The sequence below is a fragment of the Streptomyces sp. NPDC053426 genome (assembly GCF_055585405.1).
Window position 1 is genome coordinate 177,229 of the sequence record NZ_JBVJKE010000013.1, and the last position, 112,851, is coordinate 290,079.

The 112,851-nt window shown below is 72.7% G+C and carries 96 protein-coding genes and 1 riboswitch; of the genes, 66 read left to right on the forward strand and 30 right to left on the reverse strand.

Annotated features, from left to right (window positions below; translation table 11 throughout):
- Positions 1-319: 319 nt before the first annotated feature.
- From ACZ62B_RS26115 to nusB, 3 genes are all read left to right on the forward strand, one after another.
- Positions 320-1,426, forward strand: a complete 1,107-nt coding sequence (locus ACZ62B_RS26115) for an aminopeptidase P family protein (RefSeq protein ID WP_344560636.1) — start codon at positions 320-322, stop codon at positions 1,424-1,426.
- A 70-nt stretch (positions 1,427-1,496) separates the two neighbouring features.
- Positions 1,497-2,063 carry an elongation factor P gene (gene efp / locus ACZ62B_RS26120; protein ID WP_344560637.1) on the forward strand — a complete coding sequence of 189 codons (567 nt, stop codon included), beginning with the start codon at positions 1,497-1,499 and terminating at the stop codon, positions 2,061-2,063.
- Between the two features lie 2 nt (positions 2,064-2,065).
- Positions 2,066-2,497, forward strand: a complete 432-nt coding sequence (gene nusB / locus ACZ62B_RS26125; RefSeq protein ID WP_073933788.1) for a transcription antitermination factor NusB — start codon at positions 2,066-2,068, stop codon at positions 2,495-2,497.
- A gap of 233 nt (positions 2,498-2,730) precedes the next feature.
- Here nusB and bldD read toward each other — a convergent pair whose 3' ends face one another.
- Positions 2,731-3,234 carry a transcriptional regulator BldD gene (bldD, locus tag ACZ62B_RS26130; protein ID WP_018570201.1) on the reverse strand — a complete coding sequence of 168 codons (504 nt, stop codon included), beginning with the start codon at positions 3,232-3,234 and terminating at the stop codon, positions 2,731-2,733.
- 264 nt (positions 3,235-3,498) lie between these two features.
- Here bldD and pyrR point away from each other — a divergent pair, with 264 nt between their 5' ends.
- The 14 genes from pyrR (at position 3,499) to ACZ62B_RS26200 (ending at position 20,233) form a co-directional block, all read left to right on the forward strand.
- Positions 3,499-4,074 (forward strand): bifunctional pyr operon transcriptional regulator/uracil phosphoribosyltransferase PyrR, encoded by a 576-nt coding sequence (pyrR, locus tag ACZ62B_RS26135; RefSeq protein WP_073933789.1) that lies wholly within the window; start codon positions 3,499-3,501, stop codon positions 4,072-4,074.
- 103 nt (positions 4,075-4,177) lie between these two features.
- On the forward strand, positions 4,178-5,158 hold the full coding sequence (locus ACZ62B_RS26140; RefSeq protein WP_344560638.1) for an aspartate carbamoyltransferase catalytic subunit: 981 nt from the start codon (positions 4,178-4,180) through the stop codon (positions 5,156-5,158).
- 5 nt (positions 5,159-5,163) lie between these two features.
- A complete protein-coding gene (locus ACZ62B_RS26145) occupies positions 5,164-6,453 on the forward strand; it encodes a dihydroorotase (RefSeq protein WP_468720471.1) in 1,290 nt (429 codons plus the stop codon).
- Positions 6,450-7,010 (forward strand): PH-like domain-containing protein, encoded by a 561-nt coding sequence (locus ACZ62B_RS26150; RefSeq protein WP_344560640.1) that lies wholly within the window; start codon positions 6,450-6,452, stop codon positions 7,008-7,010. Before ACZ62B_RS26145 ends, ACZ62B_RS26150 begins: the two co-directional genes overlap by 4 nt.
- Positions 7,007-8,149, forward strand: a complete 1,143-nt coding sequence (carA, locus tag ACZ62B_RS26155) for a glutamine-hydrolyzing carbamoyl-phosphate synthase small subunit (RefSeq protein WP_344560641.1) — start codon at positions 7,007-7,009, stop codon at positions 8,147-8,149. Before ACZ62B_RS26150 ends, carA begins: the two co-directional genes overlap by 4 nt.
- Entirely contained in the window at positions 8,142-11,450 is a 3,309-nt protein-coding gene (gene carB / locus ACZ62B_RS26160) for a carbamoyl-phosphate synthase large subunit (RefSeq protein WP_344560642.1), read from the forward strand. Before carA ends, carB begins: the two co-directional genes overlap by 8 nt.
- 58 nt (positions 11,451-11,508) lie before the next feature.
- Positions 11,509-12,615, forward strand: coding sequence for a quinone-dependent dihydroorotate dehydrogenase (locus ACZ62B_RS26165; RefSeq protein ID WP_344560643.1), 1,107 nt, complete (start codon positions 11,509-11,511; stop codon positions 12,613-12,615).
- The gene (gene pyrF / locus ACZ62B_RS26170; RefSeq protein WP_451835774.1) at positions 12,612-13,457 is read left to right on the forward strand and encodes an orotidine-5'-phosphate decarboxylase; all 846 of its coding nucleotides are present in this window, start codon (positions 12,612-12,614) and stop codon (positions 13,455-13,457) included. Before ACZ62B_RS26165 ends, pyrF begins: the two co-directional genes overlap by 4 nt.
- 256 nt (positions 13,458-13,713) lie before the next feature.
- Entirely contained in the window at positions 13,714-14,037 is a 324-nt protein-coding gene (locus tag ACZ62B_RS26175) for an integration host factor (RefSeq protein WP_003977346.1), read from the forward strand.
- A 61-nt stretch (positions 14,038-14,098) separates the two neighbouring features.
- The gene (gene gmk, locus ACZ62B_RS26180) at positions 14,099-14,656 is read left to right on the forward strand and encodes a guanylate kinase (protein WP_344560645.1); all 558 of its coding nucleotides are present in this window, start codon (positions 14,099-14,101) and stop codon (positions 14,654-14,656) included.
- Positions 14,657-14,718: 62 nt separating this feature from the next.
- On the forward strand, positions 14,719-14,991 hold the full coding sequence (gene rpoZ / locus ACZ62B_RS26185) for a DNA-directed RNA polymerase subunit omega (protein WP_004933985.1): 273 nt from the start codon (positions 14,719-14,721) through the stop codon (positions 14,989-14,991).
- Between the two features lie 120 nt (positions 14,992-15,111).
- The gene (coaBC, locus tag ACZ62B_RS26190) at positions 15,112-16,314 is read left to right on the forward strand and encodes a bifunctional phosphopantothenoylcysteine decarboxylase/phosphopantothenate--cysteine ligase CoaBC (protein ID WP_344560646.1); all 1,203 of its coding nucleotides are present in this window, start codon (positions 15,112-15,114) and stop codon (positions 16,312-16,314) included.
- A 237-nt stretch (positions 16,315-16,551) separates the two neighbouring features.
- A complete protein-coding gene (gene metK, locus ACZ62B_RS26195) occupies positions 16,552-17,760 on the forward strand; it encodes a methionine adenosyltransferase (RefSeq protein WP_344560647.1) in 1,209 nt (402 codons plus the stop codon).
- Between the two features lie 325 nt (positions 17,761-18,085).
- Positions 18,086-20,233, forward strand: coding sequence for a primosomal protein N' (locus ACZ62B_RS26200; RefSeq protein ID WP_344560648.1), 2,148 nt, complete (start codon positions 18,086-18,088; stop codon positions 20,231-20,233).
- Positions 20,234-20,414: 181 nt separating this feature from the next.
- Here ACZ62B_RS26200 and ACZ62B_RS26205 read toward each other — a convergent pair whose 3' ends face one another.
- On the reverse strand, positions 20,415-20,957 hold the full coding sequence (locus tag ACZ62B_RS26205; RefSeq protein ID WP_468720483.1) for a hypothetical protein: 543 nt from the start codon (positions 20,955-20,957) through the stop codon (positions 20,415-20,417).
- 333 nt (positions 20,958-21,290) lie between these two features.
- Between ACZ62B_RS26205 and fmt the strand changes: the two genes are divergently transcribed.
- Both fmt and ACZ62B_RS26215 read left to right on the forward strand, forming a co-directional pair.
- Positions 21,291-22,223, forward strand: a complete 933-nt coding sequence (gene fmt / locus ACZ62B_RS26210; RefSeq protein WP_468720485.1) for a methionyl-tRNA formyltransferase — start codon at positions 21,291-21,293, stop codon at positions 22,221-22,223.
- A 67-nt stretch (positions 22,224-22,290) separates the two neighbouring features.
- The gene (locus ACZ62B_RS26215; RefSeq protein WP_344560651.1) at positions 22,291-23,709 is read left to right on the forward strand and encodes an RsmB/NOP family class I SAM-dependent RNA methyltransferase; all 1,419 of its coding nucleotides are present in this window, start codon (positions 22,291-22,293) and stop codon (positions 23,707-23,709) included.
- Here the strand turns inward: ACZ62B_RS26215 and ACZ62B_RS26220 are convergent.
- Complete coding sequence (locus ACZ62B_RS26220; RefSeq protein WP_469692266.1) at positions 23,690-23,980, reverse strand: hypothetical protein; 291 nt, start codon at positions 23,978-23,980, stop codon at positions 23,690-23,692. The genes ACZ62B_RS26215 and ACZ62B_RS26220 overlap by 20 nt on opposite strands.
- A 14-nt stretch (positions 23,981-23,994) precedes the next feature.
- Here ACZ62B_RS26220 and rpe point away from each other — a divergent pair, with 14 nt between their 5' ends.
- The 8 genes from rpe (at position 23,995) to ACZ62B_RS26260 (ending at position 34,406) form a co-directional block, all read left to right on the forward strand.
- Positions 23,995-24,681 carry a ribulose-phosphate 3-epimerase gene (gene rpe, locus ACZ62B_RS26225; protein WP_344560652.1) on the forward strand — a complete coding sequence of 229 codons (687 nt, stop codon included), beginning with the start codon at positions 23,995-23,997 and terminating at the stop codon, positions 24,679-24,681.
- Between the two features lie 78 nt (positions 24,682-24,759).
- On the forward strand, positions 24,760-25,803 hold the full coding sequence (locus ACZ62B_RS26230) for a sugar-binding transcriptional regulator (protein WP_344560653.1): 1,044 nt from the start codon (positions 24,760-24,762) through the stop codon (positions 25,801-25,803).
- Positions 25,804-26,311: 508 nt separating this feature from the next.
- Positions 26,312-27,754, forward strand: coding sequence for a GuaB1 family IMP dehydrogenase-related protein (locus tag ACZ62B_RS26235; protein ID WP_344560727.1), 1,443 nt, complete (start codon positions 26,312-26,314; stop codon positions 27,752-27,754).
- 284 nt (positions 27,755-28,038) lie between these two features.
- On the forward strand, positions 28,039-29,520 hold the full coding sequence (locus ACZ62B_RS26240; RefSeq protein ID WP_468720488.1) for an amino acid permease: 1,482 nt from the start codon (positions 28,039-28,041) through the stop codon (positions 29,518-29,520).
- 10 nt (positions 29,521-29,530) lie between these two features.
- Positions 29,531-29,983: an Lrp/AsnC family transcriptional regulator gene (locus ACZ62B_RS26245; protein WP_030867804.1), complete on the forward strand. Its 453-nt coding sequence runs from the start codon at positions 29,531-29,533 to the stop codon at positions 29,981-29,983.
- Positions 29,984-30,138: 155 nt separating this feature from the next.
- Positions 30,139-31,332: an MFS transporter gene (locus ACZ62B_RS26250; RefSeq protein ID WP_344560655.1), complete on the forward strand. Its 1,194-nt coding sequence runs from the start codon at positions 30,139-30,141 to the stop codon at positions 31,330-31,332.
- Between the two features lie 537 nt (positions 31,333-31,869).
- Positions 31,870-32,658 carry a carbon-nitrogen hydrolase family protein gene (locus tag ACZ62B_RS26255; RefSeq protein ID WP_344560656.1) on the forward strand — a complete coding sequence of 263 codons (789 nt, stop codon included), beginning with the start codon at positions 31,870-31,872 and terminating at the stop codon, positions 32,656-32,658.
- Positions 32,659-32,708: 50 nt separating this feature from the next.
- Positions 32,709-34,406 carry a flavin monoamine oxidase family protein gene (locus ACZ62B_RS26260; RefSeq protein ID WP_344560657.1) on the forward strand — a complete coding sequence of 566 codons (1,698 nt, stop codon included), beginning with the start codon at positions 32,709-32,711 and terminating at the stop codon, positions 34,404-34,406.
- Between the two features lie 21 nt (positions 34,407-34,427).
- On the opposite strand, the gene ACZ62B_RS26265 is transcribed toward ACZ62B_RS26260, so the two are convergent.
- On the reverse strand, positions 34,428-35,114 hold the full coding sequence (locus tag ACZ62B_RS26265; protein ID WP_468883650.1) for a DUF5995 family protein: 687 nt from the start codon (positions 35,112-35,114) through the stop codon (positions 34,428-34,430).
- A 173-nt stretch (positions 35,115-35,287) separates the two neighbouring features.
- Here ACZ62B_RS26265 and ACZ62B_RS26270 point away from each other — a divergent pair, with 173 nt between their 5' ends.
- Positions 35,288-36,424, forward strand: a complete 1,137-nt coding sequence (locus ACZ62B_RS26270; RefSeq protein ID WP_468720526.1) for a glycoside hydrolase family 6 protein — start codon at positions 35,288-35,290, stop codon at positions 36,422-36,424.
- On the opposite strand, the gene ACZ62B_RS26275 is transcribed toward ACZ62B_RS26270, so the two are convergent.
- Complete coding sequence (locus ACZ62B_RS26275; RefSeq protein WP_344560659.1) at positions 36,406-37,809, reverse strand: uracil-xanthine permease family protein; 1,404 nt, start codon at positions 37,807-37,809, stop codon at positions 36,406-36,408. The genes ACZ62B_RS26270 and ACZ62B_RS26275 overlap by 19 nt on opposite strands.
- 175 nt (positions 37,810-37,984) lie before the next feature.
- Here ACZ62B_RS26275 and ACZ62B_RS26280 point away from each other — a divergent pair, with 175 nt between their 5' ends.
- Complete coding sequence (locus ACZ62B_RS26280; RefSeq protein WP_344560660.1) at positions 37,985-38,443, forward strand: acyl-CoA thioesterase; 459 nt, start codon at positions 37,985-37,987, stop codon at positions 38,441-38,443.
- Here the strand turns inward: ACZ62B_RS26280 and ACZ62B_RS26285 are convergent.
- Positions 38,403-39,608, reverse strand: coding sequence for an MFS transporter (locus ACZ62B_RS26285; RefSeq protein WP_344560661.1), 1,206 nt, complete (start codon positions 39,606-39,608; stop codon positions 38,403-38,405). The genes ACZ62B_RS26280 and ACZ62B_RS26285 overlap by 41 nt on opposite strands.
- Before the next feature lie 132 nt (positions 39,609-39,740).
- Between ACZ62B_RS26285 and ACZ62B_RS26290 the strand changes: the two genes are divergently transcribed.
- Complete coding sequence (locus ACZ62B_RS26290) at positions 39,741-40,931, forward strand: ROK family transcriptional regulator (RefSeq protein ID WP_344560662.1); 1,191 nt, start codon at positions 39,741-39,743, stop codon at positions 40,929-40,931.
- Positions 40,932-41,183: 252 nt separating this feature from the next.
- On the opposite strand, the gene ACZ62B_RS26295 is transcribed toward ACZ62B_RS26290, so the two are convergent.
- Together ACZ62B_RS26295 and ACZ62B_RS26300 are read right to left on the reverse strand one after the other, a co-directional pair.
- Complete coding sequence (locus tag ACZ62B_RS26295) at positions 41,184-41,942, reverse strand: SDR family oxidoreductase (protein WP_344560663.1); 759 nt, start codon at positions 41,940-41,942, stop codon at positions 41,184-41,186.
- 213 nt (positions 41,943-42,155) lie between these two features.
- Complete coding sequence (locus tag ACZ62B_RS26300) at positions 42,156-44,480, reverse strand: chitinase C-terminal domain-containing protein (RefSeq protein ID WP_468720499.1); 2,325 nt, start codon at positions 44,478-44,480, stop codon at positions 42,156-42,158.
- Between the two features lie 223 nt (positions 44,481-44,703).
- A riboswitch (FMN riboswitch) is annotated at positions 44,704-44,834 on the forward strand.
- Between the two features lie 144 nt (positions 44,835-44,978).
- Here ACZ62B_RS26300 and ACZ62B_RS26305 point away from each other — a divergent pair.
- The 9 genes from ACZ62B_RS26305 to ACZ62B_RS26345 all read left to right on the forward strand — a co-directional run bounded on the left by ACZ62B_RS26305 (position 44,979) and on the right by ACZ62B_RS26345 (position 52,440).
- Positions 44,979-45,593 (forward strand): riboflavin synthase, encoded by a 615-nt coding sequence (locus ACZ62B_RS26305; RefSeq protein ID WP_344560665.1) that lies wholly within the window; start codon positions 44,979-44,981, stop codon positions 45,591-45,593.
- The gene (locus ACZ62B_RS26310) at positions 45,590-46,231 is read left to right on the forward strand and encodes a nicotinamide mononucleotide transporter family protein (protein ID WP_468720504.1); all 642 of its coding nucleotides are present in this window, start codon (positions 45,590-45,592) and stop codon (positions 46,229-46,231) included. Before ACZ62B_RS26305 ends, ACZ62B_RS26310 begins: the two co-directional genes overlap by 4 nt.
- On the forward strand, positions 46,228-47,517 hold the full coding sequence (locus tag ACZ62B_RS26315) for a bifunctional 3,4-dihydroxy-2-butanone-4-phosphate synthase/GTP cyclohydrolase II (protein WP_344560667.1): 1,290 nt from the start codon (positions 46,228-46,230) through the stop codon (positions 47,515-47,517). Before ACZ62B_RS26310 ends, ACZ62B_RS26315 begins: the two co-directional genes overlap by 4 nt.
- A 21-nt stretch (positions 47,518-47,538) precedes the next feature.
- Positions 47,539-48,024, forward strand: coding sequence for a 6,7-dimethyl-8-ribityllumazine synthase (gene ribH / locus ACZ62B_RS26320; RefSeq protein ID WP_030867847.1), 486 nt, complete (start codon positions 47,539-47,541; stop codon positions 48,022-48,024).
- A gap of 34 nt (positions 48,025-48,058) precedes the next feature.
- The gene (locus tag ACZ62B_RS26325; protein WP_029383007.1) at positions 48,059-48,331 is read left to right on the forward strand and encodes a phosphoribosyl-ATP diphosphatase; all 273 of its coding nucleotides are present in this window, start codon (positions 48,059-48,061) and stop codon (positions 48,329-48,331) included.
- Between the two features lie 47 nt (positions 48,332-48,378).
- The gene (gene hisG, locus ACZ62B_RS26330; RefSeq protein WP_344560668.1) at positions 48,379-49,263 is read left to right on the forward strand and encodes an ATP phosphoribosyltransferase; all 885 of its coding nucleotides are present in this window, start codon (positions 48,379-48,381) and stop codon (positions 49,261-49,263) included.
- Between the two features lie 19 nt (positions 49,264-49,282).
- Positions 49,283-49,753, forward strand: coding sequence for a PH domain-containing protein (locus tag ACZ62B_RS26335; protein WP_344560669.1), 471 nt, complete (start codon positions 49,283-49,285; stop codon positions 49,751-49,753).
- A 282-nt stretch (positions 49,754-50,035) separates the two neighbouring features.
- Positions 50,036-51,367 (forward strand): hemolysin family protein, encoded by a 1,332-nt coding sequence (locus ACZ62B_RS26340; protein WP_344560670.1) that lies wholly within the window; start codon positions 50,036-50,038, stop codon positions 51,365-51,367.
- On the forward strand, positions 51,364-52,440 hold the full coding sequence (locus ACZ62B_RS26345) for a hemolysin family protein (protein WP_344560671.1): 1,077 nt from the start codon (positions 51,364-51,366) through the stop codon (positions 52,438-52,440). Before ACZ62B_RS26340 ends, ACZ62B_RS26345 begins: the two co-directional genes overlap by 4 nt.
- A gap of 111 nt (positions 52,441-52,551) precedes the next feature.
- Here the strand turns inward: ACZ62B_RS26345 and ACZ62B_RS26350 are convergent, their stop codons facing one another.
- Both ACZ62B_RS26350 and ACZ62B_RS26355 read right to left on the reverse strand, forming a co-directional pair.
- On the reverse strand, positions 52,552-54,414 hold the full coding sequence (locus ACZ62B_RS26350) for an AAA family ATPase (RefSeq protein ID WP_344560672.1): 1,863 nt from the start codon (positions 54,412-54,414) through the stop codon (positions 52,552-52,554).
- 428 nt (positions 54,415-54,842) lie between these two features.
- On the reverse strand, positions 54,843-55,463 hold the full coding sequence (locus ACZ62B_RS26355; protein WP_468720528.1) for a hypothetical protein: 621 nt from the start codon (positions 55,461-55,463) through the stop codon (positions 54,843-54,845).
- Between the two features lie 274 nt (positions 55,464-55,737).
- Between ACZ62B_RS26355 and ACZ62B_RS26360 the strand changes: the two genes are divergently transcribed.
- The 4 genes from ACZ62B_RS26360 to ACZ62B_RS26375 all read left to right on the forward strand — a co-directional run bounded on the left by ACZ62B_RS26360 (position 55,738) and on the right by ACZ62B_RS26375 (position 59,597).
- The gene (locus ACZ62B_RS26360) at positions 55,738-57,117 is read left to right on the forward strand and encodes a peptidase C39 family protein (protein ID WP_344560673.1); all 1,380 of its coding nucleotides are present in this window, start codon (positions 55,738-55,740) and stop codon (positions 57,115-57,117) included.
- Positions 57,118-57,259: 142 nt separating this feature from the next.
- Positions 57,260-57,400: an SCO1431 family membrane protein gene (locus ACZ62B_RS26365; RefSeq protein WP_344560674.1), complete on the forward strand. Its 141-nt coding sequence runs from the start codon at positions 57,260-57,262 to the stop codon at positions 57,398-57,400.
- Between the two features lie 94 nt (positions 57,401-57,494).
- Positions 57,495-58,151 (forward strand): TetR/AcrR family transcriptional regulator, encoded by a 657-nt coding sequence (locus ACZ62B_RS26370; protein ID WP_344560675.1) that lies wholly within the window; start codon positions 57,495-57,497, stop codon positions 58,149-58,151.
- A 273-nt stretch (positions 58,152-58,424) separates the two neighbouring features.
- Positions 58,425-59,597: an acyl-CoA dehydrogenase family protein gene (locus ACZ62B_RS26375; protein WP_468720510.1), complete on the forward strand. Its 1,173-nt coding sequence runs from the start codon at positions 58,425-58,427 to the stop codon at positions 59,595-59,597.
- Between the two features lie 332 nt (positions 59,598-59,929).
- Here the strand turns inward: ACZ62B_RS26375 and ACZ62B_RS26380 are convergent, their stop codons facing one another.
- Positions 59,930-60,364, reverse strand: coding sequence for a hypothetical protein (locus ACZ62B_RS26380; RefSeq protein WP_344560677.1), 435 nt, complete (start codon positions 60,362-60,364; stop codon positions 59,930-59,932).
- A gap of 245 nt (positions 60,365-60,609) precedes the next feature.
- Between ACZ62B_RS26380 and ACZ62B_RS26385 the strand changes: the two genes are divergently transcribed.
- From ACZ62B_RS26385 to fxsA, 4 genes are all read left to right on the forward strand, one after another.
- Positions 60,610-61,050, forward strand: coding sequence for an Lrp/AsnC family transcriptional regulator (locus ACZ62B_RS26385; protein WP_019325021.1), 441 nt, complete (start codon positions 60,610-60,612; stop codon positions 61,048-61,050).
- 207 nt (positions 61,051-61,257) lie between these two features.
- Positions 61,258-62,862, forward strand: a complete 1,605-nt coding sequence (locus ACZ62B_RS26390; protein ID WP_469692278.1) for an amidohydrolase — start codon at positions 61,258-61,260, stop codon at positions 62,860-62,862.
- A 547-nt stretch (positions 62,863-63,409) separates the two neighbouring features.
- The gene (locus ACZ62B_RS26395) at positions 63,410-64,282 is read left to right on the forward strand and encodes a polyprenol monophosphomannose synthase (protein WP_344560679.1); all 873 of its coding nucleotides are present in this window, start codon (positions 63,410-63,412) and stop codon (positions 64,280-64,282) included.
- A gap of 81 nt (positions 64,283-64,363) precedes the next feature.
- A complete protein-coding gene (fxsA, locus tag ACZ62B_RS26400) occupies positions 64,364-64,945 on the forward strand; it encodes an FxsA family membrane protein (RefSeq protein WP_344560680.1) in 582 nt (193 codons plus the stop codon).
- 132 nt (positions 64,946-65,077) lie between these two features.
- Here the strand turns inward: fxsA and ACZ62B_RS26405 are convergent, their stop codons facing one another.
- The 4 genes from ACZ62B_RS26405 to yczE all read right to left on the reverse strand — a co-directional run bounded on the left by ACZ62B_RS26405 (position 65,078) and on the right by yczE (position 68,556).
- Positions 65,078-65,452: an RNA polymerase-binding protein RbpA gene (locus tag ACZ62B_RS26405; RefSeq protein ID WP_003977404.1), complete on the reverse strand. Its 375-nt coding sequence runs from the start codon at positions 65,450-65,452 to the stop codon at positions 65,078-65,080.
- Positions 65,453-65,729: 277 nt separating this feature from the next.
- Complete coding sequence (locus tag ACZ62B_RS26410) at positions 65,730-67,076, reverse strand: MFS transporter (protein ID WP_344560681.1); 1,347 nt, start codon at positions 67,074-67,076, stop codon at positions 65,730-65,732.
- Between the two features lie 50 nt (positions 67,077-67,126).
- On the reverse strand, positions 67,127-67,894 hold the full coding sequence (locus ACZ62B_RS26415; RefSeq protein WP_344560682.1) for a glycerophosphodiester phosphodiesterase family protein: 768 nt from the start codon (positions 67,892-67,894) through the stop codon (positions 67,127-67,129).
- Complete coding sequence (gene yczE / locus ACZ62B_RS26420) at positions 67,891-68,556, reverse strand: membrane protein YczE (protein ID WP_344560683.1); 666 nt, start codon at positions 68,554-68,556, stop codon at positions 67,891-67,893. Before yczE ends, ACZ62B_RS26415 begins: the two co-directional genes overlap by 4 nt.
- 99 nt (positions 68,557-68,655) lie before the next feature.
- Here yczE and ACZ62B_RS26425 point away from each other — a divergent pair, with 99 nt between their 5' ends.
- Positions 68,656-70,155, forward strand: a complete 1,500-nt coding sequence (locus ACZ62B_RS26425) for an SCO1417 family PLP biosynthesis transcription factor (RefSeq protein ID WP_468883633.1) — start codon at positions 68,656-68,658, stop codon at positions 70,153-70,155.
- Between the two features lie 120 nt (positions 70,156-70,275).
- Here the strand turns inward: ACZ62B_RS26425 and ACZ62B_RS26430 are convergent, their stop codons facing one another.
- A complete protein-coding gene (locus tag ACZ62B_RS26430) occupies positions 70,276-71,925 on the reverse strand; it encodes a P-loop NTPase family protein (RefSeq protein WP_468883632.1) in 1,650 nt (549 codons plus the stop codon).
- Between the two features lie 49 nt (positions 71,926-71,974).
- The gene (locus ACZ62B_RS26435) at positions 71,975-72,169 is read right to left on the reverse strand and encodes a hypothetical protein (RefSeq protein ID WP_030867896.1); all 195 of its coding nucleotides are present in this window, start codon (positions 72,167-72,169) and stop codon (positions 71,975-71,977) included.
- A 261-nt stretch (positions 72,170-72,430) separates the two neighbouring features.
- On the opposite strand from ACZ62B_RS26435, the gene ACZ62B_RS26440 reads away from it, so the two are divergent.
- From ACZ62B_RS26440 to ACZ62B_RS26460, 5 genes are all read left to right on the forward strand, one after another.
- Positions 72,431-72,823 (forward strand): ankyrin repeat domain-containing protein, encoded by a 393-nt coding sequence (locus ACZ62B_RS26440; RefSeq protein WP_344560686.1) that lies wholly within the window; start codon positions 72,431-72,433, stop codon positions 72,821-72,823.
- A 300-nt stretch (positions 72,824-73,123) separates the two neighbouring features.
- The gene (locus tag ACZ62B_RS26445) at positions 73,124-74,542 is read left to right on the forward strand and encodes a HEAT repeat domain-containing protein (RefSeq protein ID WP_344560687.1); all 1,419 of its coding nucleotides are present in this window, start codon (positions 73,124-73,126) and stop codon (positions 74,540-74,542) included.
- A 163-nt stretch (positions 74,543-74,705) separates the two neighbouring features.
- Positions 74,706-75,830: a glycosyltransferase family 4 protein gene (locus ACZ62B_RS26450; RefSeq protein ID WP_344560688.1), complete on the forward strand. Its 1,125-nt coding sequence runs from the start codon at positions 74,706-74,708 to the stop codon at positions 75,828-75,830.
- Positions 75,827-77,020, forward strand: a complete 1,194-nt coding sequence (locus tag ACZ62B_RS26455) for a glycosyltransferase (protein ID WP_468883627.1) — start codon at positions 75,827-75,829, stop codon at positions 77,018-77,020. Before ACZ62B_RS26450 ends, ACZ62B_RS26455 begins: the two co-directional genes overlap by 4 nt.
- Positions 77,017-77,868, forward strand: a complete 852-nt coding sequence (locus tag ACZ62B_RS26460) for an SGNH/GDSL hydrolase family protein (RefSeq protein ID WP_344560690.1) — start codon at positions 77,017-77,019, stop codon at positions 77,866-77,868. Before ACZ62B_RS26455 ends, ACZ62B_RS26460 begins: the two co-directional genes overlap by 4 nt.
- Here the strand turns inward: ACZ62B_RS26460 and ACZ62B_RS26465 are convergent.
- The 5 genes from ACZ62B_RS26465 to ACZ62B_RS26485 are packed head-to-tail and all read right to left on the reverse strand — an operon-like array spanning position 77,865 to position 82,346.
- Positions 77,865-78,770 (reverse strand): 5-oxoprolinase subunit C family protein, encoded by a 906-nt coding sequence (locus ACZ62B_RS26465; protein ID WP_344560691.1) that lies wholly within the window; start codon positions 78,768-78,770, stop codon positions 77,865-77,867. The genes ACZ62B_RS26460 and ACZ62B_RS26465 overlap by 4 nt on opposite strands.
- Positions 78,767-79,390 (reverse strand): 5-oxoprolinase subunit B family protein, encoded by a 624-nt coding sequence (locus ACZ62B_RS26470; protein WP_344560692.1) that lies wholly within the window; start codon positions 79,388-79,390, stop codon positions 78,767-78,769. Before ACZ62B_RS26470 ends, ACZ62B_RS26465 begins: the two co-directional genes overlap by 4 nt.
- On the reverse strand, positions 79,387-80,145 hold the full coding sequence (locus ACZ62B_RS26475) for a LamB/YcsF family protein (protein ID WP_468883621.1): 759 nt from the start codon (positions 80,143-80,145) through the stop codon (positions 79,387-79,389). The genes ACZ62B_RS26470 and ACZ62B_RS26475 overlap by 4 nt, the downstream gene beginning before the upstream one ends.
- Before the next feature lie 39 nt (positions 80,146-80,184).
- Positions 80,185-81,030 carry a putative hydro-lyase gene (locus ACZ62B_RS26480; RefSeq protein ID WP_469692284.1) on the reverse strand — a complete coding sequence of 282 codons (846 nt, stop codon included), beginning with the start codon at positions 81,028-81,030 and terminating at the stop codon, positions 80,185-80,187.
- Positions 81,027-82,346, reverse strand: a complete 1,320-nt coding sequence (locus ACZ62B_RS26485) for an MFS transporter (RefSeq protein ID WP_344560695.1) — start codon at positions 82,344-82,346, stop codon at positions 81,027-81,029. The genes ACZ62B_RS26480 and ACZ62B_RS26485 overlap by 4 nt, the downstream gene beginning before the upstream one ends.
- Before the next feature lie 134 nt (positions 82,347-82,480).
- Between ACZ62B_RS26485 and ACZ62B_RS26490 the strand changes: the two genes are divergently transcribed.
- The 4 genes from ACZ62B_RS26490 to ACZ62B_RS26505 all read left to right on the forward strand — a co-directional run bounded on the left by ACZ62B_RS26490 (position 82,481) and on the right by ACZ62B_RS26505 (position 90,411).
- The gene (locus tag ACZ62B_RS26490) at positions 82,481-83,197 is read left to right on the forward strand and encodes a GntR family transcriptional regulator (RefSeq protein ID WP_344560696.1); all 717 of its coding nucleotides are present in this window, start codon (positions 82,481-82,483) and stop codon (positions 83,195-83,197) included.
- 69 nt (positions 83,198-83,266) lie between these two features.
- Entirely contained in the window at positions 83,267-84,793 is a 1,527-nt protein-coding gene (locus tag ACZ62B_RS26495) for a hypothetical protein (protein ID WP_344560697.1), read from the forward strand.
- Between the two features lie 49 nt (positions 84,794-84,842).
- On the forward strand, positions 84,843-85,724 hold the full coding sequence (locus tag ACZ62B_RS26500; protein ID WP_344560698.1) for a hypothetical protein: 882 nt from the start codon (positions 84,843-84,845) through the stop codon (positions 85,722-85,724).
- A gap of 34 nt (positions 85,725-85,758) precedes the next feature.
- Positions 85,759-90,411 carry a hypothetical protein gene (locus ACZ62B_RS26505; protein ID WP_469692286.1) on the forward strand — a complete coding sequence of 1,551 codons (4,653 nt, stop codon included), beginning with the start codon at positions 85,759-85,761 and terminating at the stop codon, positions 90,409-90,411.
- A gap of 23 nt (positions 90,412-90,434) precedes the next feature.
- Here the strand turns inward: ACZ62B_RS26505 and ACZ62B_RS26510 are convergent, their stop codons facing one another.
- Both ACZ62B_RS26510 and ACZ62B_RS26515 read right to left on the reverse strand, forming a co-directional pair.
- Complete coding sequence (locus ACZ62B_RS26510) at positions 90,435-91,232, reverse strand: IclR family transcriptional regulator (protein WP_344560700.1); 798 nt, start codon at positions 91,230-91,232, stop codon at positions 90,435-90,437.
- 106 nt (positions 91,233-91,338) lie between these two features.
- Complete coding sequence (locus ACZ62B_RS26515; protein WP_344560701.1) at positions 91,339-91,920, reverse strand: hypothetical protein; 582 nt, start codon at positions 91,918-91,920, stop codon at positions 91,339-91,341.
- Between the two features lie 418 nt (positions 91,921-92,338).
- Here ACZ62B_RS26515 and ACZ62B_RS26520 point away from each other — a divergent pair, with 418 nt between their 5' ends.
- The 5 genes from ACZ62B_RS26520 to ACZ62B_RS26540 are packed head-to-tail and all read left to right on the forward strand — an operon-like array spanning position 92,339 to position 100,459.
- Positions 92,339-95,329, forward strand: coding sequence for a sensor histidine kinase (locus ACZ62B_RS26520; protein WP_468887846.1), 2,991 nt, complete (start codon positions 92,339-92,341; stop codon positions 95,327-95,329).
- The gene (locus ACZ62B_RS26525; RefSeq protein WP_344560703.1) at positions 95,326-95,760 is read left to right on the forward strand and encodes a roadblock/LC7 domain-containing protein; all 435 of its coding nucleotides are present in this window, start codon (positions 95,326-95,328) and stop codon (positions 95,758-95,760) included. Before ACZ62B_RS26520 ends, ACZ62B_RS26525 begins: the two co-directional genes overlap by 4 nt.
- Before the next feature lie 9 nt (positions 95,761-95,769).
- Entirely contained in the window at positions 95,770-96,165 is a 396-nt protein-coding gene (locus ACZ62B_RS26530) for a DUF742 domain-containing protein (RefSeq protein ID WP_468727667.1), read from the forward strand.
- A gap of 24 nt (positions 96,166-96,189) precedes the next feature.
- Complete coding sequence (locus ACZ62B_RS26535) at positions 96,190-99,873, forward strand: hydantoinase B/oxoprolinase family protein (protein WP_468727664.1); 3,684 nt, start codon at positions 96,190-96,192, stop codon at positions 99,871-99,873.
- Positions 99,854-100,459 carry a GTP-binding protein gene (locus tag ACZ62B_RS26540; protein WP_344560706.1) on the forward strand — a complete coding sequence of 202 codons (606 nt, stop codon included), beginning with the start codon at positions 99,854-99,856 and terminating at the stop codon, positions 100,457-100,459. The genes ACZ62B_RS26535 and ACZ62B_RS26540 overlap by 20 nt, the downstream gene beginning before the upstream one ends.
- An 83-nt stretch (positions 100,460-100,542) precedes the next feature.
- On the opposite strand, the gene glpK is transcribed toward ACZ62B_RS26540, so the two are convergent.
- Positions 100,543-102,054: a glycerol kinase GlpK gene (glpK, locus tag ACZ62B_RS26545; RefSeq protein ID WP_469692291.1), complete on the reverse strand. Its 1,512-nt coding sequence runs from the start codon at positions 102,052-102,054 to the stop codon at positions 100,543-100,545.
- Between the two features lie 33 nt (positions 102,055-102,087).
- A complete protein-coding gene (locus tag ACZ62B_RS26550; protein WP_344560708.1) occupies positions 102,088-102,813 on the reverse strand; it encodes an MIP/aquaporin family protein in 726 nt (241 codons plus the stop codon).
- Between the two features lie 388 nt (positions 102,814-103,201).
- Here ACZ62B_RS26550 and ACZ62B_RS26555 point away from each other — a divergent pair, with 388 nt between their 5' ends.
- Both ACZ62B_RS26555 and ACZ62B_RS26560 read left to right on the forward strand, forming a co-directional pair.
- The gene (locus tag ACZ62B_RS26555; protein ID WP_468727656.1) at positions 103,202-104,011 is read left to right on the forward strand and encodes a M15 family metallopeptidase; all 810 of its coding nucleotides are present in this window, start codon (positions 103,202-103,204) and stop codon (positions 104,009-104,011) included.
- Between the two features lie 45 nt (positions 104,012-104,056).
- Positions 104,057-104,593, forward strand: a complete 537-nt coding sequence (locus ACZ62B_RS26560) for an NUDIX domain-containing protein (RefSeq protein WP_468727654.1) — start codon at positions 104,057-104,059, stop codon at positions 104,591-104,593.
- On the opposite strand, the gene ACZ62B_RS26565 is transcribed toward ACZ62B_RS26560, so the two are convergent.
- Positions 104,584-106,962: a glycoside hydrolase family 31 protein gene (locus ACZ62B_RS26565; RefSeq protein WP_469692294.1), complete on the reverse strand. Its 2,379-nt coding sequence runs from the start codon at positions 106,960-106,962 to the stop codon at positions 104,584-104,586. The two genes, ACZ62B_RS26560 and ACZ62B_RS26565, sit on opposite strands and share 10 nt — an antisense overlap.
- Positions 106,963-107,174: 212 nt before the next feature.
- On the opposite strand from ACZ62B_RS26565, the gene ACZ62B_RS26570 reads away from it, so the two are divergent.
- Both ACZ62B_RS26570 and ACZ62B_RS26575 read left to right on the forward strand, forming a co-directional pair.
- A complete protein-coding gene (locus ACZ62B_RS26570) occupies positions 107,175-109,142 on the forward strand; it encodes an acetoacetate--CoA ligase (RefSeq protein ID WP_469692296.1) in 1,968 nt (655 codons plus the stop codon).
- A 99-nt stretch (positions 109,143-109,241) separates the two neighbouring features.
- On the forward strand, positions 109,242-110,129 hold the full coding sequence (locus ACZ62B_RS26575; RefSeq protein ID WP_344560713.1) for a hypothetical protein: 888 nt from the start codon (positions 109,242-109,244) through the stop codon (positions 110,127-110,129).
- Between the two features lie 78 nt (positions 110,130-110,207).
- Here the strand turns inward: ACZ62B_RS26575 and ptsP are convergent, their stop codons facing one another.
- From ptsP to ACZ62B_RS26590, 3 genes are all read right to left on the reverse strand, one after another.
- Entirely contained in the window at positions 110,208-111,878 is a 1,671-nt protein-coding gene (gene ptsP, locus ACZ62B_RS26580) for a phosphoenolpyruvate--protein phosphotransferase (protein WP_469692298.1), read from the reverse strand.
- Positions 111,879-111,955: 77 nt separating this feature from the next.
- Complete coding sequence (locus ACZ62B_RS26585; RefSeq protein WP_030867976.1) at positions 111,956-112,405, reverse strand: PTS sugar transporter subunit IIA; 450 nt, start codon at positions 112,403-112,405, stop codon at positions 111,956-111,958.
- Positions 112,406-112,664: 259 nt separating this feature from the next.
- Positions 112,665-112,851 (reverse strand): hypothetical protein (locus tag ACZ62B_RS26590; protein WP_469692300.1); only part of this gene is annotated, 187 nt, incomplete at its 5' end.

The following is a 112,851-nucleotide window of genomic DNA, read 5'->3' on the forward strand; positions in this document are numbered from 1 at the left end:
TGGCTTGCCCGCACTTAACGGGGTGCCGCCGCGCCCACCCGTGCCGCCCCAGCGGCACGACTGCCCGCAGTTGGGGCGGTGGCGGGATTCGCTCGTAGCCGGGTAGGACGCTCCCGCGGGCGCCGATGCACGGGAGCGGGGTGTGGTGGTGCGGTGGAGGCCGCCGCTCACCCGGTCCCCACCCCGGCTCACCGTGGCAGCACGGTACGGGCCCGACTGCGGCGGACTCACCGCGCCACCACACCCCCGACCCCACGACGCACCCCCACTCGGCCCCGCTCGACCGGCGACATCCAGCCACCACTCCTACGCTCGAAGAATGTCAGAGGTCTACGCGGTCCGCCGCACCCGGCTACGGGAATGCTGCAACGCGGGCGGCAGCGCGGCGGCGCTGGTGTCCCGGCCCGCAAACGTGCGCTACCTCGCCGGCACCGCCCCCGAAGGCGCCGTGCTGCTGCTGGGCAGGACCGAGGACCTGCTGGTATGCGCCGGCCCACCCGACGACCGCTCCCCCCGGAGCCACCCCGACGAATCCCTGCGCGTACACGTCGTCCCCGGCATCGGCGGCGACGCCGCCCTCGCCGCCGCCGACCTCGCCGTCGGCCAGGGCGTCGACTCCCTCGCCGTCGAGGAGCACCACCTCACCGTGACCCGCCACCGCGCGATCCACGACGCCGCACCCCGCCTCCGCCTCGCCGGCATCGGCTGCGCCGTCGAACAGCTCCGCGTCGTCAAGGACGAGGAAGAGATCTCCTGCCTCCGCATCGGCGCGGAGATCACCGACCAGGCCCTCGGCGAACTCCTGGAGTCCATCCTCGTGGGCCGCACCGAACGCCACCTCGCCCTCGAACTCGAGCGCCGCCTGGTCGACCACGGCGCCGACGGCCCCGCCTTCCCCACCTCCGTCGCCACCGGCCCGAACGCCGGCCGCCCCGGGCACCGCCCCACCGACCGCCGCGTCGAGGAGGGTGACTTCCTCTCCGTCTGCCTCGGCGCCACCTACCGCGGCTACCGCTGCGAGATCGGCCGTACGTTCGTCATCGGCACGGCCCCCGCGGACTGGCAGATCGAGCTCTACGACCTCGTCTTCTCCGCCCAGAGAGCCGGACGCGAGTCCCTCGTCCCCGGCGCGGCCTGCCGCGACGTGGACCGAGCCGCACGCCACGTCCTGGATTCCGCCGGGTACGCCGAGGCACTCCCCAAGCTCACCGGTCACGGCGTAGGACTGGAAATCGACGAGGACCCTCAATTGACCCCCGCGGCCATGGGTAAACTGGACGCTTGTGTGCCGGTCACCGTCGAACCGGGGGTCCACCTCCCGGGCCGGGGCGGGGTCCGGATCGATGACACGCTCGTCGTACGCCCCGAGGCGGACGGCGGACCCGAGCTACTCACCATCACGACCAAGGAGCTGCTCGCGCTCTAGCCCCGCGTTGGGCGCAGGCGCACGCCCCGGCCGTCGTCCACGTCAGTCCAGTCCAGGAGATTCCGCAACCGTGGCTTCCACGAACGACCTCAAGAACGGCATGGTGCTCAAGCTCGAAGGCGGCCAGCTCTGGTCCGTCGTCGAGTTCCAGCACGTCAAGCCCGGCAAGGGCCCGGCCTTCGTGCGCACCAAGCTCAAGAACGTGCTCTCCGGCAAGGTCGTCGACAAGACCTTCAACGCCGGCGTCAAGGTCGAAACGGCCACCGTCGACAAGCGTGACATGCAGTTCTCCTACATGGACGGCGACTACTTCGTCTTCATGGACATGGAGACCTACGACCAGCTCATGGTCGACCGCAAGGCCGTCGGCGACGCCGCCAACTTCCTCATCGAGGGCTTCGAGGCCACCGTCGCGCAGCACGAGGGCGAGGTGCTCTTCGTCGAGCTCCCGGCCGCCGTCGAGCTGGTGGTCCAGGAGACCGAGCCGGGCGTCCAGGGCGACCGCTCCACCGGCGGCACCAAGCCGGCCACGCTGGAGACCGGTCACCAGATCCAGGTCCCGCTCTTCATCACCACCGGTGAGAAGATCAAGGTCGACACCCGCACCAGCGACTACCTCGGCCGGGTGAACAGCTAACCGTGGCTGCCCGCAACACGGCCCGCAAACGCGCCTTCCAGATCATCTTCGAGGGCGACCAGCGCGGCGCCGAGGTCCTGACCGTCCTCGCCGACTGGGTCCGGCACGCCCGGTCCGACACCCGGCAGCCGCCGGTGAGCGAGTACACGATGCAGCTCGTCGAGGGCTACGCGGAGCACGCGAAGCGCATCGACGAGCTGATCGCCCAGTACTCGGTCGGCTGGACGATCGACCGGATGCCGGTCGTCGACCGCAGCATTCTCCGTCTCGGCGCGTACGAGCTGATCTGGGTCGACGAGACGCCGGACGCGGTTGTGCTCGACGAGATGGTGCAGCTGGCGAAGGAGTTCTCGACGGACGAGTCGCCCTCCTTCGTGAACGGGCTCCTCGGCCGGCTCAAGGAGCTGAAGCCGTCGCTCCGCCGCGAGGCGTGACCCGGCGTTCTTGTGCCTGTGCGCCGTAGGGGTGCGGCAATGCGGCGGCCGCGCGTCGCCGTGGCTGCCCGCACCCACGAGGCGGGGCCGCGTGTCGGTACGGCCCCGCGCCCCTGACGACGCTGCCCGCGCCGTGTGAAAAGCCGCTCACCGCGTGGAAAAGCCGCCGGGGTGGTCCGAACTGATGGGTTCGGACCACCCCGGCGGCACGTTTCTGCGTCCCCGCGGAGCGGTTACGCCTCCTCGTGGGAGGCCACCGCGCGGCGCGCGTCCGCGTCCAGGACGCCCCAGCTGATCAGCTGCTCGGTGAGGACCGAGGGCGACTGGTCGTAGATGACGGCGAGGGTGCGCAGGTCGTCCTGGCGGATCGAGAGCACCTTGCCGTTGTAGTCACCGCGCTGGGACTGGATCGTCGCCGCGTAGCGCTGCAGCGGGCCCGCCTTCTCGGCCGGCACCGTGGCCAGCCGCTCCAGGTCCAGGACCAGCTTCGGCGGCGGCTCGGCGGCGCCGCCCGGGGTCGTACCCGGCAGCAGCTCCTGCACCGGAACGCCGTAGAAGTCCGCCAGCTCCGCGAGGCGCTGCACGGTCACGGCGCGGTCGCCGCGCTCGTACGAACCGACCACGACCGCCTTCCAGCGGCCCTGGGACTTCTCCTCGACACCGTGGAGGGAAAGGCCCTGCTGGGTGCGGATCGCCCGGAGCTTGGCCCCGAGCTGTTTGGCGTATTCGCTGGACATATAGCTCCCCGGCACTGTGTCGACGCGACTCTGGCTGATTTCCATGCCGCGCGGCTGGTAACTCACTGTGAGGTTACGCAGCGTTACTCTCGTGCGTCAAGCCGAATGGTCCACACCGACTCTTCCGTGGTAGCGAAGATCGGTTACGCCATTGGGGTGATCGGGGGTGTCGCTCCGCGCGAATCCCGACCTGATAGCCTGAGCGACGCAATCCGACGTCCTTTAATGTCCGTCCCGTGAGGCGGAGAAGGAGGTCCGTTTCACATGGACAAGCAGAACACGCAGGACACGCAGTCCGATGCGCGGCCCGTTCTCGAGGGCCCCGACATCGCGCGGGTGCTGACCCGCATCGCCCACGAGATCGTCGAACGCGCCAAGGGCGCCGACGACGTGGTGCTCCTCGGCATCCCGACCCGAGGCGTCTTCCTCGCCCAGCGGCTCGCCGCCAAGCTCGAGCAGATCACCGAGCGCAAGGTCCCGGTCGGCTCGCTGGACATCACCATGTACCGCGACGACCTGCGCATGCACCCGCCGCGTGCGCTGGCCCGCACCGAGATCCCCGGCGACGGCATCGACGGCCGGCTGGTCGTCCTCGTCGACGACGTGCTCTTCTCCGGCCGCACCATCCGCGCCGCCCTCGACGCGCTGAACGACATCGGGCGCCCCCGCGCGGTGCAGCTCGCCGTCCTCGTCGACCGCGGCCACCGCGAACTGCCCATCCGCGCCGACTACGTCGGCAAGAACCTCCCCACGTCGCTGCGGGAGACGGTCAAGGTCCTGCTCGCCGAGGAGGACGGTCGCGACACCGTGCTGCTCGGCGCCAAGCAGACCGCCCAGTAGCACCGCGGAGCGCACGCCGACCGCGTGCGCCGGCCCGGCACGCCCGCACGCGTACCCGGCTGTCCGATTTCGCCTCATTGAACCGCCTTACGGAGCCTGACAGATGCAGCGTCATCTCATCTCGGCCGCCGACCTCACCCGCGACGACGCCGTCCTGATCCTCGACACCGCCGAGGAGATGGCCCGGGTCGCCGACCGGCCGATCAAGAAACTCCCGACCCTGCGCGGCCGGACCGTGGTCAACCTCTTCTTCGAGGACTCCACCCGCACCCGGATCTCCTTCGAGGCCGCCGAGAAGCGGCTCTCCGCGGACGTCATCAACTTCACCGCCAAGGGCTCCAGCGTCTCCAAGGGCGAGTCCCTGAAGGACACCGCCCAGACCCTGGAGGCGATGGGCGTCGACGCCGTGGTCATCCGGCACGGCGCCTCCGGAGCCCCGTACCGCCTGGCCACCTCCGGCTGGATCGACGCCGCCGTCATCAACGCGGGCGACGGCACCCACCAGCACCCCACCCAGGCCCTCCTCGACGCCTTCACCATGCGGCGCCGCCTGGTCGGCCGGGACGCCGGACTCGGGCAGGACCTCGCGGGACGCCGCATCACGATCGTCGGCGACGTCCTGCACAGCAGGGTCGCCCGCTCCAACGTCGACCTGCTGCACACGCTCGGCGCCGAGGTCACCCTCGTCGCCCCGCCGACCCTGCTCCCGGTCGGCGTCGGCACCTGGCCCTGCGAGGTGTCGTACGACCTCGACTCGACGCTGACCAAGTCCGACGCGGTCATGATGCTGCGCGTCCAGCGCGAGCGGATGAACGCCGCGTTCTTCCCCACCGAGCGGGAGTACTCGCGCCGCTACGGCCTCGACGGCGACCGCATGGCGCGGATGCCCGAGCACGCCATCGTGATGCACCCCGGCCCGATGGTCCGCGGCATGGAGATCACCGCCGACGTCGCGGACTCCGACCGCTGCACCGTGATCGAACAGGTCACCAACGGCGTCTCCATCCGGATGGCCGTCCTCTACCTGCTGCTGGGCGGCAACGAGCCCGCCCTCACCCACGCCCGCACCACCGAGGAGAAGTGAGAACGATGAGCAAGACCCTGATCCGTGGTGCGAAGGTGCTCGGCGGCGAGTCGCAGGACGTGCTGATCGACGGCGGGACCATCGCCGAGGTGGGGCCCGAGCTGAGGGACGCCGACGTCACCCGGGTCGTCGAGGCCACCGGCAAGATCCTGCTGCCCGGCCTGGTCGACCTGCACACCCACCTGCGCGAGCCCGGCCGCGAGGACTCCGAGACCGTCCTGACCGGCACCCGCGCGGCGGCGAGCGGCGGCTACACCAGCGTCTTCGCCATGGCCAACACCTTCCCGGTCGCCGACACCGCCGGCGTCGTCGAGCAGGTCTGGCGGCTCGGCCAGGAGTCCGGCTACTGCGACGTGCAGCCCATCGGCGCCGTCACCGTCGGCCTGGAGGGGCAGAAGCTCGCCGAGCTGGGCGCCATGCACGAGTCCGCGGCCGGCGTCACCGTCTTCTCCGACGACGGCAAGTGCGTCCACGACGCCGTGATCATGCGCCGCGCCCTGGAGTACGTGAAGGCCTTCGGCGGCGTCGTCGCCCAGCACGCCCAGGAACCGCGGCTGACCGAGGGCGCCCAGATGAACGAGGGCGTCGTCTCCGCCGAACTCGGCCTCGGGGGCTGGCCGGCCGTCGCCGAGGAGTCGATCATCGCGCGGGACGTGCTGCTCGCCGAGCACGTCGGCTCCCGCGTCCACATCTGCCACCTGTCGACCGCCGGGTCCGTCGAGATCGTCCGCTGGGCCAAGTCCCGCGGCATCCGCGTCACCGCCGAGGTCACCCCGCACCACCTCCTCCTCACCGACGAGCTGGTCCGGTCGTACAACCCGGTCTACAAGGTCAACCCGCCGCTGCGCACCGAGCGCGACGTCATGGCCCTGCGCGAGGCGCTCGCCGACGGCACGATCGACATCGTCGCCACCGACCACGCCCCGCACCCGCACGAGGACAAGGACTGCGAGTGGGCCGCCGCCGCCATGGGCATGGTCGGTCTGGAGACCGCGTTGTCAGTGGTGCAGGAGACCATGGTCGACACGGGTCTGCTGGACTGGGCCGGCGTCGCCGACCGCATGTCCTTCACGCCCGCGCGCATCGGACAGGCCGAGGGCCACGGCCGTCCCGTCTCGGCAGGTGAGCCCGCGAACCTCACCCTCGTCGACTCGGCATACCGTGGCCCTGTGGACCCCGCGGGCTTCGCCTCGCGCAGCCGCAACACCCCGTACGAGGGCCGCGAGCTGCCGGGCCGTGTCACGCACACCTGGCTCCGGGGCAAGGCCACGCTCGTCGACGGGAAGCTCACGTGACACCTGTACTCCTGCTGGCCGCCGAGAAGGAATCGGCGGAAGTGACCGACTGGGCCGCCCGGATCGGCTGGGTCGTCGGACTCGCCCTCTTCGTGGCGCTCGTCTACTGGCTGATGCGCGAGGGCTGGAAGTGGCGGGGCACGCTCCAGGGCGACCTGCCCGAGCTGCCCACCGCGCCGGACGACCCCGGTCCGGCGAAACTGACGATGAGCGGCCGCTACCACGGCTCCACCACCGCCGGTCAGTGGCTCGACCGCATCGTGGCGCACGGCCTGGGCACCCGCAGCCGGGCCGAGCTCACGCTGACGGACGCCGGACTGGACGTCGTACGCCCCGGGGCGGACGACTTCTTCGTCCCGGCCCACGCGCTGCGCGGGGCCCGGCTCGACAAGGGCATCGCCGGCAAGGTCCTCACCGAGGGCGGCCTGCTGATCGTGACCTGGGCGCACGGCGAGCGGCAGATCGACTCCGGCTTCCGCTCCGACCACGCGGCCGAGCACAACGAATGGGCCGAGGCCCTGAACCAGATGATCAACAAGACGGAAGGCGCACGATGACAACCTCCACCAGGGGAGCCACCAAGGTTCCCGCCGTACTCGTCCTGGAGGACGGCCGGATCTTCCGCGGCCGTGCCTACGGGGCGGTGGGGGAGACCTTCGGCGAAGCGGTGTTCTCCACCGGCATGACCGGCTACCAGGAGACCCTCACCGACCCGTCGTACCACCGCCAGGTCGTGGTGATGACCGCCCCGCACGTCGGCAACACCGGCGTCAACGACGAGGACGCCGAGTCGAAGCGGATCTGGGTCTCCGGCTACGTCGTACGGGACCCCGCGCGCACGCCCTCCAACTGGCGCTCCCGGCGCTCGCTGGACGAGGAGCTCGCCGCACAGGACGTCGTCGGCATCAGCGGCATCGACACCCGCGCCCTCACCCGCCACCTGCGCGAGCGCGGCGCCATGCGCGTCGGCATCTTCAGCGGCGACGCCGTGCGCGACGACGCCGCGCTGCTGGCCCGGGTGAAGGAGGCGCCCCAGATGAAGGGCGCCGACCTGTCCGCCGAGGTCGCCACCACCGAGCCGTACGTCGTCCCCGCGATCGGCGACAAGAAGTTCACCGTCGCCGCCGTCGACCTCGGCATCAAGGGCATGACCCCGCAGCGCATGGCCGAGCGCGGCATCGAGGTGCACGTCCTGCCGGCCACCGCGACCGTGGACGACGTCTACGCGGTGAACCCGGACGGCGTGTTCTTCTCCAACGGCCCCGGCGACCCCGCCACCGCCGACCACCCCGTCTCCGTGATGCGGGGCGTCCTGGAGCGCGGCACCCCGCTCTTCGGCATCTGCTTCGGCAACCAGATCCTGGGCCGCGCCCTCGGCTTCGGCACCTTCAAGCTGAAGTACGGCCACCGCGGCATCAACCAGCCGGTGCAGGACCGTACGACCGGCAAGGTCGAGGTCACCGCGCACAACCACGGCTTCGCCGTCGACGCCCCGCTGGACAAGGTCTCCGAGACCCCGTTCGGCCGCGCCGAGGTGTCCCACGTCTGCCTGAACGACAACGTGGTGGAGGGCCTCCGGCTGCTCGACCGCCCGGCCTTCAGCGTCCAGTACCACCCCGAAGCGGCAGCGGGCCCGCACGACGCCGCCTACCTGTTCGACCGCTTCGTTTCCCTGATGGAGGGCCAGCGTGCCTAAGCGCACCGATATCCAGTCCGTCCTGGTCATCGGCTCCGGCCCGATCGTCATCGGCCAGGCCGCCGAGTTCGACTACTCCGGCACCCAGGCGTGCCGCGTGCTGAAGTCCGAGGGCCTGCGGGTCATCCTCGTCAACTCCAACCCGGCGACGATCATGACCGACCCGGAGATCGCCGACGCCACCTACGTCGAGCCGATCACCCCCGAGTTCGTCGAGAAGATCATCGCCAAGGAGCAGCCCGACGCGCTGCTGCCCACCCTGGGCGGCCAGACGGCCCTCAACACCGCCATCTCGCTGCACGACAACGGCGTCCTGGAGAAGTACGGCGTCGAGCTGATCGGCGCCAATGTCGAGGCCATCAACAAGGGCGAGGACCGCGACCTGTTCAAGGAGGTCGTCGAGGAGGTCCGCAAGAAGATCGGGCACGGCGAGTCCGCCCGCTCGGTGATCTGCCACTCCATGGACGACGTCCTCGCCGGTGTCGACACGCTCGGCGGCTACCCGGTCGTCGTCCGCCCCTCCTTCACCATGGGCGGCGCCGGCTCCGGCTTCGCCCACGACGAGGAGGAGCTGCGCCGCATCGCAGGCCAGGGCCTCACCCTCTCGCCGACCACCGAGGTGCTCCTGGAGGAGTCCATCCTCGGCTGGAAGGAGTACGAGCTGGAGCTGATGCGCGACAAGAACGACAACGTCGTGGTCGTCTGCTCCATCGAGAACTTCGACCCCATGGGCGTGCACACCGGCGACTCGATCACCGTCGCGCCCGCGATGACGCTGACCGACCGTGAGTACCAGGTGCTGCGCGACGTCGGCATCGCGATCATCCGCGAGGTCGGCGTCGACACCGGAGGCTGCAACATCCAGTTCGCGGTGAACCCGGTCGACGGCCGCGTCATCGTCATCGAGATGAACCCGCGCGTGTCGCGTTCGTCCGCGCTGGCCTCCAAGGCGACCGGCTTCCCGATCGCCAAGATCGCCGCCAAGCTCGCCGTCGGTTACACCCTCGACGAGATCCCGAACGACATCACGCAGGAGACCCCGGCCTCCTTCGAGCCGACCCTCGACTACGTGGTCGTCAAGGCCCCCCGGTTCGCCTTCGAGAAGTTCCCGAGCGCCGACTCCACCCTCACCACCACCATGAAGTCGGTCGGCGAGGCCATGGCCATCGGCCGCAACTTCACCGAGGCCTTCCAGAAGGCGCTGCGCTCGCTGGAGAAGAAGGGCAGCCAGTTCACCTTCGTCGGCGAGCCCGGCGACAAGGCCGAACTGCTGCGCGAGGCGGTCCGCCCGACCGACGGCCGGATCAACGCGGTCATGCGGGCCATCCGCGCGGGTGCCACGCCCGAGGAGGTCTTCGAGTACACGAAGATCGACCCCTGGTTCGTCGACCAGCTCTTCCTCATCAAGGAGACCGCCGACGAGCTGGCCGCCGCCCCCGAGCTGACGAGCGAGCTGCTCGCCGAGGCCAAGCGGCACGGCTTCTCCGACCAGCAGATCGCCGAGATCCGGGGCCTGCGCGAGGACGTCGTCCGCGAGGTGCGGCACGCGCTCGGCGTCCGCCCGGTCTACAAGACGGTCGACACCTGCGCCGCCGAGTTCGCCGCGAAGACGCCGTACTTCTACTCCTCCTACGACGAGGAGACCGAGGTCGCGCCCCGCGAGAAGCCCGCGGTGATCATCCTGGGCTCCGGCCCGAACCGCATCGGCCAGGGCATCGAGTTCGACTACTCCTGCGTCCACGCCTCCTTCGCGCTGAGCGACGCCGGCTACGAGACCGTGATGGTCAACTGCAACCCGGAGACCGTCTCCACCGACTACGACACCTCCGACCGGCTCTACTTCGAGCCGCTCACCCTGGAGGACGTCCTGGAGATCGTCCACGCCGAGCAGCAGGCCGGACCGGTGGCGGGCGTCGTCGTCCAGCTCGGCGGCCAGACCCCGCTCGGCCTGTCGCAGGCGCTGAAGGACAACGGCGTGCCGATCGTCGGCACCTCCCCGGAGGCCATCCACGCCGCCGAGGACCGCGGCGCCTTCGGCCGGGTCCTCAAGGAGGCCGGGCTGCCGGCCCCCAAGCACGGCACCGCCACCACCTTCGCCGAGGCCAAGGCCATCGCCGACGAGATCGGCTACCCGGTCCTCGTCCGCCCGTCCTACGTGCTCGGCGGACGCGGCATGGAGATCGTCTACGACGAGACCCGCCTGGAGTCCTACATCGCCGAGTCGACCGAGATCAGCCCCTCCCGGCCGGTGCTCGTCGACCGCTTCCTCGACGACGCCATAGAGATCGACGTGGACGCCCTGTACGACGGCGAGGAGCTCTACCTCGGCGGCGTCATGGAGCACATCGAGGAGGCCGGCATCCACTCCGGCGACTCGGCGTGCGCCCTGCCCCCGATCACGCTCGGCGGCTTCGACATCAAGCGGCTGCGCGCCTCCACGGAGGCCATCGCGCGCGGCGTCGGCGTGCGCGGTCTGATCAACATCCAGTTCGCGCTGGCCGGGGACATCCTCTACGTCCTGGAGGCCAACCCGCGCGCCTCGCGCACCGTCCCCTTCACCTCGAAGGCGACCGCGGTGCCGCTGGCGAAGGCCGCCGCGCGGATCTCGCTGGGCGCCACCGTCGCCGAGCTGCGCGCCGAGGGCCTGCTCCCGGCGAACGGCGACGGCGGCGAGCTGCCGCTGGACGCGCCGATCTCCGTCAAGGAGGCCGTGATGCCGTGGTCCCGCTTCCGGGACATCCACGGCCGCGGCGTCGACACCGTCCTCGGCCCGGAGATGCGCTCCACCGGCGAGGTCATGGGCATCGACTCCGTCTTCGGCACGGCGTACGCCAAGTCGCAGGCGGGCGCGTACGGCCCGCTGCCGACCAAGGGACGCGCGTTCATCTCGGTCGCCAACCGCGACAAGCGCTCGATGATCTTCCCGGCCCGTGAGCTGGTCGCCCACGGCTTCGAGCTGATGGCCACCTCCGGCACCGCCGAGGTCCTCAGGCGCAACGGCATCAACGCCACGGTCGTGCGCAAGCAGTCCGAGGGCACCGGCCCGAACGGCGAGAAGACCATCGTCCAGCTCATCCACGACGGCGAGGTCGACCTCATCGTCAACACCCCGTACGGCACCGGCGGCCGCCTCGACGGCTACGACATCCGTACGGCGGCGGTGGCCCGGTCCGTGCCGTGCCTGACGACGGTCCAGGCGCTCGCCGCCGCGGTCCAGGGCATCGACGCTCTCAACCGCGGCGACGTGGGCGTCCGCTCGCTCCAGGAACACGCGGAACATCTGACCGCGGCCCGCGACTAGCACCCCGAGGGGGACACCGGAAACGGTGTCCCCCTCTTCATGAGCCCCGAGGACAGGCATGTACGACTTCTTCTTCCAACTGGTGTTCAAACGGATGGACCCGGAGCAGGCCCACCACCTGGCCTTCCGCTGGATCCGTCTCGTCGCGCGGGTCCCGGTCCTGCGCACCTTCGTCGCCGCCGTGCTCGCGCCCCGCCACAAGGAGCTGCGCACCGAGGCCCTCGGGCTGCGCCTGCACAGCCCCTTCGGCCTCGCCGCCGGCTTCGACAAGAACGCCGTCGGGATCGACGGCATGGCGATGCTCGGCTTCGACCACGTCGAGATCGGCACGGTGACCGGGGAGCCGCAGCCCGGCAACCCCAGGAAGCGGCTGTTCCGCCTGGTCGCCGACCGGGCCCTGATCAACCGCATGGGCTTCAACAACGAGGGCTCGCTCGCCGTCGCCGCGCGCCTGGCCTCCCGTACGCCCGTCTTCAGGACGGTCGTCGGCGTCAACATCGGCAAGACCAAGGTCGTACCGGAGGACGAGGCCGTCGCCGACTACGTGAAGTCCGCCGAGCGGCTGGCGCCGTACGCCGACTACCTGGTCGTCAACGTCTCCTCCCCGAACACCCCGGGACTGCGAAACCTCCAGGCCGTGGACCATCTGCGCCCGCTGCTCGCCGCCGTCCGCGAGGCCGCCGACCGTACGGTGCCCGCCCGCCGGGTGCCGCTGCTGGTGAAGATCGCCCCCGACCTCGCCGACGAGGACGTCGACGCGGTCGCCGACCTCGCCGTGGAACTCGGTCTGGACGGCATCATCGCCACCAACACCACCATCGCCCGCGAGGGGCTCGGCCTGGCGTCCTCGCCCGCCCTCGTCCAGGAGACCGGCGGCCTCTCCGGCGCCCCCCTCAAGGCACGCTCCCTGGAGGTGCTGCGCCGCCTCTACGCGCGCGTGGGCGACCGGATCACCCTGGTCGGCGTCGGCGGCGTCGAGAACGCCGAGGACGCCTGGCAGCGCATCCTGGCCGGTGCCACGCTGGTCCAGGGGTACAGCGCGTTCATCTACGAGGGCCCCTTCTGGGGCCGCGCCATGCACAAGGGGCTCGCCGCGCGGCTGCGCACCAGCCCGTACGCCACGCTCGCCGACGCGGTGGGCGCCGACGTGAGGACGACGGTATGACCGGCCTGGAACCCTTCGGCGCGCGGCTGCGCCGCGCGATGGACGAGCGCGGCCCGCTGTGCGTGGGCATCGACCCGCACGCCTCCCTGCTCGCCGAGTGGGGCCTGAACGACGACGTGACGGGCCTGGAGCGGTTCAGCCGCACGGTGGTCGAGGCGGTCGCCGACCGGGTCGCCGTGCTCAAGCCGCAGAGCGCCTTCTTCGAGCGCTTCGGCTCGCGCGGTGTCGCCGTCCTGGAGCGGACGGTCCAGGAGGCGCGGGCGGCCGGCGCGCTGGTCGTCATGGACGCCAAGCGCGGCGACATCGGCTCCACCATGGCCGCCTACGCCGAGTCCTTCCTGCACAAGGACGCGCCCCTGTTCTCCGACGCGCTCACGGTCTCGCCGTACCTCGGCTACGGCTCGCTCAGCCCGGCCGTCGCGCTGGCACGGGAGACCGGCACCGGGCTGTTCGTGCTGGCGCTGACGTCCAACCCGGAGGGCGGTGAGGTCCAGCACGCGATCCGCGCCGACGGGCGCACCGTCGGGGCGACCGTGCTCGGGCACCTGGCCGTCGAGAACGCCGGTGAGGAGCCGCTCGGATCCTTCGGCGCGGTGGTCGGCGCGACGCTCGGCGACCTCTCCTCGTACGACCTGGACATGGGCGGGCCGATCCTCGCTCCCGGCATCGGCGCGCAGGGGGCCACGGCGGCCGATCTCCCGGCGGTCTTCGGCGGCGCGGTGCGCAACGTGGTGCCGAACGTCAGCCGGGGAGTGTTGCGCCACGGTCCCGACGCGGTCGCTCTGCGTGACGCCGCGGAGCGGTTCGCGGAGGAGATCAGGGCCGCCGTGACGCCGGCCTGAACCGGCCGACGAGGGAATCCGTGGTCGCCGGACTCTGGATACATCCTCAAATCCAGGGGATTATGTCTTAAATGTCCGGCCTGACGGAGGCTGACCAGGACTTTTCCGCAGTTCTCGCTGACTCCGGCGGAGTTGGCCGCTAGTCTCCGACGGAGAGTGAACGGGCGACGGTGTCGCTCGTGACTCCCCAGGTGTGGGGCGACTAGGTTCCTCACCGGTCCGTATCCGACAGTTCGACATCCGAGGTGACGTAGGCGTGGCTCTTCCGCCCCTTACCCCTGAACAGCGCGCAGCCGCGCTCGAAAAGGCCGCCGCGGCTCGCCGGGAGCGGGCCGAGGTCAAGAATCGACTCAAGCACTCCGGCGCCTCCCTTCACGAGGTCATCAAGCAGGGCCAGGAGAACGACGTCATCGGCAAGATGAAGGTCTCCGCCCTGCTGGAGTCCCTGCCGGGCGTGGGCAAGGTCCGCGCCAAGCAGATCATGGAGCGACTGGGCATCTCCGAGAGCCGCCGCGTGCGTGGTCTCGGGTCCAACCAGATCGCCTCCCTGGAGCGCGAGTTCGGCAGCACCGGCTCCTGAAGCACGGGGCGGTCCGGGACCGGCGTCCCGGACATCCCGTGATTGCTGGAATAATCGCTGCATGACTGAACGTCCGCGGCTGACCGTGCTCTCCGGCCCCTCCGGGGTCGGCAAGAGCACGGTCGTCGCCCATATGCGCAAGGAACACCCCGAGGTCTGGCTCTCGGTGTCGGCGACGACCCGCAAGCCCCGCCCCGGGGAGCAGCACGGAGTCCACTACTTCTTCGTCACCGACGAGGAGATGGACAAGCTGATCGCCAACGGCGAGCTGCTGGAGTGGGCCGAGTTCGCGGGCAACCGCTACGGCACTCCCCGCGCGGCGGTGCTGGAGCACCTGGAGGCGGGTGTGCCCGTGCTGCTGGAGATCGACCTCCAGGGCGCACGGCAGGTCCGTGAGTCCATGGCCGAGGGCCGGCTGGTGTTCCTGGCTCCTCCCTCCTGGGAGGAGCTCGTGCGCAGGCTCACGGGCCGGGGCACCGAGTCGCCCGAGGTCATCGAGCGCCGGCTGGAGGCCGCGAAGACCGAACTGGCCGCCGAGCCGGAGTTCGACACCACCCTGGTCAACACCTCCGTCGAGGACGTGGCCCGTGAGCTGCTAGCCTTGATGAACGTCGTGTGATCGTGAGCAATCGTTCACCGGTCGCGCCGACTGAATCTTTCCCATCCATCGGAAGGTAGAGCGTGTCCTCTTCCATCTCCGCGCCCGAGGGCATCATCAACCCGCCGATCGACGAGCTCCTCGAGGCCACGGACTCGAAGTACAGCCTCGTGATCTACGCGGCCAAGCGGGCCCGCCAGATCAACGCGTACTACTCGCAGCTCGGCGAGGGCCTGCTCGAGTACGTCGGTCCCCTCGTCGACACCCACGTCCACGAGAAGCCGCTCTCGATCGCCCTGCGCGAGATCAACGCGGGACTGCTGACCTCCGAGGCCGTCGAAGGCCCCGGTCAGTGATCGGTCGGTAAGTCGTACCAGCTGTTTGCAGCTGACTTTTCCACAGGCCCGGCAGCACGTTGCCGGGCCTGTGGTGTCTCATGGGGGTGGTCGCACATTTCCGAGGTCCGGGGAGAGACGGTGGACAAGCCGAAGGTCGTTCTGGGGGTCAGCGGCGGCATCGCCGCGTACAAGGCCTGTGAGCTGCTCAGGCGGCTGACGGAGTCGGGACACGACGTCCGGGTCGTCCCCACCGCCTCCGCACTGCACTTCGTCGGCGCCGCCACGTGGTCCGCGCTCTCCGGCAACCCGGTCTCCACCGAGGTCTGGGACGACGTCCACGAGGTGCCCCACGTCCGCATCGGGCAGCACGCCGACCTGGTGGTCGTCGCCCCCGCCACCGCGGACATGCTGGCCAAGGCGGCCCACGGCCTGGCGGACGACCTCCTCACCAACACCCTGCTCACCGCCCGCTGCCCGGTGGTCTTCGCCCCCGCCATGCACACCGAGATGTGGGAGCACCCGGCCACCCAGGAGAACGTGGCCACGCTGCGCCGCCGCGGCGCCGTCGTCGTGGAACCGGCCGTCGGCCGTCTCACCGGCGTCGACACCGGCAAGGGCCGGCTGCCCGACCCGGGGGAGATCTTCGAGGTCTGCCGCCGGGTGCTGGCCCGCGGCGTCACCGAGCCCGACCTCGAGGGCCGGCACGTCGTCGTCAGCGCCGGAGGCACCCGCGAGCCCCTCGACCCCGTCCGCTTCCTCGGCAACCGCTCCTCCGGCAAGCAGGGCTACGCCCTCGCCCGCACCGCCGCCGCCCGCGGCGCCCGCGTCACACTGATCGCGGCCAACACCGCCCTGCCCGACCCGGCGGGCGTGGACGTCGTCCGGGTCGGGACCGCCGTGGAGCTGCGCGAGGCCGTCCTCGGCGCCGCCACCGACGCGGACGCCGTGGTCATGGCCGCGGCCGTCGCCGACTTCCGGCCGGCCGCCTACGCCACCGGCAAGATCAAGAAGAAGGACGACCGGGAGCCGGAGCCCATCACCCTGGTACGGAATCCGGACATCCTCGCCGAGATCTCCGGCGACCGGGCGCGCGCCGGGCAGGTGATCGTCGGCTTCGCCGCGGAGACCGACGACGTGCTCGCCAACGGCCGCGCCAAGCTGAAGCGCAAGGGCTGCGATCTGCTGGTGGTGAACGAGGTGGGGGAGCGCAAGACCTTCGGCTCCGAGGAGAACGAGGCCGTGGTTCTGGGCACCGACGGCAGCGAGACCCCGGTCGCGCACGGACCGAAGGAAGCCCTGGCCGAAACCGTATGGGACCTGGTGGCCGAACGCCTCGGATGAGTGATTCATTTCGTCGTCCGGTTCCCGAAACCTCGTCCTTCGGGGCGTGGCGCCTCTGGCCAACCTCGCTCGGCATGGGCAGAATGCCCGTGCCGCAGGTCACAGCGCTCTCGCGAGACGAGACGGGGGGACCCGTGGCGAAGCGCGACCGATAAACTGTTCCACGGACGGCGTCGGGTGCAGCCCCCGCCGTCCGCCAATGATCAGCCAGCAGCCGCTGCAACCCCAGGGAGCGTTGTGTCCCGTCGTCTGTTCACCTCGGAGTCCGTGACCGAGGGTCACCCCGACAAGATCGCTGACCAGATCAGCGACACCATTCTCGACGCACTCCTCCGTGAGGACCCGACCTCCCGGGTCGCCGTCGAGACCCTGATCACCACCGGCCTGGTGCACGTGGCCGGCGAGGTCACCACCAAGACGTACGCGGACATCGCGACGCTGGTGCGCAACAAGATCCTGGAGATCGGCTACGACTCCTCGAAGAAGGGCTTCGACGGCGCCTCCTGCGGCGTCTCGGTGTCCATCGGCGCGCAGTCCCCGGACATCGCGCAGGGCGTCGACGCCGCCTACGAGGCCCGCGTCGAGGGTGACGAGGACGAGCTGGACCGGCAGGGCGCCGGCGACCAGGGCCTGATGTTCGGCTACGCGACGGACGAGACGCCGACGCTGATGCCGCTGCCGGTCTTCCTCGCGCACCGCCTGTCCAAGCGCCTGTCCGACGTGCGCAAGAACGGGACCATCCCCTACCTGCGCCCGGACGGCAAGACCCAGGTCACCATCGAGTACGACGGCGACAAGGCGGTCCGCCTGGACACCGTGGTCGTCTCCTCGCAGCACGCCTCCGACATCGACCTGGAGTCGCTGCTGGCCCCGGACATCCGCGAGTTCGTCGTGGAGCCGGAGCTGAAGGCGCTGCTGGACGAGGGCATCAAGCTCGACACCGAGAACTACCGGCTGCTGGTGAACCCGACCGGCCGCTTCGAGATCGGCGGCCCGATGGGTGACGCCGGTCTGACCGGCCGCAAGATCATCATCGACACCTACGGCGGCATGGCCCGCCACGGCGGCGGCGCCTTCTCCGGCAAGGATCCGTCCAAGGTGGACCGCTCGGCCGCGTACGCGATGCGCTGGGTCGCCAAGAACGTGGTGGCGGCCGGCCTGGCCGCCCGCTGCGAGGTCCAGGTGGCGTACGCCATCGGCAAGGCGGAGCCGGTCGGCCTGTTCGTCGAGACCTTCGGCACCGCCAAGGTCGAGACCGAGAAGATCGAGCGGGCCATCGACGAGGTCTTCGACCTCCGCCCGGCCGCGATCATCCGCGACCTCGACCTGCTGCGCCCGATCTACGCCCAGACCGCCGCCTACGGTCACTTCGGCCGTGAGCTGCCCGACTTCACCTGGGAGCGCACCGACCGCGTGGACGCCCTGCGCAAGGCGGCGGGGCTGTAGGCCCGGCCACCCCGCGTCTCCCCGAGGCCCGGCGCCCCTTCCGAGGGGCCGCCGGGCCTCGGCGCGTACGGAGCCGCTGCGCCGTGAATCCCCGCGCACACCGCGGGGGAGAGCCCTACGCTGTGAGCGCGGCGACGTCACGGCCCGGTGCGAAGGGCACGGATACTTCCGGGTGACAACCCTCGCAGGTTCGAATCCTGCTGCCGGTCCCCGACCGGTATGGCCGAGCGGCCCAAGGCAGAAGCGCCCTCGGGCGTTCGTGATCCGTACCCGGCTCGACCTCGGGCCGGCGTCGCTGTCAGTGGCGTTTGGTAAGAATGCAGGCGTGAGCAGCGAGAACGGACCGTCGGACGGCGACGCGGAGGGCGCGCCGCCCGAGCAGCTCGCGCTCATCCGGGAGAGCGTGCGCAAGGCCAGGACGCCCCGGGCCAAACCGCGCACCTGGCGCGGCGCGGCGCTCGCCAAGGAGCTGCCCGTCGCCCGGGTCCTCGTCGACAAGGGCGTGCTCCACCTCGACCGCTACTTCGACTACGCCGTGCCCGCGGAGCTGGACGCCGACGCGCAGCCGGGGGTGCGGGTGCGGGTGCGGTTCGGGGCCGGACGGCACCGGGTGCGCGAGGGACGGCGCGAGGGCGGCGGGCTGATCGACGGCTTCCTCGTCGAGCGGCTCGCCGAGTCCGACTACTCGGGGCCCCTGGCGGCTCTGGCGCAGGTCGTCTCGCCCGAACCGGTGCTGGACGAGGAACTGCTGGGCCTCGCCCGCGCGGTCGCCGACCGGTACGCGGGCAGCCTCGCCGACGTCCTCCAGCTCGCCGTGCCGCCGCGCAACGCCCGCGCCGAGCAGCGGCCCTCGCCCGACCCGCTGCCGCCGCCCCCGGCGCCCGCCCCCGGCTCCTGGGAGCGCTACGAGCAGGGGCCCGCCTTCCTGGAGGCACTGGCCTCGGGAGGCGCCCCACGGGCCGTGTGGAACGCGCTGCCGGGGCCGCGGTGGAGCGAGGAACTGGCCCGGGCCGTCGCCGCGACCCTGGCCTCCGGGCGCGGCGCGCTGGTCGTCCTGCCGGACGGAAGGGCCGTGGCTCGCGCCGACGCGGCGCTCACCGAACTGCTGGGGGAGGGACGGCACGCGGTCCTCACCGCCGACGCCGGGCCGGAGAAGCGGTACGCGCGGTGGCTCGCCGTGCGGCGGGGCTCCGTACGGGCCGTCATCGGGACGCGGGCGGCGATGTTCGCGCCGGTGCGGGACCTCGGACTGGTCGCGGTCTGGGACGACGGAGACGACAGCCACAGCGAGCAGCACGCCCCGCAGCCCCATGCCCGCGAGGTGCTGCTGCTGCGGGCGGCGCAGGACAGGTGCGGCTTCCTGCTGGGCAGCCGGCACTGCACCGTGGAGGCCGCCCAGCTCGTGGAGACCGGCTGGGCCCGGCCGCTGGTCGCCGGGAGGGAGCGGGTGCGGGCCGCCGCGCCGCTGGTGCGGACCGTGGGGGACGGGGACCTCGCGCGTGACGAGGCCGCCCGCGCGGCGCGGCTGCCGAGCCTCGCCTGGCAGGCCGCCAGGGAGGGGCTGCGGCACGGGCCGGTGCTCGTGCAGGTGCCCCGCCGTGGATACGTGCCGCGGATGGCGTGCGCCGGCTGCCGGGCCCCCGCGCGGTGCCGGCACTGCTCCGGGCCGCTGCAGGCACAGGGGTCCGACGATCTGCGGTGCGAGTGGTGCGGGCGCGAGGAGAGCGGCTGGCACTGCCCCGAGTGCGGCGGGTTCCGGTTGCGGGCCCAGGTGGTCGGGGCGCGGCGGACCGCCGAGGAGCTGGGCCGCGCCTTCCCCGCGGTCCCGGTGCGCACCTCCGGGCGCGAGCACGTGCTGGACACGGTGCCGGGGACGCCCGCGCTGGTGGTGAGCACCCCCGGCGCGGAGCCGGTGGCGGAGGGCGGATACGCGGCGGCGCTGCTGCTGGACGGGTGGGCCATGCTGGGCCGGCCCGACCTGCGGGCCGGGGAGGACGCGTTGCGCCGCTGGATCGGCGCGGCGGCGCTGGTCCGGCCGCAGTCCGAGGGCGGCACGGTGGTCGTGGTCGCCGAGCCGACCCTGCGGCCCGTGCAGGCGCTGGTCCGGTGGGACCCGGTCGGGCACGCGGTACGGGAACTGGCCGAGCGGGGCGAACTGGGATTCCCGCCGGTGTCCCGGATGGCGGCGGTGTCGGGGCCCGGCGAGGCGGTGGCCGAGTTCCTCCGCGCGGTGGAGCTGCCCGCGCGGGCGGAGATCCTGGGCCCGGTGCCCCTGCCGGTCACCCCGGCGGGCCGTCCGCGCCGGCCGGGCGCACCGCCCCCCGGCGAACACTGGGACCGGGCACTGGTCCGGGTGCCTCCCGGCAACGGCGCCGCGCTGACCGCCGCGCTGAAGTCCGCCCAGGCGGCACGCATGGCCCGAGGCGGGAACACGCCCGTATGGGTCCGCGTCGACCCCCCGGACATCGGCTGAGGGCGTCGGTGGAGCCCGCCGGGATGTGCCGCGCTCTCCTGGGGGCGTTCGGGAGGGCCGGGAGCATGCCCGTATGGGTTCGTCTCGTCCCTCCGGGTATCGGTCGAGGGCGTCGGGACGTGCCGCGCCCTCCCGGGGCGGTGCGTCCGGGAGGGCGCGGGGCGGTGCGGCGAGCGAGGGCTCAGCCGTTGCGGGGGGAGGGTAAGGCCGTCGGGCGCGGGTCGTCGCGGAAGGACGGGCTGCCGGCCGTGGGCTGGGTCGGCATGGAGTGGGCCGCGGGGACCGTCGGCACTGTGGTGACGCCGGCGACCGCGTTCACCGTGCGCGTGCCCGACACCTCCGCGGCGGCCTCGCCGGCCGCCGACGCCTGGGCGGCGGCACGACGGGCGCCGTAGCGGCGGTGGACCGCCTGCTTGGTGACCCCGAGCGCCGAGCCCACGGCGTCCCACGAGAAGCCCAGGGAACGGTCGAAGTCCACGGCCGCCGTGACCAGGGTCTCGACACTGTCCCGCAGCTCCTGGGCGAGACGGACCGTGGGGGCGGGGGCGCGTCCGTAGACGACGAAGCCCGTGGAGGGGCCGGAGCGGCGCGGGCGGTAGACGTTGCCCAGCTGGGCGGTGAGCGTGCGCAACGCGTCCACCTGCCGGCGGACCCGCTCGATGTCCCGCACCAGCAAGTGCAGGCTGGCCCGAGCCTGGGCGTCGTGGGTTGCGTGGTCGGCCATGAACAAGCCTCTCGAACCGGCGTGAAAGGAATTGAGCCCGTGTCGGGGCCCGTGGTCAACTCTTCGCTGACCAACGCGGGAGCGCTCCGCGGGTCACGGGGTGGGGGCGTGGCGGCATATGCGTACGCCCCCGGCGGGGGTGTGTGCCTCGGCCTTCGGCCTCGGCGGGTCCTCCACCCGCGCACCACCCGTTTCCAGCCGGTCGAGAGGCGGACGTTCCCCGTGGGGCCGCGTCGCCGTCGGCGGCTTTCCCTTCGTGCGTCCCTGCGATGCGCGCCCCATAGACTGGTGCGCTGCCGTGTCCGTTCCCGCCCGAGAGGCCCCAAGCACCCCATGAAGCTCGTCTTCGCCGGTACCCCCGAGGTCGCCGTTCCCGCACTGGACGCTCTTCTCGCCTCCGGGCGGCACGAGGTGGCCGCCGTCGTCACGCGGCCCGACGCGCCCGCCGGGCGCGGGCGCAGGCTGGTCGCCTCTCCCGTCGCCGAGCGGGCGGAGGAGGCCGGGATCGAGGTGCTGAAGCCGGTGAAGCCCCGGGACCCCGAGTTCCTGGAGCGGCTCAAGGAGATCGCGCCGGACTGCTGCCCCGTCGTCGCCTACGGCGCCCTCCTCCCCGGGGCCGCCCTCGACATCCCCGCCCGGGGCTGGGTCAACCTGCACTTCTCGCTGCTGCCCGCCTGGCGCGGCGCCGCACCCGTGCAGCACGCCATCATGGCCGGCGACGAGATCACCGGCGCCGCCACCTTCCTCATCGAGGAGGGCCTCGACTCCGGGCCCGTCTACGGCACCGTCACCGAGGAGATCCGCCCCACCGACACCAGCGGCGACCTGCTCACCCGGCTCGCCTTCGCCGGCGCCGGATTGCTCGCCGCCACCATGGACGGCATCGAGGACGGCACCCTGAAGGCCGTACCGCAGCCCGCCGACGGCATCAGCCTCGCCCCCAAGGTCACCGTCGAGGACGCCCACGTCGACTGGGGCACCCCGGCGCTGCGCGTCGACCGCGTGGTGCGCGGCTGCACCCCCGCGCCCGGCGCCTGGACCACCTTCCGGGGCGAGCGGCTGAAGATCGTCCAGGCCGCCCCCGTACCGGACCTGACCGACCTCGCGCCCGGGCAGCTGTCCGCCGGCAAGAACAACGTGTACGTGGGCACCGGTTCGTACGCCGTGGAGCTGCTGTGGGTGCAGCCCCAGGGCAAGAAGCCGATGCGGGCGGCGGACTGGGCGCGCGGGGTGCGGATCGCCGCCGGGGAGACCGTCGGCGCCTGACGCCGCCGGGACCTCCACGACGTAGGCTGGACCGCGCACCCCACCCCACATCCGGAGCACCTTTTTCGTGAGCGACCAGCCCCGTCGGCCCCGTAAGCCCGCCAAGCCCTACCGCCGGCCCAAGAAGGACCCCGTCCGCATCCTCGCCTTCGAGGCCCTGCGGGCCGTCGACGAGCGGGACGCGTACGCCAACCTCGTCCTGCCCCCGCTGCTGCGCAAGGCGCGCGAGAACGGCGACTTCGACGCGCGCGACGCGGCGCTGGCCACCGAGCTGGTGTACGGCACGCTGCGCCGCCAGGGGACGTACGACGCGGTCGTCGCCGCCTGTGTCGACCGGCCGCTGCGCGAGGTGGACCCGCCGGTGCTGGACGTGCTGAACCTCGGCGCGCACCAGCTGCTGGGCACGCGCATCCCGACGCACGCCGCCGTGTCCGCCACGGTCGAACTGGCCCGGGTGGTGCTCGGCGACGGCCGCGCCAAGTTCGTCAACGCCGTGCTGCGCAAGATCGCGCAGGACGACCTCGACGGCTGGCTGGAGCGGGTCGCGCCGCCCTACGACGAGGACCCCGAGGACCACCTCGCCGTGGTGCACTCGCACCCCCGCTGGGTCGTCTCCGCGCTGTGGGACTCCCTCGGCGGCGGCCGCGCCGGCGTCGAGGAGCTGCTGCGGGCCGACAACGAGCGGCCCGAGGTGACCCTGGTCGCCCGTCCCGGACGGGCGACCACCGCAGAACTGCTCGACGAGGAGGCCGCCGTCGCCGGCCGCTGGTCGCCGTACGCGGTGCGGCTCACCGAGGGCGGGGAGCCGGGCGCCGTCCCGGCGGTCGCCCAGGGCCGGGCCGGCGTGCAGGACGAGGGCAGCCAGCTCGTCGCGCTCGCGCTCGCGAACGCGCCCGTCGAGGGCCCCGACCGGATGTGGCTGGACGGGTGCGCCGGACCGGGCGGGAAGGCCGCGCTGCTCGGCGCGCTCGCCGCCGAGCGGGGCGCCGTGCTGCTGGCCTCCGAGAAGCAGCCGCACCGGGCCGGCCTGGTGGCGAAGGCGCTCGCCGGGAACCCGGGGCCGTACCAGGTCGTCGCCGCGGACGGGACGCGCCCGCCGTGGCGGCCCGGCAGCTTCGACCGGGTGCTGGTCGACGTGCCGTGCACCGGCCTCGGCGCCCTGCGCCGCCGCCCCGAGGCGCGCTGGCGGCGCCGCCCGGAGGACCTGGACGGCTTCGCCCCCCTCCAGCGCGGGCTGCTGCGCACCGCCCTGGAGTCCGTACGGGTCGGCGGTGTCGTCGGCTACGCCACCTGCTCCCCGCACCTGGCCGAGACCCGGGCCGTGGTCGGCGACCTCCTCAAGCAGTTCCCGGACACCGACCTGATCGACGCCCGGCCGCTGCTGCCCGGCGTACCGGATCTCGGCGAGGGCCCCGACGTGCAGCTGTGGCCGCATCTGCACGGCACCGACGCGATGTACCTGGCCCTCATCCGCCGCACCGGCTGACGCCCGCCTCCGGCCGCCGCCCCCACGGGCCGCCCGGTACGGCCACCACACCTTCGGAGCCACGTCCGAAAACGTCCAGGAACAGGGACGTGACCAGCACCGACCGCACGGCGAAGGTGTCCGGGAGCACGCCCGGGCCGGCCGGGCCGAGGCCCCGGGCGGAGTTCGTCCCGGCGGTCGGCGGCCCCGGCGTGCCCGGTACGGCGGTCGTGCCGGGGGCGAGCGCCGCCGGGCCCGCGCGGGACCGGTGGGGGCAACCCCCGCGGGACATGGCACGCTTGGTGCATGGCCCCGCAGATCAGCCCCAGCATCCTGTCCGCCGACTTCGCCCGCCTCGCCGACGAGGCGAAGGCGGTCGAGGGAGCCGACTGGCTCCACGTCGACGTCATGGACAACCACTTCGTCCCGAACCTCACGCTCGGCGTGCCGGTCGTGGAGTCGCTCGCCCGTGCGACGGACACCCCGCTGGACTGCCATCTGATGATCGAGGCCCCCGACCGATGGGCTCCCCAGTACGTGGAGGCGGGGGCCGGTTCGGTCACCTTCCACGTCGAGGCGGCCACCGCGCCCGTGCGGCTCGCCCGGGAGATCCGCGCCAAGGGCGCCCGCGCCTCCATGGCGCTGCGGCCGGCGACCCCCATCGAGCCGTACGAGGATCTGCTCCCCGAGCTCGACATGCTGCTGATCATGACGGTTGAGCCCGGCTTCGGTGGGCAGGCGTTCCTCGACATCATGCTTCCGAAGATCCGCCGTACCCGCGAGCTGATCAGCAAGCACGGTCTGGAGCTCTGGCTCCAGGTCGACGGCGGGGTCTCGGCGTCCACCATCGAGCGGTGCGCCGACGCCGGCGCCGATGTCTTCGTCGCGGGCTCCGCCGTGTACGGGGCATCGGACCCGGCCGAGGCGGTACGTGCACTGCGCAACCAGGCGGAGGCCGCGACGGCCAAGGCGTCGTGGGCATGCGACCACTGAGCGTCAGGAACATGAACGGCGCCCGGGAGGGCTGATCGACCGCGCCGGATCTGCAAGGATGAACGGCGAATCCAGAGTGTGAACAGCAGTGAGGAGATCGCCGTGTCGGGTATGTCGGCGGGCCGGTCAGCCATGCGGATGGGACCCGCTGAGCTGGTGCAGGCGGCGGCCATGGCCCGCCGCTTCTACCTCGAGGGCAAATCCAAGATCCAGATCGCCGAGGAGTTCGGCGTCAGCCGCTTCAAGGTGGCCCGGGTCCTGGAGACCGCCCTCGAACGGGATCTCGTACGGATCGAGATCCGCGTGCCGGCCGAGCTGGACGCCGAGCGCTCCGACGCGCTCCGCGCCCGGTACGGCCTCAGGCACGCCGTCGTGGTCGAGTCCCCGGCCGAGGCCGAGGAGACACCCGACCCCGAGAACCTGGGAGAGGTGGCCGCCGACCTGCTCGGCGAGCTGGTCAACGAAGGGGATGTGCTGGGGCTGGCCTGGGGCCGGTCCACCATCCACATGGCGGCGGCCCTGGACCGGCTGCCGCCCTGCACGGTCGTGCAGCTCACGGGCGTGTACGACGCCGGGACCGCCGAGCGCGGCTCGGTGGAGGCCGTGCGCCGCGCCGCGCAGGTCTCGGGCGGCGACGCCCACCCCATCTACGCGCCGATGCTGCTGCCGGACGCGGCCACCGCGCAGGCGCTGCGCCACCAGACCGGGATCGCGCGGGCCTTCGAGTACTTCGACAAGGTCACCGTCGCCTGCGTCTCCATCGGCTCCTGGGAGCCGGGCATCTCCACGGTGCACGACATGCTCAGCGACGAGGAGCGGGCGCACTACGCCTCCCTCGGCGTCGCCGCGGAGATGTCGGCGCACCTCTTCGACGCGGAGGGGCGCCGGGTCGGCCGGGACCTGGGGGAGCGGTGCATCACGGTCAAGACCGACCAGCTGCGCCGGGTGCCCGAGGTCGTCGCGATCGCGGGCGGACAGCGCAAGGGGCCCGCGATCGACGCGGTCCTGCGCTCCGGTCTGGTCACCAGCCTGGTGACGGACACGTCGGCCGCGGACTACCTGATGACGGCGGGGACCACCCCGCGGTCCGCCCTCAACCGCGCGGACCCGGACGGCCCCTGACGGCGGGTGGGGCGGGGGCGGGCCCGGTGGCACCGGCCGCACGGTGCCGCGACAGGCCCCGCTCCACCGCCTCCCGGCGGCGGTGCCGAGACGTCGTACGACCTGACCGGCCGGCTCGTGGCCGCCCCGGACCCCGGACGGGGTCACCGGCCAGGCGGGTCCGGCCGCGACGGGGGCGCCCTCGTCGGCTCCCTCTCCGACCGCGCCGTCCGGCCCGGGGGCGCCGTGGAGCGCGGACCGCCGGCCGTCGTACGCGGCCGGCGGGCACATGGGACGGCGCGCCCCGCGGAGCGGCGGACCGCTCAGGACGTGTTCGCCGAGGCCGCGTGCCGGACACCGTCGCTCACCGCGGCCCGGTCCTTGGAGGATCCTCCGAGCAGGGCTCTGACCAGCCTGGATGATCCGCCCGGAGCGGGCGTTCCGGTCGTCATGGGACAATGAAGTACGTGCTCTTCCCCCTGGCTGACCTGTCCGGGGGCCACCTCTGATCGACTGGGATGTGCAGCACGTGCGTTTCCTCAACGACATCCAGCCCGCGTACGACCTGACGTACGACGACGTCTTCATGGTGCCCAGCCGCTCCGCGGTCGGCTCGCGGCAGGGCGTGGACCTCAGCTCGCCGGACGGCACCGGCACCACCATCCCGCTGGTCGTCGCGAACATGACCGCCATCGCCGGCCGCCGCATGGCCGAGACGGTGGCCCGGCGCGGGGGGCTCGTCGTCATCCCGCAGGACATCCCCATCGAGGTCGTCACCGAGGTCGTCTCCTGGGTCAAGGGCCGCCACCACGTCCTGGACACCCCGATCGTGCTGGCCCCGCACCAGACCGTCGCCGACGCGCTCGCCCTGCTGCCCAAGCGCGCCCACAACGCGGGCGTCGTCGTCGACGACGAGCACCGGCCGGTCGGCGTGGTCACCGACACCGACCTGTCCGGCGTGGACCGCTTCACCCAGCTCGAAGAGGTCATGTCCAAGGACCTGATCCTCATCGACGCGGACACGGACCCGCGCGAGGCCTTCAACACCCTCGACGCAGCCAACCGCCGCTACGCGCCCGCCGTGGACCAGGACGGCCGCCTGGCGGGCATCCTGACCCGCAAGGGCGCCCTGCGCGCCACCCTGTACACCCCGGCCACCGACGAGCGGGGCCGGCTCCGCATAGCCGCCGCCGTCGGCATCAACGGCGACGTGGCGGGCAAGGCCCGGCAGCTGCTGGACGCCGGAGTCGACACGCTCGTCATCGACACCGCGCACGGGCACCAGGAGTCGATGATCAGCGCGCTGAAGCTGGTCCGCGACCTCGACCCGCGGGTGCCGATCGTGGCCGGCAACGTCGTCGCCGCCGCGGGCGTCCGCGACCTGATCGAGGCCGGCGCCGACATCGTCAAGGTCGGCGTGGGCCCCGGCGCGATGTGCACCACCCGCATGATGACCGGCGTCGGCCGGCCGCAGTTCTCCGCCGTCCTGGAGTGCGCCGCCGAGGCGAGGAAGTACGGCAAGCACGTGTGGGCCGACGGCGGCGTCCGCCACCCGCGCGACGTGGCGATGGCGCTCGCCGCCGGCGCGTCCAACGTGATGATCGGCTCCTGGTTCGCCGGGACCCACGAGTCCCCGGGCGACCTCCAGCACGACGCGAACGGCCGCCCCTACAAGGAGTCCTTCGGCATGGCCTCCGCGCGTGCCGTGCGCAACCGCACCTCCGAGGAGTCGGCGTACGACCGCGCCCGCAAGGCGCTGTTCGAGGAGGGCATCTCCACCTCCCGCATGTTCCTCGACCCCACCCGGCCCGGCGTCGAGGACCTGATCGACTCGATCATCGCGGGCGTCCGCTCCTCCTGCACCTACGCCGGGGCCGGATCGCTCGAGGAGTTCGCCGAGAAGGCCGTCGTCGGCGTCCAGAGCGCCGCCGGCTACGCCGAGGGCAAGCCGCTGCACGCCAGCTGGAGCTGACGGCCCCTCACCCCCGCCCGGCCCCCGCCGACCCCGCCCCGGGATCGACGGGGGCCGGCGCGCAACGGTCGAAAGCCCCCGCGCAACGAACACCCGCGTCCCCGCCGGTAACGCAATGATCTTGCGGGGGTGCGCAAGGTTGCTGCATTTCAGGAGCAACGAAGAACCTCGTAGGGTTACGCGCTGTACGTGTGTGGCGGGGACCCCGCTCGACGGGTCCCGGCTGTCGCGGGGTGCCGTCGGTCCCTGCCGCGGAAGACCGGCAGCGACGAAGGAGTCAGCGCGTGCTCGACCAAGGCGCACCCCCGCACAACGGCCGCCCCGCCGCCCCGCCGCCCCCGGGCCTCGGCGCGCGCCTGATGCGCCGCAAGCCCGTGGAACGCCTGGTCGCGGAGGGTGGCCAGGGTGAGGGCGGCTCCCTGCGGCGGTCCCTCGGACTGTGGCAGCTCACCATGATCAGCATCGGTGCCACCCTCGGCACCGGCATCTTCGTCGTCCTCGGCGAGGCCGTCCCCAAGGCCGGTCCGGCCGTCACGCTGTCCTTCGTCATAGCCGGTCTGACGGCCCTCTTCTCCGCCCTCTCCTACGCCGAGCTGGCGGGCACCATCCCGGTCTCCGGCTCCTCCTACTCGTATGCGTACGCAACGATGGGCGAGCTGGTCGCCTGGGTCTGCGGCTGGTGCCTGATGCTGGAGTACGGCGTCTCGGTCGCCGCCGTCGCCGTCGGCTGGGGCGAGTACCTCAACGAACTCCTCGACGGCACCATCGGCGTCACCATCCCGGCCGCGCTCTCCGCCCCGCCCGGCGACGGCGGCGTCTTCAACCTGCCCGCGCTGATCGTCGTCCTGCTCGCCATGGCGTTCCTGATGGGCGGCGCCCGCGAGTCCGCCCGCGCCAACACGATCATGGTCGTCGTGAAGATCGGCGCGCTGGTGCTGTTCTGCGCCATCGGCGTCCAGGGCTTCCGCTCCGGCAACTACGAGAACTTCATGCCGCTCGGCATGGCCGGCGTCAGCGCCGCCGGGGCGACGCTCTTCTTCTCGTACATCGGCTTCGACGCCGCCTCCACCGCCGGCGAGGAGGCGAAGAACGCCCAGCGCGACCTGCCCCGCGCGATCCTGCTGTCGCTCGCCATCATCACCGCGCTGTACGTCCTGGTCGCCGCCGTCGCCGTGGGCGCCAAGCCCTGGCAGCGGTTCACCGACTCCGAGGCCGCGCTCGCCCAGATCATGACCGAGGTCACCGGCCAGAGCTTCTGGGGCACCCTGCTGGCGTTCTGCGCCGTCATCGCCATCGCCAGCGTCGTCCTGACCGTGCTCTACGGCCAGACCCGCATCCTGTTCGCCATGGCCCGGGACGGACTCGTGCCCAAGGCGTTCGGCAAGGTCAGCCCGAAGACCGGCACGCCCCGCACCAACACCCTGATCGTCTCCCTCTTCTGCGGCGTGCTGGCCGCCGCGATCCCGCTCGGCCAGCTCGCCGACGCCACCAGCATCGGCACCCTGTTCGCCTTCGCGCTGGTCAACGTCGCCGTCGTGGTGCTGCGCCGGACGCGTCCGGAGATGCCCCGCACCTTCCGCGTGCCGCTGTCCCCGCTCATGCCGGCCCTCGGCTTCGCGTTCTGCCTGTGGATGATGGGCAGCCTGTCCGCCGTCACCTGGGTGGTCTTCGGTGTCTGGATGGCCGCCGGGCTCGTGTTCTACTTCCTGTACGGCCACCGCCGCTCCCGGCTCGCCACCGCACCGGTCCCATCAGAAGCGAAGTGAACCACCCGCAGTGCTGAACGATCTCGACGAACGCATCGTGCACGCCCTCGCCGAGGACGCCCGCCGCTCCTACGCGGACATCGGCCAGCTCGTCGGCCTGTCCGCGCCCGCCGTGAAACGGCGCGTGGACCGGCTGCGCGCCACCGGGGCCATCACCGGGTTCACCGTACGGGTGGACCCGGCCGCCCTCGGCTGGGAGACGGAGGGGTTCGTCGAGATCTACTGCCGCAGCAACACCTCCCCGGAGACCATCCAGCGGGGCCTGGAGCGCTACCAGGAGGTCGTGGCCGCCTCCACCGTCACCGGTGACGCGGACGCGGTCGCCCAGGTCTTCGCCTCCGACATGCGCCACTTCGAACGGGTCCTGGAACGCATCGCGGGGGAGCCGTTCGTCGAGCGGACCAAGTCCGTGCTGGTGCTGTCCCCGCTGCTGCGCCGGTTCTCGTCGGGATCGCCCGCCTAAGCCCGCGCAAAGGGTGGGCGCGGGGCACGCCACCCGACTAGCATCGACGCCATGACCTGGCGACATTGATCCACCAGCCGCGCCTCCCGAGGGCCGCCTCGGCCGCCGTACGTCCTCGACGTCCGGTGTCCGAACCGCCCTTCCGGGAAGGCCTCATGACTCTCACGCCCACGCGTGCCTCCGACGTCCGCGTGCGACGGCTGACGACCACGCTGTACGGCTATTCGTTCCTCGAAGACTTCATCCTGCTCTACCCGGTGTACGCGCTGCTGTTCAGCGACACCGGCCTGTCCGTCGGACAGATCTCCTCCCTGTTCGCCCTCTGGTCGGTGACCGGTGTGCTGCTGGAGGTCCCCTCCGGGGTCTGGGCCGACGCCGTCTCGCGCCGGCTGCTGCTGTGGCTCGGCCCGCTGCTCACCGCCGCCGGCTTCGCCCTGTGGGTGCTCGTCCCGTCGTACGGCGCCTTCGCCCTCGGCTTCGTGCTGTGGGGCGCCGGCGGAGCGCTCGGCTCCGGTGCGCTGGAGGCGTTGGTCTACGACGAGCTGGAACGGCTCGACGCGGCCGGCCGCTACGCCCGGGTCATGGGCCGGGCCCGTGCGGCCGGGCTGGTCGCGGTGATGGCGGCGATGGGACTGGCCGGCCCCGTGCTCACCTGGGGCGGCCACACCGCCGTCGGGGCCGCCAGCGTGCTGGTGTGTCTGCTGTCGGCGGCCACGGCACTCCGGTTCCCCGAGCACCGCTCCCCGAAGGCCGGACACGAGAACTGGGCGGCGACCCTGCGCGCCGGACTCGCCGAGGCGCGGGCGGACCGGTCCGTCCGCGGGGCGCTCCTGCTGGTCCCGGCCGTGAGTGCGGTGTGGGGCGCGCTGGACGAGTACACGCCGCTGCTGGTGCGGGGGACCGGCGTCGCGGACGGGACGGTTCCCTATCTGCTCCTGCTGATCTGGGCCGGTGCCACCGCCGGGAGCCTGCTGGCCGGTGAGGGCGAGCGGCTGGGCACGGGCGGGCTCGCCGCCGTCCTTGCCGGTGCCGGCCTCGCCCTGGCCGTCGGCGCGGCGGCCGGCACACCGGCGGGCCTGGTCCTCGTCGCCCTCGCCTTCGGCGGCTTCCAGGCGGCGACCGTGCTGGCCGACGCCCGTCTCCAGCGACGCATCGAGGACACCGGCCGGGCCACCCTCACCTCGGTGGCGGGCCTGGGCACGGAACTGACGACGATCGCGGTCTACGGCGGCTACGCGGTGATCGCCTCGGGGGCCGCCCACAGCACCGCCTTCGCGGTGTTCGCGATCCCGTACCTGACGACGGCGGCGGCCCTGCTGCTCGCCGTGGCCGCCAAGGTGCGGGCGTGAGGTCGCCGTAGCGCCTACGGCCGGCGGCCGGGTCGGGGGCGCCCGTCCTCGGACCGGTGCGACCGCGCTTCTCGGAGGGGGCACGGGGCGCGGACGCGCCGGCCACTGCGGACGGCCACCCCCGCCCCTGTCCCCTTCTGCGGACCACGGGCAGTCGTGCCGCCGCCCCCCCGCTCCCCGCCCTCCGCGGGCAGTCGTGCCTCCCCCAGTGCCTCAAGGGCCTGGGAGGTGCCCCCAGGGCGGCACGGGTGGGCGCGACGGCACCCCGCAAGCGCCGGGCCGCGCAGACGCCCCCCGGCCCACATCAATGCCGGAGCACCCCGCAAGCGCCGACCCGCGCAGACACCCCCCGGCCCGCACCAACGCCGGAACACCCCATACAGCACCGCGCCGCGCAACGAATCGCCGCCACCCCCACCCCGCACGCAACAAACCCCTCACCGACGCGCAACGGCTCCACCTTGTCCCCCCGAGCCGCCCGCCCGTACCGTCTATCCGACCCCCCGAAACCCCCCCGCGTACCGGTGAGGAACACGCATGCGCACCGCCCTGCTCCAGAGCTCCGGCCGCCCCGGATCCGTCGCCGAGAACCTCAAGGTCCTCGACGAGGCGTCCGCCCGCGCCGCCGCCGCGGGCGCCGGGCTGCTCGTCACCTCGGAGCTGTTCCTCACCGGGTACGCGATCGGCGACGACATCCCCCGGCTCGCCGAGCCCGCCGACGGCGACGCGGCCGACGCGATCGCGGAGACCGCCACCCGGCACGGCCTCGCGATCGCCTACGGCTACCCCGAGCGGGACGGCGAGCGCGTCTTCAACTCCGCGCAGCTGATCTCCGCCGACGGCACCCGCCTCGCGAACTACCGCAAGACCCACCTCTACGGCTGCTTCGAGCGGGACCACTTCACCCCGGGAGAGCGGACCGTCGTGCAGGCCGAGCTCGACGGCCTCACCGTCGGCCTGATGATCTGCTACGACGTCGAGTTCCCGGAGAACGTGCGCGCCCACGCGCTGGCCGGCACCGACCTCCTCCTGGTGCCCACGGCACAGCTGCACCCGTTCCAGTTCGTCGCCGAGTCCGTCGTACCGGTGCGTGCGTTCGAGAACCAGATGTACATCGCGTACGTCAACCGGGTGGGCCGGGAGGGCGAGTTCGAGTTCGTGGGCCTGTCCACGCTCGCCGCCCCCGACGGAGTCGCCCGCACCCGGGCCGGCCGCACCGAGGAACTCGTCGTCGCCGACGCCGACCCGGTGTTCCTCGCCGCGTCCCGTGAGGACAACCCGTATCTGACCGACCGCCGCCCCGGCCTCTACGGGTCCCTCGTCTGAACCCCTCACCCCCCACCCCCCGCTTCACCTGTGCAAGGAGTCCGTACCCCATGACGTCCACCGTGCCCAACGCGATCGAGCACGCCGACGAGCAGCAGCCGCCGATCACCATGTTCGGCCCGGACTTCCCGTACGCGTACGACGACTTCCTCGCCCACCCGGCGGGCCTCGGACAGATACCGGCGACCGAGCACGGCACCGAGGTCGCGGTGATCGGCGGCGGCCTGTCCGGCATCGTCGCCGCGTACGAGCTGATGAAGATGGGCCTCAAGCCGGTCGTGTACGAGGCCGACCGGATCGGCGGGCGGCTGCGCACCGTCGGCTTCGACGGGTGCGACGACTCCCTGACCGCCGAGATGGGCGCGATGCGCTTCCCGCCGTCCTCCACGGCGCTCCAGCACTACATCGACCTGGTCGGACTGCACACCCGTCCCTTCCCCAACCCCCTCGCCGAGGCGACGCCGTCCACCGTCGTCGACCTCAAGGGCGAGTCGCACTACGCCGAGACCCTCGACGACCTGCCCCAGGTCTACCGGGACGTCGCCGACGCCTGGGCCAAGTGCCTCGAAGAGGGCGCCGACTTCTCCGACATGAACCGCGCCCTGCGCGAGCGCGACGTCCCGCGCATCCGGGAGATCTGGGCGAAGCTGGTCGAGAAGCTCGACAACCAGACCTTCTACGGCTTCCTCTGCGACTCCGAGGCCTTCAAGTCCTTCCGCCACCGCGAGATCTTCGGCCAGGTCGGTTTCGGCACCGGCGGCTGGGACACCGACTTCCCCAACTCCATCCTGGAGATCCTCCGCGTCGTCTACACCGAGGCCGACGACCACCACCGCGGCATCGTCGGCGGCTCCCAGCAGCTGCCCCTGCGCCTGTGGGAGCGCGAGCCGGAGAAGATCGTCCACTGGCCGTACGGCACCTCGCTGAAGTCCCTGCATCCGGACGGCGAGCCCCGTCCGGCGGTCACCCGGCTCAACCGCACCGCGGGCAACCGGATCACGGTGACGGACGCCGACGGGGACATCCGTACGTACCAGGCGGCGATCTTCACCGCCCAGTCCTGGATGCTGCTCTCGAAGATCGCCTGCGACGACTCGCTCTTCCCGATCGACCACTGGACCGCGATCGAGCGCACCCACTACATGGAGAGCTCCAAGCTCTTCGTGCCGGTGGACCGGCCGTTCTGGCTGGACAAGGACGAGGAGACCGGCCGGGACGTCATGTCGATGACGCTCACCGACCGCATGACGCGCGGCACTTACCTCCTCGACGACGGCCCCGACAAGCCCGCCGTCATCTGCCTCTCCTACACCTGGTGCGACGACAGCCTGAAGTGGCTGCCGCTGTCCGCGAACGAGCGGATGGAGGTCATGCTGAAGTCGCTCGGCGAGATCTACCCCAAGGTCGACATCCGGAAGCACGTCATCGGCAACCCGGTGACCGTCTCCTGGGAGAACGAGCCCTACTTCATGGGCGCGTTCAAGGCCAACCTGCCCGGCCACTACCGCTACCAGCGCCGCCTGTTCACCCACTTCATGCAGGAGGCGCTGCCCGAGGACAAGCGGGGCATCTTCCTCGCCGGTGACGACATCTCCTGGACGGCCGGCTGGGCGGAGGGCGCCGTCCAGACCGCGCTGAACGCGGTCTGGGGCGTCATGCACCACTTCGGCGGCGAGACCGACCCGACCAACCCGGGCCCCGGCGACCTCTACGACGAGATCGCCCCGGTGGAGCTCCCCGAGGACTGAGCCCGCCTCCCCGCCGCCGGGTCAGTCCGGCAGCGGGGTGAGCAGCATGCGGCCGGCGAAGCCCACCGCCGTGTCCAGGCGTTCGGCGAACTCCCCGGCGACGTCCGGCAGTCCGCGCAGCGCCCACAGGGCGCGGGCCGCCGTCCAGGCGGCGTCCCGGGCGCGGTCCAGGCTCCACGCGCCCAGCAGATGGGTCAGCGGGTCGGCGATCCGCAGCAGTTCGGGGCTCGGTGTCAGCTCTTCGCGGATCCGGTCCTCCAGCGAGAGGAGGAGTTCGCCCACCTGGTCGAACTCGTCCTCCAGCTCGACGGGTTCGCAGGCGAGCGTACGGCAGGTGTCCACGACGGCGAGCGCGAGGTCGTGGCCGATGTGCGCGTTGATGCCCGCGAGCGCGAACTGCAGCGGACGTACGCCGGGATGCCGGCGGAACTGGAACAGCGGACGCCAGCAGGCCGGTGGCCGCCGCTCCCGCGCCACCGCGTCCACCGCCGCCAGATAGCGCTCCGCGAACCGCACGTCCAGCGCGATCGCCGCCCGCGCGTCCGGGAACCGGCCCGCGTCGATCCGCCGGTCCACGGCCTCCGTGACGGCGAGGTAGACACGGTTGAACACCGCGACCCCGTCCCGCGCGGGCAGGGCCGCGTCGAGGGCGCGCATACGGGAGACGACCCCGTCCACGGCGGTGAGGACTTGTTCGCATCGCACCATGAGCGCAGAGTCGCACCTTTAGGGTGGCGTCAGTGGCGGCGGGCCCGGCGCTTCCCCGGAACGGGGGAACGCGCCCGTCGTGGGGGAGGGGGAGCAGTACTGTGTCAGGCTCGCGTGCCCAGCGCCTGTCCGCGCGGAGGGCCGAGCGACGGCGTGCCGCCCGGCGCGGCACGATGGTCGCGGCGGCCTCCGTGGTGGTCGCGGTCGGCACCGTCACGGGGATGATGTCGGCGGTCGGCGACGGACGCGGCGCGGACGAGGCACGCCCCGGGGCGACCTCCTCGCCGCGCCTGGAACCGCTGCCCGCCGTGCCGTCGCCCTCGCCCTCGCCCTCGCCGTCGGTGTCGGCGACGAGGCCGCCTTCCCCCACGGCCGGTCCGAAGAGGAGGGCGAGCCCGACGGCGTCCGCGTCCCGGGCCGAGAAGAAGCGGCGGACCGCCCCCGTGTCCACCCGCCTCTACCGGTACCCCGAGTCCCGGGTCCTGGACTGGGTGCGGGCCAATCCCGACGACCCGCGCCGCGCGGTCATCGAGTCCCGGATAGCCGGCCAGCCGGCGGCCGTGTGGTTCGCGGACTACTCCCCGGAGTCGATCACCTCCCGGGTGCGTGCCGTGGCGTCGGGCGGCGCGGCGCGGGGCCGGACGCCGGTCCTCGTGCCGTACGCGATCCCCGACCGCGACTGCGGCGGGCACTCCGAGGGCGGGGCGCCCGATCTGGCCGCCTACGACGCCTGGATCGACCGGTTCGCCGCCGGACTGGGCGGCAGCGAGGTCATCGTGATCCTGGAGCCCGACGCGATCGCCCAGTCCGAGTGCCTCTCCGCCGGGCGGCGCGCCGACCGCTTCGCCTCGCTGGCCCGCGCCGGCCGGGTGCTGAAGGACGCCAACCCCCGGGCGCGGGTCTACTTCGACGCCGGGCACTCCGGCTGGCACGCGCCCGCCGAGCAGGCCGCCCTGCTGCGGCAGGCCGGGGCCGCCTCGGCCGCCTCCTCCGACGGCGTCTTCAGCAACGTCTCCAACTTCCACGCCACCGCCGACGAGGTCGCCTACGGCCGTGCCGTGCTCGACGCCCTCGGCGGCCCGCCGGGCCTCGGCGCGGTGATCGACACCAGCCGCAACGGCAACGGCGCCCCGGCGGACGGGGAATGGTGCGACCCCGCGGGCCGCAAGCTCGGCCGGACCCCGACGCTGAGCACCGGGGAGGCCGGCATCGACGCCTACCTGTGGGTGAAGCTGCCGGGGGAGTCCGACGGCTGCAAGGGGACGCCGGGTACCTTCACCGCGTCGTACGCCTACGACTTGGCGCGCTGATCACCCTCGGTGCCGCCGGTGTCGTAGGAGGAGGTGCCCTCGTCGAGCAGCGGCTCCTGCGTCTTGAGGTGGGCGGGCGCGAAGGCGCGCAGCGCGTGGTAGCCGGTGATGACGACCAGCGTGCCGAGTGCGATGCCGCTCAGCGAGAAGGTGTCGGTGAACTCCATCGAGACGTTGCCGACGCCGATGATGATGCCCGCCGCGGCCGGCACCAGGTTCAGCGGATTGCGCAGGTCCACCTTGGCGTTGATCCAGATCTGCGCGCCGAGCAGGCCGATCATGCCGTACAGGATGACGGTGATCCCGCCGAGGACACCGCCCGGGATGGCCGCCACGACCGCGCCGAACTTGGGGCAGAGACCGAACAGCAGGGCGAAGCCGGCGGCGGCCCAGTACGCGGCCGTGGAGTAGACGCGGGTCGCGGCCATCACGCCGATGTTCTCGGAGTAGGTGGTGTTGGGCGGGCCGCCGACCGCGGTGGACAGCATGGAGCCGACACCGTCGGCGGAGATGGCCGTGCCGAGCTTGTCGTCGAGGTTGTCGCCGGTCATCTCGCCGACCGCCTTGACGTGACCGGCGTTCTCGGCGATCAGCGCGATGACCACCGGCAGGGCGACCAGGATCGCCGACCACTCGAAGGACGGGCCGTGCAGGGTCGGCAGGCCGATCCAGTCGGCCTGGCCCACTCCGGACAGGTCCAGGCGCCAGTGGTCGGTGACCTTGCCGCTCGCGTCCGCCGAGTGGATCTTGCCGAAGATCCGGTCGAGCGCCCAGGACAGGGCGTATCCGAAGACCAGCCCGAGGAAGATCGCGATCCGGGACCAGAAGCCGCGCAGGCAGACCACGGCGAGCCCGGTGAACAGCATCACGAACAGGGCGGTCCACTGGTCCTGCGGCCAGTAGGTGGAGGCGGTCACCGGTGCCAGGTTGAAGCCGATCAGCATCACCACCGCGCCGGTGACGATCGGCGGCATCGCGGCGTGGATGATCCGCGCCCCGAACCGCCGTACCGCGAGACCCACCAGGAACAGCGCGGCCCCCACCACGAACACCGCGCCGGTGACGGTGGCGCTGGAGCCGCCCTGGGCCCGGATGACCGCGGCGACGCCGACGAAGGAGAGCGAGCAGCCGAGGTAACTCGGCACCCGGCCGCGCGTCGCCAGCAGGAAGACGATCGTCGCGACGCCCGACATCATGATCGCCAGGTTGGGGTCCAGGCCCATGAGCACCGGGGCGACGAAGGACGCCCCGAACATCGCCACGACGTGCTGGGCACCCAGACCCGCCGTGCGCGGCCAGGAGAGCCGTTCGTCGGGGCGGACCACCGCGCCGGGGGCCGGGGTGCGTCCGTCGCCGTGCAGTGTCCAGCGGACGCCGAGATCCATGGGCTGTCGCTTTCGTCGTACGTGCAGCGTGTCCGGACCATTGTGGGGGCTGAGCAGGAGTGCTTCGTACAGGCGGGCGGGCGTGGCCGACCCGGCTGAGCGTCTGCTTAGGATGAGGGCGCGCCGCTGTTCGATGTAAACGGCACTCATCCCGTACGTCCCAGGAGTCCCACCCGTGACCGCCGAAGCCCCGCTCGCCCCCGCCCTGCTCCACGGCCGGCTGATCCCCGTGACCGTCCACTTCGACGACCTCGACGCGCTGGGGCTGCTGCACAACGCCCGCTACCCGCTGCTCGTCGAGCGGGCGTGGACGGAGCTGTGGCAGGAGAAGGGCGTCCGCTTCGACGGCGACTGGGTGGCGGCCGGCGACGCCTGCAACGCGGTCCGGGAGCTGCGCATCGGCTACGAGGCCCCGGTGACCCGCGCCGGTACGTACGCGGTCCACCTGTGGCTGGAGCGGCTCGGCACGACCGGACTGACGTACGGCTTCCGCTTCTGCTCGCAGGACGGGGCGGTGACCTACGCGCGGGGCAGCCGGGTGCTGGTGCGGCTGGACGCCACGACCCTGCGCCCGGCGCCCTGGAGCGAGACGTTCAGGGACGGGGCTCGGGAACTGCTGCTTCCGGACGCGTGACCTTCGTACGGTCTCCCGCGCGCAGCACGCCCGCGAAGCCCGCGATGCCGCACGACAACACCGTCACCAGGACGAACGACACCATCAGGCTGGTCGCCTGGGCCAGCAGGCCGATCGCGCTCGGGGCGACCAGGCCCGAGGTGTAGGTGATGGTGGCGACGCCCGCGATGGCCAGGCTCGGGTTGGAGCCGCTGCGGCCGGCGGCGGCGAAGCACAGCGGCACGACCACCGCGATGCCGAGCCCCATCAGCGCGAACCCGCCCATCGCCATCGCGGGGTGCTCGGCGAACACGATCAGCAGTCCGCCCAGCAGGGCGACGACACCGCTCGCGCGGACCGTGCGCACGGCGCCGTAGCGGTCCACCACGCGGTCCCCGGCGATCCGGGCGATGGCCATGGTGAGCGTGAAACCGGTGGTGCAGGCCGCCGCGAGACCGGCCGAGGTCTCCAGCTGGTCGCGCAGGTAGACCGCCGACCAGTCCAGGCTCGCGCCCTCCGCGAACACCGCGCAGAAGCCGATCGCGCCGATGAGCAGCGCGGAGCGGGGCGGCAGCGCGAACCGCGGCGGCGGCTCCTCGTCCTCGGCGGGCTGCAGATCGAGCACCCAGGTGCAGGCGGTCACGCCCGCCACCGTCAGGACGGCGGCCGCGAGCACGTGGTGCAGCCGGGCGTCCGCGCCGAGGTGGGCGGCGAGCGTGCCGGCCGCCGAGCCGATCAGGGCGCCGGCGCTCCACATGCCGTGCAGCCCCGACATGATCGACTTGTCGAGCCGGTTCTCCACCTCCACGCCCAGCGCGTTCATCGCCACGTCCGACATGCCGGCCGTGGCGCCGTAGACGAACAGGGCCAGGCAGAGGGTGAGCAGGTTCGGGGCGATCGACGGCAGGGTCAGCGCGAGCGTCCACAGCGCGATCAGGCCGCGCAGCGCCGTGCGTGCGCCGAAGCGGTGGCTGATGCCGCCCGCGAGCGGCATCGCGAGGGACGCCCCGAGCGCGGGGAAGGCGAGTGCGAGGCCCAACTGCCCGGCGCTCACCCCGGCGTGGTCCTGGATCCAGGGGACGCGGGTGGCGAACGAGCCGGTGACGGCGCCGTGCACGGCGAACACGGCGGCCACGGCGTACCGCGCCCGTCTCACATCGCGCTGCTGATGGACCACTGCGCTCATTGTCCCGCCCCTCCCGGTCGTCGGTTTCCGCACGCGCCGCCGTAAACTATCAGGAACCCTGCCTGAAAGATATGGGGTATCCGGAGGCGGAGCACGCGCCGACCGGTCCCGCCGATCTGGAAGGATCCCGGCATGGCCGCATCCCCGAGCACCGCCAGAGCCATCAACGACCGGCTCGCCCTGCGCCTGCTCCAGCAGGAAGGCCCGCTGACCGCGGGGCAGTTGAAGCAGCTCACCGGGCTGTCCCGGCCGACCGTCGCCGACCTCGTCGAGCGGCTCACCGCCGCCGGGCTCATCGCGGTGGCCGGCGAGGCGGGGGAGCAGCGGCGCGGTCCCAACGCCAAGCTCTACGGCATCGTCGCGGACCGGGCGCACCTGGCCGCGCTGGACGTCCGCACCGAGGGCGTCACCGTGGTCGTGTCGGACCTCGTCGGCGGGGTCCTGGCCGAGGCCGCCCTGCCCATCACCGGGGACACGGGCACCGGACCGGCGGTCGAACAGGCGGTCGCGCTGGTCGAGCGGACGGCGAAGGAGGCGGGCGCCGACCGGCTGCACACCGTCGGGATCGGGGCCCCCGGGCTGATCGACCCCGCGAGCGGCGAACTGCGCGACTCCACGGGGCTGCCCGAGTGGCACCGGCGCCTGGTCGCCGTGCTCCAGGAACGGCTCCCCGAGGCCCGGGTCAGCGTGGAGAACGAGACCAACCTCGCCGCGCTGGCCGAGCAGCGCGACGGCGCGGCCCGCGACCGGGACACCTTCGTCCTGCTGTGGCTGGGCCACGGCACCGGCGCCGCCGTGATCCTCGACGGCACCCTGCGCAGGGGCGCCTCCGGCGGCACGGGCGAGATCGGCTTCCTCCCGGTCCCGGGCACGAGCGGCCCGCCGTCGGCCACCGACTGCGCGGGCGGCTTCCACTCCCTGGTGGGGGCGGCGGCGGTCGCCCGGCTGGCGGAGGAGTACGGCGTCGTGGCGGAGCCGGGGATCGAGCCGCCGGCGGCGGGCGCGGTACGGACGGCCGTCGCGTCGGCCGGCCCCGCCACCCCGGAGGCGCGCTTCCTCGACACCCTGGCCGACCGGATCACGGTGGGCGTCGCCTCGGTGGTCGCGCTGCTCGACCCCGGCCACGTGGTCCTGGGCGGCGAGGTCGGCCAGGCCGGCGGCGAGACCCTCGCCGCGCGGGTACGGGACCGCCTGGCCGCCATGTCCCCCCTGCCCGCCGACGTACGGCCCAGCACCCTGGGCGGCGGCGCGGTACTCCGCGGAGCCCTCCTGACGGCCCGTGACCGGGCCCAGGACGAACTGTTCGGCGTGCCCGAACACTGAGGCCCCGGCAGCGCCCCGAAGGGGCACGGGACCGTACCGACGTGCGGCTACCGCCGCGTGGGCACGGGGCCGTACTGCCGTGCGGCTACCGCCGCGTGGGCGCGACCGGCCACGGCAGCGCCCCGAAGGGGCGCGGGGAACTGCGCGACCAGCCACGACGGCGCCGCGGACGATCGACGGCACCGCACCGCACGTCCGGCGGAGCGCCCGGCCCCCGCTCACGGCCCGGCCGCCGGCCGCCGGCCGTCCCGCTCACCGGCGGGCGGCGCGGGCCCCGGACCGCTTCATCAGGTACTCGTCGAACGTGCCCTTGCCGACCGCCCGCTCCGGCGCGAGGTGGCCGCCCGCGCGGAAGGCGTCGTAGGACGCGCCGCGCAGCGGGACCTTGACCACCGCGCGGCGGCGGCCCGTGGCCTTCAGATACGCGCGGGCCAGGGAGTCGAACGTCCGGACCTCCGGACCGCCCATGTCGTCGACGCGGCCCGCCGGCGCGCCCTGGGCCAGCTCGGCTAGGCGGTCCGCGACCTCCGTGACGTCGACCGGCTGGTCCTTCACCCGGGCCGGCAGCAGCAGGACCGGCAGCCTGGCCATGCCCTGGAGGACCGTGAACACCAAGTCGTGGAACTGGGTGGCGCGCAGCACCGTCCAGCCCAGCCCCGACTCCTCGACCAGCCGCTCCACAGCCAGCTTGGACTTGTAGTAGCCGAACGGCACCCGGTCGACACCGACGATCGAGATGTACACGAGGTGTCCGGCCCCGGCCCGCCGGGCCGCCGCGATCAGGTTCCGCGCGGCCTTCTCGTCGCCACCGCGCGGTGACGTCGCGCAGTGCACGATCGTGTCCACGCCCGTGACGGCCTCGTCCAGCGCCGGCCCGCCCTCGCGCAGGTCGACGGCGTACGGCTGAGCGTGCCGGCTGAGCCCCCGCACCTCGTGTCCGTCCGCCCGCAACCGCGCGACGACGTGCCGGCCGAGCGTTCCGGTACCGCCGGTCACCAGGATCGTGCTCATGCTGTTCCGTCCCTTCGGACACCCGGCGCTCCCCGACGGAGCGCCCCGCGTCTGCTGGGACGGATCGACCACCGCCGGATGTGACATCGGTCCGGGGACCCGTCCCCTGCGGAGTCCAGCTTCTCCGGGTCCGGTACCGGGCGCATCCGCGCGTGGTGAGGCCCGGCGGCGGGCAAGGGCCGTCGTCACCGCCGCCGGGCCGGTCCGTGAGGGTCAGCAGGCTCCCTGGTCCCGCCACACTCCCCATTCGCCGGTGGTGCCGGGCTCCTCGCCCTTCGTCCACCACTGCGCCTTCCAGACGTGGCCCTCGTGGGACACCACGCTGCCGCCGCCGTACGAGGCCGAGGCGTCCCAGGCCGGGTCAGCGCAGTCGCCGGGCGGCGTCGTGGGCGGGTCGGTCGGCGTCGTGCCGCCGCCCGGCTCGACGACGGTCGTCCCGCGTGCCAGGTCCCCGGCGAGGGCGTACGCCTTGCCGCCGATCGTCACCGTCCAGTTCGACGGGGTCGACACCGGCAGGTAGTAGTTGAACGACAGGTCGACGGTCGCGCCCGGCGCCAGCGACTGCCACGCCGGCAGCTTCAGCGACACCCGGTGGAAGTCGCCCTTCAGACCGCCCACGTTGGAGCCCGTGTGGTCGCTGCTGATGACCTTGGTGCCGAAGCCGGACTGGTCGGAGGCGTTCGCCGGAGCCGAGGTCGCGTAGTCGAACTGGAACTCCGTGCCGCCCGGCAGCGCGGTCTTCGTGTTGTTCGTGATCCGCAGCTTGGGCGTGATCGGGTAGTTGGAGTCGCCCAGCTTGAAGTCCGTGAACTCCACGCCCACGTTCACGGCCTCCGACGGCAGGTCCGCGTTCGACTTCTTCGCGCCGTACGGCGTGGCCGCCTTGAACTTGTCGTACATCAGCGAGGTGAGCGTGTCGCCCGTCTCGTACTGGCCCTCGGCGGCGTTCCAGTCGTAGTCGCCGGCCAGCTCCCAGACCATGGTGCCGCCGATGCCGCGGTCCACCACGTAGTCGGCCTTGGCCCCGACCGACTGCTCGTCCTCGGTGGAGAGGAAGACCTTCTTCTCGGCGTTCCACAGCCAGGGGGCGACCAGCGTCGGGTCGTACTTGCGGGCGTAGGTCCCGGTCAGCTTCGTGTCCGCCGGGAAGCCGTAGTCGGTGACGTAGTCGCCGACGATGCCCTTCTCGAGGTTCTTGGCGTGCCACATCGGGTTGGAGCCCGCCGGGGACTCCTTGCCGTTGGTGTCGAGGTCGTGCCAGAGGTTGTCGATGCCGACGGCGCCGTCACCGCACTTGGTCAGGCCGGAGCCCGCCGGGCAGGAGGAGGCGGACGCCTTGCCCCACAGACCGTCGGTCCCGCCCTGCACGTTCTTGTGGCCGCGGGTGTAGTACGGCAGGCCGATGTTGATGCGGCCGGCCGGCATGGAGCCGCGGAAGTAGTGGTAGGCCCAGTCGGTGTTGAGGTAGCCGATGCCGCCGTACTGGGCGCTGCCGTAGACGTTGGCGGCGGCCAGCTCGGCGTCCTTGCCGTCGTCGAACAGGGAGGCGTTCGGGCCGACGTACTCGTTCCAGGCGCCGTGCAGGTCGTACGACATGATGTTGACGTAGTCCAGGTACTTCTGGACCTGGAAGGTCTCCATGCCGCGCAGCAGATAGCCGGACGAGGGGGCGGCCACGGTGAGCATGTAGTGCCTGCCGTCCGCCGCGCCCGCGCGGTCCAGCTTCTCGCGCAGCGTCTTCATCAGCGCCGCGTAGCCCTTGACGAGACCGGCCCGGCGGGCGTTGGCGAAGGACCAGTCGAGCGGGTTGCCCGCGTCCTTCATCGTCGTCGGGTACTCGTAGTCGATGTCGACGCCGTTGAAGCCGTACGTCCGGATGAAGTCGACCGCCGAGTCGGCGAAGGTGTCGATGCCGGCCTGGTTGACCGAGCCGTCGGCGTTGGTGGCCATCGAGTAGAAGCCGCCGGAGTCCACGCGGGCGCCGCTGTCGTCGAAGTAGCCGCCGGTCTCGGCCCAACCGCCCACCGAGATCAGCGTCTTGACGTCCGGGTGCTGCTTCTTGAACTTGTTGAGCAGGTTGAAGTGGCCCTTGTAGGGAAGCTGCGGGTCCATCTCCGCGCCGGCCACGCCGGGCCACGTCATGCCCGTCGCCGGGTTGGCGGCGGTGTCCGAGCCGACGGAGATCTTGTTGCTCTTGTCGATGTGCGCGAACGCGTAGTTGATGTGGGTGATCTTGTCCCACGGGATGTCGGACGCGAGGTAGGCGGGCTTGCCGTCCTTGCCGGTGCGCCAGCCGGTGAAGTAGCCGATCACCCGGCGCTGGTGGTCGGCGCCCATCTTCTCCCGGCCGGCCGAGTCGTAGACCGAGCAGTACGGGACATCGACGCCCGGCGTCGAGTACAGCCCGTCGGGACGACAGGACTCCTGGTCGGCGGCGTGCGAGACGGTGGCCGGGAGGGCGGCGAGCAGCAGGCCGGCGACGGCGGCGGCGGAGGCGAGCAGCGCGGGTCTCGCTCCGGGGCGTGAGGGGGACGGCACAGTGGGTTCCTCTCCAGGGAAGTTGGCTCGGACCTTAAGAGGACTAGACCAGAGCGTCAATAGGTATGGACCAATTCGGTGGACCGTCAGAAGGGTGCCCCGGTGGGGGAGTTGTCCCGCACGCGACCCTCGGCGGTCTCCGCGTCACTTCCTGTGAGCCACTCCACACTCCTCGCCCGCATGGAGTGCGGCCGGCCGTGGCACACTGGCCCTGTACCAGTAGCAGCGCACTCCGGGGTCGGTGAAAGTCCGAACCGGCGGTTACAGTCCGCGACCCGGTCACCTCCAGTGACCGGTTGACCAGGTGAAATTCCTGGACCGACGGTTAAAGTCCGGATGGGAGGCAGTGCGCGGCGGGCGGGCATCCATGCGCGCCGCCGTACCGGTTCACCCTCTGGGTGAACTCCGTCCGGCGTCGCCCCGGTGTCGTCGTCCGCGGTTTCTGTCGTCATCGACAGCCCCGGAGTCCGTGCCCGAAGAGGCAGGAGGACCCGGGAAGTGTTCACCGGAATCGTCGAAGAGCTGGGCGAGATCACCGCCGTCGAGACCCTCGACGACGCCTGTCGCTTCCGGCTGCGCGGCCCCGTCGTCACCGAAGGCGCACAGCACGGCGACTCCATCGCCGTCAACGGCGTCTGCCTCACGGTCGTCGAGCACGAGGGCGACGAGTTCACCGCCGACGTCATGGCGGAGACCCTGAAGCGCTCCAGCCTCGGCGTCCTCGCCGTCGGCTCCCGCGTCAACCTCGAACGCCCCACGGCCGTCGGCTCCCGCCTCGGCGGCCACATCGTCCAGGGCCACGTCGACGGCACCGGCGAGATCCTCGGGCGCGAGCCGTCGGAGAACTGGGAGATCGTGAGGATCTCCCTCCCCGCCGGCCTCTCCCGCTACGTCGTGGAGAAGGGCTCCATCACCGTCGACGGCATCAGCCTCACCGTCGTCGACGCCGGGCCCGACTTCTTCACCGTCAGCCTGATCCCCACCACCCTCGCCCTGACCACGCTCGGCATCAAGCAGCCCGGCGACCCGGTCAACCTCGAGGTGGACGTCATCGCCAAGTACGTCGAGCGGATGCTCGGCGACCGCGCCACCGGTGAGGGGGCTTCCCGGTGAACTGGCTCAACTCCGAGGCCTTCACCCTCTTCGACCAGCACATCAAATGGTCGGACATGATCGGCAACGTGATCGGTCTGATCGCCCTCGCCCTCGGCTGGCGCCGCTCCATCTGGACCTGGCCCGCCCAGTTCGTCTCCGGCCTGATCCTCTTCACGGCCTTCGCCACCGCCCACCTCTCGGGCAGCGCCGGCAAGCAGATCGTCGTCATGCTGGTCGCCGCCTGGGGCTTCTGGCAGTGGAACCGCGGCCGGCAGCAGGCGCGGGACGGCTCCATCGCCGTACGGTTCGCGACCAACCTCGAACGGCTTCTCCTCGTGGGCGCCGCGGCGGTCGGCACCCTCGCCGTCGGCGGCCTGTTCACCCTCTACCCGTCCCTGTCCTGGGACCCCTGGCCGGACGCCTACATCTTCGTCGGCACGATCGTCGCCATGTACGCGCAGGCGCGCGGCATGGTCGAGTTCTGGTTCGCCTGGCTGCTCGTCGACCTCGTCGGCGTCCCCCTGAACTTCGCCAACGGTTTCGCCTTCTCCGGATTCGTCTACGTCATCTACGGCGCACTGGTCCTGTGGGGCCTGCGCGACTGGTGGCTGCGCTCCCGTGACGCGCGGCCCGCCCTGGAAGGAGCGCCGGCATGAGCGCGGCACCGATCCTGTACAGCACCGACGGCATCGAGGACCTCGCGCTCGACCCGGTCGAGCGGGCCGTCGCCGACATCGCGGCCGGCCGCCCGGTCGTGGTCGTCGACGACGAGAACCGCGAGAACGAGGGCGACCTCGTCATCGCCGCCGAGAAGGTCACCCCCGAGATCGTCGCCTTCATGATGAGCGAGTGCCGCGGCATGATCTGCGCCCCCATGGAGGGCGAGGAACTGGACCGGCTCGGCATCCCGCTGATGGTGGAGAACAACACCGAGTCCATGCGGACCGCGTTCACCGTCACCGTCGACGGCTCGGGCGCCCACGGCGTGACCACCGGCATCTCCGCCGCGGACCGCGCGACCACGCTCCGGCTGCTGGCGAGCGGTACCGCGCGGGCCGACGACTTCGTCCGCCCCGGCCACATCTTCCCGCTGCGCGCCCGCCCCGGCGGCGTACTGGCGCGCGACGGCCACACCGAGGCCGCCGTCGACCTCGCCCGCCTCGCCGGCCTGCGCCCGGCCGGCGCCATCGTCGAGATCGCCGGCGAGGACGGCACCATGCTCCGGCTGCCCGAGCTGATCCCCTTCGCCCGCAAGCACGGCCTGACGATCATCTCCATCGAGGACCTGATCGCCTACCGCCGCTCCGCCGAGCCCACCGTCCGCCGCGAGGCCGAGGTCCATCTGCCCACCTCCCACGGCACCTTCACCGCGTACGGCTACCGCTCCACCGTCGACGGCGTCGAACACGTCGCCCTCGTCCACGGCGACATCGGCGACGGCGAGGACGTCCTCGTCCGCCTCCACTCCGAATGCCTCACCGGCGACGTCTTCGGCTCCCGGCGCTGCGACTGCGGCCCCCAGCTCGACGCCTCCCTGGACCGCATCCAGGCCGAGGGCCGCGGAGTCGTGGTCTACCTGCGCGGACACGAGGGACGCGGCATCGGCCTGATGTCCAAGCTGCGCGCCTACGAGCTCCAGGAGCGCGGCCGGGACACCCTCGACGCCAACCTCGAACTCGGCCTGCCCGCCGACGCCCGCGACTACGGCGCCGGCGCGCAGATCCTCGCCGACCTCGGCGTCCGCGACGTCCGCCTGATGACCAACAACCCCGACAAGTCCGACGCGCTCGCCCGCCACGGCATCAAGGTCACCGGACGCGAGCCGATGCCCGTCACCGCGAGCGAGCACAACCTCCGCTACCTGCGCACCAAGCGGGACCGGATGGGCCACGACCTGCCCTGGCTGGACACGCCGACCGTGCCCGCCTGCGGCAACCAGTAACGAGAGACACCGAGGAGAGACGTGAGCGGCAAGGGTGCACCGGAACTGTCCGTACGCGACGTGGGGGACCTGCGGGTCGCCGTCATCGCCGCGCAGTGGCACGAGAAGGTGATGGACGGACTGGTGGACGGCGCCCTGCGCGCCCTGCACGACCTCGGCATCGACGAGCCGACCCTGCTCCGGGTCCCCGGCAGCTGGGAACTCCCCGTCGTCGCCAAGGTCCTGGCCGGCCGGGGCTACGACGCGGTCGTCGCCCTCGGCGTCGTCATCCGGGGCGGCACGCCCCACTTCGACTACGTGTGCCAGGGCGTCACCCAGGGACTCACCCAGGTCTCGGTCGACACCGGTGTCCCCGTCGGCTTCGGCCTGCTCACCTGTGACGACGAGGAGCAGGCCCTGGACCGCGCCGGACTGCCCGGCTCCAGCGAGGACAAGGGGCACGAGGCGGTCACCGCGGCCGTGGCCACCGCGGCCTGCTTGCGTTCGGTATCCGAACCCTGGCGGTGAGCAGTCCCCGTCACCGCGTAGGGTAAGGACCACCATGTCCAAGAAGACGTTCGAGGAGCTATTCACCGAGCTCCAGCAGAAGGCCGCCCACGGCGACCCCGCCACCTCCCGCACCGCCGAGCTGGTCGACAAGGGCGTCCATGCCATCGGCAAGAAGGTCGTCGAGGAGGCCGCCGAGGTCTGGATGGCCGCCGAGTACGAGGGCAAGGAGGCGGCCGCCGAGGAGATCTCGCAGCTGCTGTACCACGTCCAGGTGATGATGGTCGCCCGCGGCATCTCCCTCGACGACGTCTACGCCCACCTGTAAACCCTCACGTCCACGACACGCCCCCTCACACGAAGGAAGCCGACCTCATGCTGCGCATCGCCGTCCCCAACAAGGGTTCCCTGTCAGGCCCCGCGGGGGAGATGCTGCATGAGGCCGGCTACCGGCAGCGCCGCGAGTCCAAGGAGCTGCGGATCGTCGACCCGGCGAACGAGGTCGAGTTCTTCTACCTCCGCCCGCGCGACATCGCCATCTACGTCGCTTCCGGACAGCTCGACATCGGCATCACCGGCCGCGACCTGCTGATCGACTCCGGCGCCGACGCCGAGGAGATCCTCCCCCTCGGCTTCGCCCGCTCCACCTTCCACTACGCCACCAAGCCGGGCACCATCGGCGGGCTGGCGGACCTGAAGGGCAAGACGATCGCCACCTCCTACGAGGGCATCGTCGCGGGACACCTCGCCGACAACGGCATCGAGGCATCCGTCGTCCACCTCGACGGCGCCGTCGAGACCGCCATCCAGCTCGGTGTCGCCCAGGTCATCGCGGACGTCGTCGAGACGGGCACCTCGCTGCGCAACGCCGGCCTGGAGATCGCCGGCGAACCGATCATGAAGTCCGAGGCCGTCGTCATCCTCCCCCGGGCTCGAACACACTCGCCCGGGGGGACCCCCACCACCGGCGCGGACGGCGAGGAGCCCAAGGTGCAGCAGTTCCTGCGCCGCCTCCAGGGCGTCCTGGTCGCCCGGACGTACGTGATGATGGACTACGACTGCCGCGTCGAACAGCTCGAGAGGGCCGTCGCTCTCACCCCGGGCCTGGAGTCCCCCACCGTGTCCCCGCTGCACAACGAGGGCTGGGTCGCCGTCCGCGCCATGGTCCCGTCCAAGGACGCCCAGCGGATCATGGACGACCTGTACGACATCGGCGCCCGCGCCATCCTCACCACCGCCATCCACGCCTGCCGCCTCTGACCGGGTCCGGAGCACCACCATGTCCGACACGACCGCGGGCCGGCTGCCCGGCCTGCCCGTCACCTTCCGCCCGGGCCGCACCCGCGCGGTGCTGCTCACGGCCGGCGCCGCGCTCTTCGTGGTCATCACCCTGATCGCGCTGCTGCTGGACCAGCTCGGCCCGGGGGAGCGGATCAGCTTCGTGTTCACCGCCGCGCTGCTGGCCGGCGTGCTGTTCCTGCTGGCCCGGCCGAAGGTCGTCGCCGACGAGACGGGCGTCACCGTCGTCAACATCGTGAGCCGACGCCGCCTGGAATGGGCGGAGATCCTTCAGGTGAACCTCCGTCCCGGTGATCCCTGGGTCTTCCTCGACCTCAGCGACGGCACCAGCCTGCCCGCGCTCGGCATCCAGCCGGGCATCGCCAGACAGCGGGCCGTCGCCGACGCGCGGGCCCTGCGGGCGCTCACCGAGGTCCGCTCCACGGCCGGGCCCGAGGCACCCCGGAGCTGACCCGGGGAACGCCCCTCGGGGGCGGCCCGGGGCCCGGCTCAGGGAAGCACCGGGGACGTTCACCTGCCGCAGTCGCCCATGTCTTGATTAATCTGGTGGGCGGAGGCGCGACGACCGCGCCTCCGCCCCTGCCGCCCCGCCCGGTGCACAGGGGCTCCAGCTATCCGAGGAGTGACCCTCTCCGGCGATGGACGGATCGTCCTGTAGTACCTGCGCCGCCCCCTGCCGACATAGCGCCGACCGGTTCCACGAGGTCCGCGCGCATGCGGAGGCGGCGGCATCATGACCACCTCCTTGCTGCTTCTCGCAGCCGCTTTCCTGCTGATCCTGGCCAACGGATTCTTCGTGGCCGCCGAGTTCGGCCTGGTCACCGTCGAGCGACCGGACGCCGAGGAGGCCGCCGCGGGCGGCGACCGGCGTGCCCGCCGGGTCGTCGAGTCGCTCAGGGAACTCTCCTTCCAGCTCTCCGGCACCCAGCTCGGCATCACCATCACCTCCCTCGTCGTCGGCATGCTGGCGCAGCCGGCGCTCGCCGGACTGCTGCACGGCCCCTTCACCGGCATCGGTGTCCCCGAGGGCGCGGTCCCCGGTGTCTCCGTCGTCGTCGGCATGCTGCTGGCCTCCGCGGTGCAGATGGTGATCGGCGAACTCGTGCCGAAGAACTGGGCCGTGTCCCGCCCCCTGCAGGTCGCCCGCTTCGTGGCCGGCCCGCAGCACGCGTTCGCCCGGCTCTTCCGCCCGGTCATCGCCGGGCTGAACGCCGTGGCCAACCGCCTGGTGCGGGCCCTGGGCATCGAGCCCACCGAGGAACTGGCCTCCGCCCGCACCCCCGGCGAACTCGTCTCCCTGGCCCGGCACTCCGCCCGGGCCGGCGCCCTGGAACAGGACACGGCGGACCTCTTCGTCCGCACCCTGTCCCTCGGCGAGCTGACCGCGCAGCACGTCATGACACCGCGCGTGAAGGTCAGCGCCCTGCAGTCCTCGGCGACCGCCGAGGACGTGGTCAACCTGACCCGGGCCACCGGTCTGTCCCGCTTCCCCGTCTACCGGGAGCGGATCGACGAGATCGTCGGCATGGTGCACCTCAAGGACGCCCTCGCGGTGTCCGTGCACGACCGGCTGCGCACCCCCGTGGGCCGCATCGCCCGCCCGGCGCTGCTCGTCCCCGAGACCCTGCCCGTACGGCCGCTGCTCACGCGGCTGCGCAGCGAGCAGCCCATCGCGGTCGTCGTCGACGAGTACGGCGGCACGGCCGGCGTCGTCACGCTGGAGGACATCGTCGAGGAGCTCGTCGGCGAGGTGCGCGACGAGCACGACGGACAGGACGTCCCCGAACTCGCCCCCGCCCCGCCCGAGGACGGCAACCCCGCCTGGGACGTCGACGGCGGCGTCCGGGTCGACATCCTGCGGCGCATAGGCCTGGAGGTGCCCGAGGGCCCGTACGAGACGGTGGCCGGCCTGGTCGCCGATCTGCTCGGCCGGATCCCGGCCGTCGGCGACCGCGCGGAACTGCCCGGCTGGCGGCTGTCGGTACGCAGGGTCGGCCACTACCGCGCCGAACGCGTCCGCCTGGTCAGAACGGCCCCGCTGCCGCTGGTGGAGGTGGCCGGATGAGCGTGCTGCAACTCCTCTTCGCCGCGCTGCTCGTGCTCGCCAACGGATTCTTCGTCGGCGCCGAGTTCGCGCTGGTCTCGGTCCGCCGCAGCCAGATCGAACCGCTCGGCACCGCCCGCGCCCGCCAGGTGCTGTACGGCCTGGAGCATCTGCCGCAGATGATGGCGGCGGCCCAGTTCGGCATCACCGTCTGCTCGCTGACCCTGGGCGCGGTCGCCGAACCGACGGTCGCCCGTCTGCTGGAGCCGGTCTTCGAGTGGATGCACCTGCCGCACGGCATGATCCACCCGCTCGGCTACGTCATCGCGCTCGCCGCGGTGGTCTTCTTCCACCTCGTCATCGGCGAGATGGTCCCGAAGAACCTGGCGATGGCGGCCCCCGAGAAGGCCGCGCTGTGGCTGAGCCCCGGCCTGGTCTGGTTCGCCCGCCTGTGCAAGCCGGTCACGATCGCGCTCGGCGCCTGCGCCCAGGCCGTCCTGCGGCTCTTCCGCGTCGAACCGAAGGACGAGGTCGAGGCCGTCTTCACCAGCGAACAGCTCAACCGGCTGGTGGAGGACTCCGGCCAGGCGGGCCTCCTCGACCCCGAGGAGGCCGAGCGTCTGGAGGACGCGCTGGAACTGGGTTCCCGCCCGGTGACGGACGTCCTGCTCGACCGCGAGTCACTGGTGACGGTCACGCCCGCGGTCACCCCGGGACAGATCGTGGAGCTCACCGCCCGCACCGGGTACTCCCGGTTCCCGGTGGCCGCGGACGGCGGCGCCTTCATGGGCTACCTGCACGTCAAGGACGTACTGGACCTGGAGGACTCCGACCGCGCCGTCCCGCAGCACCTGTGGCGCCCGATGACGACCCTCCGCCCCGAACTCCCCCTGGACGACGCCCTCACGGTGATGCGCCGCGCGGCGACCCACCTGGCCCAGGTCTCCGACCCCTCCGGCAAGGTCCTGGGCCTGGTGGCCCTGGAGGACGTCCTGGAACTCCTGGTGGGCGAAGTACGCGACCCGGCCCACCGGGAGATGACGGTCACCCCCCAGAGAGCAAGCGGAACCCCGGAGGAGGCCCTGGCGACATAGCTGCCGTAGCCGCGGGCAGTCGTGCCTCCCCAGTGCCTTGAAGGCCTGGGAGGCACCCCCTTCAGCGGGGCGAGCGCAAACCACCCCCCCGTCGGGCACCCCACCGGGGCCTCACACCCCCGGTGGGTCCGCCGGCCCCCGCCCCGACAGAACCTCCCCGTACGCCTGCATCAGATCCGGCAACCGCAACGTCGCCAGATCATCCCGGGTCAACGCCCCGGGATACACCGACAACCGCAAATCCCGGTACGCACAGCTCTTCTCGTACAGCGTCCGCAGGAACCGCCCGTTCCCCAGCTCGTCGATCCACCCCTGGTCCACCACATGCCCGGCGATCGACCGCAGCTCGTCCAACGCCTCCTCGTCCCACACATCCCCGTTCTCCCCCGCCAGCACCTCCCCGATCGAGGTCAGCTCCAGCGGCCGGTACGAGGGAAAGTCCACCCGCGAGGTGAACCGGGACGACAGCCCGGGATTCGCGGCCAGCAGCCGGTCCATCCCCTCCGGATACCCGGCGAGGATCACCACCAGATGATCCCGGTTGTCCTCCGCCCGCTTCAGCAGCACCTGCAGCGCCTCGTCCCCGTACGCGTCCCCCTTGCCGTACCCGGAGTTGGACAGCGAGTACGCCTCGTCCACGAACAGCACCCCGCCCAGCGCGGAGTCGATCAGCTCATTGGCCTTCACCGCGGTCTGCCCCAGGTACTCACCGACCAGATCCGCCCGCTGGGCCTCCACCAGATGGTCACCACCGAGCAGCCCGAGGGCGTAGAACACCCGGCCGAGGATGCGGGCCACCGTCGTCTTCCCCGTCCCGGACGGCCCGGAGAAGACGAAATGGCGTTTCGGCGGCTGCACCGGCAGCCCCTGCCCGGCCCGCAGCCGCGCCATGTTCAACTGCGCCGACAACGCCTTGACCTGGCGCTTCACCGGCTCCAGGCCCACCATGCGCTCCAGTTCGGCGAGCGCCTCCTCCAGTAACGCGGGGTCCGTGGGCCCGGTGGGCAGCGGTGACGCCCCGGAGCCCGCCCGCTCCCGCACGCCCGGAGCGGTGACCGGGGGCAGCGGGCCCGGTAGGGGCTCGGGATCGGACAGCCGCAGGTCACGCCCCTCGGTGCCGAACAGCGGGTCGAGCATGTCGGGGCCGTCCATGACGTCCTGCCCGGCCCCGGTGAGCGTGATCGCGGCGAGATCGGCGGAGTCGTCGTACCCGTCGCCCTCGGCGATCGCGGCGAGCCGGGCGGAGGTGTCCATGAAGGCCGGATCGACCCGGTGCACGGCCCGGTACAGGGGGAGCGCGGCGGCGCTGCGGCCGGTCCCCTCGTGGGCGCGGGCCAGCCAGTAGCGCAGCTCCTTGCGCTGTGGCTGTTCGCTGCGGCACCGCATCAGCGCCGCCGAAAGGAGCGGTTCGGCCTGCCCGTACATCTCCAGCCGCACCCGTGCCATGCCGCCGAACAGGCCGGCCTCGATGCCCAGCAGGGGGTCCTCGACGAGGGAGTCCGTGTGCCGGACCAGCTGCTCCCAGTCCTTGACCAGGTAGGCGCGGCAGGCGTGCAGGAAGCGGACCTGCGGATCGGTGTCCACCGGGGGCAGTCCGGCGAGCGCCCGGTCCAGCTCGGGGACGTGGCGCCCGTCCAGCCAGTGGGAGGCGTGCGCCAGCAGCAGATCGCGGGGGCTCTCCAGCACCGGTTGCACCCACCAGCCCAGCCAGTACCAGGAGTTGAGGGTGCGGCGGTGCCGGGTGCGCTGCTCGCCGAAGCGCTCCCGGTGCCGGAACATCCTCAGCAGCGCGGTCGTCGTGTCGACGCGCAGCGCGTGCAGCCCGAGCCAGCCGTCGGCCATCCCCGGGTCGATCCGCACCGCGGCCCGGAACTCCTCCTCCGCCTGCGGATAGGCGCCCATCGTGTAGGCGTCCACGCCCCGCAGCCAGGCGAGGTCGGCCGGGGCTTGCGGGCTCTGCGTGCCGAAGTCCATCAGGTCCCCCACGAACCGTGCCCCCGTCGGTGTGCCGGCCGGCCCTCGTCCGTCGGCTCCCGTTGGTCGAACCGCTGCGCCGCGGACCGGAGTTGGAAGGTGCGCGAAGCAGCGTCCGTAGGTCGCACCGAGGGCATCGTACCTGCGGCGGCGGTACGTCCGTAGGGTGCCGTACCCGCCGAAGGGCGAGGCGGGAGGGGAGCGCGGAGCACGCGTGGTGACCCAGGGTGATCGTCATATGCCACTGAGCGCCCGAAAAACGCGAAGAGGGCAGAACGAAGCCCCCGATCACGGGGGAACAACCGGGGGCTTCGCGTCTGCCGGCGGCTCCGAAGGGCCGCACATTGAGAACGTAAGACCTGTAAGTGCCCTCGGTCAAGCCGAGTTGGGGTACTCCGGCAACTTGTCCGGGACCGCTCTTCACAGGTTCACCACAACGCGGGCGGGCCGTCACCCTGTGTGACCGGAGGGGGTGATTCAGCCGCACCGGCGGGCCCGGGAAGCAGCTCGTATCCCTCCGGGCGCTGCCGCACCAGAAGCCCCGCGAAGGGGCGCGAGGGGTCGCCCGCGAAGTGCTCGCGTTCCGCGCGGACCCAGCCCTCCCAGAACTCCCGCTGCTCCGCGCCGTCGCGGGCCCGCCCCCGCGACCAGGACTCCTCCCTGGGGAGGTCCATCCACAGCAGCAGCGCCAGATACGGGCGCAGGGCCCGGCGCCCGACGCCGACGCCCTCCACGACGATCACCGGGGCGGGCGGCAGCGGGCGGGGCGGTCCGAAGCGGCGGGTCCGCCAGTCGTAGGGGGAGTAGTGCGCGGTCTCGCCGCGGCCGAGCGGTTCGATCACCTGGCTCAGCAGCCGTCCGGTCCAGTCGAACAGTTCGGTGTGGCTGGCGATGTCGTCGAGCCGCAGCACCGGAGCGCCGTCCAGCGCCTCGGCCAGCCGCAGGGCGAACGTCGACTTCCCCGAGCCGGCGTGCCCGTCGACACCGACGAGCCGGACCGGGCCGCACGAGGGGGCGAGCCGGCGGATGCGGGAGGCGAGAACGTGAATGGCTGGTTCCTGGGGGCGGGGAGGGGGAGAGGGGGGCTTACCCGAGCACTCTAGAGCCCCCGGACGGACGGGCCCTCGGCCGGACGGCCCCACCGCGGGTCCCGCCAATGGTCGAGTCCCATGTTGATCGGGCGCGGTACGGCCGGGGTGCTGGCAGGATCCGCCCGGCTGCGTCCATAGTTGGCGCACACCCGCTCCACCCGGCGGACGTACACCGTCCGGCCGGCCGTGCCTTGGTCCTGTACCGACTCCGACACCTGGGGGTCTTCCACCCATGAGCAGAGCCGAACTGCCGTCCCGCAGGTCCCTCCTGACCGCGGCGGTCGTCACCGTCGTCGCCGGGAGCGCGGGCCCGGCGTCCGCCGGCACTCCGACGGCCGGCACCCCGGCCGGACACGTCACCGGCGGCGGCCGGACCGCCGCCCGCCCCGTCGACAACCGGTTCTGGACCTCGTACACCGACTGGCGCGGCGGCACCGCCGTCGGGACCCGTGCCGTCGCCGGTGCCCGCCCCGGCCTTCTGATCGTGAGGCCCGCCGGCACCACGGACTACACCGACCCGCACACCGGCCGCACGGCCGCCTGGGAGTACGCGACCTGGACCTCGCCCGTGCACCGTCTCGGGGTTCCGGCGACGGAGGTCATCGCCTCCTGGAACGCGCACACCCCCGCGGGCACCTGGCTCCAGACCGAGCTGAAGGGCACGTACTCCGACGGCACGGACACCCCCTGGTACGTCATGGGCCGCTGGGCCGCCGGCGACCAGGACATCCGGCGCACCTCGGTGGACGACCAGAGCGACGGGAAGAGCAGCATCTGGACGGACACGTTCTCCGTCGACGACGCGGCCTCCGGTCTGCGCCTCGTCTCGTACCGGCTGCGCCTGACCCTTTACCGGCGCCCCGGCACCCGGCTCACCCCGACCGTGTGGCGGCTCGGCGCGATGGGCTCCGACATCCCCGACCGGTTCACCGTCCCCGCCTCCGAGCCCGGCCTCGCCAAGGAGCTGATCGTCCCGCGTTACTCGCAGGAGATCCACAAGGGCCAGTACCCGGAGTACGACAACGGCGGCGAGGCCTGGTGCAGCCCCACCTCCTCGCAGATGATCATCGAGTACTGGGGCGGCCGGCTCACCGAGGAGCAGCTCTCCTGGGTCGACCCGTCCTACGCCGACCCGCAGATCTGCCACGCGGCCCGCTACACGTTCGACCACCAGTACGAGGGCTGCGGCAACTGGCCCTTCAACGCCGCCTACGCGGCCACCTTCGACGGCCTGGCGGGCGTGGTCACCCGCCTCGGCTCCCTCACCGACCTGGAGACGCTGATCGCCGCGGGCATCCCGGCCATCACGTCGCAGTCGTTCCTGGCGGAGGAGCTGACCGGGGCGGGGTATGGAACCTCCGGTCACCTGATGACGGTGATCGGCTTCACCGCCGACGGCGATGTGGTCGCCAACGACCCCGCCTCGGACGACAACGCGGCCGTGCGCCGTGTCTACCGGCGGCGCGAGTGGGAGAACATCTGGCTGCGGACCAAGCGGTACAACGCCTCCGGGAAGGTGGTGTCCGGCACCGGAGGGGTCTGCTACCTCTACTTCCCGGCCCGGCCGACCCCGCGGCAGCGCAAGGCGCTCGCGGCGGTGGGCGTGCGCTGAGCCGGCCCCGCCGACGGCCCCGGTCGCCCGGGGCCGTCGGACGTCTGTGACCGACGTCTCGGCCGCAGAAGCCGCTCGCGGTGGCAAGGTGGACGTCAGTCGCAGGGGGAGTCCACCGCACCACAGAGACCAGCGAGAAGCCATGACCACGAACGCAGTCACCGTCACCCGCGCCCGCACCGGCGGCCCCCGGGAGGACGGCCCGAAGATCCTCGAACACGTCATGGGATGGACCCTCGTCGTGGTCCTCGCGATGTTCGTGACCCAGCTGGGACTGCTGTAACCCGAGGTCGCGGGATTGCCGGTCCGGTTCCTCCGGATGACCTGACATACTGCGGCGGGACGTCCCACCGCCCGCAGGAAGACCTGGGTCGAAATTGAACATCAGCCGGCAGTCCGCCGTACGCCCCGCGACGCGCGGTACCGAGCGTTCGTCCACGCGTCGCGCCGAACTCATCGCCATCGGGCGGAAGTTGTTCGCGGACACGTCGTACGACGCGCTCTCGATGGACGACATCGCACGCCAGGCGCAGGTCGCCAAGGGGCTGATCTACTACTACTTCCACTCCAAGCGCGGCTACTACCTGGCGATCATCGAGGACTCGGTGGCCGGTCTGGTCGGCTTCGCCGCGAGCGGGGCCGGGCTGCCGCCGGTGGAGCGGGTGCACCGCACCATCGACAGCTATCTGCGGTACGCCGAGCACAACCAGGCCGCCTACCGCGCGATCGTCAGCGGCGGCGTCGGCTTCGACACCGAGGTGCACGCCATCCGGGACGGGGTGCGCGAGGCCATCGTCGCGACCATCGCCGAGGGCGCCTACGGCCGTACGGACATCTCGCCGGTGGCGCGGATGGGGCTGCTGGCCTGGGTGTGCAGCGTGGAGGGCGCCGCGCTCGCCTGGATCGACCGCGGTGAACTGTCCCGCGAGACCATGAGCGAGCTGCTGGTGAAGACGCTCGGCGGGGCCATGCGCGCCATCGAGGAGCTGGACCCCGCCCACCCGGCCCCGGCCCCCGCCCGCCGCGACGTCTGAGACGGGCCCCGTCCCTTGATCGGTTCCCCGTTCGGGGTGCCGCCTTTCGGGCGAATGTCCCGTCCGGCGGGGGTGCGGAAACTTTTTGAAGTGAGCGGTCGTTAACTGGTGACTTGCTGCGGCCGATCGGGCATACTCGCAGCGCACAGCCGCTGGTCAGCAGCTTCCGAGACCCGGGAGTGCGAGCATCGGCCAGGCACCGATACGACCCCGGCGGAGCCGCCCCCACCCAAGGCGCACGCCGATGTGCCCGACAGGGAGGAGAGCGCCGCCATGCCCGACCGCGCCCCGCAGCCGGTGGACCGGCAACTGCCCACGGACGAGGCCCGGGACCTCATCTCGCTCGTCCGCGACATCGCGCAGCGCGAGGTCGCCCCGCGGGCGGCCGAGGAGGAGGACGCGGGCCGCTTCCCCCGCGAACTGTTCACCCTGCTCTCCGAGTCCGGCCTGCTCGGCCTGCCCTACGACTCCGAGTACGGCGGCGGAGACCAGCCGTACGAGGTCTACCTCCAGGTCCTCGAAGAGCTCGCCGCGGCCCGGCTCACCGTCGGCCTCGGTGTCAGCGTGCACACCCTGGCCTCCTACGCGCTCGCCGCCTTCGGCGCCAAGGAGCAGCAGGCCGAGCATCTGCCCGCGATGCTCGGCGGCGGCCTGCTCGGCGCCTACTGCCTCTCCGAGCCCGCCTCGGGCTCGGACGCGGCCTCCCTGCGCACCAAGGCCGTGCGCGACGGGGACGACTGGGTGATCACCGGCACCAAGGCGTGGATCACCCACGGCGGCATCGCCGACTTCTGCACCGTCATGGCCCGTACCGGCGAGGAGGGCCCGCGCGGCATCACCGCGTTCCTGGTGCCCGGTGACGCCGAGGGACTGAGCGCCGCCGTGCCGGAGAAGAAGATGGGGATGAAGGGCTCGCCCACCGCCCAGGTCCATCTCGACGGCGTCCGGGTCCCCGACGCGCGGCGCATCGGCGAGGAGGGGCAGGGCTTCGCGATCGCCCTGTCGGCGCTGGACGGCGGCCGGCTCGGCATCGCCGCCTGCGCGATCGGCCTGGCCCAGGCGGCGCTGGACGAGGCGCTCGGCTACGCGGCCGAGCGGCGGCAGTTCGGCAAGCCGATCGCCGACTTCCAGGGACTGCGCTTCATGCTCGCCGACATGGCCACGCAGATCGAGGCGGGGCGCGCGCTGTACCTGGCGGCGGCCCGGCTGCGCGACGCGGGGCGGCCGTTCGCCAAGCAGGCCGCCATGGCCAAGCTGCACTGCACCGACACGGCGATGCGGGTCACCACCGACGCCGTGCAGATCCTCGGCGGCTACGGCTACACCGCGGACTTCCCCGCCGAGCGCTACATGCGCGAGGCCAAGGTCCTGCAGATCGTCGAGGGCACCAACCAGATCCAGCGCATGGTCATCGCCCGCCACCTCGCGGGTCCGGAGACCCGCTGAGCGGATCGAGCCCCCGCCAGGGCGCGGCGAGCCGGGTCCACTCCGGATCCTGCCGCCCGGGCAGCGTGCGGCCCCGGTCCGCCCAGGTCCGCATCAGATCGCGGTAGATCGGCGGATCCGGGAGCCGGGGCGGCGCGGGTGCGACCGCCTCCGCGGGCGGCGGCACGAAGACGCGGCGTTGACGCCCGGTCGTCGAGTGCGTGGGGGTCGTCATACCCGGGCAACGCGGGAGCGGCCGGACGGGTCACCGACCCCCGGAACAGGACGTGCGTTCGCGGCGGTCCCGCGCGGACGGGGGCGGCGGACCGCGCCGCCCCCGCACCGGTGTGCGCTCAGGCGGCGTGCCGCCGCATCGCCGGAACCCGGATCGGACGCGAGCCCGGACCGCCGACGTGCGAGAAGGGCTGCGTGCGCCAGTCGAGCCCCTGGGGGAGCGTCAACAGCAGGGCCGTGTCCTGCTCCTGGGGAGCGACGGACTCGTCGGCCGACCGCGCCTCGGCGGCCCGGCGGCCGGTGCCGGCGCAGACCGTGAGCCCGAACGGGTTCCACGGCGAGGCGCACAGCGCGTGCTCCGGCAGGGTGTCCTCGTCCGCGAGCAGGGCGATGGGCTGCGCGCAGTCCGGGCAGACGACCCGGTACATCTCGAAGGTGTCGTAGGCGTCGGGTTCCTCGTCCGGGACGTCGGGTTCGACGTACTCCAGATCGAGCTCGACGACCGGCTGCTGCCGCTTGGACGTGGTACGACCAAGGCGCTTAAGACTCTGCATTGGGTTCTCCCCCTCGGGCTGGGCCGTGAAGGCACTGCGGCCTCGACCACAGCAAGCACTTCCCGTCCCCCCTCCGGGGTAATCACGGGAACATCACGGAGACCGCTCGAAGGCTGTGGTGTTCGTCACATGCCAGGTGCGGGTGCCCCGTGCGGGGGCTTTGTCCCCCGGCACGTCACGAACCGGGCATGACCTGGGCGGCTCAGGTATCCGAGGAGATCAAGCGCACTGTAGGTTCTTGCGCCATGGAGGAGCTGGACCGACAGATCGTGCAGCTGCTCGTCAAGGACGGGCGGATGAGCTACACAGACCTGGGCAAGGCCACGGGCCTGTCCACGTCGGCCGTGCACCAGCGGGTGCGCCGGCTGGAACAGCGTGGCGTCATCCGCGGCTATGCCGCGGTCGTCGACCCGGAGGCCGTCGGCCTGCCCATGACCGCCTTCATCTCGGTCAAACCCTTCGACCCCAGCGCCCCCGACGACATCGCGGACCGCCTCGCCGGCGTCCCCGAGATCGAGGCCTGCCACAGCGTCGCGGGCGACGAGAACTACATCCTCAAGGTGCGCGTGTCCACCCCGCACGAACTGGAGGAACTGCTCGCCCGCGTACGCTCACTGGCAGGCGTCTCCACCCGCACGACGGTGGTCCTCTCCACCCCGTACGAAGCCCGCCCGCCGCGCGTCTGAATCCCGCGCCGATTCCGGCCCGTCCGGCTGAGGTTCAGCCTCTCCGGCGTTTGAGGAGCGGGGTCCGGGGCGGAGCCCCGGGTTCGGGACGGGAAGGGACGGCGGGGGCGATCACAATGGACCGGCCGGGAACGCACGGGACGCGTCGCCCCACCGGAGACGGCCCTGCATGCGGAGCGCCCCGCACGACACGCGAAACTGTGGGACATGAGTGAACGCACCGCCCCACCCCGCACCCTCCTGCTCCGCCGCGGCGAGGTCCACAGCCCCGCCGACCCCTTCGCGACCGCGATGGTCGTCGAACGCGGCCAGGTCGCCTGGGTCGGCTCCGAAGGCGCGGCCGACGCCTTCGCGGACGGCGTCGACGAGGTGATCGACCTGGACGGCGCGCTGGTCACCCCCGCGTTCACCGACGCGCACGTCCACACCACGGCCACCGGCCTCGCCCTCACCGGCCTCGACCTGTCCACCGCCCCCTCGCTGGAGGCCGCGCTGGCCCGCGTACGGGAGTTCGCCGCCGCCCGCCCGGACGACCGGGTCCTCCTCGGCCACGGCTGGGACGCCGCCCGCTGGCCCGGCGGCCGTCCCCCGACCCGCGCCGAGCTCGACGAGGCCACCGGCGGCCGCCCCCTCTACCTGAGCCGGATCGACGTCCACTCCGCGGTCGTCACCACGGCGCTCCTCGACCTCGTCCCGGTCGTGGTCACCCGCGAGGACCGCCCGCTCACCGGGGACGCCCACCACGCGGTGCGCGCCGCCGCCCTGGCCGCCGTCACGCCCGCCCAGCGCACCGAGGCCCAGCGCGCCGCCCTCGCCCACGCCGCCTCCCTCGGCATCGGCACGGTCCACGAGTGCGGGGGCCCGGAGATCTCGTCCGAGGACGACTTCACCGGACTGCTGCGGCTCGCCGCCGAGGAGAGCGGCCCGCGCGTCGTCGGCTACTGGGCCGAACAGGACGTCGCCAAGGCGAAGGAGCTGGGCGCGATCGGTGCCGCGGGCGACCTGTTCGCCGACGGTGCCCTCGGCTCGCACACCGCGTGCCTGCACGAGCCGTACGCCGACGCCGCCCACACCGGAACCGCCCACCTGGACGCCGCGGCCGTGGCCGCCCATGTCGTCGCCTGCACCGAGGCGGGCCTCCAGGCCGGTTTCCACGCCATCGGTGACGCGGCCGTGAGCGCCGTCGTGGACGGCATGCGGGCCGCCGCCGGCACACTCGGCCTCGACCGCGTCCGCGCCGCCCGGCACCGCGTCGAGCACGCCGAGATGCTCACCCCCGAGACCGTCGCCGCCTTCGCCGAACTCGGCCTGACCGCCTCCGTCCAGCCCGCCTTCGACGCCCTGTGGGGCGGCGAGGACGGCATGTACGCGCGGCGCCTGGGAGTGGAGCGGGCCCGCACCCTGAACCCCTTCGCGGCGCTGCTGCGCGCCGGCGTCCCGCTCGCCTTCGGCTCCGACAGTCCGGTCACCCCCCTCGACCCCTGGGGCACGGTCCGGGCCGCCGCCTTCCACCGCACACCGGAGCACCGCGTCTCCGTGCGCGCCGCGTTCACCGCGCACACGCGCGGCGGCTGGCGGGCGGTCGGACGCGACGACGCGGGCGTCCTGGTGCCCGGCGCGCCCGCCGACTACGCCCTCTGGCACACCGGTGAACTCGTCGTCCAGGCGCCCGACGACCGGGTGGCGCGCTGGTCCACCGACCCCCGCTCCGGCACCCCCGGCCTGCCCGACCTCGCCCCCGGCCGTGACCTGCCGGTCTGTCTGCGCACCGTGGTCGGCGGGCGCACGGTGTTCGTACGGCCGGGCGAGTGATCTACGGGGGCGGCGCGGTGACGATCATGTGCCGCGCCCTTCTCTCACGACCTGCGCATCCTCCTCGCCGACCAGGCGTTTGAACCACATCGCGCAGGTCGAACGGCTGTTGACAGGCGGCCGCGGGGGGCCGGTAGGTTCGGCCGGGTCCACCACCGGACGCCCGACCGGAGAACGTCCGGCCACTCGTGTCGGTGCCGCTGGGTCAGGGACGGTGTGCCGTACCGGGGCACCGTCACTGGGAGCCAGGCTCAGCGGCGGCGCGGTACCGAGGGACGTTCCGGCCGGTCGGGGAGGTGTGACCCCGGGTGGGGCCCGGGCGCTCAGTAGACAACGGCTTCAGGTCGATCCGCAGCCGGCGGGTCCCGGGCCGGCCCGAAGGGCGCCGGGCCCCCATCCGCTGTCCCCCGCCTTCTTCAGTACGCCCAAAAAGTGTGTTCCTACCCGATCTTCGGTAAACAACACCACCATATGAATGTCCCGTCACGTCTGCGCGGGCCCTGCCCACTATGGTGGGACCCTGCGCACAGGACATGAAGGGGCAGCAGTGAACGACGGCGACGGGACCCTCGCGGCAGGATCCCAGGGGCGGAACTTCGGCCCGCTCGGCACGGCTCTGGTGATCATCCCGACCTACAACGAGGCGGAGAACATCAAGGCGATCGTCGGCCGGGTGCGCGAGGCCGTTCCCGAGGCGCACGTTCTCGTGGCCGACGACAACAGCCCCGACGGCACGGGCAAGCTCGCCGACGAACTGGCCGCCGGGGACGACCACGTCCAGGTGCTGCACCGCAAGGGCAAGGAGGGCCTGGGCGCGGCCTACCTCGCGGGTTTCCGCTGGGGCATGGAGCACGGCTACGGCGTACTGATCGAGATGGACGCCGACGGCTCCCACCAGCCCGAGGAACTGCCCCGTCTGCTCACCGCCCTCAAGGGCGCCGACCTGGTGCTCGGTTCGCGCTGGGTGCCCGGTGGCCGGGTGGTGAACTGGCCGAAGTCCCGTGAGGTCATCTCGCGCGGGGGCAGCCTCTACTCGCGCGTGGCGCTCGACCTGCCGCTGCGCGACATCACCGGCGGCTTCCGCGCCTTCCGCCGCGAGACGCTGGAGGGCCTCGGCCTCGAGGACGTGGCCTCCCAGGGGTACTGCTTCCAGGTCGACCTGGCCCGCCGCGCGGTGAAGGCCGGCTATCACGTCGTCGAGGTTCCCATCACGTTCGTCGAGCGGGAACTCGGCGACTCCAAGATGAGCCGCGACATCCTCGTCGAGGCGCTGTGGCGGGTCACGGCGTGGGGCGTGGGGGAGAGGGTCGGCAAGGTCCTCGGACGCGGCGGCGACAGGCAGCGGGCCGAGCCGGACGTCAAGCAGCCCGAGCCGGACGTCAAGCAGCCCGAGCCGGACGTCAAGCGGTCCGAACCGTAGGCGTACGGCCGTCCGTTCGTCCCGGCGGTCCTGGTGATCCCGCTTATCCCGTGCTGAGCCGGGCCCAGGCACACTGGGAGCATGACGACTGGCGCTCAGACCCCGTATCCCGCCCGGCCCCGGCGCTCCCGGCTGCGCACCTTCCTGCCGCTGGGGGTCGCCGCATGGCTCGTGCTGGAGATCTGGCTGCTCACCATGGTCGCCGGGGCGTCGAACGGACTGGTGGTCTTCCTGATCCTGGTGGCCGGCCTCGTCCTCGGCTCGGTCGTCATCAAGCGGGCCGGCCGGCGGGCCTTCAAGAACCTGACCGAGACGCTGCAACAGCAGCAGGGCGGGATGCCGCCCGAGGCCCGGCCGAACAGCGAGGGCAACGGCCTGACGATGCTGGGCGGCCTGCTCCTGATCATCCCCGGTGTGATCTCGGACGCGGTGGGGCTGCTCCTGCTGGTGCCGCCGGTGCAGAAGGCCGTGAGCCGTCATGCCGAGCGCACCTTCGAGCGCAAGCTCCGCGAGGCCGCGCAGGGCTCTCTCGGGGACGCCTTCCAGCAGGCCCGTATGCGCCGGCCCGACGGCAAGGTGGTCCAGGGCGAGGTGATCCGGGACGAGCCAGGAAGCGCTCCGGGGGACACCCCGCGGGGACCGCGCCCGCCGCTCACCCGCTGAGGGGCGGCCGGGCCCCGCGCGCACAGCCGGGGCCCGCACGCGCACAGGACCGCGGGCGCCGTACGAGATGTACGGCGCCCGCGGTCCTGTGCCGCTGTGCGTTTGTGGCTTCGCCCGGGTCCCCCGGCGGGATCAAGCCGACTTTCGGCTGTCCCTGGGGTGAACCGCGATGTTCATCGCACCGGAGCGCAGAACGGCGAGACGCTCCTCGAGGACCTCTTCGAGTTCCTCTCGGGTGCGCCGCTCCATCAGCATGTCCCAATGCGTACGCGCGGGCTTGGCCTTCTTCTCCTCGGGGCCGTCGCCGTCCACCAGGAGTGCCTGGGCACCGCAGACCTTGCACTCCCACTCCGGCGGGATCTCCGCCTCGACCGAGAAGGGCATCTCGAAGCGGTGCCCCTTCTCGCATGCGTACTCCACGGCCTGGCGCGGGGCCAGGTCGATGCCGCGGTCCGTCTCGTAGCTGGTCACCACGAGGCGCGTGCCGCGAAGAGCTCGCTCACTCATGAATCGTGCCTCCCGGGCTTGTCGCCCACAGGACAGGTGTCGCTGTCGTCGTCATCCGGTCAACGTCCGGGCGGCGGTAAAGATTCCCGTCCGGGGTTCCGATCCGGGTCATGCGTCGCCGTCGTAGCCGCAGCCTTGTCAACCAGTGCAGTACCCCCCGACGTCCGGTTTGTCACACCTATAAGGAGATGCGACTCAGCGTTCGGCATCTTTGACGCGCAGTAACGGTACGCCTGGCAGGCCAAACGCGTACACTACAGCCCTTTCGCGCCCAGTGCTAAATCCGTTCGGGAACCGGGTTGCCCGCCTCGGTGACCGCCCGCCGCACCGGCACCCGCGCGAGCAGCACAAATCCCAGGACGAAGAAGCCCACCAGGGAGATGATCGCGTCCCGGTAGCTGCCCGTCAGCTGGTAGGTGAGGCCGAACAGCAGCGGCCCGAGCCAGCTCGTCCCGCGGTCGCTCACCTCGTACGCGGAGAAGTACTCGGCCTCCTTGCCGGGCGGCACGAGATGGGAGAAGAGCGAGCGGGACAGCGCCTGGCTGCCGCCGAGGACCAGGCCGATTCCGGCCGCCAGCACGAAGAACCACACGGGGGCTTCAGCGGGCAGGAAGTACCCGGCGGCCAGGGTCAGGGTCCAGGCGACCAGGGAGCCGAGGATCGCGCGCTTCGCGCCGTACCGCCGGGCCAGCCGGCCCAGCGCCAGCGCGCCCGCCACCGCCAGCACCTGGACCAGCAGCACGGCCACGATGAGCGTCGACTGCCCGAGCCCCAGCTCCTTGGAGCCGTACACCGAGGCCTGGGTGATCACCGTCTGGATGCCGTCGTTGTAGACCAGGTACGCCAGCAGGAACGCCAGCGTCAGCGGGTGCCGGCGCATGTCGCGGACGGTCGCCGCGAGCTGCCGGAAGCCCGGCAGGGCCGCCTCCCGCGCGGGAGCACGGCGGTCGCGCAGCCGGCGCAGCGGCACCAGCGCGAAGGCGCCCCACCACAGACCGGCCGACGCCAGGCAGATGCGCACCGCCATGCCCTCGGAGACGCCGAAGCTCTCGTGACCGGTGTAGAGGACGAGGTTCAGAACGAGGACCAGGGACCCGGCCGCGTATCCGAAGGCCCACCCGCGCGAGGAGACCGCGTCGCGCTCCTCGGGCGGGGCGATCTGCGGGAGGTAGGAGTTGTAGAGCATCATCGCGACCGACTGCGCCGCGTTCGCCACCACCAGCAGCAGGCCGCCGAGCAGATAGCGCTCGCCGCCGAGGAAGAACATGCCCGTCGTCGCCGCGGCCCCGGTGTACGCGGCGGCCGCGAGCAGCGGCTTCTTGCGGCCGGTGCGGTCGGCGGCGGCCCCCACCAGCGGCATCACCAGCACGGCCACGATCACCGACAGGGAGACCGAGTAGGCGAAGAAGGAGCCCGCGCGCACCGGTACGCCCAGCGGGTGGACGAACCCGTCCGCGTCCGCCGCGGCCTCGGCGACCGACGTCAGATAGGGACCGAGGAACACGGTGAGCACGCTCGTGGAGTACACGGAGCACGCCCAGTCGTAGAAGTACCAGCCGCGCTGCTCGCGCCGCCGGCCGGCGGCCCCGTCCCCCGCCGCTGACCGCACGGTGTCGGTGTCCACCCGTGCCCTCGCTTCCCCGTGAGCGCGCGGAGGCGGTCGGGCGCGGGGTCTCAGACCCAGACGCCGCGGTCCTCCATGACCTTGCGCAGTGTGCCGATGTGATCGGTCATGATGCCATCCACCCCGAGGTCCAGGAGCCGGTGCATCCGCTCCGCCTCGTTGACCGTCCACACGTGCACCTGGAGCCCGAGCGCGTGGGCGGCCCGTACGAACCGGTGGTCGACCACCTGGATGCCCGACTGCTGCTCGGGGACCTGGGCGGCGACGGCCGACCGGCGCACCGCGGCCGGCAGTCCCCAGGACCGCAGCCGCAGGTTCAGCACGCCCCGGGTGCCGTAGGAGGTGGCCAGCCGGGGGCCGGCCAGCCGCTGGGCGCGCACCACGCGGGCCTCGGAGAACGAGCCGAGGCAGATCCGGTCCCAGGAGCCGGTGCGCTCGACGAGGTCCAGGAACGGCAGGAGGGCCGGTTCGGCCTTCACGTCGACGTTCCAGCGCACCTCGGGGAAGGTCTCCAGGAGTTCTTCGAACAGGGGGACCGGTTCCTCGCCCGCCACGCGCGCGTGCGCCACGTCCCGCCACGGCAGATCGGCGATCCGGCCCGCGCCGTCCGTCACCCGGTCGAGGGTCGCGTCGTGGAAGGCGACGAGCCGGCCGTCGCGCGTGGCGTGGACGTCGGTCTCGATGTACCGGTAGCCCGCCTCGACGGCGCACCGGAACTGCCGGACGGTGTTCTCCAGGCCGTCCGCCGCTCCGCCCCGGTGGGCGAAGGCGATCGGGCCGGGACGGTCGAGGTAGGGGTGGCGTATCCGCGGGGTCACGGACGCAGTATCGCGCGCCGTGGTTGAGCTGTGGCGACGACCGTGCTGCCGTCGGATGCCGAGGGGACGGCGAAGGCGCGCAGGAACAACTGGGCGAGCGGGCCGATCGTCACCGCGTACAGCAGGGTGCCGACGCCCACCGTGCCGCCGAGGAGGAAGCCCGTGACGACGACCGTGATCTCGATGGCCGTACGGACCAGGCGGACCGACACCCCGGTGCGCCGGTTCAGTCCCGTCATCAGGCCGTCGCGCGGGCCCGGGCCGAAGCGCGCCGCGATGTACAGCCCGGTCGCCGCGCCGTTGAGCACGATGCCCGCCGCCATCAGCGGCACGCGTACGGCCATGGCGTGCGCGTCGGGGACCACGGCCAGGGTCGCGTCCATCGCCGCGCCGATCACCAGCACGTTGGAGACGGTGCCGAGACCCGGCCGCTGACGCAGCGGGATCCACAGCAGCAGCACCGCCGCGCCCACGAGGGTCAGCACCACGCCCATCGACAGCCCCGTCCGCTCGGACAGGCCCTGGTGCAGCACGTTCCACGGTTCGAGGCCGAGCCCCGACCGCACCAGCAGCGCCGAGCTCGCGCCGTACAGCGCCAGCCCCGCGTACAGCTGGAACAGCCGCCGCGCGAGATGCCCGTGCCGGGAGGAGTACCTGGCCAAAACGTGCCCCCTGTGGTGGAAGTGGACCGACGCATGACACCCTGTGGCTTGGTCGATGATGGGATCCATGGCCAATCCGGGGAAGGTGGACTGATTATCATGGTGCAGTGGACCTCCGCAGTGGGTGCGGCACAGCTCGCCCGGCTGCTCAACTCCCAGCAGGACCGCCCGGCCGGCCCCGGGACCCGCCGCCCGCCCGCCTACCGCGCGCTCGCCGACGGCATCCGCCTGCTGGTGCTGGAAGGACGCGTCCCGGTGGCCGCGCGGCTGCCCGCCGAGCGGGAACTGGCCCTCGCCCTCTCCGTCAGCCGCACCACCGTCGCCGCCGCCTACGAGGCGCTGCGCGCCGAGGGGTTCCTGGAGTCACGGCGCGGCGCGGGGAGCTGGACCGCGGTCCCGGCGGGCAATCCGGTGCCCGCGCGGGGACTCGAACCGCTGCCGCCCGAGGCCCTCGGCTCGATGATCGACCTCGGCTGCGCCGCGCTGCCCGCGCCCGAGCCCTGGCTCACCCGGGCCGTCCAGGGCGCGCTGGAGGAGCTTCCGCCGTACGCGCACACCCATGGCGACTATCCCGCCGGGCTGCCCGCGCTGCGCTCGATGATCGCGGACCGCTACACCGCGCGGGGCATCCCGACCATGCCCGAGCAGATCATGGTGACGACCGGCGCCATGGGCGCCATCGACGCCATCTGCCACCTCTTCGGGGGACGCGGCGAGCGCATCGCCGTCGAGTCGCCGTCCTACGCCAACATCCTCCAGCTGATGCGGGAGGCCGGGGCCCGGCTCGTCCCCGTCGCCATGGCCGAGGGACTGACCGGCTGGGACCTGGACCGCTGGCGCCAGGTGCTGCGCGAGGCGGCGCCCCGGATCGCGTACGTCGTGGCCGACTTCCACAACCCGACCGGCGCGCTCGCCGACGAGGACCAGCGACGCCGCCTGGTGGACGCGGCACGTTCCGCGGGCACGGTGCTGGTCGCCGACGAGACGATGAGCGAGCTGTGGCTCGACCCGGACGTGGAGATGCCGCGCCCGGTGTGCGCCTTCGACCCGGCCGGGTCCACGGTGATCACGGTCGGCTCGGCGAGCAAGGCCTTCTGGGCCGGCATGCGCATCGGCTGGGTGCGCGCGGCCCCCGACGTCATCCGCAGCCTCGTCGCCGCACGCGCGTACGCCGATCTGGGCACGCCCGTGCTGGAACAGCTCGCCGTGAACTGGCTGTTCGGCACCGGTGGCTGGGAGCAGGCCGTGGAGGTGCGGCGCGCCCAGGCCCGGCAGAACCGGGACGAGCTGGTGGCCGCGGTACGGCGGGAGCTGCCCGACTGGGAGTTCGAGGTACCGCGCGGCGGCCTCACCCTGTGGGTGCGCACCGGCGGCCTCTCGGGCTCCCGCCTCGCCGAGGCGGGCGAACGGGTGGGCGTCCGGGTCCCGTCCGGCCCCCGCTTCGGCGTCGACGGAGCCTTCGAGGGCTACGTACGCCTCCCCTTCACGGTGGGCGGCGCGGTGGCGGAGGAGGCGGCGGTACGCCTCTCCGCGGCAGCCCGAATCGTGGAAACGGGCGGCACCTCGGGCACGGAAACCCCCCGCACGTTCGTGGCGTGACCAGGGGGTGCCATTTGCCCAGTGCCTTGAAGGCCTGGGTGGCACCCCCCCGTGGCGGCGCGGGTGGGCGCAGCGGCACGCGCCGCACGGTCCTTCGGCGACGCCCCGTCCGGCCACCCGCTAGGAGGACGATTCCGCGACCGCCGTCTCCTCGGACGCAGGCTCCTCGGCAACCGTGTCGGCGGCGGCCTTCTCCACCGACACCTTGTCGAGGCGCACGGCCTCCAGCCGTTCCGGCTCCTCGTCCGCGGGCGTCGTCCGCGCCGGCAACAGCTCCAGCACCGCCTGCCGCTCCGCCTCACTGGTCGCGTCGTCGTACGGATCCGGCGTCGCCGGAACCTGAAGACGGTGGACCGGCCCCGAGCCCAGCCGGGCGTAACCGCGCCCCGGCGGTACCTGGTCGACCGGCGTGGTGTGCGGCGGCGCCCCCAGAACGGCCCTCAGCTCCTCCACCGTCGCGGGCCCGAGGACGACACGCGCGCGCGTGTGCTGCCGTACCGGATCGCTGAGGCCCTCCAGGCCGTCGAGCTGTTCGGCGACGACCACGGTGACGTTCGCCGGACGGCCGTGCCGCAGCGGAACCTGGAGCAGCGACTGGGGATCCTCGCGGCCGTCCGCGGCGGCCAGGTGCGTGAACGCGCTCGGCCGGTCCAGCAGCAGCCACAGGGGACGCCTGGTGTCCTCGGGCGGCGGGTCGCCCGCCTGGTGCGCGCGGTTGGCCGCGACCAGCCGGCGCTCCGTCTCGTGCGCGGCCCACTCCAGGCTCGTCAGCGCGCCCGTCAGCCCGCACTCCACGGCGAGCACGCCGTCCCGGCCGGTCAGGCAGGCGTATTCGCCGGTACCACCGCCGTCGACGATCACCACGTCGCCGTGGTGCAGGGCCTGCAGGGCGATCGAGCGCAGCAGTGTCGAGGTGCCGCTGCCCGGCTGGCCGGCCACGAGCAGATGGGGCTCGGTGGAACGGATGCCGGTGCGCCAGACGACGGGCGGGACATCGCGCCGCTCCTCGCCGTGGGCGCCGTGGGCGAGCGGCAGCGTCCGCTGCACCCCGGTGGGATCGGTGAAGCCGAGGACCGTCTCACCGGGGGCCGTGACGAAGGGCTGGGCGGCGATGTCGGTGGGCAGGGGCGCGAGGACGCGCACCGTGAGCTGGTTGGCCTCCTCGTCCCACGCGAAGTGGTACTCGCGGCCACGTCCCGATTTCGCGCCGAGCAGATGCTCGATCCGCGCCCGTGACTCCGGCTCGCCGTCGGTGAAGTAGGCGGGGTAGCCGATCACCAGGTGCGCGATCCGGCCGGTGGAGTCGAACGCGTACTCGGAGAAGACCTTCCCCCAGTCGCCGCCGTGGGCGTAGAGCGGTTCGGGGTCCTCGGCGGCGGAGAAGTACGGCACCAGGGCCTCGTAGAGCGACTTCAGGCGCTGGGCCTGCGACGCGTCGGGTCCGGCGGGCGCCGAGGGGGAGCGGTCCCGGCCCTGCCAGGCCGCCGCCGCCATCAGGGTGATGACGGCGAGCAGGGGACCGTACGGCGCGAGCGCCACGACCAGCAGGACCGAGGCCACCAGGAAGAGCAGCGCGCCGCGCCGGTCCTTGGGCGTGTCGGCCCACCTGCGCCGCCCGGCCGAGGCCAGCCGGCGCAGACCGCGCGTGATCGTGATCAGCGGATGGAGGACGTCCGTGGCGCCGTCGGCCGCCGTCCTGGCCAGTTCCCGGCTCCGGGCGAGCCGTGCGCCGCCGTTGCTCAGGATGCGGGGGAGTGGGCGCCGGGCCACTGCTGTCTCCAGAGGGTGCGTACGGGCGGGCGGTGCGGGGCCGGGCGGATCAGAACTTGAATCCGCCCAGGAGGCCGGCCAGGCTTTCGCCGCCCGCCTTGATGCTGGGTGCGATGGCCGTGCTGGCCAGGTAGAAGCCGAAGAGCATCGCCACCAGGGCGTGCGACGCCTTCAGTCCGTCCTTGCGGAAGAAGATGAAGACGACGATGCCGAGCAGCACCACGCATGAGATAGAGACGATCATGTGAGTTCTCCTGGTTCGCGGGGACAGTCACCATGAGTACTGCCAGGCTCACAGAATGTATCCATACGATAAAAGGTGCAACTGGTTCGATTCTCGGCATTTACCCCGAACGGGTCTGTCGTGATCATTGCCCCGGGTGCGACAGGTCATGTGCCCGGTGAGCCAGTACCCTGGCGATTCACCCGTACGGCTCTGCACCGCTCGCAGACGTACGTCCTGTCCCCGATGCGTGAAGCATGTGCAGTGAGAGGCGGTCCGGCGATGACTGATGCCCCCGACCCCGAGGTCGTGGAGCTGGCGACCAAGATCTTCGACCTGGCCCGGCGCGGCCGGACCGAGGAGCTCGTGGCCTACGTCGACGCGGGCGTGCCGGCCGACCTCACCAACGACCGGGGCGACTCCCTCGTGATGCTCGCCGCGTACCACGGTCACGCCGGGGCGGTGCGCGCGCTGCTGGAGCGCGGCGCCGACGCCGACCGCGTCAACGACCGGGGCCAGACGCCACTCGCGGGAGCGGTCTTCAAGGGCGAGACCGAGGTGATCGAGGCCCTCCTGAAGGGTGGCGCCGACCCGTCCGCGGGCACCCCGTCGGCCGTCGACACGGCCCGGATGTTCGGCCGTGCGGAACTGCTCGACCTGTTCGGCGAGCGCTGAGCGACACGCTCTGACCAGCGAAGACACAGAAAACGGGGGAGGCGGTACAGGGCCGCCGAAATTTCGGTCGCGGTAGATGTGACCGCCGGGTCATCATGACGACGTGATTCACGGACGCGATGGCTGGGCAGGTGTTGCCGCACCGCGCGGGCCGTGATGCGGTCCGCATGGGCCACCGACGAGAGGCAGAGAGAGATGGTCTACAGCAAGCAGGAAACGGCGGGCGCCCCGACGTGTTGTCACGCGGCCAGGTAATGCACGTCCCCGGTTGCGTCGACGCTTGATGTGAGGCTGTTTCCTATGTTCGATCCGGTCATAGCGCCCAGCGGTACGCTGCTCGGCCTGCTCCAGCGGGGCCGTGGCGACGGCACGCTGCACGCGCTCACCGCCCCGCGCTCCGAAGCGCTCGCGGCGCTGAACCACTGTGTGCTGCGCGACCCGCGCCACGACTGGCAGGTGGAGAACCGCTCCCTCTACTACGCCCGCCTCTACCTCGATCTGCACGGCGAACTGGACGCGATCGAGGCCCACCTCTTCGACCCCGAGGACGTCCTCGACACCGACGAGTCCCGCACCGGACTCGCCCTCGCGGTCCTCGGGCACCTCGCCTCCTACGGCAGGCGGGACGCCCTCGACCTGCTGCGCAGGTACGCCGCCCACGGCACCAACTGGGCCTGGGCCCTGGACGAACTCGCCCTGAGGGACGACGACGCGGGCCTGCGCGCCCTGGCCGCCCCGGTCCTCGCGCGGTTCACCACCGACGCCGAGGGCGAGGCGGAACTCGCCGCCACCGTCCGCGACGCCTTCGAACCGAGGCCCTGGCGATTGTGGGCCGACGACCCCCGCGAGTTTGTCGCCAGGCGCGTGCGCGCCGCCCAGGAGGCCGGGTCCTTCGACCGCTGGCAGCGGCAGATGCGCCCCACCGGGCCCCGGCCCGGCTGGAGCGTGCAGGCGGTGTTCGAGTGGGCCCAGCAAGGCGTCGAGCGCGGCGCCGCGCTCCATGTCCCGGCCGCCCGCTGTCTCACCGCCGTGGCGGGCCCCGAGGACCGGCCCGAGATCGTCCGGGCCGCCCAGGACGGCACCGAGGGAGCCCGGTGCACCGCCCTGCGGTATCTCGCCGACGGCAACGATCCCGACGCCCTCGACCTGATCGAGGGCGCCGTGACCACCGGCTCGACGGCCGTCGTGGAGGCCGCCGTCGACGCCTTCGAACGCATGCGCGCCCTCGCCGCCGTCGACCGGGCGCGCGGCTGGGCCCGCCGGCCCGACCCGCTCGGCGCCGCAGCCGGCCGGGTCCTCGCCTGCCGGGGCGGCGTCCAGGACCGCGACCTGGTCCTCGCGGCGCTGCGGGAGGCGGTACGGGGTGAGGGCCCCGACGCGCCCACCCTGTGGACCCTCGTCGACGGCGCCGGACGCCTCGGCATCGCCTGCGCGGCCCCCGTGCTCCGCCACATCTACCGCGAGACCGCCTCGTCCCACCTGCGGGGCCGCGCCGCCCGCGCCCTCGCCGCGACCGACCCCTCCTACGGCACCGGCTTCGCCGTCGAGTGCCTGTGGGACTGCGAGGAGACCACCCGCGAGATCGCCGCCCGGCACGCCGAGACCGGGGACACCCGGGTCGTCGAACGCCTGCGCCGGCTCGCCGCGGACCCGGCCGAGGAGGACGAGGTGCAGACCGCCGTGCGCAGCCGGATCGGCCCGGAGGGGACCGCCGTGTGACCCCCCTTCGCGGGCGCGGCGTGAACAGCGGATGACCCGTGGGTCAGGTGCGCGTGGATGCCGCCTGACCTGCGAGGGTGAGGGAGGCAACGCTCACGGCGCGTTCTCCGCGCGGAAAGATCCAAGTTGACGTGACCACGTCCGGCGCGGCGACAACACGGGTATGCGTGTCGTCATCGTGACCGAGTCCTTTCCCCCCGATGTGAACGGCGTGGCCCACTGCGCGCTCCAGACCGCCCGACACCTCGTCGACCGCGGCCACGCTCCCCTCGTCGTCGCCCCCGCCACCGCGGGCGACGAGCCCGACGACGGGGCGCCCTGCCCCGTCGTCCGCGTCCCCTCCCTCCCGCTCCCCGGCTACCCCCAGGTCCGCGTCGCCCTCCCCAGCCGGCGTCTGGCCGCGGCGATCTCCGAGCACCGGGCCGACGTCGTCCACCTGGCCAGCCCCTTCGTCCTCGGCGTGCGCGGCATGACGGCCGCCGCCCGGCTGGGCCTGCCCGCCGTCGCCGTCTACCAGACCGACCTCGCCGGATACGCCCGGACCTACATGGGCGCGGGGGAGGCGGCGGCCTGGCGGCGCATCCGCTCCGTGCACACCGCCGCCGACCTCACCCTGGCCCCCGCCCGCGCCGCCCTTCGCGACCTGGAGGCGCACGGCGTGCCCAGGGTCCGGCTGTGGCCGCGCGGCGTGGACACCGTCCGCTTCCGGCCGGAACTGCGTGACGACAAGCTGCGCCGGACCCTCGCTCCGAACGGCGAGCTCGTCGTCGGCTACGTCGGCAGGCTCGCCCCGGAGAAGCAGGTCGAACTGCTCGCCGGGGCCTGCGCACTGCCCGGCGTACGGGTCGTGGTCGTCGGCGACGGGCCCAGCCGGCCGGCACTCGAACAGGCGCTGCCCGGCGCGGCCTTCCTGGGCCGGCGCACCGGCACGGACCTCGCCCGCGTCTTCGCCTCGCTGGACGTCTTCGTGCACACCGGACCGTTCGAGACCTTCTGCCAGACCGTCCAGGAGGCGATGGCCAGCGGGGTGCCCGTGGTCGCGCCGGCGGTGGGCGGCCCGCTGGACCTGGTCGCGCACGGGCACACGGGGCTGCTCGTCCCGCCGCGCGACGCCGACGCCGTACGTGACGCCGTGTGGTCCCTGGCCGCGGACCCCGGACTGCGGGCCGCGTACGGGGCGGCGGGGCGCGCGACGGTCGAGGGGCGCACCTGGGCGGCCGTCGGGGACCAGCTGCTCGGTCACTACGCGGACGTGCTCGCCGGACGCCGGACGGCGGTGGCGGCATGAACGGGTCGCTGCGGATCGTACGGCTGGCGAACTTCGTGGCCCCCGCCTCGGGCGGGCTGCGCACCGCGCTGCGCGAACTCGGCAAGGGCTACCTCGGGGCGGGCCACCGGCCCGTGCTCATCGTGCCCGGGGAACGGGAGAGCGACCGCGAGACCGAGCAGGGGCGGGTGATCACCCTGCCGGGCCCGCTGCTGCCCGGCACCGGCGGCTACCGCGTCCTCACCGACAGGCACCGGATCGCCGGCCTCCTCGCGGACCTGGCCCCCGACCGGCTGGAGGTGTCCGACCGTACGACCCTGCGCTGGACCGGCCGCTGGGCACGGCGGGCCCGGGTCCCCGCGGCCATGGTCTCCCACGAGACCGCCGACGGGGTGCTGCGCACCTGGGGGCTGCCGGAGCGGGCAGCCCGGCGCACCGCCGACGCGCTCAACACCCGTACCGCGCACACGTACGCACGCGTGGTGTGCACGACGGAGTTCGCCGAACGGGAGTTCACGCGCATCGGGGCCCGCAACGTCGTACGCGCCCCGCTGGGTGTCGACCTGACCGAACGGCACCCGGCGCTGCGCGACCCGGGGCTGCGTGCCCGGTACGCGCGCGTCCCCGGGACGCTGCTCGTGATGTGCTCCCGGCTGTCCCCGGAGAAACGGCCGGGGACCGCGCTGGACGCCCTGGAGGCGCTGCTGCGTCGCGGGCGGCGGGCGGTGCTGGTGGTGGCCGGGGACGGGCCGCTGCGGACGCGGCTCGAACAGCGCGCCCGCGAGCGCTCGCTGCCGGTGGTCTTCCTGGGGCACGTGCGCGACCGGCGACTCCTGGGCGTGCTCCAGGCGTCCGCCGACGTGTGCCTGGCACCGGGTCCCGCCGAGACCTTCGGGCTCGCCGCGCTGGAGGCGATGGCGTGCGGCACGCCCGTCGTGGCGAGCGCGTCGTCCGCGCTGCCGGAGGTGATCGGATCGGCGGGCGCGGTCGCCGAGGACCACGGAGAGGCCTTCGCGAAGGCCGTCGAACTGCTGCTGGAACGGGCGGAGACGGACCGGCGCGAGGCGGCACGCGCGCGTGCGGAGCGGTTCGGATGGGGGACGGCGGTCGCGGCGTTCCTCGCCGCCCACGACGCCCCGGTGACGGTGCCGGAAACGGCACGCGAGGACGTGATGCCGGTCCGGCCGGCCGTCTCCCGGGGGCTGTCGTGAGACCGCTGCGGTTCGTGGCCCTCGGTGACTCGCTCACCGAGGGCGTCGGGGACCGCACCGGCGAGGGGTGGCGGGGCTGGGCCGCGCTGCTCGCGCCGTCGCTGGCGGCCGGGCCGGTGCGGTTCACCAACCTGGCGGTGAGCGGGGCCCAGACGCGCGACGTGCTCGAACGGCAGCTGCCCGCGGCGCTGGAGCTGCGGCCCGACCTGGTCTCCGTCGTCGTCGGCGTCAACGACACCCTGCGCCGCACCTTCGACATCCGTGCCGTGGCGGCACGGCTGGACCATGTGTACGCGGCCTGCGCCGGCCGCGGCGCCGTGCTGCTCACCATGTGCCTGCCCGACCCCGGCGCGATGCTGGGACTCCCCGGCCCGCTGGCCCGCCCGCTCGCCCGGCGCCAGCACGCGGTGAACACCGTGGTCCACGCCCTGTCCGACCGCTACGGGGCGGTGCACCTCCACGCCTGCGCGGGCGACTGGATCGGTGACCGCGCGATGTGGAGCGCGGACCGGCTGCACCCCGGTGAGCCCGGACACCGTCAGCTCGCCGTGCGCTTCCACGCGCGGCTGACGGAACACGGCGTCACGACCGGGCCCGCCCCCTCGCCCGAGCCCGGCTCCCCGGCGCCCACCGGATGGGCGAACCTGCGGTGGCTCGCCACGGCCGGCACCGGCTGGGTGGCCCGCCGCTGCACGGACCTGCTGCCGCAGCTGCTCTCCCTGGCCGTCGACGAAATGCGTCACCACGCCCGGGGCACCCGCATCCGCCTCGACCTGCGGGCCTCCGCCGCCGTCTCGGCGGCCCTGGCGGCGCTCCCGACGGAGGAACGACGCCCCGGCGCCGCCTAGAGTCCCGTCGCGAAGGCGGCGCCCTCGGACTCCCGACGTCGCCGTACGGCGACGAAGCGGACCGGCGTGCCGGGGCGTGCCTGCGCGGCGGCCGGGAGGTCGGCGGGGTGGACGACCGCGATCACCGGGTAGCCCCCGGTGGTCGGATGGTCGGCCAGGAAGACCACCGGCGTGCCGTCGGGCGGCACCTGGACCGCGCCCAGCACCATGCCCTCGCTGGGGAGTTCGTCCCGCCGGGCCCGCTCCAGGGCCGGCCCGGTCGTGCGCAGCCCGATGCGGTTGCTCGCCGGCGACACGTGGTACGTGCGGGACGTGAGGAGCCGTACGGCGGCCGGGGTGAACCAGTCGTCGCGCGGGCCCGGCGTCACCCGCAGCACGAGCTCGCCCGGGGGCGCCGGCTGCGGGGCGACGTCCACGCGCGCGTGGCCCTCCCGCGGAGCGCCGAGGGGGAGCACGGCACCGTCCGTGAGGGGGGCCGGGCCGAGACCGGAGAGCAGGTCCGTGGAGCGGCTGCCGAGCACCGGTTCGACGGCGACCCCACCGGAGACGGCCACGTAGGCGCGTACGCCGGAGACCGCCGCCCCGACGTCCAGCACGGACCCGGCACGCACGCGTACCGGTGCCCCCCAGGCGGCCGGCCGGCCGTCCACGGCGACCGGGCAGGGAGCCCCGGTGACCGCCACGGTGACCGTCGAACGGGGCCGCAGGGAACAGCCGTCGAGGGTCGTCTCCAGGACGGCCGCGTCCGGCGGGTTGCCGGCCAGCCGGTTGGCGAGCGCCGCAGCGGGCCCGTCCAGCGCCCCGGAACGGGGCACGCCGAGGTGGGCGTGTCCCGGGCGGCCCCGGTCCTGCACGGTGGTGAGGGCTCCCGCGCGTACGACGGCGAGCGCACGGTCCGTCATGCCGCGGACCCCGTCACCGGGACGAAACGCACCCGCGTGCCGGGGGAGAGCAGCGCCGCGGGCACGCGCGCGTGGTCCCACAGCACGAGGTCGGTCGTACCGATCAGCTGCCAGCCGCCCGGCGAGGACCGCGGGTACACGCCGGTGTAGGGGCCCGCCAGCGCCACCGAGCCGGCCGGGACGGCGGTGCGCGGAGTGGTCCGGCGGGGCACGTCGTAGCGCGCCGGCAGACCGGTGAGGTAACCGAAGCCGGGCGCGAATCCGCAGAAGGCGACACGGAACTCGGTGCCCGCGTGGACACGGGCCACCTCCCGCGCGGGGACACCCCAGTGCGCGGCGACGTCCGCGAGGTCCGGGCCGTCGTAGCGCACCGGGATCTCGACCGTCTCCCGCGCCCGCGGGGACACGGGCGGCAGCTCACGGGAGGTCAGCTCGGCGGCCAGCCGGGCGGGATCGGACAGGCCGTCGAGCAGCACCGTGCGCGCCGCCGGGACGATCTCGCCGACCGGCAGCGAGCCCTCCGCGCGGCGCCGCAGCAGCTCCGCGTGGAGCGCCTGGGCCTCGTCGCCCGAGGAGACCTCGACGAGCAGGGCGTCCTCGCCGACGGGCAGCACCCTCATACGAAGGCCTCCACCCGCACCCCGGACGCCTCCAGCGCGTCACGCACCCGGCGCGCCAGATCCACCGCGCCGGGCGTGTCACCGTGCAGGCACAGGGAGCGTGCCCGCACCTCGATACGCCGTCCCGAGCGCGCGTCGACCTCCCCGTGGCGGGCCAGGTCCACCGAGCGGGCCACCACCGACTCCGGGTCGGTGACCACGGCGCCCTCCTGACCACGGGGCACCAGCGTGCCCCCGTCGGTGTAGGCCCGGTCGGCGAACGCCTCCGTGACCACCGGCAGACCCGCCTTCCCGGCCAGTTCCAGCAGCCGGGAGCCGGGCAGGCCGAGCACGGGCAGCGTGGCGTCCGCCAGGAGCACCCCGTCGACGACCGCGCCGGCCTGCTCCTCGTCGCGCACCACCCGGTTGTACAGCGCCCCGTGCGGTTTGACGTACGCCACGCGGGCGCCCGCCGCGCGGGCGAACACCTCCAGTGCGCCGATCTGGTAGGCGACCTCGGCCGCCAGTTCGGCGGGCGGCACGTCCATCGCGCGCCGCCCGAACCCGGCCAGGTCCCGGTAGGAGACCTGGGCGCCGATCCGCACCCCGCGCCCGGCGGCGAGCTCGCACACGCGGCGCATGGTGGACGCGTCCCCGGCGTGGAAACCGCACGCCACGTTGGCGCTGGTCACCACGGACAGCAGCCGCTCGTCGTCGGTGAGCCGCCAGCGGCCGAACCCCTCGCCGAGGTCGGCGTTCAGATCGATCGACGTCATGGGTCCTTCGTTTCTCCTGTCTCGTGCCGCACAGGTCGGTCAGGCCACGCGGAACTGCTCGTCGCGGGCGTCGCTGAGGAACATCTGTCCCGGTGCGTGGGTGATGGCGAACGGCGGACGGGAGGCCATGACCGCGGCCTGCGGGGTCACCCCGCAGGCCCAGAACACCGGGATGTCGTCCGGCTCGAAGTCCACCGGCTCGCCGAAGTCCGGGCGGCCGAGGTCGTCGATGCCCAGCCCGGAGGGATCACCGCAGTGCACGGGCCCGCCGTGCACCGCGGGCAGCAGACTGCTCTCCCGGATCGCCGCGGAGAGGTGCTCAGGCGGCACCGGCCGCATGGACACCACCATCGGACCGCGCAGCCGCCCCGCCGGACGGCACTGCCAACTCGTCACGTACATGGGAACGTTGCGGCCCTGCTCGACGTGCCGGACCGGAACGCCCGCCGCCGTCAGCGCCCACTCGAACGTGAAGCTGCAGCCGATCAGGAACGACACCAGATCACCGCGCCAGTGCGCCCGCACGTCCGTCGGCTCGTCCACCAGCTCGCCGTGCTCCCACACGCGGTAGCGCGGCAGATCGGTGCGCAGGTCCGCGTCCGGGGCGAGGACGGTGGCCGTGGACCCGGCGTCGGTGACGTCCAGGACCGGGCAGGGCTTGGGGTTGCGCTGGCAGAACAGCAGCATGTCGTACGCCCAGTCGGCGGGCACCGAGATCAGATTGGCCTGCGTGTGTCCCGCGGCCACGCCGGCCGTGGGGCCCGTCAGTCCCTCCCGGAAGCGGGCGCGCGCCGTGCGCGGGCTCCACGCGCGCGCGTGCTCGTCGGCCAGTGTCACAGGGCGGTCGTCCACCACGGTCGGCGGACGGTCGTCGGTGTGGTTCACTCCAGTTCCTTCCCGCGCGTCTCCGGCAGCCCCAGCAGTGCCAGCGCCGCGATGCCGTAGCCGATCGCGCCGAAGACCAGCGCCCCGCCCACGCCCCAGCTGTCGGCCAGGAAGCCGACCGTCGTGGGGAAGACGGCACCCACGGCGCGTCCGGTGTTGTACGTGAAGCCCTGCCCCGTGCCGCGCACCGCCGTCGGGTACAGCTCGCTCAGATAGGAGCCGAAGCCGCTGAAGATCGCCGACATGCAGAACCCGAGCGGGAAGCCGAGCACGAGGATCACGGTGTTGGCGCCGTTCGGGATGTTCGTGTACGCCAGGATGCAGATCGCGGACAGCAGCGCGAACAGCCAGATGTTGCGCCGGCGGCCCAGCCGGTCGGTGAGGTAGCCGCCGGTCAGATAGCCGATGAAGGCGCCCGAGATCAGGAACGTCAGATAGCCGCCGGTGCCGACGACCGACAGGTCGCGCTCCGTCTTCAGATAGGTCGGCACCCAGGTGGCGAGGGTGTAGTAGCCGCCCTGGACACCGGTGGAGAGCAGCACGGCGAAGAGCGTGGTGCGCAGCAGGCCCGGCGATCCCGGCCGGTCCGGCCGGAAGATCGTCGCGAACGAGCCCTTCCGCGCGCTCTTCTCCCGCGCGGCGGCCGCCTCGGGCGCGTCCCGCACGCTGCGCCGCACCCACACCACGAGCAGCGCCGGCAGCGCGCCGGTCCAGAACATCACGCGCCAGGCCAGGTCGTCGTCCACCAGCGAGAAGACCGCCGTGTACACGATCACGGCCAGCGCCCAGCCCACGGCCCAGGAGCTCTGGACCGCGCCGAGGGTGCGGCCCCGGTGCTTGGCGCTCGCGTACTCGGCGACCAGGATCGCGCCGACCGCCCACTCGCCGCCGAAGCCGAGACCCTGCAGCGCGCGGAACACCAGCAGCGTCTCGTAGTTCGGCGCGAAGCCGCAGGCCACGGTGAACGTCGCGTACGTGATCACGGTCAGCAGCAGCGCCTTGACCCGGCCGATGCGGTCGGCCAGCACGCCGGCGAGGGCGCCGCCGACCGCGGAGACCACCAGGGTGACGGTGGTGAGCAGGCCGGTCTGGCCGCTGTCCAGACCGAAGTACGCCGACAGCGCGACCATCGTCAGCGGCAGCGTGAAGTAGTCGTACGAGTCCAGGGCATAGCCGCCGAACGCGCCGCCGAAGGCGCGCCGGCCGCGCGGTCCCAGTGCGTGCAGCCAGCCGAACGCCCCGTCGTCGGGGGCGTGTTCGGGCGGTGCGGGGCGTGGGGTGTCGGTCAGGGCCCGCGGTGGAGGGGGCGTGCTCATGGGCACCTCGCAGAGGGAGGACGGAGGGTGCGGGAAAGGGTGAGCCGTGCCACTGCCCAGCAAGGTAGAGGATCGTTGAACGATCCTTCAATACCCATGTTGTCTCGTACTTCCGCGTGCGATTGAATTCCGGCATGGCAGAGCAGATGGGCGGACTGGCCGACGACCGTGCCCTGTTGGGTCGTACCAGCACCGCCGAGCGGGTCGCGGACATCCTCAGGAGCCGTATCGCCGAGGGCTACTTCCCGCCCGGCACACGGCTGTCGGAGGACAGCATCGGCGGCGCGCTCGGCGTCTCCCGCAACACGCTGCGCGAGGCGTTCCGGCTGCTCACGCACGAACGGCTGCTCGTCCACGAGCTGAACCGGGGCGTGTTCGTCCGGGTGCTGACCGTCGAGGACGTCGAGGACATCTACCGCACCCGCCGGCTCGTCGAGTGCGCCGTCGTGCGCGGGCTCGGCGACCCGCCCTACGCGCTCGGCGCGCTCACCGAGGTGGTGGAGCAGGGGCGTACGGCGGCGCGCGAAGGTGACTGGAAAGGCGTGGGTACGGCCAATATCCACTTCCACCGGGAACTGGTGGCCCTCGCCGCCAGCGAGCGCACGGACGAGCTGATGCGCAGCGTCTTCGCCGAACTGCGGCTCGCCTTCCACGTCGTGGACGAACCCCGGCGACTGCACGAACCGTACATCGCACGCAATGTCGGTATTCTCCAGGCCCTGCAGGACGGGGACCGCGACAGGGCCGAGGCGCTGCTGGCGGCCTATCTCGAGGTCTCGCTGGAGCGGGTCGTCGAGGTGTACCGGCGGCGCGTCGGCGAGGACGGCCAGGACGGCCGGCCGGCGGTATGACGACCGTCGCGCCGGGGCGCAACACGGTCGTTTGGGTCGTTGTCAGACCTAGGACCTAGTCTGTGCACCGTGACTTCGCCTGCATCGACGGACAGCGTTCCGCCCCAGCTCAGCGCGGGGCCGCGGCCCGCGCCGGGCCCGGCCGCCGACGAAGGGCTGGCGCGGCGGCTGCGCGCGCTCGCGTGCACCGCGCCGCTGCACGACCTCGACGCGCGCAAGGCCAACCTCGCCGGCGAGTACTCGGTGTACGGCATGGCGGAGATCGCCCTCGCGGGCATCGACCTCGTCACCCTGAACATGGACTTCGACACGGGCGCGGACCACGACCAGATAGTCGCCCGGCTCATCCCGCGCATCGCCGCCCAGGCCCCGCGCCGCTCCGCCGCCGAGCACGAGCGGGTGGCCCGCTGGGTCCTGGAGAACCTGATCAACGTCGGCAGCGTCGACCGCGGCTTCCGCGCGGTGTACGGCGTGTTCGGGGCGGACGGCACCTACGTGCGCCGCGACTACGACTTCAAGCTGATCGAGGAGGTCCCCGGCCCCGGCGGCACGGTGTACCTGCGGACCACCGACGAGGCGGTCAACGTCCTGGTCGGCGCCCTGGACACCGATGTCACCAGCGCGCAGATCGCCGCCGAGGTCAAGCTGGAGGTGCTGATCAGCCGGGGCAGGCTCGCCGACGCCCAGCTCGCAGCCGAGCAGGCCCGCTACCGGACCGTGCAGTACTCCGAGACCCTGCGCCGGGCCCTGGACGCCACCCGCCGCAACGTCCGCGCGGTGGACTGGCTGAGCGCCGTGCCCGACATGATCACCGAGGCCCTCGACCACGTCGCGGACCGCTACCGCCACGAGAACGCGATCCTCACCAACATCCGCAAGGCCCGCGACGAGTCCGAGGACCCCGAGCACAAGCGCCGGGCGGCCGAACTGGTGGACATCGTCAAGGACTGCATCCGGCGCCACACGCAACTGCAGTCCCGGCTGCTGGAGGCCGGCCCGCTGTTCCGCGCCGAACAGGACCGGCAGGCCTTCGCCACCCCCACGTCGGCCTCGGGCACCGACCTCTACGGCCACCTCCTCGCGCCCCTGCTGCCGCTGCCCGTGGAGCGGGCGGCCCGGGTCACCGACGCCTTCTTCGCCCACGGCACCGGACTGCGCACCCCGGTCTCCGTCCGGGTCGCCGACCTCGTCGAGATCCTGCTGACACCGCCCGTGGAGCGGGAGCACCTCGGCGCCGAGATGCCCGAGCCCGACCTGATCGCCACGCCCGACGACAGCCGCTTCAGCGAGGAGCAGCTGGCGGCCGCCACGGAGCTGCTGGACCTGCCGGCCGACGCACCGCGCAGACTCTCCGGACTGCTCGCCGAAGCCCGCCGCCAGGACCCCGAACTGCCCTACCTGGTCGCCCTGCTCGCCATCCACGCCGCCAGCCCCCCGGTCGGCACCGCCTACCGCCAGGGCGAACCGAAACTGCTGTTCGCCGTGGACGACGGAACCGACCTCGACGACCCCGAGTTCGGCGGCGCCGACCTCATCGTCGGCACGGCCCTGCTGGACGCGGCGGGGATGGCCGCGGACCGGTCGGAGGCGGCATGACGGAGCAAGCAGTCCGTACCGAGGTGTCCCAGAGCAAGGAGTCCCGACCGTGACCGAGCACGTCGAGTGGAGTGAGCCGGAGGCCGTGGCCGCACCGGCGAGCGCCGCCGTCACACCCGCCGACGCCGCCGACGCGGCACGGCTCGTCGCCTTCGGGCTGCAGCCCAAGCTCCAGCCCGCCCGCGACCAGGAGTACGCCGACCTGCTGCGCCGCTACCGCGAGGACCCGCCGTTCGCGCGGCTCGCCGACGCCGTGGCCACCGGCCTCGGACTGATCGTGCTGGAGGTGTCCCCGCGCGCCGGCATGGCCGTCACCGCCGCCGAGGACTCCGTCTTCGCCGTCCGCATGGGCGACTACGCGCGCCGCACCTCCGCCGACGGCGGCGACAGGTTCCTGCACGGGCTCGCCCACCTCGCCGTCGCCGCCATGGCCTTCCCGCGCCCCGAGGACCTCGCCGACGACGGCTACATCGGGCGCGTCACGGTCAACGGCGTCGACGCCTTCGTCCGCCAGGCCTGCCACCGCCTGGAGGAGCGGGCCGCGCAGCAGGGCGAGAACACCGACCCGGCCAGCGACGCCCCCGGCCTGGAGGCCGCGTGGCGGATCTGGGCCAGACGCAGCTCGACCGGCGCCACCAAGGACGCACGCCGGCTCGCGGGATCGACCACCGGCATCGTCGCCAAGGCCGTCGGCTTCCTCACCGACTCCGGCTTCCTGCAGCGCACCGGCGACGACAACGGCGGTACGTACCGCACCACGGCCCGCTACCAGCTCCAGGTCCGCGACATGGCGGGCGGCGCCGCCATGGCCGAGCTGCTGGAACTGGGCGTCGTCCCGGTCACCGACGGGACGCCCACCCTGCTGCCGCCCGAGGACGGCGACGACCTGGAGCTGGTCGCCGACGCCGGCCTGCCGTTCCACTCCGCCTGAACCCCCGTCTCACGAAGCCTCACGAGAGTCCGCCATGTACGAGCTGTCCCGGGTCCGCCTCTACTCCATCGGGCCGGCCGGTGCGCGCTACGCCGACACCGTGCTCGACCTGCGCGGTGTCGGCGGGGCCGTGCCCGACCCCGCGCCGAGGCAGGCGGAGTTCTTCCAGGAGGAGCCCGTCGGCCCGCCGCGCCGGCCGGCGCCCGCCGGGGTGCTCTTCCTGGAGAACGGCGGCGGCAAGTCGGTCCTGCTGAAGCTGATCTTCTCCGTGATGCTCCCGGGCCACCGCAACACCCTCGGCGGCGCCAGCTCCGGTGTGCTGCGCAAGTTCCTGCTCGCCGACGACTGCGGCCATGTGGCGCTGGAGTGGCAGCACGTGCAGACCGGCGAGTGCGTCGTCGTCGGCAAGGCCAGCGAGTGGCGGGGCCGCCAGGTCTCCAACGACCCCAGGAAGTTCGCCGAGGCCTGGTACTCCTTCCGGCCCGGCCCCGGTCTCAGCCTGGACAACCTCCCCGTCGCCGAGTCCACGGCCGTACGGCCGCCCGTCGAGGGCCAGTCGGGCGCGCGGGGACGGCGCCGCACCATGAAGGGCTTCAGGGACGCCCTCACGGAGGCCGGCAAGAACTACCCGCACCTGGAGGTGCACTGGGAGGAGATCCACGAGCGCTGGACCGAACACCTCGGCGAGCTGGGACTCGACCCGGAACTCTTCCGCTACCAGCGGGAGATGAACGCCGACGAGGGCGAGGCCGCCGGCCTCTTCGCGGTCAAGAAGGACTCCGACTTCACCGACCTGCTGCTGCGCGCCGTCACCGACACCCGGGACACCGACGGACTCGCCGACCTGGTCGGCGGCTTCGGCAACAAGCTGGGCCGGCGCGCCGAACTGATCGCCGAACGCGACTTCACCGCCGGGTCCGTCGACCTGCTCGGCCGGATCGTCGAGGCCGCCGAGGCCCGCACCCGCGCGCGGGAGATCCACACCACCGCCGAGCGCCGCACCCGCACCCTGGCCCGCAGGCTCTCCGCGCGCGGCGCCCGGGAACGCGTCCGCGCGGCCGACCTGGCGCAGCGGGTCACCGCCGCCGCGTACGCCGTCACCCACGCCGAGTCGGCACGCGAGCACAGCGCGCTGATCTCCGCCGAACTCGCCTACCGGCACGCCTCCCTGGCGCTCGCCGCCGCCGAGAAGTCCGCCGCCGCCCAGAAACGCGAACTCGCCGACGCGCGCACCCTGTACTCGGCCTGGCAGGCCGCCGAGGCCGTACTGCGCCACCGCGCCGCCGCCGACCGCGTCGCCCGTGTCTCCGCCGCGATCCAGGAGGCCGAGCGGGACGCGGCCCCCGCGCTGGCCGCGCGCGCCAAGGCCGCCGTCGACCTGGTACGCGCCCTGCACGCGGCCGCGCGGAACGCCGAGGACCTCGCCAACGAGGAGGAGGAGCGCTCCGCAGCCCTCCAGGAGGTCAGCGACGGCGCCTACCGCGACTCCACCGCCGCAGCCACCGAGGCACAGCGGGCCCGCAGCGAGGTCGGGCACCTGCGGCAGCGGCTCACCGAGGTCGAGCAGGAGACCGCCGAGGCCGTACGGGCCGGCTGGCTCGACGACAGCGCCCCCGACGCCGACCCCGCCAGGGCCGCCCTCGCGGCCAGTGACGCCGAGAAGACGGCGGTCGCCGCCTGGGACGCCGCCCGCGAGACGGCCCGCCGGGCCACCGAGCACGCGCGGGAGGCGGCCGCCGCCGAGAGCCGCGCGGAACTCACCGCGGCCCGCGCGGCGGACGCGGCCACGGCGGCCGAGCGCGCCCACGAGGGCGAGCGCCGCACGGCCGAGGCCCTCGCCGCCGAGCAACGGCTGGCGGAACTGCTGAGCCTGCCGGGAACCACCGGCGGGCAGCGGGCGAACGTGCCGGGCCGGCGCACGGACGCCGACCGCGCGGCGGGCGATCCCGACGCCGGGTCGTCCCCCGGCGAGGGCGCCCTGACCGCCGAGGAGCTCGACCGCTTCGCCGACGAGCTGCGCGAACTGCTCGACGACGCCGTCTCCTCCGCCGAGCGGCAGCTGTTCGACCTGCGGACCGCCGCCGCGGACGACGCCCGCATCCTCGGCGCCCTCGGCGACGGCGGGCTGCTGCCGCCCGGCCCGGACGTGCTGGCGACGGTCGAGTTCCTCGGCGAGCACGGCATCCCGGCACTCCCGGGGTGGCGCTACCTCGCCCAGGCCGTCGACCCGGCCGACCACGCGCGCGTGCTCGCCGCCCGCCCCGAGCTGGTCGACGGCGTCGTCATCACCGATCCCGACTCCCACCTCCGCGCCCGTGAGGCGCTGAGCGACGCCGCCCTGCTGCCCCGGTCCGCCGTCGCCGTCGGTACCGCCGCCGCCCTGCTCGCCCCCACCCCCGCGCCGGGCACGGACACCGGGGACGTCTTCCTCGTACCGCCGAACCCGGCCATGCACGACGAGCACGCCGCCGACGAGGAACGGCAGACCCTGCGCGCGCGGGCGACCGAGCGGGACGAGGAGATCCGCACGCTCGCCGCCCGGCTCGGCAAGGACCGGGAGCTGGCCGCGCGGCTCGCCTCCTGGCGCACCGGCTGCCCCGCCGGACGGCTCACGGAGCTGGCCGGTACGGCCCACGAGGCACGGGCGTTCGCCGAGGAGTCCGAGGCCGAGCTGGCCGAGGCGCGCACCGTGCGGGCCGAGGCCGAGGAGACCGCCGCCGAGGCCGTCGGCGTCCGTGACGAGCGGCAGGAAGCCGCGCAGAAGGCCCGGCGCGCGGCCGACGCCCTCGCCGGACTCGCCTTCCGGCTGCGCGAACGGGCCGGCTGGCAGGTCAAGCTGCGCGAACTCGCCGACGACGCGGCCGAGGCGGAGGCCCGCGCCCAGACCTGCCTGGAACGGGCGCGCGCCGCCGACGAGGACCGGCGCGGCGCCCAGCGGGCCGCCGACGACGCCCGGCGCACCGCCCGTGCGCTGCGCGCCGAGCGCTCCGAGATCGCGGGCGCCCCCGACGACGTGCCCGAGGACGGCACCGGAGCGCCGCAGGCCTCCCTGCCCGCCCTGCGGGAGGCCTACCGCGCCGCGTCCCAGGTGTACGAGAAGGTCGGCGTCGGCGCCGACCTGCGCGCCGAGCAGGCCCGCGCGGAGAGCGACGAGAGCGCCGCCCGCGCCGAACTGGACCGGCTCAGCAACAAGGTCCGCACCCGCGCCGAGCAGCTGCTCCAGTCGCCCGACGGCTCCGACGGGCCCAGCCGGCAGGCCGCCGCCGCCCGCGCCGAGGAGCTGGTGCAGCTCCTGGAGACCCGCATGTCCAGTGCGAGCGAGCAGCTCGGACGGCTGCGCGGCGAGGCCGAACGGCTCGCGCCCGAGGACGGCGAGGCGCACACCGTGCTCCCCGAGGAGCTGGTGCCGCGCGACGCCGAGCACGCGCAGTCCCTCCTGCGCACCGCCACCACCGAACTCGCCTCCCGCAGCGAGGCCCTGAGCCAGGCCCGGGAGGCCCACGCCGAACTCCTCGACGCGCACCGCGCCGCCGAGGACGCGGCCGGCGGCTTCGACGAGATCGCCGCCATGCTCCGCGACCTGCTGCGCGAACACACCCCCGAGGAGGAGCAGGAGCAGCCCGAGCCCTACCCGGGAAGCCTGGACGAGGCCCGGCAGTCCGCCGCCGAGTCCCGCCGCTCGCTGCGCGGCTGCGCCGCCGACCTGTCCGCCGCCGAGTCCGCCGTGCGCGAGGCGAGCGACGTCCTCGTCCGGCACGCCAACTCCACGCGCTACGAGCAGGTCCGCACGCCCGCGCGCCAGCAGATCCGCGAACTGCCCGCATCCGCGCTGCCCGAGCACGCCCAGAAGTGGGCGGACGCCTTCGCACCCCGGCTGCGGGTCCTCACCGACGAGCTGGAACAGCTGGAGCGCAACCGCGACTCGATCGTGGACCGGCTGCGGGGCCTGGTCGAGTCCGCCCTCGCCACCCTCCGCTCCGCCCAGCGGCTGTCCCGGCTGCCGGAAGGCCTCGGCGAGTGGTCCGGACAGGAGTTCCTGCGCATCCGTTTCGAGGAACCCGACCAGGCCACCCTCACCGAGCGGCTCGGCGAGGTCGTCGACGAGGCGACCCGGGCGGCCGTCAGGAAGAACTCCGACCTGCGGCGCGACGGCATGTCCCTGCTGCTGCGCGGGGTCGCCGCCGCCCTCCAGCCCAAGGGCGTCGCCGTCGAGATCCTCAAGCCCGACGCGGTACTGCGGGCCGAACGCGTCCCCGTCGGCCAGATGGGCGACGTGTTCTCCGGCGGCCAGTTGCTCACCGCGGCCATCGCCCTGTACTGCACGATGGCCGCCCTGCGCTCCAACGACCGCGGCCGGGACAAGCACCGCCACGCAGGCACGCTGTTCCTGGACAACCCCATCGGCCGCGCCAACGCCACCTACCTCCTGGAGCTCCAGCGCGCGGTCTCCGACGCGCTCGGTGTCCAGCTCCTGTACACCACCGGTCTGTTCGACACCACGGCGCTCGCGGAGTTCCCGCTGGTGATCCGGCTGCGCAACGACGCCGACCTACGGGCCGGCCTGAAGTACATCAGCGTGGAGGAACACCTCAGGCCGGGGCTCCCGCAGCAGGACCCGGCCGAGGAGGCGCACAGCGAGATCACGGCGACCCGCATGTTCAAGCGGCCCGCGGCGGCGAGCGGCTGATCAGGCGGTGCCCCGGACGCGGCTCAGAAGCCGTAGCCCATGCGCCGGGACAGCTCGGCCGCCGCCGTCGCCGTCCGGCTGCCCAACCCGGGCAGCCGGTCCGCACGCAGCCGGTACACCGGCCCCGAGACACTGATCGCCGCCATCACCGTGCCGTCGTGCGAGCGGACCGGCGCAGCGACGGCCGCGAGTCCCAGCTCCAGCTCCTCCAGCGTGGCGCCGTACCCCCGCTCGACCACCGTCTCCAGCTCACCGCGCAGCTCCGACGCCTCGGTGATCGTCCGCTCCGTGAACCGGCGCAGCGGGCGGGCGAGGTGGCCCTCACGAACGGCGGGTGGCAGGTGGGCCAGGAACACCTTGCCGCCGGCGGTGGCGTGCAGCGGGGTGCGTCTGCCGAGCCAGTTCTGCGCGGTGACCGACGCCGTGCCCCGGGCCTGCATGATGTTGACGGCGGCGTCGTCGTCCAGCACCGCTATGTTCACCGTCTCGCCCAGCTCGTCGGCGAGGTCCCGGCAGACCGGGACGCCCTCCTGCGAGATGTCCAGCCGCACGGCGGCCGCCCCCGCGAGGCGCAGCACACCGGCACCCAGGTGGTACTTGCCGCGGTCCTTGGTCTGGGCCACCAGACCGCGGTTCTCCAGGACACCGAGCAGCCGGAAGGCCGTGGACTTGTGCACGCCCAGTTCGCCGGCGATCTCCGTGACACCCGCCTCGCCGTGCCGGGCCAGGATCTCCAGCACGCTCACCGCACGGTCCACCGACTGCACGGCACTCGTCGTGCCCCTCCCGTTCCCCCCGGGCTGTTTCCGCTCGCCGGTCATGGCTCGGCTCTCACCATCCGTCGGTAACCGTTGCGCAGCACGCCTGTCGGCGCGCCATGCGCGACTTCAGCGTACCGAGGGCCCGCGTCCCGGCGAGCGAGCGGTCTCAGGGGTGCGAGAGCTGCCCGGCTCCGCCCCGCCGGCGTATTCGAGCCTGCGCCCGCTGGGCGGCCCGCTGCTGACGGCGGGCGCGGCGCCGCTCGCGCCGCAGGGCCCGCGCGGTGCTGCTGGGCGCGGACACCACACCATTGCGCTGGTTCCAGACCTGGCGGGTCACCCAGACGTCCAGGACCGCCCAGGTCGCCAGGATCGTACTGACGACACTGCTGATGACCATGGGGAACGCCAGCCAGGACTCGGCCAGCGTGCACAGGAAGGCCACCATGGCCTGAATCAGCGTCACCGAGATGATGAGCACCGCCCGCACGGCCGCCGTCCGTACCGGGTCCGGCAACCGGCGCCGCCGGGCCGGCTCCTCGACCCACAGCGGCCGGTAGGAGGCCTTCCCGCTGAAGCCGCCGGGCTCGCCGGTGCTCCCCGTGCCCTCCCGCGCCGCGGCGCCGTGTCCGCCGGCCGTCCCGCGCCCGGACGCGGCTGCGCCGGGTCCGGGCGCCCCGGCATCCGACCGCGTCGTCACCTGCGCCGCCGCGCCCTCCTCGGGCGCCTCGCGCCGCTCCGCCGTGCCCATCAACGTGTCACTCCCCACCGCCAGCAGACCACTCACTCGTGTCCGAAGACCCGGTTCTCCAGTGGCTGCCCGGCTTGCGCCGTTCTACGCCGCCCAGGTGCGGGACACGGCTCTTGTGGCCGATTCCGCCCCCATTTCCCACAGAGAAGGACGAACGGCGCGTCGTGAAGATTCCCGGCCTGGAAAGAAACCGGCCAACCGTCCTCTCCCGTCCCGGAGGCCGGTGCCGGGAAGGTGCCCCCGATTCCGGGAGGCAATCTCCCGCAATGCCCGGACAACTCCCCATCTCCCGCCCCAGGTACGGAACTACAGCTTCCGGACGGCTCTTCGAGTTCACCCCGGCGCGGTAGTAGGCTCGCGCCGTTTGTTGACGCACATGTGTACCCCCGGCCGGTCGGGGGCCGAGCTGGGGGAGGCCATGCGCTTTCGCGGGAAGTCCATCCGCCGGAAGATCGTGGCGCTGCTTCTCGTGCCGCTGTTGTCCCTGACGACGATCTGGGCCTTCACCACGGTGCTCACGAGCCGCGAGGCAAGCCATCTCTTCGACGTGTCGTCGGTGATGGAGGAGGTCGGCTACCCCGTCGAGGACACCGTCCGCGTCCTCCAGCAGGAGCGCCGGCAGACCCTCGTCTACCTCGCCGACCCCCGCGCCTCCGACGGCCTCGCCGCACTCCGGCGCAGCCGCTCCGCCACCGACGACGCGGTCGCCGGCGTCCGCAGGAGCGCGACGGACGCCGATGTGCGCGAGGCCATGCACGGAGACTCCGACGAACTGGGCGCGGTACTGGACTCCTTCGAGGGCATCGAGTCCCTGCGCCGCAGCGTCGAGGACGGCACCGTCAACCGCTCCCAGGCCCTCGACCTCTACAACCGGCTGATCGACCCGTGCTACATCCTGCTGGCCAATCTGCACGTGGTCGAGGACGTCGAGCTCGACAAGCAGTACCGCGCCCTGGTCAGTCTCGCCCGCGCCCGCGAACTGCTCTCCCGCGAGGACGCCCTGCTCGGCTCCGCCCTGATCGTCGGCGAACTGTCCCGTGCCGAAGTGCGGGACATCTCCGACCTCGTGGCCCAGCGCACCCTGATGTACGACGCCGGTCTGCCGCAGCTGCCCGCGTCCGAGCGCGACCGCTACGAGACCTTCTGGAAGAACGCCGCGTCCGCCCCGCTGCGCGTCGGCGAAGAGGCGGCCGTCTCCTCCGGCACCGGGGAGCCCCGCGGCGTCACGGCCAAGAGCTGGGACATCGCCGCCGGCAATGTGCTCTCCGAACTCGGCACCCTCAACGACCAGGCCGCCGACCGCTACCAGGACCGCGTCCGCCCCGTCGCCATGGGCGTCATCGCCCAGGCCGTCATCGCCGGTGTCCTCGGACTGGTCGCCCTCCTGGTCTCCCTCGTCCTCTCCGTGCGCGTGGGCCGCGGACTCGTCCGGGACCTCCGGAAGCTGCGCCTGGAGGCCCACGAGGCGTCCGGTGTGCGGCTGCCCAGCGTGATGCGCCGCCTCTCGGCGGGCGAACAGGTCGACGTCGAGACCGAGGTCCCGCGCCTGGAGTACGACAAGAACGAGATGGGAGAGGTCGGCCAGGCCCTCAACACCCTCCAGCGCGCCGCCGTGGAGGCCGCCGTCAAGCAGGCCGAACTGCGCGCCGGTGTCTCCGAGGTGTTCGTCAACCTCGCCCGCCGCAGCCAGGTCCTGCTGCACAAGCAGCTCACCCTGCTGGACGCCATGGAACGCCGGACCGAGGACACCGAGGAACTCGCCGACCTGTTCCGGCTGGACCACCTCACCACCCGCATGCGCCGGCACGCCGAGGGCCTGGTGATCCTCTCCGGCGCCGCCCCCTCCCGGCAGTGGCGCAAACCCGTCCAGCTCATGGACGTCGTACGCGCCTCCGTCGCCGAGGTCGAGGACTACGAACGCATCGAGGTCCGCCGGCTGCCGAGGGTCGCCGTCACCGGCCCGGCCGTCGCCGACCTCACCCATCTCGTGGCCGAACTGCTGGAGAACGCCACGGTGTTCTCCCCGCCGCACACCGCCGTCCAGGTCCTCGGCGAGCGCGTGGCCAACGGCTTCACCCTGGAGATCCACGACCGCGGGCTCGGCATGGCGGCCGACGCCCTCCTGGACGCCAACCTCAGACTCGCCGAGACCCCCGAGTTCGAACTCTCCGACACCGACCGGCTCGGACTGTTCGTGGTCAGCCGCCTCGCCCAGCGCCAGAACGTCCGGGTCTCCCTCCAGCCCTCCCCGTACGGCGGCACCACAGCGGTCGTCTTCATCCCCGACGCGCTGCTGACGGACGACGTCCCGGACACCAACGGCGTCGGCTTCCGCCTCGACCGCCCCCGGCGCTCCACGGACCGCGAACCGGAGGAGAGCCGCCGCGCCGCCCTCTCCCAGGTGCCCGTACAGCTGCCCCGGCTCCCCGCCTCGCTGCTGGACGGACCGGTCGAACTGGAGGCCCCCGTCGACCTGGACGCGCTCGACGGCTTCCCCGGCGCCCTGGGCGACGAGGACAGCCGGCGCGGCGGTCTCTTCCGCCCCCGCCGCTCTCCCACCGGCACCCAGGAGGAGCGGCCCGGCCGCGAACACCATCAGCAGACCCCCGACACACCCGAGGGCGCGGACCCGGGCGGGGACGACCGGAGCGCCCCGGTCCCGCTGCCCCGCAGGGGAGCACCCAAGCTGGTCAGCTCCCACGGGCGCCCGGTCCGTGAGGCGCGTGCCCGTGCGGAACGCACGGACGAGGAGGGCACGCCCATCGCGCCCGCCCGGCCCGAGCTGGAGGCGGCGTCTCCGCTGCCCGCCCGCCGCCGCGGTGAGGACCCCACGGGGCGCCGGGGCCCCGGCCGCCCGGGTGCGGAGGCGCTGTCCCCGCTCCCCGCACGCCGCCGCACGGAACGGCTCTCCTCCGAGGCCGAGCGTGAACAACCGGACGCGGAGTCACTGCCTCCGTTGCCCGCCCGCCGAAGGGGCCCCGACTCCTCCCGCCCCAGGACCGTAACCGGGGACCGGAGCGACGCTCCGGCGCCCTCCGGCCCCGTGCGCGACGACCGCCCGGCGCCTCCCGGCCTTCCCCAGCGCGCCCGCCGCCCCGCCGCCGCGGCGAGCGGCCCCGACGACTCCTCGCCGGCCGCGGGAGACACGGGCACCGACGCCGTACGACCCGACGGCGGATCGCTGCCCCGGCGCGTACGGCAGGCCAGCCTCGCCCCGCAGCTCAAGCGCAGTGCCGAACCTCGGAACGAGGAAAAGGCCCGGCCCGTTGAACGGGATGCCGACGAAGTCCGCAGCCGCATGGCCTCGCTCCAGCGCGGCTGGCAGCGCGGCCGCGAGGAGAACGCCGCCGGCGACGAAGCCGACAGCGGCACAGCACCACGACGAACGAACAAGGGGGACGGTCGATGACCGCACCGAGGGCCACCGGCCACACCACGACCGACAAGGGGGAGCTGAACTGGCTCCTCGACGACCTGGTGGAGCGCGTCGCCAGCATCCGCAAGGCGATCGTGCTCTCCGGCGACGGCCTGCCCACGGGCGCGTCGAAGGACCTCACCCGGGAGGACAGCGAGCACCTGGCCGCCGTCGCCTCCGGCTTCCACAGCCTCGCCAAGGGCGTGGGCCGCCACTTCGAGGCAGGCGACGTCCGGCAGACCGTCGTCGAACTCGACGAGGCGTTCCTCTTCGTCACCGCCGCCGGCGACGGCAGCTGCCTCGCCGTCCTCGCGGACGCCGACTCGGACGTCGGACAGGTCGCCTACGAGATGACGCTCCTCGTGAAGCGGGTCGGTGTGCATCTGGGGGCCGCCCCGCGCACCGATCTGCCCTCGGGCGGGTAGTGGGATGACATGAGCGCTGACGGGCAGGGCAGGAGCCACTGGTTCGACGACGAGGCCGGACCGGTCGTCCGCCCGTACGCCATGACGCGGGGCCGCACCACCAGTGCGGCCCAGCACCGCCTCGACCTGATCGCGGTGGTCGTCACGGAGCCGCACGCGGACGATCCGGAGGACGATCCCACGCTCTCCCCGGAACACGTGGACATCGTCGAACTGTGCCGCGGCACCTCGCAGACGGTCGCCGAACTCTCCGCCGAACTCGATCTGCCGATCGGAGTGGTCCGGGTCCTCGTCGGAGACCTCGTGGAATCGGAATTGGTCCATGTGAACCGGCCGGTACCCCCGGCCGAGCTGCCGGACGAGAGTATTCTGCGCGACGTGATCAACGGCCTCCGGGCGCTGTGACCGGCGCGGAAGCGGGATACTGACGTGACAGGCTGGCAGTTCTGGGTCGACCGAGGCGGCACCTTCACCGACATCGTCGCGAGGCGCCCCGACGGCCGGCTGCTGACGCACAAGGTGCTGTCCGACAACCCGGCTCCGGAACAACCCCGGCACCGCGGGAGCCGGGGGACACGCGGCACCGACGCGGCGGTCGTGGGCGTCCGCGAACTGCTGGCCGGATCCGACGACCCCGTCGACGCCGTACGCATGGGGACCACCGTCGCCACCAACGCCCTCCTCGAACGCAAGGGCGAACGGACCCTGCTGGTCGTCACCCGCGGCTTCCGCGACGCGCTGCGCATCGCCTACCAGAACCGCCCGCACATCTTCGCCCGCCGTATCGACCTGCCCGAACCGCTGCACGAACGGGTCGTCGAGGTGGACGAACGCATCGCCGCCGACGGCACCGTCCTGCGCGCCCCCGACCTGGACGCCCTCACCGGACCGCTGCGACAGGCGTACGAGGACGGCATCCGGGCCGTCGCCGTGGTCTGTGTGCACAGCCATCTCCACCCCGCCCACGAACAAGCGGTCGGGGAACTCGCCGCCCGCATCGGCTTCCCGCAGATCTCGCTGTCCAGCGAGGTCAGTCCCCTGATGAAGCTCGTCCCGCGCGGCGACACCGCCGTCGTCGACGCCTACCTCTCGCCCGTGCTGCGCCGCTACGTCCGCCATGTCGCCGACGAACTCGAGGGCGTACGGCTGATGTTCATGCAGTCCAACGGCGGTCTCGCCGAAGCCGGCCAGTTCCGCGGCAAGGACGCCGTCCTGTCCGGACCGGCCGGCGGCATCGTCGGCATGGCCCGCATGTCGCAGCTCGCCGGCTTCGACCGCGTCATCGGCTTCGACATGGGCGGCACCTCCACCGACGTCTCGCACTTCGCGGGCGAGTACGAACGCGTCTTCACCACACAGATCGCCGGAGTCCGGCTGCGCGCACCCATGCTGGACATCCACACCGTCGCCGCCGGCGGCGGCTCGGTCCTCCACTTCGACGGCTCCCGCTACCGCGTGGGGCCGGACTCGGCGGGCGCGGACCCGGGCCCCGCCTGCTACCGGCGCGGCGGTCCGCTCACGGTCACCGACGCCAACGTCATGCTCGGCCGTATCCAGCCCGCCCACTTCCCCACGGTGTTCGGCCCGGACGGGGACCAGCCCCTCGACGCCGCGCTCGTCCGCGACCGCTTCACGGACCTCACCCGCGAGATCCACGAGCAGACCGGCGACGACCGCACCCCCGAGCAGGTCGCCGAGGGCTACCTGCGGATCGCCGTCGCCAACATCGCCGGCGCGGTGAAGCGGATCTCCGTGCAAAAGGGCCACGACATCACCCGGTACGCCCTCACCACCTTCGGCGGGGCGGGCGGACAGCACGCGTGCATGGTCGCCGACTCCCTCGGCATCCGCACCGTCCTCGTCCCGCCCATGGCCGGCGTCCTGTCCGCGCTCGGCATCGGCCTCGCCGACACCACGGCCATGCGGGAACGCTCCGTCGAGGCCCCCCTGGAACCGTCCTCCATGCCCCGCGTCCACAGGACCGCCGACGACCTGGAGGCGGCGGCCCGCGCGGAACTCCTCGCCGAGGACGTCCCCGAGGAACGGATCGAGGTCACCCGCCGCGCCCAGCTCCGCTACGACGGCACCGACACCACCCTCACCGTCGAACTGACCGAGCCCGGCACGATGCGGCACACCTTCGAAGAACGTCATCGCGCCACGTACTCCTTCACGCTCGACCGCCCGATCGTCGTCGAAGCACTCTCCGTCGAAGCCACAGGCATCACCGAACCCCCCGATCTCTCCGCCCTCGCTCCCTACGAAGGCACCCCCGGGCACCGCGCCGAAACCCCACGGACCGTCCGCCTCCACACCGGCGGCACCTGGCGCGACGTACCCCTCCACCGCCGCGAGGGCCTTCCCCCCGGCGAAACCGTCACCGGACCCGCGGTCATCACCGAGTCCGGCGCGACGACCGTCGTCGACGACGGCTGGCGGGCCGCGGCGACCGACGACGGGCATCTGGTCATGGAACGCGTCGCGGTCACGCAGAGTTCCGAAGCGGACACGGAAGCCGACCCGGTGCTGCTCGAGGTCTTCAACAACCTCTTCATGTCCATCGCCGAACAGATGGGCGCCCGCCTCGAGTCCACCGCCCAGTCCGTCAACATCAAGGAACGCCTGGACTTCTCCTGCGCCCTCTTCGACCCCGACGGAAACCTGGTGGCCAACGCCCCGCACATCCCCGTCCACCTGGGCTCGATGGGCACGAGCGTCAAGGAGGTCATCCGGCGGCGCGGCCCGGCCATGCGCCCCGGCGACACCTATGCCGTCAACGACCCGTACCACGGCGGCACCCACCTGCCCGACGTCACCGTCATCACCCCGGTCTTCGGCACCGGGCCCACCGACGGCACGGAGAGTGACCGGAAGGTCCTCTTCTACGTCGCCTCACGCGGCCACCACGCCGAGATCGGCGGCATCGCCCCGGGCTCCATGCCGGCCGACAGCCGCACCATCGACGAGGAGGGCGTCCTCTTCGACAACTGGCTGCTCACCGAGAACGGCCGCTTCCGCGAGGAGGAGACCCTCCGCCTCCTCACCGAGGCCCCCCACCCCTCCCGCAACCCGAGGACCAACCTCGCCGACCTGCGCGCCCAGATCGCCGCCAACCACAAGGGCGTCGACGAGGTCGGCCGCATGATCGAAGACTTCGGCCTCGACGTCGTCCAGGCCTACATGAAGCACGTCCAGGACAACGCCGAGGAGGCGGTGCGCCGCGTCGTCGACGCCCTCGACGACGGCGCGTACGCCTACGAGACCGACTCGGGCGCCGTCATCCGCGTACGCGTCCGAGTGGACCGCGGGAACCGCCGCGCGACCATCGACTTCACCGGCACCTCCGCCCAGCTGTCCACCAACTTCAACGCTCCCTTCTCGGTCGTCAACGCGGCCGTCCTGTACGTCTTCCGCACCCTGGTCGCCGACGACATCCCGCTCAACGACGGCTGTCTGCGCCCGCTGGACATCGTCGTGCCGGCGGGCTCCATGCTGGCTCCCGAGCCGCCGGCCGCCGTCGTCGCGGGCAACGTGGAGACCTCCCAGGCCATCACCGGAGCCCTCTACGCGGCCCTCGGCGTCCAGGCGGAGGGCTCCGGCACCATGAACAACGTCACCTTCGGCAACGCCCGCCACCAGTACTACGAAACCGTCGCCTCCGGCTCGGGCGCCGGAGACGGCTTCCCCGGCGCCTCCGTCGTACAGACCCACATGACCAACTCCCGGCTCACCGACCCCGAGATCCTGGAGTGGCGGCTTCCCGTCCGCCTCGAGGAGTTCGCGGTGCGCCGCGGCAGCGGCGGCGCCGGACGGTGGCACGGCGGGGACGGAGCCGTGCGCCGGATCCGCTTCCTGGAGCCGATGACCGTCTCCACACTGTCCCAGCACCGCAGGGTGCCCCCGTACGGCATGGCCGGCGGCGACCCCGGCGCACCGGGTGCCAACCGGATCGAACGAGCCGACGGCACGGTCACCCGGCTCGCCGGCAGCGACTCGGCGGACGTCGGCGCCGACGACGTACTCGTCATCGAAACCCCCGGCGGCGGGGGATACGGCCCGCCGCCCGAACCCCATCAAGCAGGAGAAGAGATCGATGATCTTCGGGCGTTCTGAGCGCGGCAAGCCCCCGGTCGAGCCCGTCACGCTCAAGATCCTGGTGGCCGGCGGCTTCGGCGTGGGCAAGACCACGCTCGTCGGCGCGGTCAGCGAGATCAGGCCGCTGCGCACCGAGGAACTCCTCACCGAGGCAGGGCGCCCGGTCGACGACACCTCCGGTGTGGAAGCGAAGAACACCACCACCGTGGCCATGGACTTCGGCCGCATCACGCTCCGCGAGGACCTGGTGCTGTACCTCTTCGGCACACCCGGCCAGGAGCGGTTCTGGTTCATGTGGGACGAGCTGTCCGAGGGCGCCCTCGGAGCCGTCGTCCTCGCCGACACCCGGCGCCTGGAGGACTGCTTCGCGGCCATCGACTACTTCGAGCGGCGCGCCATCCCGTTCCTCGTCGGCGTCAACTGCTTCGAAGGAGCCGCCCGTTACCCGGCCGAGGACGTCCGCCGCGCCCTCGACCTCGACGACCACGTACCGCTGCTGATGTGCGACGCGCGGGACCGCGAGTCGGTCAAGGAGACCCTCATAGGCGTCGTCCAGCACGCCATGGCCCAGGCCGCACAGCGACGCCAGACGGTCACCACCTGACACGCCGGCAGGCCCGCGGCCCGTACTCCCGCCGACCGGAGTACGGACCGCGGCGCGGAGAACGACGGGCCACGCGCGCGTGGTCAGCCGTCACCCTCCTCCATCCAGCCGAAACTCTTCTCCACCGCCTTGCGCCAGTTGCGGTACTCCCGGTCCCGCACCGGCGCCTCCATGGCCGGCGTCCACTCGGCGTCCTTCCGCCAGTGCGACTTCAGCTCGTCCAGGCCGTTCCACACGCCCGTGGCGAGCCCCGCCGCGTAGGCGGCGCCCAGGCAGGTCGTCTCGGAGACCCTGGGCCGGATCACCGGCACGCCGAGCACATCCGCCTGGTGCTGCATCAGCAGGTTGTTCTTCGTCATGCCTCCGTCGACCTTCAGGGTGGTGATCCGCACCCCGGAGTCCTGGTACATGGCGTCCACGACCTCGCGCGTCTGCCAGCTCGTCGCCTCGAGCACCGCACGCGCGAGATGCGCCTTCGTCACGTAGCGGGTGAGCCCCGTGACCACACCGCGCGCGTCGGAGCGCCAGTACGGCGCGAAGAGGCCGGAGAACGCGGGCACGATGTAGGCGCCGCCGTTGTCCTCCACGCTCGCCGCCAGCGGCTCGATCTCGTCGGCGGTGCGGATGATGCCGAGCTGGTCGCGGAACCACTGCACCAGCGCGCCCGTGATGGCGATCGACCCCTCCAGACAGTAGACGGGCGCCTCGTCGCCGATCTTGTAGCCCACCGTCGTGAGCAGCCCGCTCTTCGACGGCACCGGCCGGCTGCCGGTGTTGAGCAGCAGGAAGCTGCCCGTGCCGTAGGTGTTCTTCGCCGAGCCCACGTCGTAACAGGCCTGCCCGAAGACCGCCGCCTGCTGGTCGCCCAGCGCGGACGCGACGGGTACGCCGGAGAGCCGGCCCACGGCGGTGCCGTAGACCTCGGCGGAGGACCTGATCTCCGGCAGCATCGCCTCGGGCAGGTCCATCGCGGCGAGGACGGACGCGTCCCACTGCAGCGTCTCCAGGTTCATCAGCATGGTCCGCCCGGCGTTGGTCACATCGGTGACGTGCCGTCCGCCGTCGGTGCCGCCGGTGAGGTTCCAGATCAGCCAGGAGTCGATGGTGCCGAACGCGATCTCACCGTTCTCCGCGCGGGCCCTGAGCCCGGGCACGTTGTCGAGCAGCCAGGCCGCCTTCGGCCCGGAGAAGTAGCTGGCCAGCGGCAGCCCGGTCCGTTCGCGGAAACGGTCCTGCCCGTCCGGACCGCCGAGCCGGTCGCAGAGCGCGGCGGTCCGCGTGTCCTGCCACACGATCGCGTTGTGCACGGGCTTGCCCGTGGCCCGGTCCCACAGGACCGTCGTCTCCCGCTGGTTGGTGATGCCGAGCGCGCTCAACTGCTCGGCGCGCAGACCGGCCTTGGCGAGCGCCCCGGCGACCACGGCCTGCACCTTGGACCAGATCTCGGTGGCGTCGTGCTCCACCCAGCCCGGCCTCGGGAAGATCTGCCGGTGCTCGCGCTGGTCGACGGCGACGATCGCGCCGTGCCGGTCGAAGACGATGCACCGGCTGGAGGTGGTGCCCTGGTCGATCGCGGCGACGAACTTGTCCGTCATGACGTCCCCTTCGTCGTACGTGCGGAGGTTCGTTCAGAACGCTGCTTTGAAGACCAGCCCGGACAGCGCCCCGCCGATGAGCGGTCCCACGATCGGAACCCACGCGTAGCCCCAGTCCGAGGTGCCCTTGTTGGGAATCGGGAGCAGCGCGTGCACGACGCGCGGCCCGAGGTCACGGGCCGGGTTGATGGCGTACCCGGTGGGACCGCCGAGCGACAGGCCGATGCCGACCACCAGGAACGAGACGATCAGGATCGCCGTGCCCGACTCGCCGAGCCCCTTGGTGAGCCCGAACGCCAGGATCGGCAGCACCAGGCCCATGGTCGCGATGATCTCGGTGACGAGATTGGCGACGGGGTTGCGGATCGCGGGGGCCGTGGAGAAGATCCCGAGCGTCGGCTGGGCGATGTCCTCCTCGGCGTTGGCCTGGAACTGCGCGTAGTAGACCAGCCAGCACAGCACGGCGCCCAGCATCGCGCCGACCATCTGCCCGGCGACGTAGACGTGGACGTGCTCCCATTCCCCGGTGTCGACGGCGATCCCGAGGGTGACCGCCGGGTTCAGATGCCCTCCCGACAGCGGGGCGGCGGTGTACGCCCCGGCCATCACGCCGAAGCCCCAGCCCAGCGCGATGACGACCCAGCCGGCGTCCTTCGCCTTCGAGTAGTTGAGCACGACGGCGGCGACCACACCGGCGCCGAACAGGATCAGGATCGCGGTGCCGATGATCTCTCCGACGAATATGTCTCCGTTGCTCATGGCGGCTCCTAGGCCCCGGTCCGGGACGATCCGCCCCGGACCTCGCGTGCAGGGTGCGTTTCCCATGGCGACTTCAGCCGGAGGCAGGGAGGATCCGCGCCCCGCCCGGCGTCCGTGACGAGCGTGCCGTCGCAGCCGAATCGCCCGTGGGGGAGTGGGCCGTGCCGCAGGAGGCCCCAGCGGTGGCGTGCCGGAATACGCCGAGATGTACGGCGATGTCGACTGACACCGGGAAGTGTTCACCGGCACTCAGGGGGCGTCAAGGTCGCCGACCGCAACGGTTATCGGCCATCCGGCCGGAAGCGCCACCTCCGCGGCGGCGCGGGCACTCGATGGCCGGGGGCGGGTCCTTCCCCGGAGGAGCCGACTCCTGATAGATGCAGGAGACATGACACGACTCTCCCGCGCGGTACGCGGTCTGGTCACCGCCGTCGCCGCCCTGCTCGCCGCGACCGCCGCCTCCGCCACCGCCCAGGCGAAACCCGAACCCAAGGCGCCCCGCGACTTCGTGGCACTGAACGACGTGGACCCGACGATCATCCAGGAGATCCGTTACTTCACCCCGCACAACTTCGTCGGCGAGACCGTCGACGGCTACCGGCAGCCGCTGTGCATCCTCACCCGCCCCGCCGCCGAGGCCCTCCACACGGCGCAGCGGAAGCTGCTGCGCCAGGGCTACTCCCTGAAGGTGTACGACTGTTACCGGCCACAGCGCGCGGTGGACCACTTCGTGCGCTGGGCCGAGGACCTCGACGACCAGAGGATGAAGGCCGAGTTCTACCCGAACGTCGACAAGACCCGGTTGTTCGCCGACGGCTACATCGCGGAGAAATCCGGCCACAGCCGTGGCTCCACCGTGGACCTCACCCTCGTGGAACTCCCCACGGAACCGACGAGGCCCTACCACCCCGGACAGCCCCTCACCCCCTGCTTCGCCCCCGAGGACGAGCGGTTCCCCGACACCTCCGTCGACATGGGCACCGGCTACGACTGCTTCGACACCCTCAGCCACACCCTCGACCCGCGCGTCCAGGGCGAACAACGCGCCAACCGGCTGCTCCTCAAGAACACCCTGGAGGACCTCGGCTTCGTGAACCTCGCCGAGGAGTGGTGGCACTACACCTTCAAGCCGGAGACCCACCCGGACACCTACTTCGACTTCCCGGTGTCCCGGAGGTCACTCACCGGCCACAACTGACCGGCCTCCAAAGACGCCCTCACCGTGATCGGATACAGTCCGCGCGTGTCCGAAACTCACGCCACGGCCGCCAACTCCGCGCCCGACTCCCACTGTTCGAGCTGCGGCACGGCCTTCGGAGAGGGCGTCTCCGGCTGGCCCCGCACCTGCCCGTCCTGCGGCACCGTCGCCTACCGCAACCCGCTGCCGGTCGCGGTCGCCCTCCAGCCCGTGTACGACGCACAGGGCACCGGCCTCGTCGTCATCACCCGCACCATCGCACCCGCGCGCGGGCGTACGGCCCTGCCCGGCGGCTACATCGACGACCGGGAGGACTGGCGCCAGGCCGTCGTCCGTGAACTCGAGGAAGAGACCGGCATCGGCGCGGCGAGCCGCGACGTAAGGCTCGCCGACGCCATGAGCTCGCCCGACGGACACCTGCTGCTGTTCGGACTCCTCCCGGAGCGCCCCGCGGAAGACCTGCCGCCCTTCACCGTCACCGACGAGACCGAGGACCGCCACCTGCTGCGCCGTCCCGAGGAACTCGCCTTCCCCCTGCACACTCTGGCCGCACGGGCCTGGTTCGAGGGCCGCTACATCTGACCCCCGCCGGTGCCCACCCCGCGGACGCGCACCGGGCAGGACGGCTCGATCCCGCCGTCCTCGCCCTCCCGCTCGACGACGACCCGCGGACCCGACCACCGCACCGTGTAACGCTCGATCTCCGGCTCCTCCCACCCCTCGCCGGCATCCGGCACCACCAGCCCGCCCCCGGTCCGCCCCCGGGCCGGCGCCCACACCTCCAGCTCCGTACCACCGTCCTCCCCCAGCACCGGAAGAACGGCGCCCCCGCGCGCGAACACCGGTATCCGCCCCAGCGGCGCGTCGACCCACACCCGGGCCGGCCCGTCGTACGCCCGCTCCGTCGCCGTGTCGTACCACCGCCCGCGCGGCAGCGGGACCGCCCGCCGCCCCACCCCCGGCGCGAGCACCGGCGCCACCAGCAGACAGTCACCGAGCAGAAAGGCGTCCTCGCAGTCGCGCAACGCGCGTTCCTCGGGCGCCGACCACCACAACGGCCGCACGTACGGCGCTCCGGTACGCCGGGCCAGATGCGCCAGCGTCATGAAGTACGGCAGCAGCCGCCGGCGTTCGACGAGCGCCACGCGCGCGTGCCCGAGAACGTCCGCGCCGAACTCCCACGGCTCACCCCGGCCCGCCCGCGCACCGGCACGGGTGCGGAAGAACGGAAGATAGGCCCCCAACTGGAGCCCGCGCAGATACAGCTCGGGCGACGCCTCCCCGTCGAAGCCGCCGACGTCCGGGCCCGTGTGGGGAACACCGCACAGGCCCAGCCCCAGCACCAGCGACAACGCCGCCCGCAACCCGGGCCACCCCGTCGTCACCCCGCCCGACCACACCCCGCCGTGACGCTGCATACCGGCCCACCCGGAACGCGAGAGCACCAACGGCCGCTCGGAGGGCGCCCGCTCCCGCAGTCCCTCGTACGCCGCCCGGGCCATGCACAGCCCGTACACGTTGTGCGCCTCACGATGGTCGCCTCCGCGCCCGTCCAGCGCGTGACGCGCCGACCGCGGCAGCGTCGGCTCGCCGAAGGCCGCGAAGGACGTCGGCTCGTCCATGCTGTGCCAGAAGCCCGCGAACCCCTGCGTCAGCCGCTCCGTGTACAAGCCGCCCCACCACGCGCGCACGCGCGCGTGCGTGAAGTCCGGAAAGACCACCTCCCCGGCCCACCCGACGCCTTCCACGACCTCCCCGGAGGCGTCCCGCACGAACGCGTCCCGCTCCACCCCCTCGTCGTACACGGGGGTGCCGGGCGCCGCGCCGACCGCCGGGCCGACGACCGACACCAGCCTGATCCCCTCGCGCCGCAGCTCGTCCGCGAGAACCGGCAGCTTGGGGAACCGCTCCTGGTCCACGGTGAACACCCGACGGGCATCGAAGTGATCGACGCCGAGGTGCACGGCGTCGAGCGGCAGCCCGTGCTCCCGGTACCCCGCGGCGGTCCGCCGCACCTCCTCCTCGCCGCCGGAAGACCCCCGCGCGTGATGGTGACCGAGCGCCCACGCGGGCGGCAGCGCCGGCGCACCGGTGAGCGAGGCCCAGGCGAGCAGCACCCGCGCGGGAGCACCCACCATCACCCAGCAGCGCAGCGGACCGCCGTCCACGCGCAGCTCACTCGTCCCGGCCCGGTCGTGCCCCGAACCGGCACCCTCCTCGCCCTCCCGCAGCGTCACGGCGCCGTCCCACGCGTTGTCGTGGAACACCAGATGCGTGCCCGCGTCGGCCACCACCATCTGCACCGGCATCGTGACGGACAGCGGATCGTCGCCGGGGCCGACGGCACGACCGGGCGCGGAGTTCCACAACCTGTACGTGCCGTCCCGCAGCCGGGGACCCGACGCACGCCCCCCGAGCCCGAAGAAACGCGCGTCGGCCGGCACCTCGGACCGCTGCATCCAGCGCGCGGCACCACCTCCCACCGGCTCCCACCACCGCGGCGGCAGATCGCGCCGCAGCATCACACCCCCCGGGGTGAGCACCTCCACCGCGCCGTGCCGCGAGACCACCACCGTCACCCGCTCGGCCACCACCCGCCAGCCACCGTCCTTGTCCGGCTCCAGCGCGGCCCGCGGATCCGGATCGGGACAGCGGCCGGCCAGCGCGTACGACGGCTCCGGAGCAGCCCCGTCCCAGCCCCAGAAGACCGCCCCGTTCACCGCCACGAAGATCCGCAGCTCCGAGCGGCCGAACCTGACCAGCCCGCCACCGAGCCCCGGCTCCACCTCCCGCACGGTCCCGGGCACCCGCGCCCGCACCGGCCCCCGCGGCGGCAGCCCGGTGGCGTCGGCCCGCCGCCTGCGCCACGCTGCCCGTACGGTACGCAACCCCTGAGCCGCCCCCAACGAACCGACCGATTTCACCGAACGCACCAGGTCACGACCGTCCATGCTGCTCACCCTGCCATTGACCGCGCCCCTCATGCGTGTCGTTCAACTGCCGTTCACCCGTGATCGGAGCACATCTTCACGACACGGACTATGTGGGGGACGCCCTGGTGCGGAAGTCGATCACATGGCATCGTCCCTGTCAGCCGCGTCACGCGCACACCCAGCCCGTGCGCGGAGGACGCACACGACGCGCACAGTCCGGGAGCCGCCCCATGTCGACCGTGAACCCCCAGCCGCTCTGGGAACCGAGCAGGGACCAGATCGCCCAGGCACGGATCACCACGTTCCAGACGTGGGCCGCCGAACACCACGGCGCTCCCGCCGATGGCGGCTACGCGGCACTCCACCGCTGGTCCGTGGACGAGCTGGACACCTTCTGGAAAGCGGTCACCGAGTGGTTCGACGTCCGCTTCTCGACCCCCTGCGCGCGCGTGCTGGGCGACCGCTCGATGCCCGGCGCCCAGTGGTTCCCCGGAGCCACGCTGAACTACGCCGAGCACGCGCTGCGCGCCACCGCCTCCCGCGCGGACGAAGCCGCGCTCCTGTACGTCGACGAGACCCATGACCCCCGCCCCGTCACCTGGGCCGAGCTGCGCCGCCAGGTCGGCTCCCTGGCGGCCGAGCTGCGCTCCCTCGGCGTACGCCCCGGAGACCGCGTCAGCGGCTACCTCCCGAACATCCCGCAGGCCGTCGTCGCCCTCCTCGCCACCGCTGCCGTGGGCGGCGTGTGGACCTCCTGCGCACCCGACTTCGGCGCCCGCAGCGTCCTCGACCGCTTCCAGCAGGTCGAACCCGTCGTCCTGTTCACCGTCGACGGCTACCGCTACGGCGGCAAGGAACACGACCGCCGCGACACCGTCGCCGAACTCCGCCGCGAACTGCCCACCCTGCGCGCCGTCGTGCACATCCCCCTGCTCGGCACCGAGGCCCCCGACGGGGCCCTGGACTGGTCCACCCTCACCGCCGCGGACACCGAACCGGTCTTCGAGCAGGTGCCCTTCGACCACCCGCTGTGGGTGCTCTACTCCTCCGGCACCACCGGACTGCCCAAGGCGATCGTCCAGTCCCAGGGCGGCATCCTCGTCGAACACCTCAAGCAGCTCGGACTCCACTGCGACCTGGGCCCCGAGGACCGCTTCTTCTGGTACACCTCCACCGGCTGGATGATGTGGAACTTCCTCGTCTCCGGCCTCCTGACCGGAACGACGATCGTCCTGTACGACGGCAGCCCCGGCTTCCCGGACACGGGCGCCCAGTGGCGCATCGCCGAACGCACCGGCGCCACCCTCTACGGCACCTCCGCCGCCTACGTCATGGCCTGCCGCAAGGCCGGTGTGCACCCCTCGCGCGACTTCGACCTCTCCGCGGTGAAGTGCGTCGCGACCACCGGCTCCCCCCTTCCCCCCGACGGCTTCCGCTGGCTGCACGACGAGGTCCGCGACGACCTGTGGATCGCCTCCGTCAGCGGCGGCACGGACGTCTGCTCCTGCTTCGCCGGAGCCGTACCGACCCTCCCCGTCCACATCGGCGAGCTCCAGGCCCCCGGCCTGGGCACGGACCTGCAGTCCTGGGACCCCAGCGGCAAGCCCCTGACCGACGAGGTCGGCGAACTCGTGGTCACCAACCCGATGCCCTCCATGCCGATCCGCTTCTGGAACGACCCCGACGGCACCCGCTACCACGACAGCTACTTCGACACCTACCCCGGCGTCTGGCGGCACGGCGACTGGATCACCATCACCTCCCGCGGCTCCGTCGTCATCCACGGCCGCTCCGACTCCACGCTCAACCGCCAGGGCGTCCGCATGGGCTCCGCCGACATCTACGAAGCCGTGGAACGCCTCCCCGAGATCAGGGAATCCCTCGTCATCGGCGTCGAACAGCCCGACGGCGGCTACTGGATGCCCCTGTTCGTCCACCTGGCACCAGGCGCCACCCTCGACGACGACCTGCGCGGCCGCATCAAGAAGACCATCCGCGAACAACTGTCACCGCGCCACGTCCCCGACGAGATCATCGAGGTACCCGGCGTCCCGCACACCCTCACCGGCAAACGCATCGAGGTCCCGGTCAAGCGACTCCTCCAGGGCACCCCGCTGGAGAAGGCGGTCAACCCGGGCTCCATCGACAACCTCGGCCTGCTCGCCTTCTACGAGGAACTCGCCCGCAAGCGCGCCTGACCGTCCCGGGAACGAGACCGGCTCCCCCTCGGCCCACGCCGTTGTCAGTGCCGCCGATTACTGTGAGTGAGCATTGATCGACCGTGCACAGGGGGAGACATGGCCTACACCGACCACCGGATCTTGCGACGCGTCCTGCGCCGCGAAGTCGCGGGCACCATCGGCCTGCTGGCCGACGAGCACGACTTCCGCGCCATGCGGCGCTACGACAGCTTCGTCTTCGACGACCACACCACCTACCTCAAACACATGGAAGCCGTCCTCAGGACGCGCGCGCTGCAGGGCAGCCACACCACGGTGGCCCTCTTCGACCCCGAGGACTACGCCGAGTACTGCGCGGAAACGGGCCTCGACCCCGACAGCCACACCAGCCGCACACGGTTCACGGCCGCACTCGCGTCCACCGGCCCCACGGTCCCCTACGACGGCCGCCCACTGGCCGACCTCCTGCCCACCCTCGTCGGCGAGGCCGTGCGCCACGCCACCTGGGAGTACGCGACCACGCTCCTCGCCCGCCTCGGCACCTGCGCCTCGTGCGGCGAGGACCTGGGCCGCGCCGCCTTCATCCGCGCCTCGCACCTCCTCGTCCGCATCCTCGACACGGCCCCGCCCGGCGAGCGGCACCTCGTGTGCAGCGTCTCCGGACCCCCCGAAACACTCACCGCAGTCCTGCACGCCGACGACATCGCCGGCCGCATGGAACTCGACGAGTCCGAAGCCCTCGAATTCACCACCGTCCTGGCCGTCGGCCTCGCCACCGGGAGCCCCGGCGGACTGGTCATGCGGACCAGCGAACCCGGCAGCCCCGACCGCATCCACGGCTGGCGCCTGCGCGCCCACGACCTCGAACCTCTCACCGCCGGCGAGGTCTTCGACGCCTACTGCACCGACGCCGAGTCCGGAGACCTCATCTCCCCGGAGTCCAACGTCGACTACTGCGAGCCGCCCGACCTCGGCGAGGGACCGAGCCCGGCCCACCACCACTGAGCCGGAAACGCCCGAGGGGCGCCCCACCTGGAGGTGGGGCGCCCCTCGGGGACACCATCGCCGACCGGCCCGGTCCGGCTACTCGCCCGACAGCACCGCCTGAGCGGCGGCACGGGCGTCCGCGGCACTGTCCGCCGCCCGGGCAGCCGCCGCGGCCCGCTCACACTGCGCCAGCGTGAACTTCGCCAGCGACGCCCGTACGTACGGAATGGACGCCGCACCCATGGAGAGAGAGGTGACACCCAGACCGGTCAGCACACACGCGAGCAGCGGGTCGGAAGCTGCCTCACCGCAGACACCACAGCTCTTGCCCTCGGCCTTCGCCGCCTCGGCGGACAGCGCCACCAGGTCGAGCAGCGCGGGCTGCCAGGGATCCTGCAGCCGGGAGACCGCACCCACCTGACGGTCCGCGGCGAACGTGTACTGCGCGAGGTCGTTCGTGCCCAGCGACAGGAACTCCACCTCCTGCAGCACCGAGCGCGCCCGCAGCGCGGCCGACGGAATCTCGACCATCGCACCGAACTTCGCCCGCAGCCCCGCCTCCCGGCAGGCGTCCGCGAAAGCCTTGGCATCGGCCCGGTCCGCCACCATCGGGGCCATGACCTCGAGGTAGACGGGCAGCCCCTCGGCAGCCTTGGCCAGCGCCGTCAGCTGCGTACGCAGCACCTCGGGGTGGTCGAGCAGCGTCCGCAGACCACGCACGCCCAGCGCCGGGTTCGGCTCGTCCGCCGGAGTCAGGAAGTCCAGCGGCTTGTCCGCGCCCGCGTCCAGCACCCGCACCACGACACGGCCCTCGGGGAACGCCTCGAGCACCTGACGGTAGGCCGCGACCTGCTTCTCCTCGGAGGGAGCCTTCTTGTCGTCGTCCAGGAACAGGAACTCGGTACGGAAGAGACCGACACCCTCGGCGCCCGCCTCGACGGCGGCCGGCACATCCGCCGGGCCACCGATGTTGGCCAGCAGCGGCACCTTGTGACCGTCGGCGGTCGCACCGGGCCCGGTCGACGCCGCCAGCGCCGCCTTGCGCTCGGCCGCCGCCGCCTCGAGCCGGGCCTTCTTCTCGTCGCTCGGGTTCACGAAGATCTCGCCGGTGCTGCCGTCGACCGCTATCAGCGTGCCCTCGGCGAGTTCACCGGCACCCGGCAGGGCGACCACGGCCGGGACACCGAGAGCGCGGGCCAGGATCGCGCTGTGGCTGGTCGGGCCGCCCTCCTCGGTCACGAAGCCGAGCACCAGCGTCGGGTCGAGCAGCGCCGTGTCCGCCGGCGCCAGGTCGCGGGCCACGAGGACGTACGGCTCGTCGCTGTCCGGCACACCCGGCATCGGCACTCCGAGCAGCCGCGCGACGATACGGTTCCGCACGTCGTCGAGGTCGGCCACACGGCCCGCCAGGTACTCACCGGCGTTCGCGAGCAGCTCGCGGTACGCGGCGAACGCGTCGTACACCGCACGCTCAGCGGTGCTGCCGACGGCGATGCGTCGCTCCACGTCGGCCATCAGCTCGGGGTCCTGAGCCATCATGGCCTGCGCCTCGAGAACCGCCTGGGCCTCGCCCCCGGCGAGGTTGCCGCGCGCCGTCAGATCGGCCGCGACCGCCTCCACGGCCTTGCGGGCGCGCCCTTGCTCGCGCTCCGCCTCCTCCGCCGGGATCTGCTTGGCCGGCGGCTCGAGCACCGCCGTACCCATGTGCCGTACCTCGCCGATCGCCACACCGTGGCTGACACCGACGCCTCGCAGCGTTGTCTCCATCTCACCCGTCTCCGGTAGAGCGGCGGGCTCCGCCGCCGCGTTGGTTGTCCTGGTGGCCGTCGCGGGACGGCGCCGCGTCACTTCCAGAGGAAGAGGGTGTCGCCGGCCTTCACATCACCGTCGTCGCGAAGCTCGGAGAGAGCGTCCGCCGTGGCCTCCAGGGCGACGACCGGGCACACCGGGGACTTGCCGGCGGCCTCGACGGCGGCCGGGTTCCAGCGCACGATGCTCTGTCCGCGCGTCACGGTGTCGCCCTTGTTGACGAGCAGCTCGAAACCCTCACCGTTGAGCTGCACGGTGTCGATGCCGAGGTGGGTGAGCACGCCGTGTCCGTTCTCGTCGACGACGACGAACGCGTGCGGGTGCAGGGAGACGATCACACCGTCGACAGGGGAGACGGCCTCGGAGGGCTCCCGCGCGGGGTCGATCGCCGTCCCCGGGCCGACCATGGCCCCGGAGAAGACCGGGTCGGGCACGGACGCCAGTCCGATGGCCCGTCCTGCGAGCGGGGACGTCACGGTGGTCATGGGAAGCCTCCCAGGCGTGGAGATCTGTACGTACGCCGCCGTCACTGCCTGCCTCCGGCGCGCTGTTCAGCAGCGTATGTCATATGACGTACCGGTTCCGGGGGACAGGTCCGGATCAGTGGTCTAGACGAGAGGTCTAGACCACCACTCTAATCGATTTGCACGTGGTCCGCGACCCCGTGTAGAGTCGTACTCCTGCTCGGGGATGAGCGGCGCGAACAGACGCCCCTGACTCGACAGCAATCCAACTCGTCAGATCCTAACTTTGGATCATCTTCTGCATGCCTGCAGGACGGTGGTCAGAGGGCCGGAAAAACACTGGTAGAGTTGGAAACACCGAAGGGAAGCGCTCCGGAGGAAAGCCCGCGAGGGTGAGTACGAAGGAAGCGTCCGTTCCTTGAGAACTCAACAGCGTGCCAAAAGTCAACGCCAGATATGTTGATACC

Excerpts from the sequence above, each read along its gene's own strand:
- ACZ62B_RS26350 (WP_344560672.1), bottom strand. The coding sequence starts at position 54,414 with ATGGACTTCGGCACGCAGAGCCCGCAAGCCCCGGCCGACCTCGCCTGG.
- rpe (WP_344560652.1), top strand. The coding sequence starts at position 23,995 with ATGGCCCCGCAGATCAGCCCCAGCATCCTGTCCGCCGACTTCGCCCGC.
- ACZ62B_RS26335 (WP_344560669.1), top strand. The coding sequence starts at position 49,283 with ATGTCCGACACGACCGCGGGCCGGCTGCCCGGCCTGCCCGTCACCTTC.
- ACZ62B_RS26570 (WP_469692296.1), top strand. The coding sequence starts at position 107,175 with ATGTCGACCGTGAACCCCCAGCCGCTCTGGGAACCGAGCAGGGACCAG.
- ACZ62B_RS26465 (WP_344560691.1), bottom strand. The coding sequence starts at position 78,770 with ATGACGGACCGTGCGCTCGCCGTCGTACGCGCGGGAGCCCTCACCACC.
- ACZ62B_RS26260 (WP_344560657.1), top strand. The coding sequence starts at position 32,709 with ATGACGTCCACCGTGCCCAACGCGATCGAGCACGCCGACGAGCAGCAG.
- ACZ62B_RS26485 (WP_344560695.1), bottom strand. The coding sequence starts at position 82,346 with ATGAGCACGCCCCCTCCACCGCGGGCCCTGACCGACACCCCACGCCCC.
- ACZ62B_RS26325 (WP_029383007.1), top strand. The coding sequence starts at position 48,059 with ATGTCCAAGAAGACGTTCGAGGAGCTATTCACCGAGCTCCAGCAGAAG.
- ACZ62B_RS26530 (WP_468727667.1), top strand. The coding sequence starts at position 95,770 with ATGAGCGCTGACGGGCAGGGCAGGAGCCACTGGTTCGACGACGAGGCC.
- ACZ62B_RS26250 (WP_344560655.1), top strand. The coding sequence starts at position 30,139 with ATGACTCTCACGCCCACGCGTGCCTCCGACGTCCGCGTGCGACGGCTG.
- ptsP (WP_469692298.1), bottom strand. The coding sequence starts at position 111,878 with ATGGAGACAACGCTGCGAGGCGTCGGTGTCAGCCACGGTGTGGCGATC.
- ACZ62B_RS26385 (WP_019325021.1), top strand. The coding sequence starts at position 60,610 with ATGGAGGAGCTGGACCGACAGATCGTGCAGCTGCTCGTCAAGGACGGG.
- fxsA (WP_344560680.1), top strand. The coding sequence starts at position 64,364 with ATGACGACTGGCGCTCAGACCCCGTATCCCGCCCGGCCCCGGCGCTCC.
- ACZ62B_RS26440 (WP_344560686.1), top strand. The coding sequence starts at position 72,431 with ATGACTGATGCCCCCGACCCCGAGGTCGTGGAGCTGGCGACCAAGATC.
- ACZ62B_RS26510 (WP_344560700.1), bottom strand. The coding sequence starts at position 91,232 with ATGACCGGCGAGCGGAAACAGCCCGGGGGGAACGGGAGGGGCACGACG.
- ACZ62B_RS26285 (WP_344560661.1), bottom strand. The coding sequence starts at position 39,608 with ATGAGCGCAGTGGTCCATCAGCAGCGCGATGTGAGACGGGCGCGGTAC.
- ACZ62B_RS26515 (WP_344560701.1), bottom strand. The coding sequence starts at position 91,920 with ATGGGCACGGCGGAGCGGCGCGAGGCGCCCGAGGAGGGCGCGGCGGCG.
- carA (WP_344560641.1), top strand. The coding sequence starts at position 7,007 with ATGACAACCTCCACCAGGGGAGCCACCAAGGTTCCCGCCGTACTCGTC.
- ACZ62B_RS26445 (WP_344560687.1), top strand. The coding sequence starts at position 73,124 with ATGTTCGATCCGGTCATAGCGCCCAGCGGTACGCTGCTCGGCCTGCTC.
- ACZ62B_RS26450 (WP_344560688.1), top strand. The coding sequence starts at position 74,706 with ATGCGTGTCGTCATCGTGACCGAGTCCTTTCCCCCCGATGTGAACGGC.
- pyrR (WP_073933789.1), top strand. The coding sequence starts at position 3,499 with ATGGACAAGCAGAACACGCAGGACACGCAGTCCGATGCGCGGCCCGTT.
- ACZ62B_RS26360 (WP_344560673.1), top strand. The coding sequence starts at position 55,738 with ATGAGCAGAGCCGAACTGCCGTCCCGCAGGTCCCTCCTGACCGCGGCG.
- ACZ62B_RS26365 (WP_344560674.1), top strand. The coding sequence starts at position 57,260 with ATGACCACGAACGCAGTCACCGTCACCCGCGCCCGCACCGGCGGCCCC.
- pyrF (WP_451835774.1), top strand. The coding sequence starts at position 12,612 with ATGACCGGCCTGGAACCCTTCGGCGCGCGGCTGCGCCGCGCGATGGAC.
- ACZ62B_RS26555 (WP_468727656.1), top strand. The coding sequence starts at position 103,202 with ATGACACGACTCTCCCGCGCGGTACGCGGTCTGGTCACCGCCGTCGCC.
- ACZ62B_RS26375 (WP_468720510.1), top strand. The coding sequence starts at position 58,425 with ATGCCCGACCGCGCCCCGCAGCCGGTGGACCGGCAACTGCCCACGGAC.
- ACZ62B_RS26205 (WP_468720483.1), bottom strand. The coding sequence starts at position 20,957 with ATGGCCGACCACGCAACCCACGACGCCCAGGCTCGGGCCAGCCTGCAC.
- ACZ62B_RS26140 (WP_344560638.1), top strand. The coding sequence starts at position 4,178 with ATGCAGCGTCATCTCATCTCGGCCGCCGACCTCACCCGCGACGACGCC.
- ACZ62B_RS26115 (WP_344560636.1), top strand. The coding sequence starts at position 320 with ATGTCAGAGGTCTACGCGGTCCGCCGCACCCGGCTACGGGAATGCTGC.
- ACZ62B_RS26490 (WP_344560696.1), top strand. The coding sequence starts at position 82,481 with ATGGCAGAGCAGATGGGCGGACTGGCCGACGACCGTGCCCTGTTGGGT.
- ACZ62B_RS26475 (WP_468883621.1), bottom strand. The coding sequence starts at position 80,145 with ATGACGTCGATCGATCTGAACGCCGACCTCGGCGAGGGGTTCGGCCGC.
- ACZ62B_RS26345 (WP_344560671.1), top strand. The coding sequence starts at position 51,364 with ATGAGCGTGCTGCAACTCCTCTTCGCCGCGCTGCTCGTGCTCGCCAAC.
- ACZ62B_RS26380 (WP_344560677.1), bottom strand. The coding sequence starts at position 60,364 with ATGCAGAGTCTTAAGCGCCTTGGTCGTACCACGTCCAAGCGGCAGCAG.
- ACZ62B_RS26425 (WP_468883633.1), top strand. The coding sequence starts at position 68,656 with ATGGTGCAGTGGACCTCCGCAGTGGGTGCGGCACAGCTCGCCCGGCTG.
- ACZ62B_RS26295 (WP_344560663.1), bottom strand. The coding sequence starts at position 41,942 with ATGAGCACGATCCTGGTGACCGGCGGTACCGGAACGCTCGGCCGGCAC.
- ACZ62B_RS26540 (WP_344560706.1), top strand. The coding sequence starts at position 99,854 with ATGATCTTCGGGCGTTCTGAGCGCGGCAAGCCCCCGGTCGAGCCCGTC.
- ACZ62B_RS26315 (WP_344560667.1), top strand. The coding sequence starts at position 46,228 with ATGAGCGCGGCACCGATCCTGTACAGCACCGACGGCATCGAGGACCTC.
- ACZ62B_RS26585 (WP_030867976.1), bottom strand. The coding sequence starts at position 112,405 with ATGACCACCGTGACGTCCCCGCTCGCAGGACGGGCCATCGGACTGGCG.
- ACZ62B_RS26405 (WP_003977404.1), bottom strand. The coding sequence starts at position 65,452 with ATGAGTGAGCGAGCTCTTCGCGGCACGCGCCTCGTGGTGACCAGCTAC.
- ACZ62B_RS26340 (WP_344560670.1), top strand. The coding sequence starts at position 50,036 with ATGACCACCTCCTTGCTGCTTCTCGCAGCCGCTTTCCTGCTGATCCTG.
- ACZ62B_RS26290 (WP_344560662.1), top strand. The coding sequence starts at position 39,741 with ATGGCCGCATCCCCGAGCACCGCCAGAGCCATCAACGACCGGCTCGCC.
- ACZ62B_RS26550 (WP_344560708.1), bottom strand. The coding sequence starts at position 102,813 with ATGAGCAACGGAGACATATTCGTCGGAGAGATCATCGGCACCGCGATC.
- glpK (WP_469692291.1), bottom strand. The coding sequence starts at position 102,054 with ATGACGGACAAGTTCGTCGCCGCGATCGACCAGGGCACCACCTCCAGC.
- ACZ62B_RS26275 (WP_344560659.1), bottom strand. The coding sequence starts at position 37,809 with ATGGATCTCGGCGTCCGCTGGACACTGCACGGCGACGGACGCACCCCG.
- ACZ62B_RS26165 (WP_344560643.1), top strand. The coding sequence starts at position 11,509 with ATGTACGACTTCTTCTTCCAACTGGTGTTCAAACGGATGGACCCGGAG.
- ACZ62B_RS26525 (WP_344560703.1), top strand. The coding sequence starts at position 95,326 with ATGACCGCACCGAGGGCCACCGGCCACACCACGACCGACAAGGGGGAG.
- ACZ62B_RS26565 (WP_469692294.1), bottom strand. The coding sequence starts at position 106,962 with ATGGACGGTCGTGACCTGGTGCGTTCGGTGAAATCGGTCGGTTCGTTG.
- ACZ62B_RS26220 (WP_469692266.1), bottom strand. The coding sequence starts at position 23,980 with ATGTCCCGCGGGGGTTGCCCCCACCGGTCCCGCGCGGGCCCGGCGGCG.
- ACZ62B_RS26390 (WP_469692278.1), top strand. The coding sequence starts at position 61,258 with ATGAGTGAACGCACCGCCCCACCCCGCACCCTCCTGCTCCGCCGCGGC.
- ACZ62B_RS26470 (WP_344560692.1), bottom strand. The coding sequence starts at position 79,390 with ATGAGGGTGCTGCCCGTCGGCGAGGACGCCCTGCTCGTCGAGGTCTCC.
- gmk (WP_344560645.1), top strand. The coding sequence starts at position 14,099 with ATGACTGAACGTCCGCGGCTGACCGTGCTCTCCGGCCCCTCCGGGGTC.
- ACZ62B_RS26455 (WP_468883627.1), top strand. The coding sequence starts at position 75,827 with ATGAACGGGTCGCTGCGGATCGTACGGCTGGCGAACTTCGTGGCCCCC.
- ACZ62B_RS26270 (WP_468720526.1), top strand. The coding sequence starts at position 35,288 with ATGGTCGCGGCGGCCTCCGTGGTGGTCGCGGTCGGCACCGTCACGGGG.
- ACZ62B_RS26520 (WP_468887846.1), top strand. The coding sequence starts at position 92,339 with ATGCGCTTTCGCGGGAAGTCCATCCGCCGGAAGATCGTGGCGCTGCTT.
- ACZ62B_RS26575 (WP_344560713.1), top strand. The coding sequence starts at position 109,242 with ATGGCCTACACCGACCACCGGATCTTGCGACGCGTCCTGCGCCGCGAA.
- ACZ62B_RS26265 (WP_468883650.1), bottom strand. The coding sequence starts at position 35,114 with ATGGTGCGATGCGAACAAGTCCTCACCGCCGTGGACGGGGTCGTCTCC.
- ACZ62B_RS26435 (WP_030867896.1), bottom strand. The coding sequence starts at position 72,169 with ATGATCGTCTCTATCTCATGCGTGGTGCTGCTCGGCATCGTCGTCTTC.
- bldD (WP_018570201.1), bottom strand. The coding sequence starts at position 3,234 with ATGTCCAGCGAATACGCCAAACAGCTCGGGGCCAAGCTCCGGGCGATC.
- ACZ62B_RS26505 (WP_469692286.1), top strand. The coding sequence starts at position 85,759 with ATGTACGAGCTGTCCCGGGTCCGCCTCTACTCCATCGGGCCGGCCGGT.
- hisG (WP_344560668.1), top strand. The coding sequence starts at position 48,379 with ATGCTGCGCATCGCCGTCCCCAACAAGGGTTCCCTGTCAGGCCCCGCG.
- fmt (WP_468720485.1), top strand. The coding sequence starts at position 21,291 with ATGAAGCTCGTCTTCGCCGGTACCCCCGAGGTCGCCGTTCCCGCACTG.
- ACZ62B_RS26145 (WP_468720471.1), top strand. The coding sequence starts at position 5,164 with ATGAGCAAGACCCTGATCCGTGGTGCGAAGGTGCTCGGCGGCGAGTCG.
- ACZ62B_RS26255 (WP_344560656.1), top strand. The coding sequence starts at position 31,870 with ATGCGCACCGCCCTGCTCCAGAGCTCCGGCCGCCCCGGATCCGTCGCC.